The following is a 90,343-nucleotide window of genomic DNA, read 5'->3' as shown; positions in this document are numbered from 1 at the left end:
GAGCGCCTGCTCATCAAGCAAGGCCTGACTTTTGAAGCGGCTTTCCCAGAAATGTCCTTTGCATTGGTCTTCTTTGTTGGCTTGGCAGGCAATCTCAAAATTAAGCTCTTTCATAAACCAACTCAGGTTCCATAGTCGCTCGCGCCAAGATTCGATAATTGCTAAACACGCTTCACGTTCGGCCTTACTGGTTAGCTGCCCTTCTAACCATCGCGTTACTATATTTGGCAGTTTGTGCCCCCTCTGCCAACGCTCAACCACCTCAAGATACGATAGGTTTAGGGCTTTGTCTCGATTGATGTGTAAGACCAAGTGGTAGTGGTTACTCATTATGGCGTAGGCGCAGATGTCGATGCAGTAAAGTTGCGTTAGTGCCATCATTTTTTGCTTCACCCACGCTCTACGGTGCTCATAATTTTGCTTGGTGACAGGATCAGTCCCACACAGGAAGCTGCGCCTGACACAGCGAGACACGCAGTGATAATAAGGTGTAGCATCAACGCATATCTGTTGTTTTCTCGCAGTTGTCATCTTTAAGCCTCCCTTTGGTGATTTACCCATTGAGGTTAAGAATGCCACCAAAAAGCTGCAACCCGCATTAAGTGAACCTTTGGCGTAGGTATCAACAACTCACTCTTATTTCATCCTTTAAAGCGTGTGTCCTTTCTACTTCTAGCGTGTGTCCTTTCTACTCGTATTGTTAGTTCATAAGCTTAAGTGCTTAGCCAAGAAATCAAACACTATACGTACTCTTCTACTTGTGTGTAATTCCCTATGACAAACAAGCCATGCATCTAGTTCAAAGGGCTGAAAATGCTCTTTGAAAGCAATTCGTAAATCAGGATTATTACGAGCAATATGCTCTGGCAAAAGAATTAGTGATCGAGTTAACAGTACTAACTGCCACTGCACTAACTGGTTGTTACAGACCAGGGTAAAAGGGTTGTGTTTGAGATCCCAACCGGATCGTTTTAGGTGCTGGCGTAGATACTCTTCCTGATCAAATCCGATGATGGTTACGTTTGCAACCTCATTGGGGGACCTGTCTTGAAAGCTCTTTACCAAATCTTTATGCCCGTATAAATAAACGGTTTCGTGACCGATTTTTTTTGCAATTAGATCTAGATCAGTAGGTCTTTTATAGCGCAATGCTATATCGGCCTCTCTGCGCTTTAAGTCACTGACTTGGTTGGATACGACAAGCTCGATATTTATCTGTGGTGCATATTCCTTTAGTTTGCTAACAAATGGAGGAAAACGGAAAAATGCATCAAGTTCCGTGAGAGAGATGCTCACTTTTCCAGAGAGACTTTCATCTTGCCCCAGTGCCGCGAGTAGCATTTGATTTGCAGACTGAGCCATTTGGTTGACGTGTTGATAGAGTATTTGACCACTATCTGTCAGTACCAGTTTTTTGCCCACTCGCTCAAAAAGAGTGAGTTTGAGCTCTTCCTCAAATGCGGCAATTTGGCGCCCTAACGTCGGCTGACTCATGTTTAAGGCTCGGCCTGCTGCTGAAAATGACCCCTCTTCAGCGACGACTAAAAACGCTCTTGCGCGATTCCAATCAAATTTAATATGTTTCCATTCCATAGCGAATTCCTTAGGTATTCATATTTGAATGATTGTCATGCATATTTAGTGGATATCCAAACGATTTTGAATTGATAAGCTAATGGGCAAGCGATAGTCGAAAGGAATATGAAATGAAAATACTGGTACTAGGAGCCACTGGAGCGACGGGGGAGCTGGTTGTTAGCCAACTGCTTGATGCGAATCACCATGTGGTTGCTTTAGTTAGGAATATCACCGTATTAGCAGAGCACTCGAATTTGACTCAGTACCAAACAACGGCACTAGCGATGCCCATTCAGGAACTAGAAGGGATCGTGGCAGAGTGCCAAGCGTGCATATGTTGTTTAGGCCACAACTTCACTTTGCAAGGTGTTTATGGAGCACCGCGATTGTTGGTTCGAGACAGCATATTGCGTATTGCTTCCGTGATATCACCTCAACGTAGCGAGCCACTAAAGTTAGCTTTAATGAGCTCCACAGGGGTGAGAAATCGCGTCATTAATGAAACAGTGTCCAGACAAGAGAGGTGGTTATGTCTTCTATTGCGAGGTTTGCTTCCTCCACATCGTGATAATGAAAAGGTAGCAGAGTTATTAAACCGCAGCCGTAAACTGAACTCGCTTTTAGAATGGACAATCGTGCGACCTGATACGCTGATTGACCGTTGCGACGTAAGCCCATACCAATGGCACAACAGCCCTACACGTAGTGCCTTGTTTGACGCCGGAGAAACCAGCAGAATCAATGTTGCCAATGCTTTGAGTCGATTGGTGAGTGACCCCACTCTTTGGCAAAAATGGCGTGGTAAAATGCCCGTAATATATAACTCATAAGTACGTGAGTGATTCGAGAAATGTAGAGCCCCAGCAAGCTACTGGGGCTATATTGTTTACTCACCTAAAGCTTTACGTGCTAGCCTTGATGCTGCAGCTTTATGGCGTTCCATCAATTGACGGATGTCGACGCCAATCACTTCACTGTTCATTACTCGCCAGTGACCCGCAACCATCACGCGGTCGGCTTGTTGAGCGCCACATAATAGGAGTGCCGCAAGAGGGTCATGACTGCCTGAGAAACGAATATCGTCGAGTTTGAACATCGCAATATCGGCCTGTTTACCCACGCTAAGCTCGCCAATATCATTACGTCCCATCGCTTGTGCTGAGCCTTTGGTCGCCCAACGCAGCGCATCAAAATGGGATACGTTTGCCGAGCCATACTGTAGGCGCTGTAAGTACATCGCCATACGCACTTCGGCAATCATGTTTGAGCCATCGTTTGAGGCTGAGCCATCAACGCCTAGGCCGACTTTAACACCTGCGGCTTCTAGGTCATTGTTTTTACAAATCCCTGAAGCAAGCATCATGTTTGATGTAGGGCAGTGGCTAATGCCTACGCCCGCTTGGCCTAGCCTGCGAATCTCTTCATTATTGAAATGGATACCATGGGCAAGCCAAGTTTTGTCATTGAGCCAGCCGACGTCTTCGAGATAATCGACCGGGCGCATACCAAATTGCTCGACACAGAAATCTTCCTCATCCAGCGTTTCGCACAAATGGGTGTGCATCATGACATTCTCTTGCTTGGCGATGTGGGCAGTTTCTTTCATCAAATCTGTCGTGACGGAGAAAGGAGAGCATGGCGCGAGCGCGATTTGGGTCATTGCCCCTTCTTGTTGCTGGTGGTATTGGCGAATCAAACGGTAGCTGTCATCGACAATCGCTTGCTCGGTTTGAATGGTATGCTGTGGCGGTAAGCCGCCGTCTTCTTCACCTAAACTCATTGAGCCACGAGTGAAGATGGCTCTGACGCCAAGCTTTTGCGCCGCTTCGACCTGCAAGTCTATCGCGTGTTCTAAACCGTTTGGCAGCAAGTAGTGATGATCGGAAGCAGTGGTACAACCCGACAGCATCAACTCAACTAAGGCAAGCTCAGTCGCGACACTCATCATCTCTTCATCTAGGTTTGCCCAGACGGGATACAGGCTTTTGAGCCAATGAAACAGTTCTTTGTTTAACGCGTCAGGGTAAGCGCGCGTTAAGGTTTGATAAAAATGGTGGTGGGCGTTAACGAGCCCAGGTGTGACGACATGCCGAGAGGCCTCAACCACATAATCAATTGAGTGGGACGGCGTCCCATGCTTTGGGATAAGTTCGACAACTTTGTTTCCCTGAACCACGAGACCACCTTGGGCGTCTTGCGTGTTTCCGGTATAAATTGCCAGTGGATTCTTAATCCAGATGGTTTCCATTCATAATAGTCCTTAGCCATCTCAGCCATTTCAGGGGAGAGGGTCTTAAACGTTTTAGTTACAGTTAAGCTAGCAAATACTAGCGGTGTTATTGTTGTTAAGCTCAGATTGATGTCAGTGAGCTTAGGTCTCCTTTTGATACCTTTGTTGTGATTAAAGTGAGTTTATTCAGTGGTCTTTGCTTCAAGTTTGCTTTGCACCTCTTGTGGCGCTTCATCATCAGATTTTCGAATGATCTTTTCTTCGACTTGAACCTTACTCTCAGTCAGTGCTTCACGAACTTCTTTGTTGGAAGACTTAGGAAGAAGTTGATGAAGAAGAACCGTTGCTATGGTGCCCGTGGTAATGCCAGAGTGCAGGAAATTAGCAATATCGTGCGGTAAGTGTTGAAGTAAACGAGGTTCAAAAGTCACGGCTAAGCCTGATGCCAATCCAACACAGATAACCAGTGCATTTCGTTTGGTGTCTGCGGCCATAATCAGCATGCGAATACCTGCGTAGGCAATCATACCAAACATAACAAAACCAACACCGCCAAGAACCGGTTTAGGAATGGTCACCGCAACGGCCGCAAGTTTAGGGAACAAGCCGCCTAAAATCAGTAGTCCACCTGTTGCTGCAACAACATATCGACTCGCTACACCAGTAATGCCCACTATCCCAACGTTTTGACTGAAAGAAGCCAGTGGCATAGCGGTTAAGATCGAAGAAAGCGTACTGCCTAAGCCATCACCAAGCAGACCGCGTTGCAGATCTTTGCCCGAGATTTGTTTATTACAGTTGTTTGCTAGGGCCATAAAGTCACCCGTTGCTTCAGCAATGACGACAATATAAACCAAGCTCATGCTCACAATGGCGCTGGCTTGAAAGCTTAATCCGTATTTAAGAGGCTCTGGTCCACCGACCCAAGCGGCAGAAGTAATATCATCGAGGTTTACCATACCTAGAGATAGCGCGACGATGTAACCGCCCGCCAGACCAATAACAATGGCAGATGCAGCAACGGCGCCTTTACAGTAAACCGAGACCGCAACCACGATGCCCAGTGAAACGATGGCTAAGAAAAGCTTTGGTAGAGTTGCGAAGTTTTCACTCGCTGCGGGCGCATCACCCACCCAATTCATCGCAACGGGCAAAATGGTTAATCCGATTAGGGTGACAACAACGCCACTCACTACCGTTGGAAATAGCTTGCGGACTTTGTCCATATAAAAGCTAGCAACAATCACTACTAGAGAACCGACTAAAGCCGAGCCCATGATGCTAGCGACACCGCCTTCGCGGCCAATGGCAATCGCCACACCTAGGAAAGCAAAACTAGAGCCCATGACAACAGGTAAACGAATACCGATAGGGCCGATACCAATACATTGCGCCATGGTGACGATACCCGAAGCGAGTAGGGCAGCATTGATTAGCGAGACAATCTCTTCATTAGGCAGTCCGATGGATGCGCCAACAATGAGCGGCACAGCCACAATACCACCAATGGATGCCAGCATGTGTTGTAAAGCCAGCAGCAAGGTAATGCCGTGTGGCGGCTTTTGGTTGAGTGTATACAGAAGTTTCATTGGTTATACCTCAGAGAGAATCCATTTTTCTCTCGTAGATTGGACAATTGACTTCTACAAACTACGTAGGGTCACGAATTTTTCGTATAGGAAGCTAGCCCGAACCCATGCTCAGGCTAGTTTTCACAAGGATAATTAGGGTCATCAGACCCTAGAAATTAGATGTAGATAAGCTTAGCGACGAAGACGACAGTCAGGATGTACATTGAGATGGAGACATCTTTGGTTTTTCCTGTCGCGACTTTCAGTACTGTGTAAGTAATAAAGCCAAGAGCAATACCGTTTGCAATTGAGAAAGTAAGCGGCATCATCAGGGCCGTAATCGCAGCCGGAGCGCCATTGGTAAAATCTTTCCAATCGACATGCTGCATACTGCTCATCATTACGAACGCGACGTAGATTAGTGCACCTGCAGTGGCGTAAGCTGGGATCATACCTGCCAAAGGTGAAAGGAAAATAGCGGCTAAGAACAGTGCTGCTACCACAATGGCTGACAGACCTGTACGAGCCCCTGCAGCTACACCTGCAGCACTCTCTACGTAACTAGTTACAGGTGGACAGCCGACACATGCACCTGCAACACTAGAGATAGAATCGGCTTTTAACGCCTTGCTAAGCCCTTCGATCTTGCCTGTTTCTTTGTTTACCAGATGCGCACGTTCTGCAACACCCATCAGTGTGCCTGCGGTGTCGAACATATTAACGAACAAGAAGGCTAAGATGACGCTGACCATTGAGATGTTAAACGCGCCAGAGATGTCCATTGCCATAAAGGTAGGTGCAATACTTGGCGGTGCAGCAAAGAAGCCGTTGTACTGAACGAGACCTAACATCATGCCAACGACAGTGACGCTCAAAATCCCGATCAGTACCGCACCGAACACTTTACGCTCACTGAGTACCGCAATGATTAAGAAAGCGATAGCGGCAAGCATGGCATCAGGTTTAGTGAAGTCGCCAAGTGAAACCAAAGTAGCTGGGTTCTCTACAACAATGCCTGCGGTTTTAAGCCCGATAAGACCTAAGAAAAGACCAACACCTGCGGTCATTGAGAAGCGTAAACTCTCTGGAATACTTTCAATGATCCATTGACGTATTTTGTAGAAGCTCATCCCGACAAATAGGATACCAGAGAGGAATACCGCACCAAGCGCCACTTCCCAACTGTAGCCCATTTCACTAACCACAGTGAAAGAGAAAAAGGCGTTAAGGCCCATGCCCGGCGCCAAACCGACAGGCCAGTTGGCAAAGAGCCCCATTAACAGACAGCCAATCGCTGCACCAATACAGGTTGCAACGAAGACCGCGCCAGAATCCATCCCTGAAGCCGCCATGATTTGAGGGTTAACGAAAATGATATATGCCATAGTGGCAAAAGTGGTGATCCCCCCGATCATTTCGTTTTTAACACTGGTTCCATGTGCTTTCAGTTTGAAAAAGCGCTCTAGTAAGCCACCCGATTGGCTTTCGTTGTTAAGCACTTCTGCTTTGCTTTCATTCATGTCAGCAAGTCCTTTTGTTTTGGTGTTTCTGAAATTGAATACCGCTTTCTGCATCTTGATGGTGTTGTTGCAGACTCCAATTCTCCCGATTGATATGTATGACGTTGTTAGGGTTATCTATTGCTGATTACTTTGGTTAGCTTCCACGATAGGTAGAGAAGCTGTACGGCGAAACAAGCAAAGGCACGTGGTAATGTGCACCTGTTTCTCCTAGACCAAAGCGAATCACAACGTCATCTAGGAATGGGATTTCACCAAGGTCGACATCTTGGTTCTTGTAGTAATCGGCAACATGGAATACCAGTTGATATTTGCCTGTCACAAGCTCGTCGCCTTCTAGCACTGGTTCATCAGTTCGACCATCAAAGTTGGTGGTGACCGTTTTAATCTTGGTCAGGCTGCCCTCTTCAACACGGAACAGCTCAACTTGAATATTTGCACCGGGAACGCCGTGCATTGTATCCAATACGTGTGTAGTTAATTTGCCCATAATTGTTATTCGCGCCCAGCGCTCTCCTTAGCGTTTATTGATTTTAAATTGTACACAAAGTTGTTTTAAACTTGCTTCTGTTACCTATATATGTACACAAAATATTCGGATAGTAAAGCTTGATGTTATAATTTTGTTACTAACGAAAGTGAGCAAAAATCAGTTTTGTGAGATCGAGCTAGATAACTATTTGAGCCTAAGCGTAGGTAACTTATTGATAAAATAGCTTTTGTTTACGTGAATTAACTTCAACAACAAAATCTTTACATTAAGATAATTTATTGTATACAATGAATGTATGAAGTTTAAGAAGGCATAAAGACAAAGTGTCTTGTATTTAAGGAGAGCCTGAATGGATAAGGATTATTCACGAGACCTGATTGGCTATGGGGCGAATCCTCCTCACCCTAAATGGCCAGGTGGTGCTCGTATCGCCGTGTCGTTTGTGTTGAATTACGAAGAGGGTGGTGAGCGCTGCCTTTTACATGGGGATGATGAGTCCGAAGCCTTTCTGTCAGAGATTCCAGCCGCGCAGCCGATTAAAGGTGAGCGACACATCAGCATGGAATCAATCTATGAGTATGGCAGCCGCGCAGGTGTGTGGCGTGTGTTAAAGCTCTTTGATGAGTACGAGATCCCACTGACCGTATTCGCAGTAGCGATGGCGATTGAACGTCATCCCGATGTAGCAGAGGCCATGGTTCAAGCGGGGCATGAGATTTGTAGCCATGGCTATCGCTGGATTGATTACCAATACATGGATGAGTCGCAAGAGCGCGACCATATGATGAAAGCGATTGAAATCATCAAAGCGATCACTGGTGAAAGGCCGCTTGGTTGGTATACAGGTCGCACTGGCCCTAACACCCGCAAGTTAGTCGCAGACGAAGGTGGTTTCCTCTATGACTCTGATGCCTACGACGACGATTTACCGTATTGGCATACCGAAGCAGGTCAGCCTCAGTTAGTGATTCCTTACACGCTTGACGTCAACGATATGCGCTTTGCCACTGTGCAAGGCTTTAACTCAGGTGAACAGTTCTACCAATACCTAAAGGACACATTCGATACTCTATACGCTGAAGGTGCGACTGCCCCCAAGATGATGTCGGTTGGTCTGCATTGCCGCCTGATCGGTAGACCGGGTCGTATCGCATCGTTAAAGCGCTTCCTAGATTACGTTAAACAACATGACGACGTGTGGTTATGTCGCCGTGTTGATATTGCTCGCCATTGGCACGAGCACCATCCATACACACCAAAAAAGGGAAAATAGCATGACTGAATTTCGTTTTTGCAAACCATCTCAAATGGAACGTACGGAATTTGTCTCCCACTTTGGCGATGTGTATGAGCATAGCCCTTGGGTGGCAGAAGCCGTTTACGATCAAGGACTATCAGATCAGGATAACTTTGTTTCAAACCTGCACATAAGAATGGCTGAAACGCTATTAGAAGCAGAGAAAGTAAAACAACTTGCACTTATAAATGCTCACCCAGATTTAGCGGGGCGAGCAGCAATTAACGGCGAACTTACCGCCGCATCCACTGCGGAACAAGCTGGTGCAGGCATTGATCAGTGCTCAGCAGAAGAGTTCGAAAAATTCACTACGTACAACGACAGTTACAAAAGCCGCTTCAACTTTCCCTTCATCATGGCAGTGAAAGGGGCCAATCGTTACCAAATTCTTGAATCCTTCGAGAAGCGATTAGGCAATGATAGTGACACTGAGTTTGCTACCGCGATTCAAGAGATCAACAAGATCGCACTGTTTCGCCTACGAGATATGTAAGTCACAGAGTTGTCGACTATCTCGCTTTAATACCAATTGGTATAGCGCTCGATAAGAGCTTACTCACTTAACCTATTTTTGAATAATTGGAAGGATAAGGACATGTCCTTAGATATAGAACAATACATTAACCTTGCTGACGATAAACTGGGCGCAGAAGCTATCTACGCTACCGACGACTTCTTTGCTGATAAGAGCCGACTTTTGCGCCGTGAAGCACCGGAATGGAAAGATGATCTTTACGATGACAATGGCAAATGGATGGATGGCTGGGAAAGCCGCCGTAAGCGTGGTGAAGGCTACGATTACTGTGTCATTCGTTTAGGTCTTGCGGGGACGATTGCAGGTGTCGATATTGACACTTCTTTCTTCACGGGTAACTTCCCGCCGTCGGCTTCGATAGATGCCTGTTATTCCCCAGACGGTGATCCAACTGACGCAACCGAGTGGCAAGAGATTCTGCCTTCTATGGGTTTGCAAGGCGATCATCATCATCTTGAACAAATAGAAAGTGATGAAGTGTTTACTCACTTGCGTCTCAACATTTATCCAGATGGTGGTGTTGCGCGTTTACGTGTTTATGGTCGACCTAGCGTTGATTGGGATCGCATCGATAGCCAACAGAAAGTCGACCTTGCTGCGGTTGAAAATGGCGGTCGCGCTTTGGTATGTAGTGATGAACACTACGGCAACAAGTCTAACATTCTTGGCCCAGGTCGCGGTGAGAATATGGGTGATGGTTGGGAAACAGCCCGCCGCCGTACTCCGGGCAATGACTGGGTGATTGTTGCACTGGGACATGCTGGCAACATTGACCGAGTGGTTGTCGATACGGCTCACTTTAAAGGTAACTTCCCTGACAGCTGCTCAATTCAAGCGGCGTATGTGAAAGGTGGAACGGATGATCAAGTTGCGACTCAGAGTCTCTTCTGGCGCGAGCTCTTGCCTGCGCAAAAGCTCAAGGCACATGACATTCACGAGTTCAGCTCAGAGGTGAATGATCTTGGCGCTGTGACTCATATTCGCCTCAATATTTTCCCTGATGGCGGTATCAGCCGTTTGCGTTTGTTTGGCACTAAAGCGAAATAAGCGAGGGAAGTAATATGAGCAATGGAATTCGCCGTTTAACTATCGAACCTTTGACCAAGCAAGCATTTGCTGAGTTTGGGGATGTGATTGAAGTAGACAATAGCGACTACTTTATGATCAACAATGGCTCGACTCGTCGTTATCACAAGCTAGCGAGCACCGATGTACAAGAACAAGGTGGTGAAGCCATCATCAGTATCTTTCAAGCGACGCCGCTTAGCTATCCGTTAACGATAAAAATGTTAGAGCGCCATCCTTTAGGATCGCAAGCTTTCGTTCCGTTGCTTGGTCAACCGTATCTTATTGTTGTTGCGCCAAAAGGGGATCAGCCAAGTCTGAAGTCATGCCGAGCGTTCTTGAGCAGTGGACGTCAAGGTGTGAACTACCACAAAGGCGTTTGGCATCACCCAGTGTTAGCCCTAACTGACCAAGATCAGTTTCTTATCGTCGACCGAGGTGGTGAAGGGCATAACTGCGATGAAGTCTACTTCGAGAACGACTTAGTCTCACTGCATTTGGACGATCTACCGAGCAACAACAAGCTGGAAGAAAAACAGCGCATGGAACAAGCGCTGTAAAGGAGTAAATTATGGATCCACATATCACGGAGTGGTTGAATCTAGCGATTCGCTGGGTTCACATGATAGTTGGCATCGCATGGATTGGTGCTTCATTCTACTTTGTTTGGTTGGAGAACAACCTAAACCGCGTCAACCCAAAAACGGGCCTTTCTGGTGACCTTTGGGCGATTCACGGCGGTGGTATCTACCACCTAGAAAAATACAAACTTGCGCCACCAGAAATGCCAGAGCATTTGCACTGGTTTAAATGGGAAGCGTACTTCACTTGGATCACCGGTGTGTTGCTATTGGCAGTGGTTTACTACTTAAACGCTGAGATCTATTTGATTGCACCAGGCTCGGGTCTATCACCAACGACGGCGATTGCCATTGGTGTAGGTGCTTTGGTTGCTGGCTGGTTTATCTATGACTTGTTGTGTGATTCACCACTAGGTAAAACGCCAATGCTATTAGGTGCGGTTCTATTCGTGCTCTTGGTTGGCGCGGCTTATGGTTTAGCTCAAGTCTTCAGTGGTCGCGGCGCTTATATTCACGTTGGTGCAATCATCGGTACGATCATGGTCGGTAACGTGTTCCGCGTTATCATGCCTGCACAGCGCAACTTAGTGAGTGCTATTGAAGAAAACCGCGAGCCAGACCCAGCGCTACCAGCGAAAGGCTTGCTGCGTTCTCGTCACAACAACTACCTAACCTTGCCTGTGCTGTTCATTATGATCAGTAACCATTTCCCGAGCACCTATGGCTCGGAGTACAACTGGGCAATACTCGCAGGTTTGGCAATCTTCAGTATCTTAGTGCGCCATTACTTCAATACTCGTCATGGTAGCCAGAGATTCGCTTGGACGGTTCCTGTCGCTGCGTTAGGTATGGTGACACTTGCGTTTGTAACCTCACCGTATGCTAAGAAAGCGGCTGCCCCAGTGGCTAAAGCGCCAGTTGCGGTTGAAGCAACAGCACAACCTGCAACAAGCTCAGCAGACACGGTGGCAGCGGCATCAGAAAATCATGGGCAAACAGAAGCGTCGGCATCGGAGGCTGCGGCGCCTAGCGGTGTCAGTTTTGCAGCAATCAATAAGGTCATTCAAGAGCGCTGCTCTGTATGTCACTCTGCAACGCCGACCCATGCTGCCTTTGCCGCTGCACCAGCCGGAGTGATCTTAGATACACCTCAAGAGATTCAAGCCAATGGTCCACGTATAGCGCAAACTGTAAATACTAAATACATGCCATTAGGTAATTTGACCCAAATGACAGATGACGAACGTGTTCTCGTCGGTGACTGGGTAGAACAAGGGTCAGTAATCAACTAACCCAACTTATCTCGTTTATCGGATTGCAAGCCCGATAAGCGTGATTCATGCAAACGTGGTATTTCCCGCTATTTATCTCAAGTGAGATCCCCCGGCCCCTGTTCCGGGGTTTTTTATACCGCTAAAAGGAGTGACAAGTGATGGCAACTGCATTAAGTATTCGACACAAGACTATCTTGGCTACGGTGATGGCAGTGATTCTTGTCATAGTGGTGCTAATTAGCATTACCGTCAGTCAGGGGCAGAAGATTATCCTCGACAAAACTTATTCACAGCAGATGCCAGCGGCGTTGGGAGAGGTCAGTAACCAAATTCAACTGGAGCTAGAAAAGCCGTTGGTTGTTGCTGAAGTGATGTCTCAGCTACAACCACTTACGGATTTTGACGGTCAAGATAGTGGAAAAATCAGTGCACAACTCGCCTCGTTCAAGCAGCAGTTTAATGCCTTAACGGCCTTTTTCGTTACCACTGTCGACGACAGCTACTATTTGCCAAGTGGAAAGCTCAAATCTATGTCGAGTTCATCAGCGGATGACCAATGGTTTTATGGTTTTCTCAATGGCGATAAGCAGGTCGAGCTGTCGATTGATATCGATGATGCTACAGGTATCGCAACGGTTTTTGTTAACCATGTTGTGATCAGCCAAGGCCGCCGCGTGGGAGTGACGGGGATTGGTCTGTCGCTCGAAAATTTAGGCAATACTGTTGCTAACTACTCTCTAGGCGATTCAGGTCGACTTATGTTGGTCGACAAGAGCGGTGAGGTGAAGGTGCACCCTAGTACGCAGCAAGTTGGAAAGCAGTTGGCTGATATTGGTCTTGGTGCATTGACACCTGAGCTGCAAACTTTAGCTGGAACAGCGCCTGTTATACATGAATCAAAGCTTGAACAAACATCGACGATCGTTGGTTTGATGGCCCTGCCACAACTTGATTGGGTGCTGATTTCCGTTCAACCGACGGCTGAAGTGCTCACCGAGATCAACTATTTCATCGAAACGATGATTTGGGTCGGCGGCTCTGTAGCATTGCTGTTTATCATTATCAGCGCATATATGACGCATATCTTGCTTAAACCACTCTCAACCACAGCACAACTACTGCTTGAAATTGGTGGCGGCGGTGGCGATCTGACTCAACGATTGGATGAAAGTCGCCGTGATGAAGTCGGTAACATTGCCAAGGGGTACAATCAGTTTGTCGCCTATATGGGCAACGTTTTACAAGAAATAGAAAGAGCGCGTAAAGAACTGGTTGTAACCATCAATCAGATAGATCAACAAGCTAACGAAATGAAACAGCAGATCCATGGTCAAGAACACAATATTGACCAGGTAGCAACCGCGGTTCATGAGATGAGTGCCAGCTCTGAAGAGATTGCCAATAACGCCAACCATACTTCAGACAACGTCCATAAAACCACGTTAGAGGTGAAAAACGGACTCAGCTCAGTGAGCAAAACATACGCACGTACTGAAGCTATGAGCCAGCAGTTAGAGCAGAGTAATCAAAGTATCGGAAAGCTATCTAATGATATCAATGCCATTGATACAGTGCTGGATGTTATCAGTGGTGTATCAGAGCAAACCAATCTACTGGCATTAAACGCTGCAATCGAAGCCGCTCGAGCAGGTGAGCAAGGCCGTGGCTTTGCTGTTGTTGCCGATGAAGTAAGAACATTAGCGTCTCGAACCCATGAGTCTGCCAGTGAAATTCGTACCATCATTGAAAACTTACAAGGATTGAGTAACACAGTCGTTAGCGAAGTCAGTCAGAGCCACAAAATTGGTAGCGAATGCCTCGCAGCAGCTCAAGAGTCTGAACACCACCTTGCCTCCATCAGCAATATTGTTGAGGAGATCAATCAACTCAGTGCACAGACTGCCACCGCAACAGGCCAACAGTCTCAGGTGATCAATGAGATTGCACCGCACGTTGAAAGTATTGCCGATGTAGCAAAAAGCAATACAGAGATGGTCACACAAACCTCGCAACACTGCGTTAGTTTGAAGAGAAATGCAGAATCTTTAAGTCAATTGGTGGCTAAATTTAAGTTTTAGCATTGCAGTGAGAGCAACAAGTTATACTAAATGGCCAGCAGTAAATCTGTCTGGCCATTATTGTTAAGTTAGAGTGCGATCAACTAGTGGTTAGCCACTACGCTAACACCACTGAAACTACTGTATCCGTTGAGCATAATGTAATAACGACCACTTTGGGTGTTAGAGACAGTACAAGTTTCATTGTTACCGTAACGGTATGGTCGGCAATCCCAAGAGCTAGTGGTAGGTTTAGCACCATAGCGGAGGAACAAGTCTGCATCACCGCTACCACCACTTGTTGTGACAGTAAGGGTTTGACCTGCAGCTACATCAATATAGAAATGCTTCTGGTCACCACGAGAGCCGCTAATTCCAGACACAGGGACTCCATTTTTGAGTTCGCCGTCAGGATTTGGAGTTGTACAGTCAGGCTCACAGCCACCATCTGTTTGGCTATAAAGCAGTTTATTCACTGTACCGCGTGTGTCGCTCACTTTATCGACACTTGCTCGCTCGCTAATCAGAGCTGCCACTTGTGCTGGAGAGAGAGAACTGTTTTCTTGTAGGTATAAGGCTGCAACACCGGCGACATGTGGCGTTGCCATAGACGTGCCACTGATTGTACGGTAGCCGCCATCATACCAAGCAGACTTAATGCTCGATCCCGGAGCAAATACATCAACACAGCTGCCCCAGTTAGAGAAGCTAGAGCGGCTATCATTACTTGTGGTTGAGCCAACAGTTACACCGCTAGGTTCACGTGCAGGAGACGAATTACAAGCGTCAGCATTAGAGTTACCAGCCGCTAGCATAAAGCTAATACCTGATTGAACAGCGTTAGCAACGGCTCTATCGAGCGCGGTAGACACGCCGCCACCTAAGCTCATGTTGGCGACTGAAGGGCCCGATGCGTTGGCTGCAACCCAGTCAACACCACCAATTACCCCGGAAGTTGAACCTGAACCGCTACAACTCAATACACGGACACCGACAATATTGACGTTCTTCGCCACGCCATACTGTGTACCGCCGATGGTACCAGCAACGTGGGTTCCGTGCCCATTACAGTCAGTCGCATCACTGTCATTGTCGACAAAGTCGTAGCCTGATGTTGCGCGACCACCAAACTCTGCGTGCGTTGTCGTTACCCCGGTATCTATGACATAAGCCGTGACACCAGAACCATCGTAGTTATAGTTGTAACTATTGTTCAGTGGCAGGCTACGTTGATCAATCCTATCTAGCCCCCAAATGGCGTTGCTTTGATTGGCATTCGTTGAAATCACAGGATCGATAGAGATCACTCGATCTTGTTCGATAAAATCAACCTGTGCGTCTGAGCGAAGTGCTTTGAGCTGTTGTGGTGAAAGGGTGGCAACAAATCCACTGATTGAGCGGTCGAACACTTTACTGATTTGCAAAACGTGCTCGTTCTCTAAGCTAGTAACGACTTGTTGCGTAAATTGTTGCATCGCTTGTGGGTTGTCATTGCTGAGCGATAAAGGTTGCTTTAACACGACAATGTATTGGTTCTCTATTCCTTTGTTTTCTGATGCCATCAACAGCGGGGCAAGTATTTCACTTTCTGGCTGGTTAACCTGAACCTCTATTTGTTCTGCTAAGGCAGAGCTAGAGATCACTGAAAGTGAAGAGGCGATACAACAACTTAATAGTTTCTTAAACATTTAACTTTCCTTTGAATGGTATAAGAGATTGTTGAACATGGCCTACTACAAACAACAAGCATGTTTTGTCGATTCTTATGTCTATAACGTAATTCATCGACACTTCTCAAAAGTATCCCTATAAGCAACTAGTTTCATTTTAAATTTAGTTGGGTTTATAAATTTGAGTACCATTTACTAGATTTGTGAAATTGATAGTAAGGTAAATTCATATTGATTGGCTAGATATCAAAGTGTGGTGTTTTTATGCTGCCATTTTTTAAAATAGTGCTATATATACCCGTGATCATTAAAGGTGCTTGGTCTTTTTAACCTTTGACACTTGATGACAAAGCCTTACAACATCCATATATATTGATAACCAATAGCTCAATAAACTATTCACAATAGAAATGAATGGTTTTGGAGCTGAAATTGAAACCCTTAATCCCGCTATTTATCACCGTTACCGCACTTACAGCTTGTCACTCTTCAAAAGATAATCTCGCTCCCTATGTCTTCCAGTCGCAGTGCCAAGAAGCTGAAGAGTATGATTTTGAGCCTTTAACTTTTACCGTCGATTCTTCTTTTGAACAGGCACGAGTCAATGGTGTTATCTGTTCGGGGTCGTACACTGCATTTGAACAAATGACAAAACTGTACCCGAAAGTAAAGCTTCTGCGATTAATGGAAATTCCCGGCTCTGTCGACGATGAAACCAACCTTCGTTTATCGAAGATGATTCATCAGGTGGGGATCAGTACTTACTTAGACGATAAGGGGATCGTTGAGTCAGGAGGGACGGATCTATTTCTTTCTGGGGTGACCAGAAAGGCGGAAAAAGGCGCCAAAATTGGCGTTCACTCGTGGGCTTTCGAAGATGATGATGGAAAAGTGGTTGGTGGAGTGAACCTACCCAAAAGCAGCCCAGAACATCAGCCGTATATTGAGTATTACCAAGATATTGGGCTAAGTAAACCAGAAGAATTCTATTGGTTTACCATGCATGCAGCGTCTGCAGAGGGAATCTATTACATGTCCCCACAGCAACTTGAACATTTCGGCTTTAATACGCCAAGCTTTGCATTCTAATTTCAGCGTATTGATGAGTTTACTACTCTTTTATGTTGGGGTGAGTGCTACCTTGATAATTAGGAAGTTGTTCTCGCAGTCCCATAAAGGTATTGCGAGCGCTTTCTTTAGCAAGTTTGTTGGCTAGCCAATCGGGCAAAGCGCCGCCAGGGTCAGCGAAAGCAATGTACTCGATAAGGGCACTACCATTGGTGAGTTTTTGCAGTGTCCATGTGGCTTTTACTGAGGTAATACGGATGTAATCATCTTGCTTGGGCAAACTGGCTGGAGGGGCATCTTTGATGTTGAGTGTAAAACCTATCTCATCTACAGAGTATTTTGAGTAGGTTACCATATCACGATCTTTTGCTGGCCAAGGGGCTGCGAACTGGGTATAGACGATATTTTCATTTGCGGAAATCTGCTTTATAACGCGGCTTAGGCTGACATTATCAATCCAGTTAGGCACATTAGCGGTGTCCTCGAGTAGCAACAAAAACGCGCCGTAGCTGGTTGGGGTAAACATTCTCGCTCTAATTTCGACTAGCCCATCACTGTGTTCACGCGAGTAAATAGTAATGCCGTCGCTGTCACTCTCAAATTTCCAGTTTGCAACGGGTTTAGCGTGTGCAAAGTGTGCTGCGATCAGTGTGAAGACAAAAATACTTTTCCCTAAGTTTGTCATTATCTTACCTGGTTTCTAATCATCCTTTAGCTATTCTACATGACATCGAGATTAATGCTTGATTCGCCCACGAAGAGATTTAGTCTGAGATTTGATGTTTTTGCTTTTTAATCGCCTTTCCTTTGAGCCGCGTGTAGGTTTTGTCTCCCGACGCTTCTTTTGTACTACCATAGCTGATTTAATCATCTCAGCTAGTCTGTTCAGTGCATCCTCTTTATTTTGCTCTTGAGTACGAAACTGCTGAGCTTTAATCGTAACAACACCATCTTTAGAGATGCGAGAGTCTTTAAGAGCAAGGATTCGTTCTTTGTAGATACTGGGTAAACTAGAGTGCTTAACATCAAACTGGAGATGAATGGCGCTGGAGACTTTATTCACGTTTTGTCCTCCAGCCCCTTGAGCGCGGATTGCGGAGAGTTGGATCTCCCAAGCTTGCAGCATTACGTTGTTTGAGATTTTGAGCATTCAATTACAGCGCTTTGATCGTGTGAAGCTCTATTGTAGCCTTATTGAAACTCTTCGCCATGGTTTTCCAGCTTTTTAAAACCACATTGTTGGCAAATCACATAGTGCTCTATCGGTCAAAATGAGGATCTAAGCATTGATAAACAAGGTTTAATGGTCCAGAAAGCATATCTAATGTGAGCTCACTGCTAGGCTGGCAGTTGAGTGCCAAAGCGAAACCGTGCAAGTAATCGGCAAGGAGGTCGATAGCGTTTTTAGTGGTTTCTGGGGTGAGTCCAAGCGGCTTAACTATCGTTTCAAAGCGTTCGATAAATACATTGGCAGGACTGACGGAGTCCATTTTGAGTAGCGTTTCAAGTAGCCCTGGGTAGCGATGCAAAAGTGATACGTAGCTGATGCAGAGCTGTGATAACTGCGTTTGCCAATCTTCACTCGCGTCAGGTTGGTAGATGTCTTCAATCAAAGAAATGACGATAGATTCTTGCAATGCATTCTTGTTACGGAAGTAGTGATATATCGCCATTGCGTCAACGGATAACTCGTTGGCTAACCCTCTGACACTTGGCATTTTATTGTCTCTAAGCATCAACTCTTTTGCTTTGCTAAGAATGTGTTCAGCATCCAATTGGCTTGTTTGGGCTTGAGGGCGTCCTCTTCGTTTTTGCTTGACAGACATCTTAGGATCTCATTAATCTAATATTAATTCTACAGTGTAGAATTAATTGTAACTCAGTTTTATACTTTGTCCAAATTCGCTTATCGGAGAACCTGACCATGGCAAATATCGTATTTATTGCAACCAGTCTTGATGGTTATATCGCAGACAAGGATGGGGGACTCGATTGGCTGCATTCGATACCTAACCCAGACAATATTGATATGGGATTTGTGCCTCTGCTTGAGCGTGTCGATGCGTTGGTGATGGGCAGAAATACCCTTGAAACCGTATTGAGTTTTGATGTTGATTGGCCTTACAGCAAGCCTGTTTTTGTGCTGAGTAATACCCTTAAAGAAGTCCCAACTGGCTATCAAGACAAGGTGTCCTTAGTCAGCGGAGATTTGCCTGACATCGTTAAGGATCTTAATGCTCAAGGCTATCAGGATTTGTATATCGACGGTGGAGTAACAATTCAAAACTTCTTAAAACTAGATCTGATTGATGAACTTGCTATCACCACTATTCCTGTCGTTCTCGGTGGTGGCGCAAAACTGTTCGGTGAACTGGATGGTTTGCAAAAATACAAATTGCTGGAAAGCAAAGTCTATCTCGATGCGATTGTACAAAGTCGCTACCAGCGCCAGCGATAGTTACAAGACCCTCTGATAGTCGAGAGGGTCCACTAAATCTTCTTTAACCTCTTACTGTAAAGGTTGAGGCCACAGGCTTATGGTCACTCACGTTGTCAAATCCTTCATCTAAGACCTTAGTTTGCAAGTCTTTAAGATTCCCTGTTTTGTTCGTCAAACCAGTGTTATCCAGTTCGCCGAAGTCTGGACGATCTCGGCCTTCTTTATGCTTGATCTTGCCTGTTGAATCTAACTGCATGTAAGTATGGCTGTTAAGAGCCTCAAACTTAAATCCATGCTTCGCTAAATGAGTGTCATCGTGTGATACAGGGTCATACATGGTTCCGTCGTCTAAAAGCTTTTCACGCTCATTCAAGTCACCGGTAATAAGAACTTCCTCATTGGGTTTAATTCCAGCCATAAGTTTGTTGCCTTCTAATTCACGCTTGGCTTCTTTGTTGGAGTCTAGGTGCGCGGAAATAGCGGTAATATCTTGTCCATTGATCTCTAAGGAAGTTTTTACGCCACCTTTATTGCCGGTAATGCCTAACAAGAACTCCATATTTTTGCCTCCCCAACCGTGTCGGTATTCAGACTCTCCTTTTACTTTGACATCGGCACCATCTTTGGCAAATACAGACATAGACGTGTAGCTTACTCCTTCACCCAGACCTTTAGTCATGACTTTCATCTTGTTCTGGCTTAGTAAGTTCATTCCTTCAAGCTCAAGATCTTTGGCAAGCAGTTTAGATTCTTGCTCTGCGAAGAGAACAACATCGTAGTCACCAGTTTTGATTAGGTTCTGGAAATAGTTTTTTGTGTCTTCAGGCATTTTTTGGTTTGCCTGATTGTAGGTAACGGTGAGCACTTTCGCATCACCAGTTTTTCCTTTGTTGTGTAACTGTTGATTCATCTGATTGAGTTTCAAGTCATTGCTTTTTGTTGCATCAGACTTGTTAAAAAATTGACTAAAGAAGCTTTTGCTCTCTTTCTGTTTTAAGCTGACTTCTCCATCACTATTTTTGGTAACACTATATTCTTTGCCAAAAATAGAGCCAAATTTGACTGTGTCACCTTGTTTGGCTTCATTTTTTATTCTGTGAATATCAGCAAGGTCTAAGTTGCCTCTATGCTGACTATTAATATGAATGGTTGACATGATTTTCTTCCGTTCTTGATTTAGTAATGGAAAACAATTAAATGAAAATGCCTGAGTTCGGTTTTTCTATTGACTCAGTAGATGTTTCGATTTGTTCAATAAATTGATGCCATTGCTCCATTTTATCGAGCAATTGCTGAAGTGTGCTTTGTACATAACCTTGAGGTTTGTTAGATAAGGTGATTACCTTGTAAATGCTCAATCGACGGCTATCGGACATGAGGCCAACACCAAACCCGCCTCTAAATGGTTCCAGTGCTTGTTCGCCTATAGCGACAGCTAGTTTATCTGGCATAGGGGTTGGTAGCTCAATAGGGCTAGTAATAGAAATGTGCAGGTTGATTGTTACTTCATTCTTGAAAATGGTTAGAAAAAGAGCTTCGTCATGAATACCGCTTTCTGGTGATAACTCACACTGAAATAATCCGTCATCGTCAAACTCAACATCATTGCCTAAAAAACTAATGCTCTCTTGGTAGATATCCATTACCGCTCCTTTACCTCACTAATAAACTTGGTGTGTCTTTTTTAATTTGATGCGAGGAGTTTATAGTGCTTAGAGGCGAGAGGAATATTAGATATGGCTGTGATTTTTTATGATTTATATATTTAGATTGGTGGTTTACTTGCCCACCTTCTACTGATAGACACTTGAATGGATAGTTGTTCTGACTGGAATTGTTGAAGCCCTGCGCTAGCTTTAAAGGGTTATTCGTTAAGTCTAGGAGGCAACATGCAAATGAATCCGGTTGGTTGGTTTGAAATCTATGTCGATGATATGCAGCGTGCTAAGGCGTTCTATGAAGCGGTATTTGAGACGTCTTTAGAACAACTTAAAAATGAAACTAAGATGGAGGTGGATATGTGGCTGTTTCCATCTTCGATGGAGCAGTATGGCGCAGCGGGTGCGTTAGCAAAAATGGAAGGTGTTTCTCCAGGCGGTAATAGCACACTGGTCTACTTTTCTTGCCAAGATTGCTCAGTGGAGCAAGGGAGAGTAGAAAGTGCTGGAGGTAAAGTGGTTCATCCTAAGTTCGCTATTGGCCCACACGGTTTTATCTCTATGGTCTCTGACACTGAAGGCAATATGATTGGTCTTCACTCGATGGAATAACGCCGATTACACATTTTTAGTTGAGCCCCCCAAGCTGTGTGCGGGGGGCTCATTGGTTAGATAAGTGTCGCTGCGGTTTGGTCACCCATTGCAATCAGAGTATCTAAGATCTTCTCGCCATCAGCACGTAAACCGTTGTGCTCATATTCATTGGTAATCCAAGCTTTGGCATTTGGTATCTGTGCCAGCGTTTCTCGGCTGATATCCATCTCAACAAACATGTCATCGGCATAGACAGCGCAGCTTACTGGCACTTTATTGCTTGCTAACTGCTTCGCATCGTATAACAGTTGCCAATCTTGCTTCGCTGCGAGTAACTCTGCGGCAGGTTTAAGTGGTTGCAAGTTCTTGTATTGATCAAACATCCAAGGGAAGACCATCTCGCCAGTAAAGTAGAAAGGTTTATCTTTGTCGTAGTTAAACGCAGGGTTTTGCTGACGAACTTTATGAGCACTCCAGTTTGACGCAACGCCTTGGCAGTAAATTGATTCATGCAAAATGGCATAGATCGGATTTGTCTGGAAACCTTGTTCCATCAGCATGCTACTTAAAAACTCATAGCGCAGTTCGGTTTTTCCATTAACCTCGATAAGGGCATTTTCTAGCGCGTAATAGGTTGGCAAAAAAGTATCACTCATACCAAAGTTAATTCCAATCTGCTGGAATTGCTCAACGGTAAATCGCTGTCCGTTTGGTAAGTATTCTTCGTTATCGATTAAGTGATCGGCAATCTGTTTGCACAGCTCTTGAGCTTTAGGGAACTGCTGGAAGAAAGCTTGGTTCTTCTCCATCGTTCGTTTAAACGTAGCCTGATATACATCGTCTGGGTGACGAGAAATCGACGGGACACCGCCAGTAATAAAGCTGCGAGACAAACTCTGAGGAAAAAGCGATAGATAGGTGAGTGAACAGAAACCACCGAAGCTTTGACCGAGAATTGACCACTGCTCAACCCCAAATTGCTTGCGAATAAACTCGGCATCGCGAACGATGTTGTCAGCACGAAAACAGCTTAAATACTCCGCTTGCTCTTCAGGTGTCAGATGCGCCAGAGTTTGGTGAGAGATCACTGAACTATTGCCCGTTCCACGTTGGTCTAACAATAAAATACGGTAATCTTGCAGCGCGCGCTTTACCCATCCGCAATTGCCATTTTGACGAGGAGAGGGAAAGCCCGGGCCACCTTGAAAATAGACTAACCAAGGCTTTGCGCTGTCACCATCTGAAACCAGTGATAATTCGCGTGCAAAAACGGTAATTTCGCCTTGCGTATCGTCTGAGTAATTTAAAGGGACTTGAAAGTAATGCGGAGTGTATTTTACTCCGGCATCAATAAATTGCTGAGCGGTATTCATCATTGTTAGGGCCTAATACATCCGTGACGTTGAGATGCGGTATCTTATCGTGTTGCCATGCGGATACCAATGCCAGTTTGAGTTAGTGTGGGCTGAGCGATGGCAATGATAAATCTCAGTGACCTGAGTCATCTTTACCCTAATCCTATTGGCAGGCGCATATCGCAGAGCAATAACTGAGACAAGGCACAGATATTCACTTCCGTGCCTTTGTTTTATCTTCGATTACCTTTAAGGTCATAAAGTAAAAGGAATACTCACCCAGTAAGGTTTTGCTATGGAACTGCCCAGTCACTCTAACATTCACCCCTATTTGCAAGGGGCCTACTTCGCTGATACACACAATATCGAGTTGCCTTATAACGGTGAATCCGCGCTAGAAGTCTACTTTGCGATGGTGAATAGGACGCCTCGCTGGGTTAATGCGCTGATGGATTTACGCAATCGCATTGTTTCTAAACTAGGGTTGAAACACCTAGGGCGTATGGCGGATCTGGATGAAAACAAGTCGATAAGCGAGTATCGAGTTGGCGATCAAGTGGGTATCTTTTCGATTGTTAGTTTAAGCGACAACGAACTGCTGGTAGAAGACTGCGATAAGCACCTCAACGTTCGGCTCTCTTTTCTTATTGTTCCTGATGGCGACACAATGACCTTGCATGCATCAACGGTTGTCGATGTTAAGAACACGTTCGGCAAAGTGTATATGTTTTTTGTTGCCCCAGTACACAAGCTGATAGTGCCTACGTCTTTGAAAACACTCGTACCTGCTTAAATCCCATTGTCGTTCGAAATATTCGAACGACAGGCTCTAATCTCCCCGCTCAATTTACCCTTCAAGGTCAGTAAACTGTCTTCATTCCTTCATGGAGCCAAACTAAGGGGAGACAATATGAGTGCAACCAGACAAGTCAATCAAGTAATCCAAGTTCATCCAACCTCAGATGGTGATGGGGTTAAGATACAGCGCGTGGCTGGGTTTAATAATGCGCAGTTTTCTCCATTTCTAATGGTAGATGAACTAAAGTCGGATCAACGTTCAGATTACGTTGGTGGCTTTCCACCTCATCCTCACCGCGGAATAGAAACGCTCACTTATATGCTCAAAGGTCATTTTCAACACAAAGATCATATGGACAATGTTGGCGAGCTAAGAAGTGGTGGCGCGCAGTGGATGGCTGCTGGCCGAGGAGTTATCCATAGTGAAATGCCTATTATGGAAGAGGGTGATTTACACGGTTTCCAAATTTGGATAAATCAACCTGCGCGCGACAAAATGAAGCCAGCTCAATATGTCGATTTTCAGCCAGAGACGATCACTGAACATAGTGACGAGCAGCTTGGCCTAGTTCGCGTACTGGCCGGAACGATCAATGCCAATGAAATGCAGCTTAAAGGTCCATTAAATAAGACGGGTGTTGAGTTAAGCGTGTCTGATTGGCGCGCCGAAAGTGGCCAGCATGTGAGTGTGTCAGTGCCTGAGCAGTTCAACATGATGATCTTAAATTATCAAGGCAAGGTACAAGTTGGTGATTACACACTCAAACAGGGTGAACTTGCGCTGCTAAGTAAAGGTGAACGAGTTGACTTGAAAGCGCTTGAGCAAAGTGGCGTGTTAATTTTCGCTGGCGAACCAATTAATGAGCCTGTCGTTCATTACGGCCCGTTTGTCATGAATACAATGGATGAGATTGAGCAAACCATACAGGATTACAATTCTGGTGTGTTCGAAACTTACTAAACAACTTTAGGAGTTCATCTTGAACTCCACTTAACACAAAGCGAACTATTCACTGCCTGTTCTTTTTGTTTTGCCACACCTAAGCGTGTGGCTTTTTTCTATCTGCGAGTCTGCAATATCGTTCAATAACTCTTACTTCTCTTTGGCTAGTCTAAATGGCTAGTGAAGGAGAACAAAATGAATAGTTTAATTATTGCTATGTTGGCGTTTGCGTTTGTGGGTGCCGCCACGCCCGGGCCAGTGAATCTATTGGCGACGGCCACTGCCTCTCAACGTGGTAGTCGAGAAGCTGGTAAATTGGTGCTAGGGGCGTCATTTTCTTACGCTTTAGTTGTACTCATCTCTGGCAGTGTAATGCATGAGTTGGTTGAGTTTTTACCCTTGTTGGAAGCCACATTGAAGTGGGTAGGCAGCGCATTTTTACTCTACCTCGCATACCAGATATTTGCTGCACCTGTGGCAGAGTTAGAAGGGAAAACGACGCTGACCTCAGGCTGGTGGATAGGATCGCTTACCCAATTGCTTAATCCTAAAGCTTGGTTGGTGGCGATGTCTGGAGTCAGCTTGTATGTGGTAGGACAGGGCAATACAGATTACTGGCTTTGGGTGTTTACTTTGGTATCGCTAGTTTGTTGCTTAGTGGGTGTCGGCTTATGGGCGATGAGTGGGCGCGCTTTATCTAGTTACTTATCTCAGCCCCATAAGCAGCGCATTTTTAATCGAATGATGGCGATAACCTTGGCCGCTTCTGTTAGCATGATTTGGTTATAGTTTTGCAAACCTATACAGCGCAAGGAGCTGCGCATGAAAAAAGATAACAGCGCGAACTTTAAGCAAAGTACGGTACTGCCTTGGATTGAGATGAGAATCGCAAGTCAAAGTACCGCTTGTTATGCAGCGCATTCTCACGATGAGTTTTCATTTGGGATAATCCAACAAGGCAAAGCTGACTATCGTAATCACAGCTCGACGCATCATATTGGTCGCGGTGACATAGTGACGATTAATCCCGCCGATGTTCACTCTTGTAACCCAGAAGCGGGAACTTGGTCTTATAGCATGCTGTTTGTTGATACCAAACAGATGGGGGCGATTCAGCGAGAAATTCTTGGTCAATCTCAGGCTGGGTATAGTGCAGACTACACACCATTTCGTCACGCATTTGAACGCAGTGAGTCAATCAAAAATCACTATTTGGCTCTGTTTAACGATCTCCAGTCAGAAGCGAGCCAATTAGAGGTGCAAACTCGACTTTATGACTTTATTGAAGCTGTTCACGCACAAAGCTCAATGGAGGTTAAACCATCCCCTTCTTCATCATTAAAAAGGGTGCAAGAAAAACTGCTCGATGATGTTAGCCAAACTCATCAATTGGATCATTTAGCGCAAGAAGCGCAGATGAGCCGTTACCAGCTCCTTAGAGCGTTCAAGCACTACTACGGTCTTCCGCCTCATGCCTATTTGATGGATGAAAAAATCAAACGTGCCAAGGTGATGCTTAAATCTGGTCAGGAGATCGCCGAGGTGGCTCAAGAGCTTGGCTTTTCTGACCAAGCGCATTTTCAGCGTCAGTTTAAAAAGAAAATTGCTGTTACCCCGAAGTTCTATCAATCACACTTTGTTGATTGAACGGCAATAAAAAAGGAAGCCGAAGCTTCCTTTTTGTCTATTTAACGTGTGATTTAAGCACTTTGCTTTTCAGTCTCTTCATCACCGATAAAGCCACCCGTCTGGTGAGCCCAAAGCTGGGCGTAGATTCCGCCACTTTGAACTAACTCTTGGTGAGTGCCTTGCTCAACGACTTCGCCTTTATCGAGAACGATCAATCGATCCATAGCGGCGATGGTTGAGAGTCGGTGCGCAATGGCAATAACCGTTTTACCTTGCATCAACTCATTCAGGCTTTCTTGAATGGCTGCCTCAACTTCTGAATCTAGCGCTGAGGTTGCTTCATCAAGAATCAGAAGCGGAGCGTCTTTCAGTAGTACACGTGAAATCGCAATACGCTGACGTTGACCACCAGAAAGCTTCACACCACGTTCGCCAACCTGAGCATCGTAGCCTACGTTGCCAAACGGGTCGTTAAGTGTTTCGATGAACTCATGTGCGTGCGCCTGTTTGGTTGCACGGCGCAAGTCTTCTTCGCTCGCATCCGGGTTGCCATACAAGATATTATCGCGGATAGAGCGATGCAGCAGTGATGTATCTTGAGTCACCATACCGATGTTACTGCGTAGTGAGTCTTGAGTCACATCAGAGATAACCTGACCATCAATCTTGATCTTACCGCTTTCAACATCGTGGAAGCGAAGCAACAGGTTAACCAAAGTCGATTTACCTGCACCAGAGCGACCAACTAACCCTACTTTTTCCCCAGGCTTGATATTAAGGTTAAGGTTACTGATAACCCCTTTGGTTTTGTCACCATAGTGGAAGCTGACATCATCAAACTCGATGCCGCCTTGATTAACCACCAGTGGTTTCGCTTCTGGCTTGTCTTGAATATCAATCGATTTAGACATGGTTTTCATGCCGTCAACTACAGTACCCATGTTTTCAAACAGGGCGCCGACTTCCCACATGATCCACATCGACATGCCGTTGATGCGTAGTGCTAGGGCAATCGCAATCGCTATGGCACCTACGCTGATTGAGCTATCCATCCAAAGGTAGATAGACAGTGCACTGATTGAGAATACCAAGACGTAGTTAGTAATCTCGACCGCCACATCGAACCCCGTGACCAAACGCATTTGACGATAAACAGTACCTAAGAAGCCATTCATGCCTTCTTCGGCGTACTCAGTTTCTCGTCTGCTGTGTGAAAACAGCTTAACTGTGGCGATGTTGGTATAGCTGTCTACGATACGACCGGTCATGGTAGAGCGGGCATCAGCTTGCTCAGAAGCCACTTGTTTTAGCTTGGGCACGAAGTAGAGTTGAATCCCCACATAACAGCATAACCAAACGATCATAGGGATCATAAGTCGCCAGTCTGCCTGAGCTAACAGTACAACAATAGAGGTAAAGTAAACCGAGACGTAGACAAACACGTCCATCGTTTTCATTACGGTTTCACGTACAGCCAGCGAGGTTTGCATCACCTTGGTGGCAATACGGCCTGCAAAGTCATCCTGATAAAAGTTCAGGCTTTGTTTGAGCAAGTAACGGTGAGCCAGCCAACGGATCGACATTGGATAGTTACCAAGCAAAGTCTGGTGGACTAACAGCGAATAAGCAACCACAAGTATTGGCATGACAATCAGCAAAAGGGTGCCATAGAAAATCAGGTCACTTTGGTTGTCTTGCCAAAATGTTTCTGGATTGCTGCTCGACAACCAATCGACCAAGTTACCCATTGCTCCGAATAGAGAAACTTCAACAATTGCGACAATGGTCGCCATAACAGACATGATGATGAGCGGGATTTCAAACCCGCGGGTGTAGTGGCGACAAAACGCAAAAATACCCGAAGGAGGCTGTGTTGGCTCCTGCTCAGGGAAAGGCTTAGTAAAGCCTTCAAACTTTTTAAACATAAATAAATTCCTAAACACGCAAAGACGGAAAGTTGCCAACATGGCAAATGCGTACGTCCATTAATAGGAAGGGTGATATACCAACCTAGTCACCTATCTAGCTTGGTGCAGCAATGTTATACCGTTAGTGGAGGAAATGTAACCAGTTTATTATTCTTTCCTTTGCATAATATTCAATCGAAGATAATTTAAAGTCATGCTGGCAATAAAAATTGCTGAAAAATATCTACCTAACAGTGACTATAACTGTTAATTGGGTTGTTTTTCAGGTCAATTTAGTAATATTTCATTTAACATTATGTCTACAATTGGCAGTAATGAGTGAGATTAATTGAGTGTGTCACAATGTTGAAACAGAAAACCCTACTACAGAAAAATCAATCAACAGTACAAAACACTAATTGTGTGGTGATGGTGCCACCTAAAGAGTTTGCGTTTAATGCTGAAACGGCGCAGGACAATGAATTCCAACACCAAGTTTCCCTCTCTACTAGTGAAGTACGCGAAAGTGCGATGCATGAATTCAACACTATGGTCGCAGAGCTACGCCAAGCGGGTGTTCAAGTGGTCGTATTCGACTACCCGCTGGGTGATGTAGAAACGCCTGACGCGGTATTCCCAAACAACTGGTTTAGTACCACAGCTAATGGTGATCTATATACTTTCCCAATGGCGTGTAAAAATCGTCAGCAAGAAGTTAAAGTTGACTCACTTGTGGAAACGCTAGAAAGTGCCGGCCGTCCAGTGCAAAGCCAAGACAGCTTACTTTCATACTTAGAGCAAGATGCGCACCTCGAAAGCACGGGTGTAATGGTGAAAGATCATGTCAATAAGACGGTTTATGCTGCGCTGTCTCAACGCTGTGACCGTGAGGTTCTAGAAGACTATGCAGAGCGTATTGGTTATAAGCGAGTGGTCTCTTTTCAAACGGCTTTGCCTTCGGGTAAGCCTATCTATCATACTAATGTGATGATGGCGATTGGCGAGAGTTTCTGCGTTATCTGTGATGAAGTGATCCCAGAATTTGAACGTCGTTTTGTGATTAAGTCGTTGGCGAAAGACAAACAGGTGATCTCGATTTCGCTCGAGCAGATGAACCAGTTCTGTGGCAACATTCTGCAACTTGAAACAGTTAGTGGCGAAAAAGTGATTGCGATGTCTCAATCAGCGTTTGATGCGTTTTCGTCGGCTCAACGTGCTCAACTCTCGAGCCACGGCAAACTACTACCATTTAACGTTCAAACTATTGAAAACATTGGTGGTGGCAGTGTTCGCTGTATGTTAGGTGAAGTGTTTTTGCCGTCGCGTTTAAACAACTTATAACGGCCTAGATAACCAGATAACAAAATGGGCATCTTTTCAGGTGCCCATTTAGAACTAAGTGCTAGTGATAGTACTGATCTAGATAGTCGTTTAACTTGTCGATATCAACGGGCACTATCTCAGAGTTATCTGCCCCTTTTTTTACCAACCCTTCTTTAATCAGTTCGTGAATAATGCGTGTATAGGCTCTTTCTGTGCAGCCGAATCTTTGTGCTTCTTGATACATGTAGCTGTGCCCCCGAGAGGGAGTGTTTGCTGTATGTCGACTGATCATATCTTTGATGATATTGAACTTTAGCGGATAGAGAGAGCGTTCCATGGCGATGTTCATGGTATTGAGATAGATGTTGGACATTCGATGACTCATCCAGAATGCCACCTGAGCGTCTTCTAGCAAAAACTCAGCGAACTTCTCTTTGGGAATGATAGTTAAATGGGCATCATCGGTTGCAATGACACTAAAAGGACTCGGCATATCAGAAAAAAATTCCATTTCGCCAAAGAAGTTATCCTCTAGATAGTAATCCCCTAGGCTAAGCGTTTTACCATTTTCAGCCGTGTGCAGAACAGAAAATCGTGCGGCTTCTGTCCAATAGACATCATTGACTTCGCTATGCTGGCGAATGATGTAATCGCCTTTTTGTACTTGTAGGGTTTTGTACTGTTCGCGCTTCACTAATTGGCGAAGTTTATCTAACCCTTCATTTAAAATCTTGTTCTTATCCATAGTGAATTTGCTTTATTTAACATTGATTTGGAGATTTTGGCGTGCTACCGGACAATTGTCGTGTTATATATCATCGCTAATCATATACCATGAGTTTTATCGTTATCAAAAACAAATGGCTAAGTGTGATTGCCACCGTGCTTGCTATAGTTGCAATGTCATTGGGTGAGCTACTCTTAGTCAATAAGCAGGAAAGTTAGGACAAAAACAGATGAACTATTTTGATCTCCCTAAAATTGATCTTCATTGCCACCTAGATGGCAGCCTTCGCCCGCAAACAGTGCTTGATTTAGCAGCCGAACACAACATTGAGCTGCCTAGCCAGAATGCAGAAGACATCAAAACGATGATGATCGCCCCTGAAACTTGTCCAAACCTGCAAGAGTATCTAGACCGTTTTGCTCTGCCGATTCAAGTGATGCAAACAGCAGACAGCATTGAGCGTATTTCTTTCGAGCTTTTTGAAGATGCTGCTAAAGAGAACGTGAAGTATCTTGAAGTGCGTTTTGGACCCCAGTTACACACTCAGCAAGGACTGACTTACTTAGAAATCATTGAGAGTGCGGTAAAAGGAATGAAACGTGCTGAAGCGCAATATGACATTAAAGGTAACTACATTCTTTCGTTGGTAAAACTTTTGCCGATAGACTCTGTAAACGACATTATTGATGCTGGCGCCCCTTTGTTAGGTAAAGGTGTTGTCGCATTTGACCTTGCAGGCGCTGAGCTAGACAACTTTGCTCACGAATATGCCGAGTACACGCAATATGCGCGTGATAAAGGTTACCGCATTACCATTCATGCCGGTGAGCAAGGCTGTGGTCAAAATGTTTATGATGCCATCGAGCTGCTAGGTGCAGAGCGTATTGGTCACGGTGTGGCAATCAAAGATCACGCAGAGGCATACAAGCGAGTCAAAGACGATGTAGTTGGTCTTGAAGCTTGCCCAAGTAGTAACGTTCAAACAAAAGCGATTCCAGAGCTGAAACAACACCCATTGAAAGACTTCCATAACGATGGTCTAGCAGTAACAATCAACACAGATAACCGCACTGTATCGAATACGACCATGACGGATGAAGTGCAAAAGGTAATGGAGCAGTTTGAACTAAACGCTGACGACTATAAGCAGATCTATACAGCGAGCGTCGCACAATCTTTTGCTTCAGATGAAGTGAAAAAGCACCTAATGCAGTACGTGTAAAATATACTTTCAGTATGCTGATCAGTTTATAGGGTTAGCATTAGTAGAAGAAATACCAAAACCGCCGTCATAGGCGGTTTTTATATTCACAGGGCTTTGTTATCAGGATGCCTAGGGCAGTCACTACACAGCTCTCGCTCTTGGCACTTATAAACTAAGCAACAACTGGTTCGTACAAATACAAGTTGTTTCGAAGCTTCATCATAGCTGAGAGAGGCCATGAGTTTTTCGGGAAGGTTGCAGGCAGCCAGCCATTGGCGAGCCTGACCAATCAAATACTCTCCCGGCAGATCAGGAGCAAACTGGCTCAATTTAACCAAACAGCCTAATACACCATCTGCAAACAAGTGATTGGTAAACCCAGGTCGGATACGTGTCCAGAGACTCATCTCGTGGCGGAAGTAATCAAACAGGGTATTGAGTTCTTTTCCTGCATGTACAATAAGCTCCTGTTCTGTGCCCTGAAAATACTCTTCAGAATCAAACTGATAACCACTGACAAAATTAGGCTGAACTTGCTGACCAATAGACGATAGTTTAGGTAAACCTTGGCAAGAGTAGATAGCAATAAAGGCCACATAAATGGGCTGCCAACAAAGAAGATCCCAAGTTCGTGTTAGCCAATAAGCCGCCCCCGCTTCTGGATGGGCTATCTTAAGGCTTTGATAAAGTTCTCGAATATTTTCAGAGCTAGAACGGTCAATATGGATAAAAGAGTGTAATAGAGGTGTCTCTGAAATTGGTTTTATTGCGCCATTTAAATAGGGTGTGACCTGTGCAGAGTGTTCAAATAGTTGCTCAAAGAATGAATGACTGCTCATATCCTGATGCTTATTCCATTAAATCCATCGGTTAAGGATAAATAACCATCTGTGCTATTGCAATTAATTATCATTACACCCTATCTTTAGGCCCAAAAACCGGCTTCCGAAGAAGCCGTTGTTAAACTAGGTGCCTAAATATCGCGCGTCTCTGCAAACTTCTCTAAGCCCAGTACGATGCCAATGGCAATGAGCATAAGAACTATTGCAATACCTAGCTGAGAAGGCTGAGAGGTAAGCGCTTCGAAGTCTGTAGGTGATAAATTGTGCTGAATGAGTGGTACTTGTTCACCACTAGAGTTTGTGCGCCAAGTAATGGTCTCTTTCCAGGGCCAAATTTTAGGTAATGTCCCCAGCATTAAACCAGTCAGGAAAACCAGTGTGAGATCTCTAAAACGTCTTAGTAACCAAGATAGGACGTGAGAGAAGCTCAACAAGCCTAAAACACAGCCTGTTAGAAACAGTGCGAGAATAGGTATATCCAGTGTTTTTACCGCACCTAAAACAGGGGTGTACATACCAATTAACAGCAGAATGAAGCTGCCAGAGATACCGGGAAGAATCATGGCACAAATAGCTATACCTCCGGCCAACAAGACGTTAATACTGGTTGGCTCTAGCTGAAGCGGATTGAGCACTGTGATGCTATATGCGAAGGCCACGCCAAGTAGAAGGAAGACAAATCTGCTTAGGTTCTTGTGCTCTATTTGTTTGAGCATATGGAAGACAGATACCAAGATTAAGCCGAAGAAAAACGACCACAATGGAATAGGGTGAGTAACCAACAGCCATGAAATCAGTTTAGCCAGTGTCGCTATACTGGTTAGCACACCGCCAAACAAGGCGATCAAAAATAGGCCGTTGAAATGTTGAAACGCTGCTTTAAAGCCCTCGCGTTTCCAGATGCCGATAATATTTGGGTTAATGCGGCGGATGCTTTCAAGTAAGGTATCGTAAATACCGGTAATAAATGCGATTGTACCGCCAGAAACACCGGGTACAACGTCCGCTGCACCCATCGCCATGCCTTTAAGAAAAGTAGTAAAGTAGTTCATTCTTCATGGTTGCTAAATTTAGGTGCAGAGAGTATATCGATTCTTGCGTAAAAAAAGTATGAAAAATCAACGCTGATAAAACTGTTTATAGGAGCTTGGTTTAATATGGTTTTGCAAATATTTGCATTTTGCAATTTTCATATTGCATTTTGGGAAGTAAAATGGCCCCAAAAGTGCGGTGTAAGACAGAAATAACGTGGTTTTAAAGTTGGCACGCTAACTGCATATGTACAAGTGACCCTTCTTAAGCCGAGGGTCACCTAGCCAACTGACGTTGTTAGTGAATGTAATTTGTTCACACTATATATAAGCCAATCGCACTCTTGCGGTTGGCTATTTTTTTGCCTAAAACCTTGTCAATGTTTATCTCGTTTTAATGTGTAAAGCTAAAGTCTGGCGCACGTTTACATGTTGCCAAGGTGGGAATTTTTACCAAGATACTCGACAAATGGGCGCAAGTTTATTAATAATGCCCGCTTTCTTTTCGCAACCCAGACTATAAGTTGTCGGGTTAACTGTTGAAACGAGCATCTTGAGGCTGTTTGTATAAGGACAAATTTCAATAGAAAAATTGAATCAATGAGCATTGCTCCACAGAGTCAATAAGGACTCTGGACTCGTTAGGGAAGATGAGTGAATCACAAAAAGAGGTTATATGAATCAGATAATTTCAGTTGGACCGCTAGAATCTTTCTTAATCGCTATCAGCGTTTTATTCTTAGGGCACTTCGTCAACTCTAAACTTCCTGTCTTAAAGAAGTTCAATATCCCTGAGCCGATTGTCGGTGGTCTTATCGTAGCTGTTATCATCACGTTAATGCACTTTAATGGTATGGACCTTGAGTTCTCTTTACCATTGCAAGAAGTGTTTATGTTGATGTTCTTTAGTACTGTTGGGCTTGCAGCCAACTACACCCAGTTAATGAAAGGTGGTGCTAAAGTGTTTATCTTCTTAGCCGTTGCATCATTTTATATCATTATTCAAAATGGCGTTGGTGTCTCTATGGCAACTGCCTTAGGGCTTGACCCACTAATGGGGTTGATTGCTGGCTCTATTACGCTGTCAGGTGGACACGGAACAGGCGCAGCATGGTCGCAGACATTTGCTGATACCTATGGTTTGGCGAATACACTTGAAATCGCGATGGCATCGGCGACATTCGGTTTGATCATTGGTGGCATTATTGGTAGCCCAGTCGCGCAAAAGCTGATCAATAAGAATGGTTTTGAGTCTGAATATGGTACAGGCATACACACTCATGAACGCTTCCCAGAGCTTGTCACTTACAACGAATACGAAGAAGACAAAGTAACAGCGAAAAAAGTTATCGAGATTTTGTTTATCCTTCTTATCTGTGTCACAGGTGCAAAGTATCTAGAGCAGTGGGTCAGTAGTTTTGAAATTAGCTGGTTGATGATTCCAGACTTCGTTTATGCCTTGTTTATTGGCGTATTCATTACCAACGTATTGGAAGTAACCAAAACTCACAAGGTGGATGCCGAAACGGTTGATATTTTAGGCACTGTTTCACTGTCTTTGTTCTTAGCCATGGCATTGATGAGCCTGAAACTTTGGAATATTTTTGACTTAGCCATTCCGTTCTTGATTATTCTCGCAGTACAGTCTGTTGTCTTAGGTGTCTTCTCGTATTTTGTGACTTTCAAAGTGATGGGTTCAAACTATGATGCAGCTGTTATTTCTGGTGGTCACTGTGGTTTTGGTCTAGGTGCGACACCAACGGCGGTAATGAACATGGGGTCGTTAGTCAACAAGTTTGGCCCTTCACCACAAGCATTTATGGTGGTACCCATTGTCGGTGCATTCTTTATCGACATTGTGAACCTAATCATCCTCCAAGGTTACATTTCATTTATCGGATAACTCTCTAGCGGATGCAAAAACGCCCTGCAGACTAGCAGGGCGTTTTTGTATCCGCTCTATTATCTTAGCGTTAACTTAGTGCCATCAAATTTTAAATGACCGAGTAACACTTTGGCATTTTCTTTCCCGTCATCAGAAAAAGCGACACCGTAACGAGCGTAATGCAGCGAGCGTTGCAGGTTGCACACTTTTCCATACAGAGGAGCGAACTCCACGCCTTTTAGCGAGCTAAGTTGAACATTCAAAGCAATTTCATCACCGACTTGGAAAGGGCGACTTAAAGGTGCCGTGATAAACCGACAGCCACTTTTCGATAAGTCACGAATTTCACAGTCAAGTCTGTGTGTTTCTGCAACCACTCGAGCGGCTAGGTTTACATCAAAACGAGGCTCTTTACGAAGCTGAGTAACTTGCATCGTTTGGGGAACCGAGAGGGTGAAAATAGGTATTGGCGCTTTAAGGACGTGTTGCAGTTGCCCTCTAAAATGGACAATTGCCCCCTCTCCTCGCGGCGATATTGCACGAATTGTCGCCCAAAACCCTTCCTGAAAGAAAAAGTTCAAATCATCCTCAGAAAGTTTTGGAAGTTCCGCTAAAATGACATTAGCTGAATGAGTGCCAATGAAAGATGTTTTACAGCGAAAGGTTGTACCAACCGGTGTGGTAATGCCAATCGTTAGCTCACTACCATGTTCAATCATGGCCAGTGCATCGGTACTATTTAAGGTTGAAACGTTTTTCTCATTATTAGAGCGAGCTGGTTGCTCTTTACTTACCGCTGCTTGGGTACTCATCTAGCCTCCGTTGTTCCCACCATGTTATTGTTTTGAGGCAGGTGAATATGTGGCATCCTCATGACAATTAAAGACATTTGGATACTTTCAATTCTATGTTTGCTTGGCGGTATGTTCAAACATCAAATCACTCAATAAAGTTGAGCTAAGTATCATTTTTAGGAGTCAACATGTCTCATAAGGTAATTCTTGATGAAGTAAACTCACAGTTTCGTGTTCATCTTGAGGGAGATCACTACGCAATCGTGAAGTTTGAAGACAAAGGTGATGTGTACGCGATCACCTCGACCAAGGTACCAGAGAAGCTTCAAGTTAAAGGCTACGGGAAAGTGATGATGGAAGCGGTTTTACCGAAAATCGAACAATTTGGTGTAAAGATTGAGCCGATTTGCAGCTATGTTGTGCATTACTTGAATCGTAATGCTCAGTGGTCTCATCTCAAAGCAGACTAACAATGAAGTACAATTATCAACCGCTTGTTTCAGAGCTAGGCTACTCCACGCTGCATTCATTGGATGTTTTGCAAACCTTATGGGGCGGCTATGGCGAACTTGTTCGCCTTTATGTCGATAATACGAGCGTTATCGTTAAACATGTTTTGTTGCCAAAACCCAAGCATCATCCAAAAGGCTGGAACACTGATGTCTCCCACCAACGTAAACTTCGCTCGTATCAAGTCGAGCTGAACTGGTATCAGTTTGCGGCGAAGCTATGTCACGCCAAAGTCCCAGCAACGATAGTGGTTAAGCAACAGGAACAAGAGCTGTTGTTGGTGATGGAAGATCTCAAGCAAGTGGGTTTTACTGAAGTCGTTACAACGCCAAGTCAGCATCACTTAAGAGCCTGCCTTGGTTGGCTTGCCGACTTTCATGCTCAGCATATCGGTCATCAAGGCGAGGGACTGTGGGAAGTTGGTACCTATTGGCATTTGGCTACCCGAGCTGATGAGTTACAAGCATTGAGTGATGAAAGGTTAAAGGCGAAAGCTGAGCAGATAGATAGTGTGCTTCAAAATGCCCCTTTTACAACGCTGGTGCACGGTGATGCGAAACTGGCAAACTTCTGCTTTACGCCTGATGGCAAAAACGCAGCAGCGGTTGATTTTCAGTACATAGGTAAAGGGTGTGCGATGAAAGATGTCGCGCTGTTGATGAGCAGTGCAGTAGAGCCGCAGCAGTGTGCTGAAATGGAGGCTTGGATTCTGGATGAGTATTTCGCTGCTCTACGATTGGCTTTGCAGACACATCAACCCCATTTGTCTGCCGAAGAGGTTGAAGCGGCTTGGCGACCACTGTTTGTTATTGCTTGGGCGGATTTTCAGAGATTTGTGAAAGGTTGGAGCCCAGAACATTGGAAAATCAATGACTACACTGAGAGTTTGAAAGATCGCGCTCTAGACATGTTAAAGGCTTACCCTTAGGTAAGCCTTATATTTACTACAATTTTATACGTGCCATGTAGTAGGTATTGATGTACTCGCCATCTCGGTAAGAGCCAAACTTGGACTCACCTTCTATCTCAAAACCAAACTTCTTATAACAGGCAATCGCTTGGTCATTGTCGGCGTTGACTTCAATTTGCACTCTTTTCACTTGCAGCCAGTTGTCGGCTAAATCAAGCACAGTTTCTATCAACTTACTGCCTACGCCTAGCCCGTGGTAATCATCGTGAACACCGATACCAAAGCTTGCACAGTGAGCGGTACGGGGACGTTGCGAATGTTCAAAGCCAATATTGCCGACCACTTTACCGTCTATTTCTGCAACAAAGCTATAAATACCAGCAGGCATGTTTTCCAGTCGGGTTGTCCACATACTCACTGAAGGTTTTGGGAGTTGGAGTGTCTCACGCTGCGCTTTAGGTTGTGAGTAAACTTCACACAATGCGGCGGCATCGCTGACTTGAGTCGGACGTATTATTATTTCCATCTTATTTGCCTTTTCGACTGGTTAAACATAACGCCACCATAACGAGATTATGCAGATTGTTAAAGTATTGTTTTAGAAAATATTTTATTCGGTTGTTGTTGGTGAGCAGTAGCTACAGCCTTTATAAGGTCCACAATGGTATAAATTGTAAATTTGTTTGTTTCTCAAGCTTAGGCGATCTAATGTAACAGCTTGTTCACATAAGGAATTACTCATGAATCATTCCGCGAGTTGGAAAACTCCGCAAAACTTCCTCATGCTTATTTCAATCGTCGTCCCTATTGCTTTCTCAAGTTGGATGGCGTTGCTTAACAACTTCGTTATTGAGCGAGCAAACTTTGATGGTTCAGATATAGGTTTGTTGCAGAGCGTGCGTGAAATACCGGGCTTTCTTGCTTTTACCGCAGTGTTTGTGTTGCTGTTTATTCGAGAGCAGCGTTTTATGATACTTTCCCTCGCTGCTTTGACATTAGGAACCGCAATCACCGGCTTTTTTCCTTCACTTTTTGGATTGCTGTTTACGACTCTTCTTATGTCCACTGGTTTTCATTATTTTGAAACGCTGAAACAGTCTTTATCACTACAATGGCTCTCTAAAGACGAAGCACCTGAAATGCTGGGCAAGTTTATCTCTGTTGGTGCACTCGCCTCGCTGGTGACCTATGGTTCGCTTTGGATTTGTCTAGAAGTCTTCAAGATGGATTTCCAATGGGTTTACTTAACCTTTGGCGGTGTTGGATTCTTGCTCGTGGTGTGGATGGCGTTCGCCTTTCCTCAGTTTGAAACCAAGGTGCAGCAAAACAAGAAGCTGGTCTTGAGAAAACGTTACTGGCTTTACTACGCCCTGACCTTTATGAGTGGCGCACGCCGACAGATTTTTACCGTGTTTGCAGGCTTCTTAATGGTGGAGCGCTTTGGTTACTCTGCTGCAGATGTCACTCTACTGTTTATCATCAACTACGTGTTTAACTTCTTATTCGCCAAACGTATCGGCCGCTTCATTGGCCAAGTGGGCGAGCGTAAAGCGTTAATGTTTGAATACGTTGGCTTGATTGGGGTCTTTGTCGGTTACGCTTTGGTAGAGACAGCAGAATGGGCTGCGGCACTCTATGTTATCGATCACCTGTTTTTTGCTCTAGCGCTGGCAATCAAAACCTATTTCCAAAAAATCGCCGACCCTGCTGATATGGCGTCTACCGCCGGTGTCTCTTTCACCATTAACCATATAGCAGCCGTGTTTATTCCAGTGACTTTCGGCTTTATTTGGTTGGTATCGCCAGCCGCAGTCTTCTACATTGGTGCAGGTATGGCGCTGGTTTCTTTGTTATTGTCTCTCAATATCCCGAGATTACCTGAAGAGGGTAATGAAGTTCGAATTTTAAAATGGAGCTAGTTTTATTTTATCGATGAGGTAATTACTTCATCTATTCGGACTCTTGTCACTTGGTGGATAGTTATTTTTATTTTCATTCTAAATCAGATTTTTATGTTTGTTTATGTTGTAAACAAAGTTAACGATGTTGAGTTTTTGAAATGTAATGTCTCGATATTGAGTCTGGAGACTTTTTTTCATGCGAGTAACATCCGCGGCGAAAATAAGATTCAAATAACTGTATAGGTTTTAACACCTATTTTCCCTCTATGTAACCTTTAAAACAGCTCTTTAGAGGAAATCTAGTTAAACGAAATCTTGCTGTTCTCATATCAATCAGCCGAAAAGGTTTATTATGACGGTAAAAAAATTATTGCCAGTTTGTCTTGCTCTCGGACTATCTGCTTGCGGTAGCGGTAGTAACTCACAACCTCAAGCTGATTTGAGCTCTCAGTCTCTTGCTGTGACTCAAGCTAGCCCTAAGAGTGGTGACGTTGTACTCGAATGGAATAAAATAGATGGAGCTAGTTATTACAAATTACTTCGTTACAGAGCGACCAATCAATATCTAAACAGTGACGTGGTCGCTACTAATATCAAAGGTACCTCAGTAAACATTGAGTTAGACTTAGTTGATATCGATGGCATGACAGCACAGTATGAATTGCTTGGATGTAGAGATAATGGAGTATGTCCTATCCAAACACCTAGATTTGAATTACAAAACTTAGACCAGTATGTCACTAAGCTAAAAACACATGTTGTTCATGGAAACGAAACGAATGTCCCTCATTTTGGGCAAGCATTAACGTGGCTAGATGGACATCTTCTGGTCAATTCAGGTGAAGATTTAGCAGATATTTATAAACAACAAGATAGCGGTCAGTATGTATATACTCATCAGTTTAATGTTGGCGCGAATTTTGGTTATGGTACAGGCTCTATACTCGCTGATATTACTGACCAATCAGGGGGTATTATTTATGCAGGCACTAGACGATTTTCATCAGGTGATACTACCGAGCTTCATGTAGGCCTAATTTCCCCGCAGGGCCATAAGATGCCTGACAGAACACTTGCAAACAATAATGGCTTTGCCTCCGCAATTGCAATATCTGAACACAATGGAGAAATGGTCATTTATGGCTCTCCACAACATGATGGCAGTGGAAAAGTTGAATACATGAAAGTTGGTGGCTCAACTCTGAAGGGGGTGATTCAAAAACCTAGCGATTTGTCTCATGATGCAAGATTTGGTGCCAGTGTATCAGTCGCCAATGATGAAGTGCTAGTTGTTGGTGCTCCAATGGATTCAGTTCGCAAACAGTCTTCTAGTGAGATAAAGCATAGTGGAGCTGTCTATATTTACCGCAGAGCATCTAACCCCAAAAATGCAGATGATTTGTGGCGATTAGATGCGACGCTAACTCTACCAGGAGTCAGTGCGGTCGAAGGAAGCGGATTTGGTGAAATTGTAAAATTGAATAGTTCAGGAGACTTACTTGCAGTGGGAGCTCCAGGTATTGATGAAGTCCTAATTTATAGGTATGACAGTCAAAGAGGTTATTGGTACCAGAATGCGGTTGATACAATCGATCCTGTTAAATCTTCCAAAGGTCAAAGATTTGGTTCGCGAATTGCTCTAAGTGATGATGGTTATCTTGCAGTTACAGCAGAAAATGCTCCTTGGCGTGGCTTTGGTCTTCATACAAATGCTGATACTTTAGAGCTTGGAGGTGACGGTGATGGCGCTGTATATATATATCACCTGACGAATTATGGAGATAGAGACCGTGCTTATGAAGGAGTAATTACTGGTGATAGCGTGCCAGGCGTGGATGAAGCTTTTGGTGAGTCGCTTGAGTTTAAACCTGGCTCTCACAAGCTTGCGATAGGTGCTCCTATGCATCCATCGGATCCTCTTCTTGATTGGAGTGATAGTTCTTGGCCTGAAGCCGGTGCTGTCTACGTGATTTAAGATATTTTCTGTTCTTGCCGATGATCAGGGTTGATTTGTGGCGTTAGAGTGGACGTTAATTGGTACATAGTTGAAGGGGGCCGAGGCTCCCTTTTTTAGGTGTTGCCTACAGGCCTTTGAAATGGATTTGACGCATGTATTCTACATCGGTGCCGGAATGGCGTTGGTTTCATTGTTATTGTCTCTCAATATTTCGAGATTACCTGAAGAGGGTAATGAAGTTCGAATTTTAAAATGGAGCTAGTGTAAAAGATGAAAGTAGCCATTATTGGATTGGGTGATATTGCGCAAAAAGCGTATTTGCCAGTGATTTGTCAACGCGCTGATGTTGAGCCAATCTTTTGTACGCGCAATCCTGAAACTTTAGCTAGCCTCGGTCAACAGTATCGGGTTGAAAAGCAGTGCCAAGACTACCAACAGCTTTTAGCTTTTGCTCCTGATGCGGTGATGATTCATGCTGCTACCTCCGCTCATCGTGAGATTGCCGCTTATTTTCTCAAGCAAGGGATTCCCACTTTTGTCGATAAACCGCTAGCTGACAGTGCACAGGATGTTGAGTTTCTGTATGAACTGGCTGAAAAGCACAACCAGCCACTGTATGTCGGTTTTAATCGCCGTCATATTCTCTTGTATAACGAGCATATCAAGGAACTTGATCAAGGGGCGGTTGGCGACCTTACTTCCCTAAGGTGGGAGAAACACAGATTCAATCAACCGGGTGATATTCGCATCTTTGTGTTTGATGACTTCATTCATCCTCTAGATAGCGTAAACCTAAACGCACAAGCAACTCTGGACGATGTCTATGTGACTGCGCAGTTTGAGCAGCGTCAGCTTGCTCGGGTCGATGTACAATGGCAAACGGATTCAACGCTGCTGCATGCATCGATGAATAGACAATTTGGTGTGACCAAAGAGAGAGTGTCAGCGACCTATGCAAACAAAGCGTTGGAGTTTGACTCTTTTGTTGAGGGGCGAGCTTGGCAACAAAGCCAAGAATCAAAACTCGTGCTGAAAGATTGGACGCCAATGCTTGCTAGCAAAGGGTTTGATTGCATGATTCAAGATTGGCTTGATGTAGTCAAAGCTGGCAAGCTTGCTATTGAAACGATAAGTCGCAATATTGCTAGTCATCAACTCGCAGAACATTTGGTTAGTCATTTAGAAGCGCAGATGAAATAGCAAACACTGATCAAATAGAACAAGCGGAGGGGAAACCTCCGCTTTTTCATAACTGACTGAACCTGTCTTGAATATAATCGACAAAGGTTTTTATCTGCCCAGGGATAAACTTTGACTGAGCATATTGAGCAATGACCTTACCTTGGTAATTGCCTCCTACATGCCAATCTTGAAGAATCTCAATCACCTCTCCCGATTCAACATAATCTTGAATTGCAAATTCTGGAAATACGGAAATACCTACTCCGCACAACACAGCCTCACGACGAATTTCGCTATGATTTACGGCAAATGAGCCATTGACGTTAATCGACACTTTCTTATGATTATTGGTAAAGTCCCACACTCGATCGCGAGGATTTTCTCCAAGGCAAAGGCAGTTGTGGGATGAAATATCTTCCGGGTGGATGGGGAAACCGTGTTGCTCAAGATAGTCAGGGTTAGCGCACATCACTAAGCGGCATTGAGTTAGCGTCTTTGCTATTAACCCTTCAGTTGGCTTGTCAGTGATATGAATGATTACATCGACTTCATCGCCAATGGGGTCGATATAGTGGTCGGCGACTTTAAGCTGTAGCGCGACGTTAGGGAAGGCATCAATAAAGTCGAGAATCATCGGCATGAGAACTTGCCTAGAGAGGGCTTTGGGCGCCGCGACGCGTAGTACACCAGACACCTCGGTTTTATCGGCCTGAGCGGCTGAGACTGCCATTTTAGCTGAGTTAATCATATCGCTACACAGGCTATAGACCTCTTGTCCTGTTGAGCTTAACCGCATCTGTCGTGTTGTTCTTTCGAGTAGTTTTTCCTCTAATGCATTTTCTAAACGGGTTATCGAACGGCTGACCGATGAAGGTGAAACCCCGAGTTTTTTTGCCGTGTTTGAAAAACTACCAGAGTCGACGACGTTGACGAAGATTGCCATCTCAGATAACAGTGGAATAAGCCGATTTGTGTCCATGGCGCAAAAATCCTTTGCATATTTGCAGTATTGTTTCGTTAAAGTTACTTATGGATACTAATTAAGTCAATTGACAGCAAGGAAAGCGGAAAGGACATCGTGAAGAAGTTAAGAAGTATTGAAGATATTCGTACCATCTCTAGTACGGTTAAACATGTTTTAACTCTGTTTAGCGGTGGTTTAGATAGCACATACCTCCTCGAGATACTTAAAGAACAAAAAGTGAAGGTGACCGCATTGGTGGTTGATCTCGGGGAAGGTATTGATGAGTCAAATTTACAGCTGATTGCCGATCATTATAGTGTGGATCTATTGATCTTAGATGCCAAGCAAGAGTTTGTTGAGCACAGTTTGGTTTCTGCAATACAAGCACAGGCCCTCTATCTTGGCGATTACCCTGTCAGTTCTTCATTGTCACGTCCAATCATCGTCAAAAAGGCGGTGCAAGTGGCACAAAAGCTCAAATGTGAAGCTATCATCCACACCGCTAATCAATCTCAAAATAGCCTCAGACGCCTCAATGGCGCAATTGAGGCGAGTGGCTATCAGGGATATTACGGCTCACCCTATGAATACTCAGCACTGACCCGAGAAGAGAAAACCGCAGCGCTATTCCATTCCGGTTTAGTTGGATTTAAATCTCGCAATGTCAGCGGTGATGCCAATCTTTGGTGCCGTGAATTTGAGTCTGGCGTTTTGGATGACCCAGAATCATTTACTGTTTCAGAATCTCTGTTTAGCTGGTCAAAATGGAATCCAGCGAAGCAGCTTGACAACCATCAAGTAAGAATAGGATTTCGTAAGGGATATCCGGTAACAATCAACGATTTACCGATGAACCTTAAAGAGTTAATTGCTTTCATTAACAACCACGTTGGCGCGTATGAAATCGGTCGATATGTAGGTTTCGACCACCTAGATGAGGATGAGAAAGTCTTAGAGGTGCGCGAAGCACCCGCTGCTCACATCCTTATGAAAGCATATAAGTTGTTGGAAACAGCAACTTTACCTACCGATGTTCTCAAAGCAAAAGCGATGCACAATGAAATGTGGACCCAAGAAGCGGTTGAAGGCCGTTGGGGAAGCATGTTGCAGAGCTCAAGTTATGCGTTCATCGCTCACACTGCCGAGCATGTCTCTGGCAGTGTTTTATTCTCACTATCACGAGGACATGTTCTCGCAACTAGCATAGTTGCAGATGAACCTAAGTATCTTCGTGATAGAGATGCATGGGAAGTGCAAACCGCTCATAAAAGAAGTTTGCGCGCACTCACCCCTGCATCATTAAAAAAACAGCAACAAACGGCGTAGTTGCGAGGTGACCTATATGGAAACGGTGAAAAAGCCTATCGAGCGTCATGCATCGGTTATTGCTCAGATACTCAGTCAAAATAGTTATGTTTTTGTCAGTGGTAAGCAGATGACTAATCTGCTGACAACCAATGTAGATGAGGTGATTCGATTTAAAAACTGCTGGAACCACCTAGAGCGTGATCGCTATATGGCAGATGGCGGGGCGTATCGTTACCGTCGATATGGTCAGTTCCTAAAAGCAAAAGGTGGTAAGCAGATTTCAATGCTGCCCCATGAGGCCTATGTGCAGCCTTCTTATATCAACTCATTGAATGGTGACATTGAGCGCCACTTTGAGCCTTTAACGGATCGCTTTGTCACATCGCCAATTCTAGAGAGATTGTTGCTGTTATTAAGTGACGTCTATGACTTGGCAGAAGGACAAGCAACAGATTGGAATATTCGCTTACACCCTTATCGAATCATCGCTGATGAAATCGAACAAGGTGAGCCAACCCCAGAAGGGTTACATCGTGATGGCGTGACCTACATAGCATCACTGATGATCAATAAGATCAATGTATCTGGCGGTGAAACCACGATCACAGACGAAAATGGCAACACTCTGGAATCCCTGACGTTGGATAAAACATTTGATGTAGTGCTTGCTGATGATGAAAAGACCATGCATGAGGTGACTGCCATCACGCCAAACAGTATAGATAAATGCGCGTACAGGGATGTACTCGTTATCGCTTTTACAAAAATGGAGGAATAAGATGACAACGGCTACGGGTCAATTAAAAAAAGGAAGTTTTAAGTTTCCGTTAACCGAATCATTGTTGCTGCTCGTCGCAGTTTTTTGGGGCACAAGTTATGGGTTGACCAAGAGTGCCCTTGTTTACACCAGCGTTTTGGTTTTCATTTCGATTCGTTTCTCGATCACTTTTCTATGTATGCTACCTGTAGTGATTCGAGACTTTCGCCGCGGGCTCAATAAAGACTGGAAGATTGCCATACCGACCGGTTTTATCCTATCGGCGATTTTTTTCTGCGAAGTGTTCGGGGTTTCTCAAACCTCAGCATCAAATGCGGCGTTTTTGATTAGCTTATCGGTGATACTGACGGCCTTCGCCGAGTTGATAATCAATAAGAAACGAGTCAGCAATACCTTATGGGGTTTAACTCTGTGTAGTGTGGTAGGCGTCTTGTTGCTAACTAGTAACCAAGGTATCGAATTGTCCCTCAATACCGGTGACTATTTTATCCTAGGGGCGGCATTGCTTAGAGCCTTAATGGTGACGCTAACTAAGCGTTTTACCGAAGGAAAAGAAATTACCACAAGTACGCTTACGTCACTCCAATCGCTGGTGGTCGCTGGTGTTGCGATATTCGCTGCTATGGCGTACTTACCTGCATCTGAATTTGTTATCCCAACCAGTACCGAGTTTTGGATTACAGTGGCTTACCTAGTGTTGTTTTGTACTTTGTTTGCCTTCTATGTTCAAAACTATGCAGTGCGCAGAACTTCACCGACTCGAGTTTCTTTGCTGATGGGCAGTGAGCCTTTGTTTGGTGCGATATTCGCTATGGTGTGGTTGCAGGAGTCATTGAGCTTGTTACAGGTGGCTGGTGGGGCACTGATTCTGTTTAGTGTTATTGTCACCTCAACGAAAGAGAGCTAAAAATCGGGTCAATAAAGACCCGACTTTCTACGTCAATCAGTGAACGTTGGCTTGGGGCGTTCACCAAACAACTTAGGTTTGAAGGAACCAAGCACTAACTCTAAGAATAACGGTATAGCATTAGACATACCTATAAGCTGCTCGATTTTAGCTTTTTCAAAATACTCTGGATCGAGAGTATCTTTGTTGAGTGAAGCTTTAGCTAGTTCGACCATTTCCGGCATCATTGGGACTAAGAATACAAACGCGTTGACTGCGAGAAAACTTAAAAGTAATAGTTTTATTCTTAACCAATTTGGCTTGTAATCGAATTGGCGGTAAAGGTACAGGTCTGCAAGCACCTTCAGCCCTAGCCCAGGTAGTATTAGAATATATGCACTTAACTCCTTATATATTCCCACATGATAAGCCGTTATCGGGCTTTCATGGCCTAGTGTTGCACCAATCACGATGTGAGAAAGAATCCCTCCCACATACATGATAGTTCCTAATTCGTTGATAAAATTAATAAATTTAATTTTCATATATGGAATCGCTGGATTTAAATCACTGATTTAGCGTTTAAAATCAAGCTTGTGGCCCAAGTGCTGAACCTGAATCGTCGCGTAGCCAAGCATCACGGCTTCAAACTGTTTGCTCAGCTCTTGAGCATGTTGTGCGTCTTTAGCAAGAAAGGCAACTGAGTAAATTGGACGTACAATTCCGTCATTAAGTTCTTGTGTATCGAGGTAAGATGACGTGACGAGCCCCGCCTGATTTAGACTGATGACACGTTGCAAGTCGATGCCTAGTACACGATCCATCTCTAGTGCTTCTATACCTTTTTTCCATGTGATTGTTACTCCATAGTTGTTGTAAACAGGTGTATTGTCTAACCATTTTGAACCCATAGGCTGAATGTTTGCTATTTTGACCAGCTCCTTTTTGTAGAGTGGTAAATCCTTAAGTTTTTGTTCTACCTGTGCAGGGTTGTCTGCTTCGATAACAAAGCGCAGCATCTGTACTGAGCGGTTATCAATCTGGCTACGAGACACGAACATATCTTTGATTTCGCCTTGTTCCACGAGTTTGCCAAAGGCTGCTTTTTGCTCTGGCATAGTGTTAAGAACTTCTTCTGCATTGTCGGTGTTCCATTCGAGTGAGACACCGAAGTCTGCCGCGATTGTAAAAGTTGAAGCGAAAAGTGATGTGATGAGTGCTGCGGTAGTTAATGCTTTCATGTCATGTTCCTCTATATAATTTGGATAAGTTATCGTTTGTGGTTGATTACCAGCGCGAGCGGTAGCTTCGGTGGCAGCTTTTACAGGTTTTTTGCGCGGAGTCTAAGCTAGACTCAGCAAGGGATAGGTTTTGTTGCTGACTAGCCTGATAAAGCTGTTCAAAACCTTTATCCATTTGCAGCAACAGTTGATTAAATATCTCGGGTTTGCTCCATATATTCTCTTTCGCTTTACTGCCTTGTTGGCTGCCAGTTGGAAACAGAGCTAATAGGCTTTGGCTATGGTTTTTTAACTGTGAACTGGTAGAACCAAGCTTATCCCACTCCGTATTTGAACCATCTAGGGTGCGGCTCGCACTCTTAACCAACGTTTCTACCTGTTCAAAAGCATGCTGTCTTTGTTCAATTTGCTGCGAGTAATCTTGCGCGTGAACCAGTAAAGGGGTTGAGCACAGTAGGCTGACAATGACTTTGTTCATATTGGTCGTCTCTTCTTTTCGTTTGATCATTTTCGATCATGGCGTGTTGTTGGGAGTTAATTTACACAGCAATAATTGCAATTGCAACTATTGTTGTGTAAATTAATGCAAATGAAATGAACAACCAAACAATTGAAGAGGTATCAAATGAAAGTATGGGATCTATCTACACGCCTATATCATTGGGCTCAAGCAGGACTTTTTATGGCGCTATTGGCGAGTGGTTTTTCCGGTAATGGTCCGCACGTCCAGTTGGGTTTAGCTATTACGACCTTGATCATATGGCGTATAGTTTGGGGATTTGTTGGCAGTGAAACGAGTCGTTTTAGGCAGTTTCTGCGTTCACCAAAGAGTGTATTCAACTACCTATTGGGTAGGGAGTCATCGCGACCAGGTCATAACCCAGCGGGAGGGTGGATGGTGCTAACCTTGCTTTGCGCTCTACTTGTTCAATGTATTTCAGGAATGGCCTTGGCGGGATTGCTTGATAATTTGCCGTATGCTGAAGTTTGGCTAACGGATTCAGTATTCTCTTTGCTTGAAAGTACGCACTTACTGCTGGCAAATCTTCTACCTGCGTTAGTGGCTCTACATGTTGGTGCAATTGTGTTCTACAAGTTGCGCTCCAAACCACTGACTTGGGCAATGGTAACTGGTAAGCAAACCTTTTTAAATCAATCAGGGAGTGTATTGCTAGTCTCTCAATGGCGCGCATTATTAGTGCTAGTTGTAGCAACATCAGTTACCATGGCAATAGTTGCATTCTCATAGTGAGTAAGTTGTAAATGAGTGAAGAATTCGATAGACAACGTAGTTTTGGTTGGCTGATTAATGTTGTGGCTAATGACGCCGCGAAAACATTCGATACGGAACTAAAAAAACATGGCCTGACAATTGCTCTGTGGCCTACGTTGATGTGTTTATGGGAAGAAGAGGGCGTGACCCAACGCGAGATTGCGCAGAAATCTAAGGTGGAAAACTCAACCACAACTAGAACACTCGATAAACTTGAAAATCTCGGGCTGGTTGAAAGACAAGCGGATCCCAACAGCCGCCGTTCTTTCCGAATTTATCTGACGGATGAAGGGCGTGCGCTTAGAGAGCAACTCATCCCCATTCCTTTAGGGATTAATCAAAAAATCCTCAGTGCACTTGATCCACAAGAGCGTGATGAGCTGATTCGTTTATTGCAAAAATTGGTTGCCCGAGTGTAACTTGCTAGAGGCTTTATGCAGATGGAGAATAAAATGACCAAGCCACTCAATGAATGTATTGTGCCAATGTACCCAACTATTCAAGCGCTAGACGTCAACGCGCTTGAGGCGGGAGAGCACAAATTCTGGTTTGCGGTTGCAACGGACGCGATTGGTCATCCGCAAACATTGCCCGTTAGAGTGTTCAAAGGGGCGAAGCCCGGAAAGCGTATTGTGATCACGGCGGGTGTGCATGGTGATGAACAAAATGGCATTTTAACCGCGCAAAAGCTTGCCCGAGAGCTAGAGGGCAAAGCGATTTCCGGCTGCGTTACTATCGTTCCGGCGGTTAACTTATCGGGCATTGCCCGCCACAGTCGTGATTTTCACTCTGCTGCGCCAGACAGTTCTTCTGCGAACCTTAATCGTATATTCCCAGGTAATCCAAATGGCGATGATGCCAGTCGCTATGCTTATAGCTTGTGGGAAAATCTACTCAAACCCAATGCTGATCTCGCGATTGATCTCCACTCTCAAACTAGCGGCAGTGCGTATCCACTTTATGCGTTTGCCGATTACCGAATTGACGATGCGATTCGGATGGCGAGGCTGATCAACCCTGATGTGATTCTCAATGACCCCGGTGACCCTGGCATTCTTGAAACTGTCTATAACCGAGCGGACATTCCATCTATTACTATCGAGGTGGGGGTTGGCCGTTACACAGATCTAGAGATGGTTGATAGAGCAACGCTGGGCGTGTTGAACGTACTGCGCTCTTACGAGATGCTGGAAGGAGAAGTACAGACGGCGCAAGAGCAATGCATTGAGGGAAATACCATCACCAGTGTGAGGGCAGAGCAGGGTGGCTTTGTGATTTGTCATGTTGAGTTGTTGGAAAATGTCGAACAGGGGCAAAAACTTGCTACGCAATACAATAGCTTTGGTGATGAGATCCAAACCTACTACTCACCTACAAGCGGAACCGTGATCAGCCATAACGTGGAATCGGTTCGTGCACCGGGTTCGCTAGTGGTTCGATTGATAAAGTAACCCCGACAACTATGGCGTGTCAGGGTTGATCTGCTCTTCGTGTTCTTGAATAGATTGCTCAACTAGCTGAGTAATCTCTTCTACTTGCTCGGGAGCAGATTCCGCAATCGTACTAATAAACTCTTCGACCGATTCATTAATATCAATTTCCTCTCGGTCCGCAAGCCTTAGGTTTTGGTTGGTTTCAACCATATTGGCGACCAATTCCTGACTGAATTCGGCCAACTTCTCTGGAGATTGTTCTGCGAGTGTTTCAACCAAGTTGTTTGGTTGTTCTTCCATGGCATCACTGATGGCTACCAAGATCTGCATGGTATTCTCTGGTTCTTTCTCAATCAGCCATTCAACAATCTCATCGATTTGATCATGTTCTGACTCTGCGAGCTTTTTCGCTATCTCAATCGACAAGTCTGGGTTGGTCAGGGTAAGAGAGCGAAACAGCACCACCGTATCTATGTTATCTAGTTGGGCGGCTTTCTCTGCTAAAGAAGCGGCCCATTCTGGGTTTTTGTTTGATAGTCCACGTATCAATGCAATTGCCTTGCTCGGGTGGTCTTTGGCTAACGACTCAACCTGCTCCCAAGCTTCATCAACATAGAGTGAATAATCTTGATACTCAGTACGTGGGTCAAGCTCTTCATGGATTGATGCTGGAGTATGCATAACGAAGCTTTCTTGCTCTTCCACAGGGAGTGCTTGTCTGGCCGACATTCGGTAGATGGTAAAGACAATCAAGCCAAGATCGACAAATATTAAAAAGCCAAACAGAGCACTACCATTAAAGCGCTCCATGATAAGTGCCGCTGTATAAGGGCCAATGACTGAGCCGATAGCATAGATACACAGTAGGCCTGACAAGACGGGCACTAACTGAGCTTTGAGCGCTCTATCAAAGGTCTCTGAAATACTGAGTGGATATAAACAGGCGATTAATCCCATAGTCAGTGCAACCAAGATGAGTGGTGCTACTTGCCATTGATACTGCATTGAAACGGGTAATGCGAAACTGACGATAGCAAGAACAAAGCACCCAGATAAGATAACTTTACGCCGTTCAAACTTATCGGATAAATAGCCCATTGGCAGTTGGAGAAGGATACCACCCGCTGTCGCTGCACCCATGAAGACAGACAACTGGAAGCCAGTAATACCTTGACCATCAGCATAGACAGGTAGCATGTTAGCGATGGTTGAATAGAGAATGCCACACACAAAACAGGTCATAAAACCCAGTGGTGACAAAGTATAGATTTCTCTAAGCGGAATCGATTCGGTCTGCTCGATTTGTGGTTCAAAGTGAGAAACGAACACCACTGGTGAGACCGAAATACTAAAAAGTACCCCACATAGAATAAACAGCGTGGTCTCACTTGGCGGCGCGAGAGCTAAGCCAAATTGACCCAAGGTAATCGCACTCAAAATCACTACTTGGTTGACGGCTAAGATCTTGCCACGATTAGACTCGGTCGACACGCTGTTGAACCACGTATCGAGTGTTGCGGTCGCACAAGCGATGCAGAATCCCATCACTGCACGCATAATGGCCCAAAGCCAAACCTCTGAGCTAAGACCCATGATCAAGATGGCGCTAGCACCTAAGCTACCACACATGGCAAAGGTTCTGACTAAGCCAATTTGACGCAGTACTCGCTTGCCAATAATAGCGCCAAGCAGAAAGCCGACAGAGTACATCGAAAGTACAAAACCAATTGATTGCACTCCGACTTGCTCATCGGCAAGTTTCACAGGAAGGAGGATGCCACTTAAGCCATGACTGCTCATCAGCAAAAACGAGCTGATAAAAAGTAGGGTGAGTGGTCTTAGCGTCGCCGTTAATGTCATAGCTTTGATTTAAAGGCAAAAAAGCGCCATTTACAAGCCATTTGTAAAGGGTGTGTTGGTTTTGTGTTGCGTTTTGGGTGGTGTGCTTAAATGATCAAAACAGCAATCTGGGACACTTTTTCTTGAGATGAATTGGCAATACTAACGCCAAACTAATTCACAGGAACAATGATGTCTGACCGCTTCCAAGTAACACTTCAATCCACCATTGGCTTAGAGCCCTTCAAAGTAGCGCTTACTTGGTTCATGGTGCTGGTGGAAAACGTGATGCTGATATTACTGCCACTCGCGATAGGCTACGCGATTGATGGTGTATTAAATCATGACATGCAACCCTTAGTTCACTTTGCTTTTCTGCTGCTGTTCGTCGTAGCTGTTGGTGTTCTGCGTCGTTTTTATGATACCCGAGTTTATGGCCGTATTCGCTTTAAGTTAGCCAGATTGGTTGAGCGTAACTTAGAACACGCGCCAGTGTCAGTGCGTAGTGCGCGCTTAACCATGTCTCGTGAGCTGGTGGACTTCTTAGAAGATGATTTGCCGGCGTTAATGACGGCAGTGGTACAGCTTGTTGCTACCGTTGTTATCCTCGCTGCATTCCACCTCTATCTTGCTCTGAGTGTCTTGGCGTCGGGTATCGGCATCTTGATTATCTACGGCTTGTTTCATGGCACTTTCACTCGCTTAAATGGTGCGCTAAACGATCAGCTTGAACTTCAGGTTACGGCGTTGAACAGCGGCAGGTTTGCTACCATACGCGGGCATTTCAAACGCCTTATGAGTTGTGAAATAAAATTGTCTGATACCGAAGCTATAGCTTATGGATTGATTTTTATTGTCTTACTAAGTGCGGTGCTGATCAATTTATGGATGGTCAGTGTGTTGGTCGAGCCAAGCGTTGGAACGGTGTTTTCCATCGTTACTTACTCTATTGAATTTGTACAGGCTGCGATCGTTTTGCCTATCACACTCCAAACATTGTCTCGATTAGCAGAGATTACTCAACGTCTTAATGTTTCATCAAAGGCTGAGGTCGAAACCCCTAACCAACAGGAGATTTCTTATGAAGGTTAAATCTATCTTCGCTGTCGCGTTAGGCGTAAGCGCAATTTTCGCTGCCTTGGTTATGGTTGACTACTTAGAGCCACAGCCGACTCCGATTAAAGAGAAGGCGGAGCTGAAAGCACCTGTTTCAATTATTGAGGTGACGCCGCAAGCGCATAAATCGTCTTTGACTTTACTTGCCACAACAGCAGCAAGGTGGCCGATTCAACTTAAAGCATCGAGCACTGCTCAGCTAGCTTGGTTAGATTCTCGATTAGAGCCGGGGATGACGGTGGCGAAAGGTGATGTATTAGCCAAGCTAGAGACCAGCGCGTTAGCGTCAAATTTGGCGCAAGCTAAAAGCCAAGTAACGCAAGCTGAGCTTAATCTCAAGCAAGCGAAACACGAACAGACAGTGGCTCTGAAAATGCTATCAGCTAAAACCAGCTCACCTTTTGCACGCAGAGAACCGCAAGTGGCGGCAGCGAAAGCGGAGTTAGACAGAGCACAGCAAGCACTGCAGAGCGCCAACAAGCTACTAAGTGAAGCCAATATAGTGGCACCATTTGACGCGATTATATTACGACGCGTGATTAGCCCAGGTGAGTGGTTAGAGTCAGGGCAAGTGTTGTTTGAGTTGGCGGCGAGTGATTCCGTCGATGTGGCGCTGCCCGTTTCGGATCTCCACTGGCAGAAAGTACAAGGTGCGCTGAGCAAACCAGAAATCTCGGTATCAAACAGAGCAGGGCAGCATTGGCCTGCTAAGGTTCGCTATGTTGCCCCTCAAGCCGATGCCAACACTCGTCAGCGTCAGGTTGTGCTAGCCGTAAGCGAGCCTTATGCAGAAAAGGAAAAGTTGTTGCCCAATCAGCAAGTTAAAGTTGAGGTGAGTTTAGGTAATCAGCAGAACATTGCGACCTTGCCGCTTAGCGCCTTAACACGTGATGGCTTTGTTTGGACTTTAGATAACCAAGATAGATTACAGAAAGAGTGGGTAACGCTGGTTGGTCAACAGCAAGACCAAGTGTTCGTTCGTTTTGACAAGCAGAGTAAACAGTCTCGTCGAGTGGTGGTTTATCCTTTGATTTCGATGTTGGTTGGTAAGCAAATGGCACCTCACAGCATGACTGAAATGACGGCCAAATTGAGGAGTGAATAATGAGCTGGTTAACCAAGTGGTTTATTGACAACTCGGTCGGCGCTAACTTGCTGATGCTTGCCATCATCGCAAGTGGCGTGATGGCATTTGGACAGTTGCGGGTTGAGTCATTTCCGCAGATTGCTCCATCTTCTATATCTATTACAGTGGCTTACCCCGGTGGAAGCGCTAAGCAAATAGACGAAAGCATCACCCAGCGTATCGAAGAGTCCATCAGCGGTATTGCAGGGATCAAGCAGATCACCAGTCAATCTAGCGCGGGTCAGTCGAGTGTTGTGGTGCGAAAAACCAGTAGCACGGATTTGAACAAACTCTTAGATGACGTACGTAATCGCGTCAATGCTATTAATGGCTTTCCTGCTCAAGCAGAAAGACCGCAAGTGGTGCGTAATGAGTTTACCAATTTAGCGGCTTTCGTCGTGGTGTCGGGTGACCGCAGTGATGAACAGCTTCAGCCAATTGCGCGTCAAGTAGAGCAAGCATTAAAGAGCAATCCACGGATCTCAAAAGTCAGTAACTGGGGCTCACGTGCTCCTCAGTTGATTATTGAGCCTCGTCCTGATGAGTTAAAAAAACTCGGCATGACCTTAGATGATCTTGCTAACACGATTAACCAAATGTCACTAGAGTCACGAACTGGCGAGTTAGTCAGTGATAAAGGAAGAATGGTGATTCGTGGTGACGGTTACGCCGATGACTTGCAGAAACTTAAGCAACTAGTAGTGGTGTCTAGGCCATCAGGTATGGTTTATTTAGGTGATATAGCCACACTTACTCGAGATTACGAGACAAGCGGCGCAATCGTAAGAAACAATGGTTCTAATGCCATTGCTTTGTTGGTCAGCACTAGCCAAACCGATAATCTACTTAAAGTGAGCTCAGCGATTGAAGAGACGCTAGCTGAGCAACAGCGAATTCTCCCTAACGATATCGAGCTCAATGTGATGGCTGATATGGCGCCTTACATTGAGGAGCAGCTATTTCGACTCGGGGATAATGCATGGCAAGGCCTATTGATTGTCGTCGTTTTACTGGGAATATTTTTAGAGCTTAAACTGGCTTTTTGGGTCGCGGTAGGGATCCCAGTTGCGCTAGCAGGTACGTTAGGTGCAATGCAAATTGCCAATTACAGCATCAACGATATTACGCTATTTGGCTTTATCTTAGTGCTGGGTATTTTGGTCGATGATGCCGTTGTTGTCGGTGAAGCCATTCATGAAAAACGCTCTCAATACAAGAGTGGTAAAGAAGCGGCGTGGCACGGCGTCCACTCTGTGTCTGTGGCGACTGTCTTTGGTGTCTTGACCACTATAGCCGCGTTTTCTCCTATGCTGTGGATCAATAATGACTTTGCCAAAATACTGGCTGGTTTTTCGGCAGTGGTGATTTTCGCTCTGATTTTCTCTTTGATTGAAAGTAAGTTTATTCTGCCATCGCATTTGGCGCAGCTCTCTACGCATAAACAAGGAAAGGGGATAATCGCTAAGATTCAATCCACCGCACAAGGCGGGCTGACTTGGTTTAATCAACGTATTTATAAACCTGCGCTTGAGGCAGTACTGGAATACAAACTTGCTAGTTTGATGGGCTTTATCGCCATGATCGTGTTGGCTTACGGAATGTGGTCGACTGGAACGATTCGCAGTGCAACTTTTCCTGAAATCCCGGGACGTTACATTACCGCGAAAGTGGCGCTGGAAGATGGCGCTCCGCTACCTTTGCAAAAGCAAGCATTGGATAAGATTGAGCAGTCGATGCTCTCTGTCGAGCAACAGCTTCAAGCCGATTACCCACTTAGTAAAGCACCGATCGTTAACCTGTTAGCATGGTCTGATGGATATGGCGAGATTGAGGTCACGGCAGAGTTAACGAGCGAGTCTCTTAGCATACTCCCTGGCAACCTATTGACTGACAGTTGGCGACAACAAGTAGGCGCGATTGAAGGGGCCTATTCTGTTGAGTTTAGTGCTGCAGAAGCGCCAGCTGGTGGCACGTTTATTTCTATATCATCCCGCGATAGAGAGTTAGCAAAACGCGTGGCGATTGAACTGGGTGATACCTTGTCAGTGCTACAGGGTGTTGCCGATGTGTTCGATGATGGTAAATGGGGTCAACCACAGGTTCGCTTGGTGCTTAATGAGTTTGGTCACCAGCTTGGCTTAACGCAGGACAAGTTGGCCAAACTGGCGGGTGAAGCCTTTGGCGAGCGTGAAATTCACCGTCTTTTAGAACAAGGCCAAGAAACGAAAGTATTGCTTAAATACCCAAGGGATGCGCGTAAGGCCTTGGCGCAGTTAGAGCAATCACAGGTAATGTTAGCAGGCGGAAAAACCGTTCTGTTAGGCGATATCGCTGAGTTTCAGCATGAGCAGCAACCTCAAATCTTGTATCGTAGAAATCGAGAGCAGGTGGTGAACCTCTACTGGAAGCAAAATCGAGATATACAAGCTCCCGAGCAGACTATGACTCAACTAACACAGCGGATTGAGCAACTTGAACTTCAATACCCTGGCGTGAAAATAAAAGCGGGGGGAGAGTTTGAGGAGATCAGTGAAGTCTCCGATGGATTTAAATCGGCAATGATTCTGACCATCTTGTTGATTTATATCTTGTTAGCGGTTCCTCTTAAGTCTTATTGGCAACCGTTTATCATTATGGCTGTGATTCCTTTTGGTTTTGCTGGGGCGATATTTGGCCACTACATTATGGATTTGCCCATCAGTCTGTTATCTATGTTCGGCATGATGGCGATGACGGGGATCGTGATTAACGATTCATTGGTTTTGATTACTCGTTTCAATCATGAATACCGTAATGGCATGCCTCTTAAGCAAGCGTTGGTGACAGCAGGTACGAGTCGCCTGAGAGCTATTTTCTTGACCACGATTACCACGGTTTGCGGCTTGTTGCCATTGTTGAGTGAGACAGCAGAGCAAGCCCAGTACCTTAAACCTGCCGCGGTGTCATTGGTGTTTGGCGAGTTATTTGCTACAGCGGTTACTTTATTATTGATTCCGATTTTACTCGGACTGACCAGTCGTAAGCAGCCTAAACAGACGGAAGAAAAACTGATGATGGACGCAGCGTAATGAGCAAGGTATTTGATTTAATCGATCAAGCGGGCGATAGTAATTTTATTGATCTAAAAGGACCGAGTGCAATGGCAGAAAGTGAAAAGCAGCCCTTCTTGCTGGTTCCCGAGATAGCGTTGCTGGAGCCGCTGCCTGAGCATCTGCGCAAGCGATTTTCACACGCCTTGTACTTAATGCATAAAGAACTTGATGATAACAGAACTTGGGAGCAAATCGCGACGGCCAGTGCGATTTCTCCCTATCACTTTCACCGCCAATTTACCGAGCTGTTTAACGAGACGCCCGGGCAATACTTAAGTCGCTTAAGGTTGCAGGTGTCGGTTAGCCTACTGATGAACAATGATCCTTGGAGCGTGACAGAGATTGCTCAATACTGTGGGTTTTCTTCTTCTCAAGCTCTGGGTAAAGCGCTTAAGCGAGAGCTCGGTGTGACGGCTAAACAAGTACGTAAAATGGGTTGTGAATTAACACCGCGAGAATCTGCTGCATTTATCCGTCAACTCGGCCATCCGGGGAAAGATATCCCTTTAGAAAACGAATTGGCTCAGTCTATGCCGACAGAGCTGATCTGGTATCCGAAACGGGGGATGAAAAAGCTGTCCACGGTTGACCCAGACTGGGACAGCGTGATGGAAATCTATGGTGAGAAATCGGTTCGTTTGATGGGGGCAACCCCGGTTAATCAACTAGAGCTAAGCTGGGATCAAATCGATACCTATATTGGCGACTGGCAAGTTGAAGAACAAAAGTATGATTTTATTCTGCCTGAAGGTTACTACTTATGCAGTGATGTTTACCTCGTCTCTGACGCTGGTTACAGTGCTGCTCTTGAAGCTTTGTTTGATATCGCTCTGAAAAAGCAGCTTGAGATTGATGAAGACGGCTTTTTTGTCGAAATGATACGTCATATAGAGCTGACAGAAGTGGGCGGCGTCACTTTCTCTTTTCAGATCCCGATCGTTAAGTGACCTTAGAGGCTAGCTCTAAGGTCAGATAGCAGTGAACTATTTTTCGTTAAACCGGGCATGATAAGGGTCAAGCTCATAGCCTTGTCGTTGGGCAAGCTCACGATAAAGTTCTGGTCTGCGTCCCCTTATCCAACGCCTGCCTGTGCACATATCGAGCTCTTTGGGATCAAGGTCGGCAATGATCATGGCGTTGTCTATCGCGTCAGTTTCAACCATGGCCTCACCGTAAGGGTTTAGGATCATCGCATTGCCAGTTCTCACTTCGTCCATATCAACGCCAACACCATTGCTAAATATCAGAAACAGCCCATTGTCGTGCGCTCGGGCAGGCAGCCAACGCATTAGCCAAGCGCGTCCTTTTCGTCCCTGCATTTCAGTTCGAATAGCTTCCGGGTCTTTATGTCGGTTAAGCCAAAGCTGCGGGTCGATCCTTCCCATCGCGTTCGGGCTACGTGAATGGCAACCTCCTGTCTGGTGAGGGGCAAGCAGAACGTCTGCGCCTTTGAGTGCTGTCATCCTTACGTTCTCAACTAAGTTGTTATCCCAACAGATCAATATGCCAACTCGCCAACCTTGCGGGGTTTCGACCACGGTGTATTGGTCGCCGCTACTCATGTGCGGGCTGACAAAGGTATGCAGTTTTCGGTGCTTGGTGATGTTGCCGTTCGGCATCGCTAGGATAAAGGTATTGTAGAGACAGCCTTGCTCATCAATTTCAATCAACCCAACGCCAATGTTGATCCCCGTTTGTTTGGAGAGCGACAAAATCTGCTGGCTCGAACTGCCTGCCGGAATAGGTTCAGCAAGTTGAACGATTTGCTCTCTGCTCAGTTTAGAAACATGCCAGTAGCCTGAAATACACATTTCTGGGAAGCAGATAAGCTCAACCCCTTGTGATTGAGCGCTTTTTACATAGTGCTCAATCACAGCAAGATTATACGCTTTATCCCCAGGGTGATGATTAAATTGAACGGATGCGACACGTAACTTTTCCACGGAGATTCCTTACTTGATAAAAACTGGTTGTGAGTTTAAGAAAACTATTTCATTCCATATAATGAAATAAATTATCTGTTCAATAAGGGTTTGGAATGGAAGTTGAGTTGCTCAAAACATTCTGCATTTTGGCTGAGAGCCAAAACTACCGGTTGGCATCGGAGAGGCTGTTTCTCACGCAACCTGCCATTACCAAGAAAATTCAACGTTTAGAAACCAAAGTGGGTGCTCCACTATTTGAGCGTGGTCGCCATGGTGCGCGTTTGACCGCTGCAGGTCAGTCGCTGTTGCCCGAGGCTCAACGTCTGCTGCGTCAATTTGAGCAGTTCGACACCCTGTCGCAGCGAGTATCTTCTGGGTTGTATGGAAGTTTGAAAATCGGCTTTGGAGTTTCAACCTACCATGAGGCGCCTCGTTTTGTGGCTGCATTTAAACAGCGCTATCCCGACGTCAATATTGTGCTGAACGACATTCCTTCCCAAACCCAACTAGACCAACTGCAAAGTTGTGAGCTCGATGTAAGCTTCAATCGCATTGCGAGCGATAGTCAGTTCAAAACCTTACCTCTGTTTGATGATCAATTGGTGGTCGCCATTCATCGAGATGAAGACATTGACGAGCAAGAGCTTTGGCATTCGTTAGCTCGGCATAACTATTTAAAATTGGCGACTAATCGAGGCCCAGGGCTCAGCCGACAAATAGAGGGCTACCTCGCAGCTAATCAACAGGAGTTAACCATTGCCCAAGAAGCGGATGACATCTTAACGCTACTCGCATTAGTCTCCGCGCGACTGGGATTTACCATTGTTCCTCAAAGCGCTCAAGCGATCAGCAATCCACATGTGCGTTTTATTCCATTGGAAGGGGAGTATGCCCATTGGCCTATCGGTTTGGTGTGGTTACCGCACTCGCCCAACGCACTGCTAGATAATTTTGTTGAGTTAGTGACAGAGCTAAACTCGCGAGGAGGGACACCAGATACTCTCAGTAAATCGTGAAGTATTCTCTAGTGTTATGTTTTGTTGTTTAGTTATTGTTACAGATGTTAAGTTTGACTTTTTATTTATTAATGGTGAATAAAATTGCAATTTTAGCTTGTGTTGGATTTTTTAGGATATATAATCGCTCATATTGAAGATTTATTCACTTTAAGTGAAATTGTAGTCATCTAGGGAGTAGTCAGATGAGCGATACACTTCTCGTTGAAGAGAACCACAAAACTAACCGGAATCTGCTGATGTTTGCGATTCCATCATTGCTAGGATTATTCTTTTTCCTTGCTCCGCTAACATTCGACGGTAACTTTACCTTCCCACTGGCTTTAATGGCTAAAGGGGTTAAAGCGCTGCTAGGGGATGCGATTTTACCGACGGTCACTGGCGTGATCTGTTTTTCAGCTTTTGCATCATTTGCCGCAAGTCTTTTAAAGCCAACTTTTGTTACGCAATCTTATCTGCTTACAAGACTTTTCATTCTGACTCCAACTTGGCTAGTGATTCGTTCGTTAGGTGCGTTATTTACGCTACTGGCATTGCATCAAATCGGGCCAGAGATCATCTGGAACGGTAACACGGGTGGTCTAGTTTTAAATGACTTGCTTCCATCGCTATTGGTGACTTTCTTCCTTGCGGGGTTATTACTTCCGTTACTGCTTAATTTTGGGCTGCTAGAGCTATTAGGTACGTTACTGAGTAAGTTTATGCGCCCTGTTTTCCGCCTGCCGGGTAGAGCGGCGATTGACTGTATGTCTTCATGGTTAGGCGATGGTACGGTCGGTGTTATCTTAACTAGCAAGCAGTATGAAGATAAAAAATACACAGCGCGTGAAGCAGCGGTGGTTGCAACTATGTTCTCACCTGTGGGTATTTCATTCTCGCTAGTGGTACTGACTCAAGTTGGATTAGCAAACTACTTTGTACCGTTTTACTTTGCGATTTGTTTGTCTGGCGTTGCGGCGGCGATGGTAATTCAGTTCCTGCCACCACTATCTTACAAAAAAGATCTCTACATTGATGGTAGTGCACCGAACCGAGATGATGAACTGGTTCCAGCAGGTAAATCGACTCTAGGCTTTGGTATGGAGCTAGCACTGAAGCGTGCCGACAAAGTAAAAAGCTTAGGCTCAGTGGCTAAAGAAGGTGTGCATAACGCGCTAGATATGGTGTTTGGTGTTCTTCCTGTTGTTATGGCGATTGGTACACTAGGCCTAGTGGTTGCAGAAGCGACGCCATTGTTCTCGATGCTGGGTGCTCCGTTTGTACCTCTACTAGAGCTACTTAATGTGCCAGAAGCAGCGGCGGCGGCGGAAACTATGCTGGTGGGCTTCACTGATATGTATGTTCCTTCAATCATTGCGGCGTCATCTGTGAATGCGGATTTAACCAAGTTTGTTGTTGCAGCGCTGTCTGTTACTCAGCTGATTTTCATGTCAGAGACAGGCTCGGTTATCCTAAGCAGTAAGGTGCCAATTAACTTCCTAGAATTGGTAGCAATTTTCCTACTACGTACTTTAGTTACGCTACCTATTATCGTTCTAGTTGCTCACGCGATCTTCTAGTCGGACTTATTCATTGAGTTCTTAAAGCCCGATAGCTATATGTTTATCGGGCTTTTTTCTGACTAATAAGCTGATTATACTGCCATTTTCCCTTCTATATCGATTCTAAAATAGCTCGGCCGTTACTGATAACAATCGTTTTGATTTGGGGCTAAGGTATATATCAAATCAAGATAAACCTCGCAGTAAGGAAGAATTCAATGTCGATTAGTGGTGTTAATCCCGCAATTACAAACGCGGTCAGCAATAACTTACAGCTTGATAAAGTAAACACGGGTGAAGAACAGAAATTCCACCTTAACTTAGGTACGGGTAAAGATTACACCATTACAGTGGATGGAAGTGGGCAGGTATCTGCAACTCGAGATTTAGGGCATTTATCAAAGACAGGACGTATTAAAAACGCGGTTGTTGATTTTTTCAGCAGGGCTGCCAATAAGAATGAGAGCGCATTCACAACTAGAGCCACTCAGATAAAATCAGAAGTACAAAAGCAGTTAACAGAGGCCATCCCTGTACAAAATTTGGTGAAAGCAGCGTTTAGCCAGACTGCCAGTGATTTTAAGAATGATGCCCAGTTTTTAAAGCCAGGAACCGATCCTTCGACAGCCACATTCGACGATGTCACTGACGCCAACAAGGCACGTTTAGGCCTAGAAAATATGGATAGCGGTGCACTAGAGTTTATCAACCAGAACTTCTCTAGCTTTATTGTTGGCAAAGATGCGATTTTTAGTCGTCTGACCGATGAATATTTACAGCAAGCCCCTGCTTTAGCCGGTGACCAGAAGAAACTGGTTGAACTAAGAAATCACTGTGAAGACCTTAGCCATAAAGTTAATGCGGAATTTAACGCTCAGTTTATTGCGCCTTACGAGCAGCAGAAGGGCAATGATTTGCAGCTCAGCATGTAAATAGTAAGCAGTGAATTAGCAGGAGTTATTACCGTTGGATATATATAAAAAGATACTCGCTGAGCTTTCAGTCGAGCAGTTGAGTTTTGATGAGAATCAAGTCTGTTGTTTTGAAGTGCAGCCTACAGAAAGCCCAGAAAACCTCCCTTATGTTGTCAATATCGTCGGCAACACCGTGTTACACGAGTTAGCTATCTCTGTAACGACAACAGTGGCTATTCCGAGTCAGATACCTAAACAGCTTTTCACTTTGTTCGCGGAATACGCGATGGGCCCTCTTCGCGGTGAGCCCGGTATCGGTGTTTTTTCAGGTACTGAACAGGCATCCGTTTTCACCACGGTCAGATTGGTAGATTATCGTTCTGGCCTGATTCAGGAAACACTAACAGAGCTTCTTGACAAAGCCCTTGAATGGGATCAGATCCTGTCAGTGGATGAAGCTCCAGATCAGGAACAGGAAACAGTATCTGCTGCTCACTCTTTCAGATCCAGTAATATCAGAGTCTGAATAACGGTTTCTAGCTATGCTCTATAGACTGATACCAATAATATACCCACCTTGTCAGGGGCAAGGTGGAGTCCTTCTAATGACTTATTTCCCAGTTGGATTATTCTTCCACTATTGCTGAACTTCGGTCTGCTTGAGCTTCGTGTTAGTTGTTTGAATTGCAATTGTAGTTCTGGTTTGACCTGTTATCTAACTCTCGCACTGCTCCCCTATTTGACAGTGAAAGATCTTTAACTCATTGAATTTACTTGATTTATATGTAACTGAAGTTGTTTTATTTGTGATCAAGGTCACTAAAACATGCAGTTTCATGCCCTATTTATTTCATGGTTTATTTTTCTGATAGCCGTACTATTTATTTGCTCTCGTAATTCCTGAAATTGGAAATAGATGGAAGCAAATTATAAAAATAACAACAGATAATTTATCGAATTGATGTACAGGCTTAGCTGCTATAAATATAAAGCTAAGTAGTATGTTTCGTCAGGCTGGAATTAACCATATATACGATTCAATCGGTTTAGTTTTAGTTAGGAGAAAGTATGTTTCAAGAAGTGACAGAGCTGTTAGATGAAATTGGTTATGCATTTGATCGTCATGAATTAAAAATGTGTATGATTCGTGCACAAAAGAAAAAGGTTTTAAAAGCACTAATAGAAGATAGCAGAAAAAAAAGCTTTGATTTGTCATCCAATGTAAATAAATCCATTTTGGCGTCTATTGCAAGTACTCCCGATATATCTGAGAAGAAAGCTCTCGCAGAACTCGAACAGTATGTTTCGAGAAATTTAGATGAAAACTGGAGTCATAGAGAAAAATTACTCGCGAGCGCTATGCGTCACACGGAGGAGTTTAGAATGCTTCTTATTCTAAACGGTGATGCCGCTGTGAGGTATATGTAGAATGGAGACTCGTGTTCAAGAGGCAATTCGTTGCGCCCAGTTGTTAGAGATTGATGTGCATGACAAAAATGTCCGTGGTTGCATGGTAGCGGCGATTATGTGCGAACAAGTACATGAGTCGAATTTAGGTACTTTGCTGAACCTTGCCTACACCAGCCAGTCTATTGTTTTTCTGCATGCGTTGAAACAAACTGAGGAATTCAAACTTATTCATTCTTTACTATCTAAGCATTTAGATTAGGTAGTTATCTGGCAACCAAGGAAGGTTGCAAATATTTAGTATCTCTTATTTGAGAATTGTCACAACATCACCCTAAAGTAGTAGTGGTGTTTTTGTTTGCTTGTGATAGCAGCAATGATTGTTATTTCAAATTGTGTCTAAATAAAACAAATTTCCGACTCTTGTATAAAGATGATGAATTTTTGTGTGTGATAATGACTAAAGTAGATGAATAACTTTAGGTTGCATAGATAGACTATCTATAAGGTGCTTATTGAATTATATAGGTGCTTTGAAGTTTTCGTAGGCAGTGTATCAATACTAAAATAAAAATATGAAAGACTTACGCTTGCGTAGATTGTCGCAGTTACTCAAAAACTTCAACTATGGCCGTGGTTATGAAGTTTCGATCGAAGATCTAGAAGAGATTTTTTCAACGAGTAGGCGAAATACTTCAAATATCATTAAGGTTCTACAAGAATGTGGCTGGATATTATGGAGCCCTGCTGTTGGTAGAGGAAAGAATAGTAAAATCACAGTTGTCGCATCTTTATACCAAGCCCTGTATGAATGTATACAATCCGATATCACTGAAGGAAATCTAGATCAAATACCCAAGTATCTAGAAGCTCATCGCTCTCTTGCTTCAAGAATATTACATCTATTGATGCATGAAACTGAAAATGCCAATAAAGCTAGTAGTACGTTAACTGTTACTCAATACCCTCCTGTTAATAAACTAGATCCTGCAATTACTTATGTATCGGCAGAAATGCAGGTAATCAGCGCAATGTATGATACGTTGCTTCGAATTGATGAAAATGGTCATATTCACAATCATATCGCTTATGAATACTCAGTGACGAATCAAGGCAAGCGTTATTGCTTTTGGATAAACCCTCATGTCCTATGCCATGATGGTTTACCACTTACCAAGTTAGATATCATTGAGAGTCTAAATAGACTTTTCTCATCAGAGGGCCCTTATAAGTGGCTCTTCAAGCAAGTTGTTAGAGTAGGTTACGATCGCGAGCAAAATGCTATCTTTATCGATCTTTCTGATGCTAACCCTCTTTTTGTTTTCGCGTTAACTACTCCAAATGCTTCTATTGCGACAAGAAGATATCAAGTTTTGGGTCAGCGCCGTGTCCGTGTGGGTACCGGACCGCTTCATTTAACCCATTGGGACGACAAGAAACTGGTATTGGTTAGAAACTCTCAATACTTTGCCACGGGAGCTCTTCTAAGTACGATAAACCTCTGCCACGAGGGGAAGGTGTTGGACAGTTTTCTAAGTTTTGAAACAGAAAATCCTGAAAGCGAAAAGCATCCAATCCAAGCATTTTCTACTCTAGCGATCAGGCTACGAGATTCAGCCACAATTACCAAAGACGGACTGGCAGCGCTGCTTACCTTTATTCAGCAACAACGAACGATTTACACTCATCAACAAGGGATTGATATTATTAGTCATTTCGGCTTCTTGAAGCATGAACAATCTGAATGTCCGGTGTTATCAGGGGAAGTAGTCATTGGTCACAGTGAGTGGAGGGTCAAATATAAACGCCACTTAATTAACTGGCTAACTGAAACAATAGAGAAAACGGGAATAAAAGTCAGATGCCTTCCTATCTCAGATTTAGATGCGCTAGATGAGTATCGAGACAAAATTGATCTACTTTTGTGTGAAGAGTTGTTGGAGCAACCGAGTCGATATGGTTTGTATGATTGGCTTTTAACTACAACTTCATTGAGGTTTGCACTTACTCAAGAGCAGTTTGAAGAGCATAGAGTTCATGTACAGAAAGTCGTTGCCAATTTTAGCTATGAGCAAGAACTACTCGATGTAATTAACACCATAGTAGATCGTCATCATTTGCTGCCGTTGTTTTGGGGGCAAAAGGTAGTGACTAAAACGAAACAAGTTTCGGGAATACAGTTGAAGAAGAACGGGTACTTGGATCTACACAGGTTATGGAACAACCATACTTTATAAATCCTGATGTTCTTTGCAAGAAAGAGTTAAGTCTCACCGTTAATAGGTGGAATTGTATTTTCGGATCAGCTTAATCAAGGTGTCTAACTCATTTTTTACCGCTCCCTGTAATGGATAGCCCATATTGATTCGAATGCACTCGGTATAAAGATCGAGAGTAGTGAATAGATGGCCAAGCCTGACATCTAATTGAAGTTGCTCAATACCTTCTGCCAGTGCAAGGTGATCCAAGTTGGGTATTTGTAGCCATAGCACCATTCCACCTTGTGGGTGACTGATTTTCACGTCACGCGGCAAATGCTCAGTAAGGTATTCAAGGTATTGCTGTCGCAAGCTAAGTAATTGGGTGCGCCTTCTCTTTACATGCTTGGCGTACTGACCTGATTCGATAAAATCCGCCACAGCGAGTTGGGTTGGCAGGGCAACCCCATAACTCGCCGATGCAAATTGGGTTTTGTACGTATCTAGGTATCTCCCCGGAAGGCACCAGCCCAAACGGTAACTGGGTGAAAGGCTTTTTGAGACAGAGCCACACCATAAGACATAACCCTCCTTGTCATAATATTTAGCCGGTAATGGGGTGTGGGAAGAGTAGGAGAGCTCCATATAGACATCGTCTTCGATCACCGGGATACGGTAATCATTGGCGAGCTGGGCTAGCTTTTGTTTCTGGTTAGCCGACATATTGATGCCTTGCGGGTTCATATGCGAGGTGCAAAATATCGCTGCATCGACACGTCTGTGCTTGAGGTGCGCTTCAAGTTGTTCAAGGTCGATACCGTCATCCAAAGAAGGGATCTCAATGATCTTGCGCGACATTTTCCCCAGCAGCTCCAAAATACCATTGAAGCATGGAGAGCTGATCGCTATGGTGTCGCCTTGTTTGGTACAGGCTTCTAGTGCCGCTTTGATCGAAGACATACACCCTGCTGTGATGACGATCTGATCGGGATTAAAATGTAAGTCGAGCTTGGCAAAGTGGGTGGATAAAGCACTGCGAAGTAAAGGCTCTCCTTGAATATCGGGATAGTGATTGAGCCTGTCTCCCATCCGTTTCAGTGCACGGCGAAAGCTACGCTCCAACTCAACCACAGACTGTTCATCCGCTGAGGTACTCGACACGCCCAGTGGACCACTTTTCGCATTGTGGGTTGGTGAAGTTTTGATGACGTGAGAGACCTTACTTTCAAATTGAGCCCAATCTGGCGTCGAGTGCACTGGCTTGCGAGGTGAAACAAAGTAACCCGCTTGTGGTCTTGAGTGAATCCAGCCCTGCGATTCCAATTCTTGATAGCAACTGACTACCGTAGACATACTTACCGACTGCTGTTTAGCCAACTGCCTGAGCGATGGCATTCGCCCTCCTTCGATTCTTTTACCGTTTTCTATCTCTTCAATAAATTGATTGGCGAGTTGTTGGTAGATGCTCATTTTCGCTTTTTCACTTAACTGTACTGGTTTTTATTTAAAAAATTGTATCTGTATATGATTTGTCGCTCAAGGGATACTGTGGCAAAACATAAGAGGGACGAATATGAAAAGAAATGACTTATTGTTAGCGGTGCTTGTCATGGCTATTTGGGGATTTAACTTCTCGATGATCAAAATGGGGGTAACCAATGTTCACCCCTTGTTGGCAACAGCGGCACGTTTTGCGCTCGCAGTGATTCCTGCGATCTTCTTTATTGCTAGGCCAAATGTCGCGTGGCGTTACTTAGTTGGCTACGGCATTGTGTTTGGGGTTGGTGTGTGGGGAATGGCCTCTTGGTCTATCACTGCGGGTCTTTCGTCTGGAATGTCTTCCGTTCTACTGTCAACCAATGTACTTATCGGCATGGCGGTCGGGATTTGGATTTTTAAAGAGCAGGCACCGCTGCGTAAAGTTGTGGGTGCGGCTCTAGCAATGTGTGCCTTGGCAGTACTGGTTTCAGCAACAACAGGTAATGTGACGTTAAAAGGCGCTGTTTTGATTATGATCGCTGCCTGCTCTTGGACCTTGATGGGTGTGATTGTCAAAGCGTCAAAGACCACTCAGGCTTTTGCGTTCAATGTGTGGGGAATGTTGTTTTCGCCACTGCCTCTTGTTCTATTTGCCGTCTCACTGCATGGCGAAGCGATCATCTGGCAGGCGTTTGAACAGTGGAATTGGAACACCACGATTGCGGTGGTATTTCAGGCGTATCCTACCACTCTGTTTGGTTACTGGGTGTGGAATCTAATGCTGATTAAGTACCCGTTAAGTACCACTGCGCCACTGACGTTACTTGTTCCAGTGTTTGCTTTAGTAAGTGGTTACTTTATGTATGATGAGGTGTTGTCTATGGCACAGATCATTGCCTCTGGACTGTTTTTGGTTGGGATTGGGTTAATCGTTAAGCCTGCATCTATGCAAAAGACCTCGACTAAAGCGTTTGGGAAGCTAGCACGATAGAATGGACTCCGAGTAAGTGAAGACTTACTCGGAATGTGTACAATCACATTAATTCGACTTCAACATCGCTCTGAATCTGGCTAGAGCACGCGAGCGTATAACCTTCCGCTAAGTCTTGTTCAGTCAGAGTCTCGGTGCTAGTACGAGACACTTCTCCTTTAGTCACTTTGCATTTGCAAGAACCACACATGCCACTGCGACAAGCGATGATGATAGGTACACTATTGTCTTCTAGGACATCGGCAAGTGTTGCACCTTGCTCAACTTCAGCAGTGACACCAAAAGCGGGCACTTCAAATTGAACCACACCGCCAGCAGATGGCTCTTGATGGGTTTCGATTGGAGTGAAGCTTTCCTGATGAAACGCTTGAGGCTCGACTCCGAGTGCGAGAGAGTGAGACTCCATATCCTGCATAAACTGAGTTGGCCCGCATAGATAAACGGTGCGTTCCGCGATGTCAGGACATAGGGTTTGCAGCCATGCCTTATCTAGGCGACCTTGCGGATGACGTGTCCCGGTGTTGTCTTTTAGCAGCAACTTAAAGTGGAAGTGGCTGTGAATGCTGTCCATTGACTCTAACTCATCAAAATAGATGGTTTGCTGAGCGCTTTTAGCCATATGAATAAACACGATATCGATATCTTTGCCATCAGCTAACCAAGTCTTTGTCATCGACATTACTGGGGTAATACCACAACCTGCGCTAAGCATAACGACTTTATCTTTTGGCGTGCAATCGACACTGTTAAATGGACCAGTAGGTGCAAGGGCCAACACAGTATCACCCGGGGATAAGGAATCGATAATGTGGTTTGAGATTAACCCTCCCTCTACGCGCTTGATGGTCAGTTTTAACTGAGGTTCGTTAGGCACAGAGCTAATCGAATACGCTCTATATTCAACTTTACCCTCCATCTCAAAACCGAGTGAGACAAACTGTCCGGGCTTAAATTCGAAAGCGATATCTTCATCGTCTATAGGGGCCAGCGTTATGCTCACGGTATCAAGGGTTTCTTGCCACTTCTCTACACAGCGTAAAGTTGTTGGCAGGTTGTTTTGCCATTCACTTGTCATAGTTTTCTCTTAAAAAAGTGCCTAGCTCCATCAGAGCTAGGCAAATTGGCGAGGATTAAGCAGCTAAGATGGTTTTTAGATCGTCTTCAACATTACCGATACTGCGCATATCGAATTTCTCTTGAATGATTGCCAGTAGGTTGTCGGTCAAGAAAGCAGGCGCTGTTGGACCTGTGTAGATACCTTTCACGCCTAAAGCGAATAGGGTAAGTAAGATAACAATCGCTTTTTGTTCAAACCAAGATAGAACGAGGGTTAGCGGAAGCTCATTGATATCACAGTCGAACTCTTTAGATAGCGCTAGTGCAAGTTGGATTGCTGAATAGGCATCATTACATTGACCAACATCGAGTAAACGTGGGATACCGTTGATGTCACCAAACTGATTCTTGTTGAAACGGAATTTACCACAAGCTAGGGTAAGGATAACGCTGTCTTCAGGTGCTGCTGCGGTGAAGTCTGTGTAGTAACTACGCTCAGACTTATCACCGTCACAACCGCCCACTAGGAAGAAATGTTTGATGTTGCCTTCCTTAACTTGTTCAACCACTGCCGGTGCCGCTTCCATGAGCGCATTACGACCGAAGCCAACCGTGATCATCTGTTCGATTTCATCATGTTGGAAACCATCTTGAGCTAGAGCGCACTCAATCACTTGGCTGAAATCATCACCTTCGATATGTGCTACGCCCGGCCAGCCAACAATACTGCGTGTAAACAGGCGATCGGCGTATTGGCCGACATTTGGATTCAACAAACAGTTCGATGTCATGACAATTGCGCCAGGGAAGTTGGCAAACTCCTTTTGCTGGTTTTGCCATGCGCTACCGTAGTTACCCACTAAGTGAGGATACTTGTTTAGTTCTGGGTAGCCGTGTGCTGGCAGCATTTCACCATTGGTGTAGACATTAATGCCTTTGCCTTCAGTTTGTTGCAGGATCTTTTCTAGATCATGTAGGTCATGACCAGACACTAGAATCGCTTTGCCTTTTACTGTCTTAACGTTAACGGCAGTAGGTGTAGGGTGACCGAACGTAGCAGTTTCACCCGCGTCTAGCATCTCCATCACCTTGTAGTTCATTAGGCCAATCTGCATTGAACACTCAAGTAGAGCGTTTAAGTCCTCTGGGTCGGTGCCAAGCCATGCCATGATTTGGTGGTACTCGGCATAAATCTCTGTGTTGGTTTGCTCTAGTACGCGTGCGTGTTCCATATAGGCTGCTGCCCCTTTTAGGCCATATAAGCAAAGTAGGCGCAGACCAATCACATCTTCACTTAATTGCTGGTAGCCGCGGTTAACGGCAACAAGAGGAGCATGAGCCAAAATCTCTTCCGCACTCGCCGGAAGCTCAAAGTGGGCGACAGATGGTGCTTCATCCAGTTCGATATCACCCAATTTAGCTGCCGCGAGCGTTTGTTCTTTTAAGCGAGCTTTGTATTGCGCTGCCAATGAAGCAAGTTCAAGAATACGTTCTGGATCGAAGTTAACGTTGGTCAGCGTAGAAAAGAAAGCTTTTGGTGCCCACTGGTCGATCTCAGTATCGATGATATCGAATTTGCGCGCTTGCTCAGCCCAGTAAGAAACACCTTGTAGGGTGTAGACTAATACGTCTTGTAAATCAGAAACTTCAGAAGTTTTGCCACACATACCTTGTGCAAATGAGCAGCCCTTTACAGTAGGGGTTTGAATAGTCTGTTCACATTGAATACAGAACATTGCGCGTCTCCAGTCGTGATAATTGTTAGCGGAACCATCCGCCGTTTTATTTTGAGACTGATAGAGCAGGTAGCGTGCCAATGCCTAACTATATGTTTTTATTTGATTTATTGTTTTGTCTGGTATTGAATTGATGTACTTATTACATCGCGAGCGATGTGTTTATTACATCGCGCTAGTGCTTTGACGCGGAGAAAGAACAACTAAGCATCGAGTCTGTGGCTAAACCTTGAACAATAAACACGCTCCTGTGTCAGTCGAATGCGATAACTCGAGGAAAATACGTAGGTTAATGGGATGTCTAAGGAGTGATGTGATTATTACAACACCGGAAGAAGTGGTAATTAAAAGGCTCACCAAATGGGGTGAGCCTAAGGAGTGTTAAAAGTGGTTAGTCACTGAGAGCAAAACAGACTCGGATTTGTACCGGGTGTCATACATATCCCATCGATTATTGGTGTAGGCGTACTTAAGAGCGAGTGTCCAGTCAGTGTTAGGTTTGTAATTAACCCCGGCTTCTGAGTTGAATACGCTGTCACGATCAAAGCTTAGGTAATCCATTCTTCCTTTAACTGACCAGTTATCATTAAAGGCATATTCCATTTGCCCAGATACTGCTGGAAGCACCGGTTTGGAGCTAAGCTTAGAGTGCTTACCACCGTTTAGCAGATCGGTTTCCAATTCGACTAAGTAGGCGTATAAACCAGCACCGGCCGTCATGGTTACTTGATCACTCACCTGATAGTGCTTTTGATATTGTGCGCCAGCACTCCATTGACGCAGAGCAATAAAGATTTCTTCTCCTTGTGAGTAGCTATTGTCGCTGACCTCGAAGTTACCGCTTACTTTACCTGTACGGCGAGTTTCGTTAGGGGCCATTTGTACTTCTATCGAGCTATCATCATCTAGCTGGTACGTATAGTAAGCGGACGAGAAAGGCTGGTAGTCGTCGTCAGGTGCTGAGTTTTCTAGCGTTTGGTTTACACCGAAATCACCCAAAGTGTCGTAAGTATTGAAACCTATATCTAGAGTAAAGGAGTGACGTTTACTCTTCGCATAAACCGGATTTGTACGCTTTCTGTTTGAGTCATATTCAAACGCTTTGTTGGTCAAGCTTACATTGACCATCATGCCGTCTTTTAGTGGCGCTGCACTAAGATTTACGCCTTCCGGGGAATACTCTGAGACGAAAAACTGGTTGGTTAGAAATGCGATACCGCCGCCAGCTAAAACGTCGTCGGCATAGTGGCGATTTCCGTGAACACGGCTTGCGCCTACAAAGCTTGCGGCAGCATACGCAGGAATCCCCCACTTAGCGCCGTAGCGAGTGTGTAGAAAAGAAGCTCCTGAGAATGCTGCCGCAGTGTGTCCCGAGGGGAACGACGCTGAGTTCGATGAGTTTGGTCTAATTCGGCCTACGGCGAATTTACCCGCTTGAACAATACCTATAGTTGTCGCAAGTGAGTACGTCAGTTGCTTGGCTCCTTCTCCATCATCATGTAGCCAGGCCGCGAACAGACCCGTCACAGGTAAAGCGATTTGAATGTAGTCTCCTGCCACAACATAGTCGTCGTCAGTATTTGCAGTAATTGCATTGTTAGGAGTGTTGGCGAAAGCAGTACTTTGCGCAAAAACGAAGCTAACTGCTGCAGACAAAATAAGTTTTTTCATTGAGTAATACCATCAACGCTGTTCTGAGTGTTGTACAAGTAAGACGACGATATGGAGTTCATTTAAATACTCATTCGTTTAATTCACGCTATCTATAACGATTCAAAATCGAAGCTACTAGGCCTAAGTCGAGCCAATCCGAATTATGTTTCTGTACATCTATTCGTGATCGGCAACTTAAATTAGAAACTTTTCGGCGTCTTTTAATGTTTTGTGTAACAAAAATGACTATTTTGAAATCATTTGTGGTGATTGTATTTCAAAAGTGATTCGTCTGGAAAGGTTTTTATCTGATTGTAGCGCTATTCGTGTGTAAGGCTATGTTGCCTCTCATATTTGATATGCTAATTTCAATTTTGGTTGTGCTGGCCTGGGTGGAGGGAAAAGTGTTAAATCTCTACTCCGAGTTTTTTGCCCATCCGGTATAGATTTCCTCTATCCATTTGCAGAAACTCAGCGGCTTTAGCCCACGTGCCATTCGACTTTTCTAGTGCATGTAGGATGAGATTTTTTTGATAGTCTTCAACTAATCCACGCATAGCTTGACTCTGTTTGGGTAGGTAATTGTTATTTGTCAGCTTTGCTGCGGTTTCAATACCACCATCAAAGTGTTGGGTTGTAATGATCTGTTGTTGATTTTGGATGGCACGCAGCGCGGCTCTAGTCAGCGTGTGTTCAAGCTCTCGGACATTGCCCGGCCAAGCTTGACGCTCAAGTAGGCTGAGGCTTTTAGGGTGTAAATGCAGGTTAGGGATATTGAATTGGCTGCGGACTTTTTCTAGCAGGTAGCCCGCGAGTACTGGGAGATCACCTTCGCGTTTTCTTAGCGGTGGCACTGAAATAGGAAAGACATTTAGGCGGTGGTATAAGTCGGCTCTGAACTGCCCACTTTCGACTTCTTGCGCTAGAGAACGGTTAGTGGCCGCGATAATGCGCACATTAACCAACAAGTGCTGGTCGCTGCCGACTCGTTGCAGTTCGCCTTGTTGAATCACGCGCAGCAATTTTGCTTGCAGAACTAGCGGCAATTCGCCTAACTCGTCCAAGAAAATAGTGCCGCCATCGGCAAGTTCAAATTTACCTGCTCTGGAACTATTTGCTCCTGTAAATGCTCCTTTAACATGACCAAATAACTCACTTTCGGCGAGGCCTTCAGGTAGCGCGGCGCAGTTTACGTAGATCATTGGTTTGTTGGCGCGGTGACTTTGAGCGTGCACACTGTGCGCAACGAGCTCTTTTCCCACCCCGGTTTCCCCTGTGATCAACACGGCGTAGTCAGACTGCGCCACCGTTGCTATGTTGGTGCGTAGTTTTTCGATCTGCGGACTCACGCCAACCATCTCTCCTTGCTTGGAGCGAGCTTGCTGAATCAAGGTTTCGGTGACATGTTTTTGCTTTTTGTTTTGCGCCTTAAGGGCTTTAACTTGAGCAATATTGCGTAAGGTTGCGGCAGCAAGTGCAGCGAAGGTTTCGATTGTCACCGGGTCAATGCTATCAAATGCTCCCACTGTCAGAGAATCTAGCGTTAGCACTCCGACCAACTGCCCTCCGACATACAAGCTACAGCCCATACAGTCATGGACATCAAGCTCCGCTTCCTCACTTAACAGAATGCCACTAAATGGGTCGGGCAACTCACAATCGGCACCAAAGCGCACGGGTTGTTTGCTCTCCATGATGGCTTGTAGGCGAGGATGAGTTTTAGGGAAGAATCGCCGCGCTAGGATGCTGCTTGATATGCCTTTGACCGCGACGGGAGTAAGAAAACCATCTTGGTCGAGGATAAATAACGCGCTCGCATCACAAGGAAATACCTGATCAATACCATCAATAAGGTGCTGATATTGGGTTTCACTGTTTTGGTTAGAACTTAAATTGAGCGCGATATCCAACAGGACTTTATTCAAGTTAGCTTTCATGATTTGGTGATCCCTTTTTGAAGAGTCGCCATGCTAACAAGGTGATGTGATTTTTACATCAGCTCCGTAAGCTAACCTTAACTCTATTGATATATATCAATGTTGTTGTGAATTTTTATGTGATCGGTTTCTTATTGATTGTATTGATAAATCCTTATTTTCTACGCGTTGTTAGGTAAAAGGCAGGTGATTTGTTAAAGGAATATATTCCATTCTATGCATATAGTTATTTTGAATGAACGTCTGAGAAGATCCCTCTCAGTAGGGAGTAAGGATCGCTTCTTTCGGCGAAGTGCAAGGAGGAATTATGTATAACTTTATCATTAAAGGAGTCGCACTTGCGTTACTCGTTATAGGTTTAGGTGCATGTAGCGATAGCGACGGCGCTAGCTCTACATCTACATCCTCAGTATCAACCAGCTCTTTGGTATTACCAGAACAATTGGAGGTAGTGACCAATGAAACAGAATAAACTCTTTTTTGCGTTGGCGGCGTTGCTTCCCTATTACGCAGGAGCGGCTTACAACGACCTAGGAACCGATTACAGCAATGCAGAGGTCAACTCTCACGTATGGAATGAGGCCCTTAGCCCTATAGAATTGGTCAACAGCATACTGTGTTTTACAGCGCAATTTAATGGTGTCGAGTTTGTGAACCAAGGTCCTTATTCTGTTCTGGCCGATGAGTCTGCCTGCTTTGATAACCAAGAAGATGGCTCGACTGGGCAGTCATCAGGCGCCAGTAACACCCCTAGCTATATGAAGGCGATATCGAATGTCACTCGCCAAGATGATACCTCACCCTTGATCGTCAATGTATGGTTGCCAGATATGGGGGAAGACGGACAGAGCCAGGCGATTAAATTTAAAGCCGAGATCTCACAAGGAGCGAATGAGAGTAATCCATTTGGCAGCTTTACATTTAACTTTGATTTCTTCGACAGTTTCTCAGCAGGTAACCAGCTTGGTGGTGGTGAAGTGATTACGGTAGACGCGGTGCCAGGCTCAATTGGATTTACATTGTACGAATCGAGTTCTCAGGGCAGTGACACCTACCAACAAAGCGCTAGTGTGGTAATGTCAAGCGATCGCTCTAATGGAGTGGCACTCACAGGAGTAAACCATAGTGGCAATGGACAGACATCTTATGCGTTGGCGTTTAACTCTAGTAATGTGTTGATTCAAAGCGTTAATGGAGGTTTCTCTAATTTACCTTACAAGTCAGGAAACAATTCTGGTCAGTGTTTAAGTCGTACCAGTTTTGATAGTTTTGCCCACCGCTATGATTTGTTTGATTCAACGACAGGGGCAAAGGTTAATATCAATAGTGGCTTTTCAATCAAATATGACAGTGACAGCAACGGCAGTTATGACAGCTATGGTCATATTGGTTACTGGGGAGCATGGACAGAAACCGAAGGCGCTCTGACCAATGGTGACACCGTCATCCGAGATACTGGCGGTGTTCAAACCACTTATACATATGTCAATGCCCCGGGAAGATTGGTCAAAAATACGGTAAAAACTTTAGCGTTGGCCAATGCGCGTGGTATTCGATTCTCTTACTGGGATAGTACGATTTTTGCCGACAACAATTACGACCAATGGGTTGTACAGTATATGACTGCTGCTGGCGACTCAGTAGGGCAAGATGGATTTTACAAAACGGGTAAGCTCGCTTGGGGACAGAACGGACCACAAATAACGGATCAAACTCCTGCTCTAATTTCACTTTCCGCCAATGAATCACTTTATATGTACTCCGAGCAACTTGGAGGGGAGGTGAAGTATCTCGATGGACAGTCTGCGCTTACTTACTACGAACAGACATTTATTAATGGTAGTGAGACAGGAAGTGGCGAACTACTCAACTCTGGGTCCATCACTTTAACCTGTTACGACAATTGCCCTATTGGTACTTTTGCCATCGGCGATCTGACCAACTACTCTGGTTCAAATAGTCCTTTCGAAACAACTTCAGGGCCATTTACGTTTACCTTTACGACCACAGGGGGAAATGCACTGACCTTAGTTAGCGTGGCGAGTAGCGAACCTGTTCGCTATACAGCTTCCCTCACTCAAAATGATATCAACTCAACACCACATAGTTGGGGGGTGCGCAGCGGGCCGATGATTATAGGTTCGGTAAGCAACTCATATGACATCTATAACCCTGCTATCGTATCGGAATTCTATGTATGGGAAACGGGTATCAATACCTGGAATCAGCTTTCCACTGTGAGGGATGGGTCAAACAGCATTGTTAGCTTCTCTCGCCCACTACAGCTGGCTTATCAGCATAGTAATGCAAAAGATCGTAGCGGGAGTGCAGGAGACTATGATGGTCAAACCTTCATGATCAATTATGGAGGTAACGGTGATTTGTGGGGAATCCCTTACTCCAACGACAATAACCGCTATCGCCCTGCATTTTCGTTGGCTGATGGAGTATTGCTTGGTGATTCAAGCCAATATGTGGTTAAGGCGATAGAGCTAGAACAAACAATGCAAAACGCGGCAGGGCAATGCAGCAACTTGACGTTGCAAGATCCCGCTGTACCCGTCCCTAGCTCCGTTCAAGGCAGCGCAGATATCGGGGATATGCCAATCGTTACTGGCGATCCATCGGTGATTGCAGGCGTGACTCAGTAGTGATTAAAGTTAGTTCTTTAAATTAGATAAAACACCACTTTGTTATTAGAGTGGTGTTTTTCTAGATTTGAGTTGAGCAGGTCGAATTAGAAACAACAGGTTTGAGGTAGACCTGCGACGAGTTTTAGCCCCCAAACTGCTTGCGATATTGCTGGGGGGAGACGCCGACTAAACGTCGAAAGTGATGGCGTAAAGTCGTGGCACTTTCGAAGCCCGCCATGCTGGCTAAGCGCTCGATAGAGTGAGACTCGATTTCGAGCAGACCTTTTGCGCGCTCAATACGTTGCTGAATTAGCCACTCTTTAGGAGACAAGTTGAAACTAGCGCGGAATTTTCGATCAAACGTTCGACGTGACATGCTGGCTTTTTCAGCAAGAAGATCAACGCTAATACTCTTGTCTAGATGACAGTTTGCCCAGTCGAGTGCAGATGCAAAATTGTTGGGAACCTCTAACATCGGTGTCTCGACAAACTGTGCTTGACCGCCAAGTCGGTGGGCGGAAATCACTAACCTTTTTGCGACTTGATTGGCAAAGCTATAACCAAAATCGCGACGAATAACCGCTAAGCCAAGGTCGAGTGCAGCTGCGCTACCAGCAGAGCAGCCGATATTACCATCAAAAACGTAGAGGACATCGGATTGATAATTTACGTTTGGAAATTGAGAGCGAAAGCTTTGCTCGTACATCCAATGAGTAGTAGCTGTTTTACCATCGAGCAGTCCTAGCTTAGCCAATAAAAATGCGCCTGAACAAAAAGTGAGCACTCGCTTACCTTGTTTGGAAAATCGGATTACTTCTGCCTCTATTTTCTCGGGAACCACATAGTCCCAAGTAGGCCATCCGGGGATAATCAGAGTATCGTAAGCTTCAAGGTTATCGACCATTTGCGCGCTAAGGGTGATGTTTCCTGTGGTGTTTATATCAGCGCACTCTAACGTTACCACGTCGGTCTCATACCAAGACTCAAACTCTGGTCTGGGCAGGGCGAACAGTTCAATAGCACAAGACATTTCAAACAGTGCTGCATGGCTGTGGGCAAGTATCGCGACGCGTTTCATTTCTCTTCCTTGAAGACTAAGTTCATTTTCTGACTTTGGCTTATTATTGTCGATATGTGGCCTTTAAGCCAGTTTAATGCATTGAGAATTGGTTGCACTATGTACACAAGCAATAACAAAACAGGGATAAGTTATGACCAGTGCAGTATCTCGCGTGAAAGCCGCAGTAAGTGAACAAGCTCTAGCGCACTTTGAACAACTACTTAGGTTCGAAACCGATTGCTGGGATGTGCATCATGCTCTTACCAATGGTCTCCAAGACTTCATATTGGTTGACGTCAGAGGGGAAAGCTTGTTTGTACAAGGACATATTGATGGTGCAATCAACATTCCCCACCCTAGGCTCAATGAAAAACGCTTAGCTGAATTTCCGCTTGATACACTGTTTGTCGTGTACTGCGCAGGGCCACATTGCAATGGCACAGAGAAAGCAGCGATTCGTTTAGCGAAGCTTGGCCGACCAGTGAAAAAGATGATTGGTGGTATTACAGGCTGGTTAGATGAGGGGTTTGAATTGACTGCAGAGGAGGAGGCACAATGCAGCTAATCGTCGGAACGAGCTCAACATGGTCACTGCGTGTTTGGTTATGCGCAGCAATGGCTGACTTAGATCTGGATGCCCAAGTGATTGATCTTTCTAATCCAGAATCAAAACAGCAACTAGCTCAATTGTCGCCTTCAACCTTGGTGCCTGTTATAAGAAATGGAAGTTTGGTTGTGCATGATTCGCTAGCAATCGTCGAATACCTTAATGAACAATCTGGAGGATCACTGTACCCGCAAGACCAAAGTCATAGGGCGATAGCGCGTTCGCTTTGTAATGAAATGCACTCAGGCTTTTTTACCCTTCGCTCTCAATGCAGTTTTACCTTGGATTCTGTACCGCCAGCGGATTTGTCAAACCAAGCACTACGACTTGAGATTGAACGAGTTGAAGCTATTTTCTCGCAGGCTGAACTTCCCTTTATGTTTGCTCGACCATGCGCTGTAGACGCGTTTTATGCCGTGCTTGCATACCGCCTCTGCAGTTATGGTATTCGTTTAGAGGGCAAGGCTGCTAAATATCAGGCTAGTCTATTGGATTGGGAGCTTATGCAATCAGGGATAGAGCAGATGAGACAGTGGGGAAGGCTGTTCGATTTTTAAATTCATCGTTTACACTGCTGCAGCGTAAGAAAGGTGAATAAAAGTTAAGCTAATGGCGTTCATTTCGATTACCATTGCTTAACTTTTCTTTTTATTTAAACGGTTTATATGTTCGCTGAATGGATGACGCCTGAGGCATTAATTGCTGCGTTTTTGATATTTCTTGGTTCGTTTGTTCAAACTGCGATCGGTTTTGGTCTGGCGATTGTCGCTGCACCCCTGTTGTTTCTTGTTTCTCCCGATTATGTGCCTGCTCCAATCTGTTTAGTGGCGCTGTTTATTTCAATCCTCAACGCTCTAAAACATCGCGACAGCGTCGAAATTGGCGGCCTTAAAATGGCGCTGATTGGTCGCGTACCGGGTTCGATAGCGGGTGGTGTGTTATTGGTTATGGTTTCGACTGACTTGCTTGCTCTTTGGCTGGGAGTTTTGGTGTTGTTTGCGGTTGTCGTGAGCCTACTCCCTTTTCGAATAGAGCCAACACCAACGCGTATGGGCGTTGCAGGTTTCTTTTCTGGCTTTTTTGGTACCAGCTCTGCGATAGGAGGGCCTCCAATGGCGTTATTACTTCAGCATCAAGAAGCTAACCAACTGCGCGGTAACTTGTCTGCCTTCTTTGTCTTTAGCTCTATCATCTCGCTTGTGATTCAAATGCCAGCAGGGTTTTTAACTTTACATCATCTTTGGATAAGTATTCCTCTTATTCCAGCCGCCTGGGTGGGTTATAAACTCGCCATGATGACCACTCAATCCTTACCGAAAGAGAAAATTCGCACTGGAGCCCTTTTGCTTTGCTCGATCAGCGGTGCAACGGCCGTTTGGCAAGGTTTGAGCTAGAAACCCTTTTGTTCATCTTACGTTAAGGAAAAACCATGATACTGGAAGTCGCTGTCTTAGATGTTAAGCCAAGCTTAGGGAAAGAGTTTGAACAAAACTTTGGTAAAGCACAGGCTATAATTTCGTCTATGAAGGGGTACGTTTCGCATCAGTTGCAACGTTGTATAGAAAAACCAAATCGCTATATTTTGTTAGTGAATTGGCAAACAATAGAAGACCACGAGCAGGGCTTTAGGCAGTCTGCCGAATATCAGGAATGGAAGGCTCTTTTGCACCACTTTTATGATCCATTCCCAACTGTAGAACATTACGAGTCAGTCTACGGTTGTGCCAATCGGGACAAGTAGATTTTAGCTATTTATTCTGATTGGTATTGATTTCTATAAGGAGAAACAAAGTGCTTAGAATTATTGGAAATATCATCTGGTTCCTGTGTGGCGGCGTTATTATGGGACTGTTATGGTGGTTATTCGGACTGCTCGCATTTATCAGTATTGTCGGTATTCCATGGGGACGTGCTTGTTTCGTCATGGGGAACTTTTCTTTCTTCCCGTTTGGACATGAAGCGATCGCTCGTAACGAACTGAGCAATGAAATGGATATTGGTACCAGCCCACTAGGCATGGTCGGAAATATTATTTGGTTTTTACTAGCGGGCATCTGGCTTGCTATCGGTCATATCATGTCTGCGGTAGCTTGTTTTGTGACCATTATTGGTATTCCATTCGCGCTTCAACACTTGAAGTTAGCGTATATATCACTCGCTCCTATCGGTAAGACGGTTGTTCCCAAAGAACGGGCCGCAATGGCAAGATATTCGAAGTAAATCAAATCACTGAGCCCCGAAAGGGGCTTTTTATTTTCAAAGGCTTAGCTAATAAGTGCTTATGTAACAGGTTAGACCAATAGCCAATTGATCCTATCAATAGGTGGTTTATAGTAGATAGATAATTGCTGTCCGGTTTTTATAAATAAAAAGAACAATAATATGCTAAGTCAGTCTGGTAAGCTCAGTAGAGTTGCTATTGGATGGTTGGGTCTCTGTTTGGCGACATCTAGCCTTGCTGAGCCAATACAATTAGATTTGTATACTCAAGATTTTCCGCCGCTGCAAGTTCAGGTTGATGAACAAGCAGAAGGATACGTTGTAAAGTTTATTGAAGCGGTGGTTGAACATGCTTCAAAATCGCTTGCTATGGAAGTGGCTAACGTGCATTTTGCGCCCTGGAAGCGGGCTATCCGAAATACTCAAGAAAATGAAAATACTCTATTTTTCTCTCTATCTCGCACACCCAATCGAGAACTTGAGTTTCAGTGGATAGGTCCAGTATCACCTTATGAAGTTGCGATCTATCGTCATTTTGATGGCCCCAAAGTCTCTCCCAATTCGTTCCTAGAGTTAAAAAACTTCAGCTTTGCCGCTCAAACGGCGAGTAACTTTGAAGAGCTTGCTAAGGGAGAAGGGTTTACCAATATTATTCCCGTCAATTACGGCAAAGTTGCAATCAAATTATTGCGTGCTCACCGAGTGGACTTTGCTCCACTGGTAAAATCGAGCTACTACTATCGAATGGAACAGTATGGGTATGACCCCAAAGAGTTTATCGAGGTGGTTAAAGTCGATAAGCTTTGCAAAGAGCTTTGGCTGGTGACAGGCAACAAGACATCGTCACAAGTTGTAGGTGCACTGAGAGAAAGTTTTGACAGGCTTAAGAACCAAGGCAAGCTTGCTGACCTAATGCAGCAATATCAACCTGACAGTGAAATCATGATCAGGTATCGCAATGCGATGAAGTAGTAGGCCAGTAAGAGGTTTTAGCTAGGTTAGTATGCTTTGATGCCGAAGGCTTTGAGTTTGGCTGGTAAAACGTCATCGAGTTTGTCGATGTCCGCGGGGAATACCTCTATCAGAGCAAAGTTATGCTGCTGATACAACTCGCGGATAGATTGTTGCTCTTTGTCTGATGTGTTGCCAGCATCGCTTCCCCAATACTGCAAATAGACCTTTCCAGTTGGTAAATAGAAATCGCTCAAGACGTCTTGCTCTATAGGTAATTGACGATCGTAGGCGTGAACCACTCCATTCATATAGAGCCAGTTGTCGATAATGAGTTCACCTTTAGAACGCACATAGTGACCGTCTAGAGTGCGATGTTTCGCTTCAAATTTTTGTCTAAAGCTAGAAAGGGATTTGTCTGTTGCATGTGCCTCGGCATCTTGTCCGGAAAACTCAATCACTGATTGCTTTAAGCGCTTGTTGCGAACGATAGAGTCGTGCCAAACGACAAAACCATAACCGCTTTCTTTATCTTCGCGTTGATAACCGCCAACCGTTAGCCCAGATTCCGTTACCGTCCAACCTTTCTCTGTCCTTTCAATCCAGCCTAGCTCTTGCAAAAGCTGATTCACTTTTTTGGCATTGAGATATAAGCGTTCTCCAATTTGAGTAGCACTCAGTGTTTTACCACTGGTCGCTACACTGTCTATGAGTAAGTTTTCTGGCCAGACAATGAACTTACCAAACTTCGCATGTTCGACGTATTCGCCACCGAACTTGGCGCCGATCTCGGTCAAAACCCAGCTATCCTCAGCACGATTAATGTAACCCGCAGATTTCAGTTCGTTGAACAATTGCTTAGGTTCCAGTTCACGTAATTTGGCTAATGCAGTTGTAGAGATTTTGTCGGACATAGGCTTTCCCTCATTGATACGTCATTGTTAGAGTAATCTGCCAATGAATCAAGTTGTTGTGCGCATATATTGGAGCGGCGTAGTCCCTGTTTGTTGCTTAAAGAAGGTGATGAAAGCGCTATCACTTGAAAAGTCCAATTGGTAAGCGACATCGTTGACTTGTTTTCCTAGAGAGAGAAGCTCTATTGATTTCAATAGTCTCCATTGCTGTCGCCATGACTGGTACGGCATCCCCGCTTGGTTGGAAAATATGCGACTTATTGTTTTGCTGCTAGCTCCAATCTGTTTGGCTAAGTTGTTCAAATTTGGCACGTTAGAGTCCGGTTGTTGAAGTGAATCAAGCCAATGATTGAGTCTAGGATCGTTAGGGAAAGGTAGAGTCAGTTGATATTCGGACGCAGATTGGAGCTCTTCCAGAAACAGCTCGAGCGTCGCGTGCATTTCTTGCTTAGGCTTGTCCCATTGCCAAAAAGACATACGCTCGATCAGAGCCTTAAGCAGTGAGCTTACAGAGATGATTTTCACTTCGTTGAATGACGCGACTATGTTTTCTTCGAAGTAGAGTGAACGATATTCAACGACGTTGTTCATGGTCGCACAGTGTCGCACCCCCGCAGGTATCCAAGCAGCACGGGTGGGGGGCAAGACACTTTTTCTATCGTCTAACTGTATGCTGATACAACCTTGAGGAGCATAGAGAAGTTGAGCTTTACTGTGGATATGCATCCCTGAGTCATGCTTGCCGATTCGAGCCGCGATCCCGATGACTGTGTTATCTAGTCCGTCGACGTCAAATGCGGACTTTTCATTAATCAGTGCCATTTGTTCTAATATTGAAGTTTATTGTTCTAATGTCGTTATTGGGACTTTAGCACTCTTGTCTAAACTACGCCCACTTTTTCTAGTTGGGATATTGTAATGAATAAAGTTCCTTCCGTTGGAGTGATGCTAGCTTTGATGATGTTCCCGCAAATTGTTGAGACTATCTACAGCCCAGCCTTACCCCACATAGCCCTCGCTTTCAATGTCGCGAGTAATACTGCTGCACAAACGCTATCGGTTTACTTTACTGCCTTCGCTCTAGGTGTTGTGTTTTGGGGAGTTGCCGCTGACTATTTAGGGCGAAGATGTTCAATGTTATTAGGGCTATTGGTTTATGGCGTAGCCGCTGTTGGTGCTATACAGTGTTCGCAGTTTGAAACACTTTTACTCATGCGTGCACTTAGCGCATTTGGGGCTGCGGTCGGTTCAGTGGTTACCCAAACTATGCTACGTGATAGTTATGATGGTGTACGGTTAGCCAAAGTATTTGGTTTAATGGGAATAGGTATATCGATAAGCCCAGTAATAGGATTAATGTCTGGCGGAGTATTGGCTGATATTGCAGGTCACAAAGCTGTGTTTCTCTCTCTCACAATAATGGCGATAGCTCTTTTCGTGCTTTGTTTGGTCAGCTTACCGGAAACCAAGCCAGTTATGATAGGTAACACTCAATTAGTACCACTTGCCAAGCAAATGTTAGCTGATAGAAATATCTGGTTAGATGGGATAATAGTGGCTTGTTTTAATGTAATGTTGTTCAGTTATTATTTGCTCGGTCCATTTATCTTTGATGCTATGGGATTTAGCAGTAAACAATTCGGATACAGCGGGATCATTCTGGCAATAGGAACCTTTGCTGGCAGCTGGCTAAACAAGCGGTTGCTTGCCCGAGGTTATGAGTCAAAACAACTGGTCCAACTCTCTGCATCGCTCGCTATCTGCGGTACGACTCTGCTGTGGTTTCTTCAAGGTGGTATTACTCTGTTAGCCCCAATGCTCTTGGTTGTTGCTTCATTTGGTGTAGGGATTCCAAACATATTGAGCCGAGCCTTAGCAGAGTATAAATCACAGACGGGTAGCGCTGGTGCGCTGTTTGGCTTGCTCTACTACTTGCTGATAGGATTCGGTTTATCCGCTGTCGGCTTAATGCAGAATCTAGGGGCTGCGGTGTTTGTGAGCGCTTTACTGATAGTTGTTGCAAGTTCGGCTCGTAAAAATTAGCAGCATGTCACCATGCTGCTCGTTAAAGACTAACTAAGAATGGGCGAAAAATATCGCGATTGATCTCGGTGCAACTAACACCTGTTTATGGTCAATGGATTGATGCAAGTCATGGGAGTCTGTATTGCAGATCATCGTCCATTCGTTTTTGTCATTTTCAGGCATGGTAAAGCGTGCGGGCGCATTGGTTTGGTTAATGCAGTAGAATAGCTCGTCGCCGTTTTTGCCTATTCCTAAATGCAAAGCGACCGAACTGAGACGATTCCAGTCATCATGTTCCATAAAGCTACCGTCTAAACGGCGCCAGAAAATACGGTTGTCATTGCGTTTTTCACCACTGAATGAGCGAATAAATGGCACCATATATCTTTGTCTTGCCGCCACCATGTCTGCGAGCCAAGACTTAAACTTTTCTTTTTTTTCAGAAGGTTGCCAGTTTAGCCAACTTGTTTCGTTGTCTTGGCAATAAGCGTTATTGTTGCCTTTTTGCGTGTGAGAAAGGACGTCTGCAAATAGAATATGAGGAATACCAAATGCAAATAGTAGGCTAGCCATAAAATTGCGTTTCTGTTTCTCTCGTAGTTCTATCACAGCGGTGCTTTCAGTTTCCCCTTCGACGCCGTAATTGTCTGAACGATTGTCACCATGCCCGTCTCGGTTTTGTTCACCGTTAGCTTCATTGTGCTTATGTTTATAAGAAACAAGATCTTGCATACAAAAACCATCGTGATAGGTAATGTAGTTAACAGTGAGCTTGTAAGGCCAGTTTGCAGCACTGTATAGGTCACGAGAGCCCATTAATCGGGTAGCAAACTCTTTTAAGAAACCTTGATCTCCGCGCCAGAAACTACGAGTGATATCGCGCAGCCTGTCGTTGCATTCATTCCAACCAAAAGGGAAGTTTCCGACTTGGTAGCCATTCGGGCCTATATCCCAAGGTTCAGCAATGAGCTTTACTTCACGGAGAATTGGGTCTTGAGCGACCGCTTTGAAAAATGCAGAATCTGGACTGAAGTGCTCACCATGTCGCCCGAGCGTAGCGGCTAAGTCAAAACGGAATCCATCCACTTGGAACTCATTTGCCCAGTATCTCAGCGTATCCATGACCAAATTCATGGCAGGCTGATAAGAGAGATCGACCGTGTTACCGCAACCGGTGAAGTTAGCGTAGTGTTCACCATGTTTGAAGTAGTAGTTTTTATCCAATGCCTTGAGGTTAAATACTGGCCCATCAGGCCCACCTTCTGCTGTATGGTTGTAAACCACGTCAAGAATCACCTCGATTCCATGACGGTGTAGCTCCCGTATGGCGGTCTTCAGTTCGGTGACAGCATCACCAGCCGCATAACGAGGATCGGGTGCCATAAACAGATATGGGTTGTAGCCCCAGTAGTTGACCTTGTCCATTTCCAATAAATGAGGTTCATGCATGCATGCAGCGACAGGCAGCAACTGAAGGGTATTGATATTCTGCTCTTTGTAGAACTGCAGCATTGACTCACTGACTAACCCAAGATAGCCGCCTCGCTGATCGACAGGCACTGCTGAGTTAAGCTTAGTTACGCCTTTAACATGAGTTTCAAACAGTACCATTTCCTCACGAGGACGATTGGGCTTTACGACACCTTGCCAATAAAACTTATCTTTGACCACAACACATTTCGCAAGTTCAAAGCTTTTTTCAGAGTTAAATGGAGCGGAATAATGGAGCGGTTTTTCTAACGCTTTGGCGTAAGGGTCAGAAACATAATGCGGTTTGCCATCATGAGTCACAATGTAGCCATACTTTTGTCCGGCCGAGATGCCCTCAATATAGGTAAATCGAATTCCGGCATACTCACGATCTAATGGATAGGCTTTAAACTCTCCATTGTCATTAAACAACGCGAGCTGAATATCTTCAGCATGAGGAGAGTATATGGAGAAGTTACACCCTCTGCTATCTGGTGTTGCGCCTAAAGGGTATGGACGAGAGCACGGCATGATCACTACTTTTTAACTGTAATTGTTTATTGTTGAATCTTAAGTAAATAGTTTTGAACGAGATTGGTCAAGCGCCTTACGACAAAATTATAAATGTAATTTTATTTCAAAATTATGATGATTGAGTGTTAAACAGTGAGCTAGGTTGTATTTTGCTGCTGATAATTTTCTAAGAACATTATATCTAAGCCTGATTTTTGTGACTCAATACATAAAAATATTGTTCGGTATGATTTCTCATCCCTTCTCATCCCCCCTAACTATTTCTCATCTGGATGAGTCGTTTTTTCTCCTCCCTAGGTAATCTTGCTGCAGTTGAAGCAAATGGGGCTAAGTCTCGGGGGGCTTGCCCATCTTACCTCTCTTTTTAATGACTTCTGTTTCTGCCTTTACGGAAAAAGTTAATCAGATAGGAAAAAGAATAATAAACCCTAAATGGAGTTAAAAATGAAAAAAGTAAGTGTATTAGCTGCTGCAGTGGCAACAACCCTAGCTGCGGGCTCTGCGTTCGCCGTAGACTTCCACGGTTATATGCGTGCTGGTGTTGGCATGAATGCTGACGGTGGTCAGCAATCAACATATGAAAAGAACAAAATTGGCCGTCTCGGGAACGAAAGCGATATTTACGGTGAAGTGGGTTTAGGCAAAGAAGTATACAACGACAATGGTAAAACCATGTATGTCGATTCAATGTTTGCAATGACTTCAAATGGTTCTAACGATTGGGAAAGTACAGAAACTAACTGTGGACTTGACGGTAGTACTCTTAGCTGTACAGACGATGCTAAGTTTGCACTTCGTCAGTTCAATGTTCAAGCAAAAGGCTTTATCGCTTCTGCGCCTGAAGCTACAATCTGGGCGGGTAAACGTTACTACCAACGTCGAGATATCCATATCTCAGATTTCTATTACTGGAACATTTCTGGCGCCGGTGCGGGTGTCGAAGGTATTGAGGCTGGCCCAGGTAAGTTATCTCTAGCTTGGGTTCGAAACGACCGTGGCGATATTACCGATAAAGGTAACGATGGCGATGCAGGAAATGTAAATACTTTCGATGCTCGTTACGCAGGTCTTGGCTTGTGGGAAGGCGGTAGCCTAGAGATGGGTCTGAACTACGCTATGGTTCACGATACAGATGACGCTTCTCAAGCAGCAAAAGATGCTAAAGATGGCGTAATGTTCACCGCTGAAGTTACTCAAGGCCTAGATGCAGGTTTCAACAAAACGGTATTCCAGTATGGTACAGAGGGCTACTCTAAGACTATGGCATTCTATGGTGATGGTAGCTGGTATGGTGCAGAATCTAAAGCTGGTGCTGATGGTTACCGTCTCATCAACTGGGGTGTTGTTGGTCTAGGCGACTCATGGGAAGTTGGTCACCAATTAGTATACGGTGTGGGTAACGAAATGTGGGACGGTCACGATAAGACTGAAACGTTCTCAGCGGTCGTTCGTCCAGTGTACAAGTGGAACGAAAACATGAAGACACTGTTTGAAGCTGGTTACGCAAAAGATGAAACGGATGGCACTGACAAAGCAATTAACAAGTTCACTGTTGCTCAAGCATGGACTGCTGGCTCTAGTTTCTGGGCTCGTCCTGAAATCCGTGTATACGGTTCATACCTATCTTCAGATACTAACGACTTCAACGGTGGTCGTGATGACAACCAGTTCCAGTTCGGTGTTCAGGCTGAAGCTTGGTGGTAATTTAGATAGTCGTCTAGTTTAATATTTATCGTCCATAAATCTCATAGCCGGCTTTTGCCGGCTATTTTTCTCAAAGTTCATGCTAAAGTGCTTTAAGAAAAATAGTGCAGGAAGTGATTATGCAATTTAAAACTCTAATTTTGTCTGGGGTTCTTGGTTTAGCCGTCGTAGGGTGTGGAAGCACTACAGTTGTTGAGCAAGTATCTCAAACTAATATCGCAGCAAGCAGTTATGGTGAGCTTAGTACTACAAGTGTTAAGTTGCGCAGTTCGACATCCGTTGCGATTAACGAAAAAAGTCAGCTTCTACAAAATAGTGATGTTAACAGTTATGTTGCTGTTTTCGATGTACCAGCGGATAGAGGTGAAGTTGAATTTACGGTGACGAGCTTTATCACCGATTCCGTATTTGTTCCAACGGTACTGGTAGTAGATCAAAATGGTAATGTGATTGACCGTGTTGAATCTAGTGAGTTTCGATACGAAAAACCACAACTGCTTTTAGGAAATCGACTTGTATCAGATTTCTCCGTGTTTCCTCCAAGAAGTGCAGAGTTTCTCAGAGTCGTAATTTTTACCGAAGAAGAAACCCTCAACAGCAAAACAGAAGTTGTCCATCCTGCGAGGTTAGATGCAGAAGCTAGAGGCAACTATATTGGTGGCATTGACAATCCACTCGTACCTCATGCCCGTACGGGCCTAGTCTCAATCAATGTTGAAGGGACTGGCTATTATGCATCTGTGCCAGAGGAAACTAAAAGGACAGATTATGTTCCTGATGACGTAAA

Annotated in this window: 83 protein-coding genes and 2 pseudogenes (1 of these 85 running past the window's edge); 51 read left to right on the top strand and 34 right to left on the bottom strand. The window is 44.7% G+C overall.

Annotation, left to right across the window (positions count from 1 at the left end; genetic code table 11):
* Both ZX61_RS04125 and ZX61_RS04120 read right to left on the bottom strand, forming a co-directional pair.
* Positions 1 to 531: pseudogene (locus ZX61_RS04125) on the bottom strand (transposase); the annotation flags it as partial.
* A 174-nt stretch (positions 532 to 705) separates the two neighbouring features.
* Positions 706 to 1,593 (bottom strand): LysR family transcriptional regulator, encoded by an 888-nt coding sequence (locus ZX61_RS04120; protein ID WP_049843433.1) that lies wholly within the window; start codon positions 1,591 to 1,593, stop codon positions 706 to 708.
* Between the two features lie 113 nt (positions 1,594 to 1,706).
* On the opposite strand from ZX61_RS04120, the gene ZX61_RS04115 reads away from it, so the two are divergent.
* Positions 1,707 to 2,408 (top strand): NAD(P)-dependent oxidoreductase, encoded by a 702-nt coding sequence (locus ZX61_RS04115; RefSeq protein WP_049843432.1) that lies wholly within the window; start codon positions 1,707 to 1,709, stop codon positions 2,406 to 2,408.
* A 56-nt stretch (positions 2,409 to 2,464) separates the two neighbouring features.
* On the opposite strand, the gene ZX61_RS04110 is transcribed toward ZX61_RS04115, so the two are convergent.
* From ZX61_RS04110 to uraH, 4 genes are all read right to left on the bottom strand, one after another.
* The gene (locus ZX61_RS04110) at positions 2,465 to 3,826 is read right to left on the bottom strand and encodes an 8-oxoguanine deaminase (RefSeq protein WP_049843431.1); all 1,362 of its coding nucleotides are present in this window, start codon (positions 3,824 to 3,826) and stop codon (positions 2,465 to 2,467) included.
* A 164-nt stretch (positions 3,827 to 3,990) separates the two neighbouring features.
* Positions 3,991 to 5,397, bottom strand: a complete 1,407-nt coding sequence (locus ZX61_RS04105; protein ID WP_049843430.1) for a nucleobase:cation symporter-2 family protein — start codon at positions 5,395 to 5,397, stop codon at positions 3,991 to 3,993.
* 158 nt (positions 5,398 to 5,555) lie between these two features.
* A complete protein-coding gene (locus ZX61_RS04100) occupies positions 5,556 to 6,899 on the bottom strand; it encodes an NCS2 family permease (protein WP_006880329.1) in 1,344 nt (447 codons plus the stop codon).
* Between the two features lie 136 nt (positions 6,900 to 7,035).
* On the bottom strand, positions 7,036 to 7,389 hold the full coding sequence (uraH, locus tag ZX61_RS04095) for a hydroxyisourate hydrolase (RefSeq protein WP_049843429.1): 354 nt from the start codon (positions 7,387 to 7,389) through the stop codon (positions 7,036 to 7,038).
* A 352-nt stretch (positions 7,390 to 7,741) separates the two neighbouring features.
* Here uraH and puuE point away from each other — a divergent pair, with 352 nt between their 5' ends.
* The 6 genes from puuE (at position 7,742) to ZX61_RS04065 (ending at position 14,222) form a co-directional block, all read left to right on the top strand.
* Positions 7,742 to 8,665, top strand: coding sequence for an allantoinase PuuE (gene puuE, locus ZX61_RS04090; RefSeq protein WP_049843428.1), 924 nt, complete (start codon positions 7,742 to 7,744; stop codon positions 8,663 to 8,665).
* Between the two features lies 1 nt (position 8,666).
* Positions 8,667 to 9,182 (top strand): 2-oxo-4-hydroxy-4-carboxy-5-ureidoimidazoline decarboxylase, encoded by a 516-nt coding sequence (gene uraD, locus ZX61_RS04085; RefSeq protein ID WP_049843427.1) that lies wholly within the window; start codon positions 8,667 to 8,669, stop codon positions 9,180 to 9,182.
* A gap of 102 nt (positions 9,183 to 9,284) precedes the next feature.
* Positions 9,285 to 10,271, top strand: a complete 987-nt coding sequence (gene alc, locus ZX61_RS04080; protein ID WP_049843426.1) for an allantoicase — start codon at positions 9,285 to 9,287, stop codon at positions 10,269 to 10,271.
* Between the two features lie 14 nt (positions 10,272 to 10,285).
* Entirely contained in the window at positions 10,286 to 10,849 is a 564-nt protein-coding gene (locus ZX61_RS04075) for an ureidoglycolate lyase (RefSeq protein ID WP_049843425.1), read from the top strand.
* 11 nt (positions 10,850 to 10,860) lie between these two features.
* A complete protein-coding gene (locus ZX61_RS04070) occupies positions 10,861 to 12,162 on the top strand; it encodes a urate hydroxylase PuuD (protein WP_049843424.1) in 1,302 nt (433 codons plus the stop codon).
* A gap of 140 nt (positions 12,163 to 12,302) precedes the next feature.
* Positions 12,303 to 14,222, top strand: a complete 1,920-nt coding sequence (locus ZX61_RS04065) for a methyl-accepting chemotaxis protein (protein WP_049843423.1) — start codon at positions 12,303 to 12,305, stop codon at positions 14,220 to 14,222.
* 83 nt (positions 14,223 to 14,305) lie between these two features.
* Here ZX61_RS04065 and ZX61_RS04060 read toward each other — a convergent pair whose 3' ends face one another.
* Positions 14,306 to 15,889: a S8 family peptidase gene (locus ZX61_RS04060; RefSeq protein WP_049843422.1), complete on the bottom strand. Its 1,584-nt coding sequence runs from the start codon at positions 15,887 to 15,889 to the stop codon at positions 14,306 to 14,308.
* A gap of 414 nt (positions 15,890 to 16,303) precedes the next feature.
* Between ZX61_RS04060 and ZX61_RS04055 the strand changes: the two genes are divergently transcribed.
* Positions 16,304 to 16,960, top strand: a complete 657-nt coding sequence (locus tag ZX61_RS04055) for a hypothetical protein (RefSeq protein WP_235431290.1) — start codon at positions 16,304 to 16,306, stop codon at positions 16,958 to 16,960.
* A gap of 22 nt (positions 16,961 to 16,982) precedes the next feature.
* Here ZX61_RS04055 and ZX61_RS04050 read toward each other — a convergent pair whose 3' ends face one another.
* The 3 genes from ZX61_RS04050 to ZX61_RS04040 form a co-directional block, all read right to left on the bottom strand.
* Complete coding sequence (locus ZX61_RS04050) at positions 16,983 to 17,624, bottom strand: START domain-containing protein (protein WP_049843420.1); 642 nt, start codon at positions 17,622 to 17,624, stop codon at positions 16,983 to 16,985.
* A gap of 51 nt (positions 17,625 to 17,675) precedes the next feature.
* A complete protein-coding gene (gene arfB, locus ZX61_RS04045; RefSeq protein ID WP_049843419.1) occupies positions 17,676 to 18,089 on the bottom strand; it encodes an alternative ribosome rescue aminoacyl-tRNA hydrolase ArfB in 414 nt (137 codons plus the stop codon).
* Between the two features lie 109 nt (positions 18,090 to 18,198).
* Positions 18,199 to 18,765: a TetR/AcrR family transcriptional regulator gene (locus ZX61_RS04040; protein ID WP_049843418.1), complete on the bottom strand. Its 567-nt coding sequence runs from the start codon at positions 18,763 to 18,765 to the stop codon at positions 18,199 to 18,201.
* A gap of 98 nt (positions 18,766 to 18,863) precedes the next feature.
* On the opposite strand from ZX61_RS04040, the gene ZX61_RS04035 reads away from it, so the two are divergent.
* The gene (locus tag ZX61_RS04035) at positions 18,864 to 19,397 is read left to right on the top strand and encodes a dihydrofolate reductase family protein (protein ID WP_049843417.1); all 534 of its coding nucleotides are present in this window, start codon (positions 18,864 to 18,866) and stop codon (positions 19,395 to 19,397) included.
* Positions 19,398 to 19,446: 49 nt separating this feature from the next.
* On the opposite strand, the pseudogene ZX61_RS04030 reads toward ZX61_RS04035, so the two are convergent.
* Together ZX61_RS04030 and ZX61_RS04025 are read right to left on the bottom strand one after the other, a co-directional pair.
* A pseudogene (locus tag ZX61_RS04030) lies at positions 19,447 to 20,535 on the bottom strand (hypothetical protein); the annotation flags it as partial.
* A 37-nt stretch (positions 20,536 to 20,572) separates the two neighbouring features.
* A complete protein-coding gene (locus ZX61_RS04025) occupies positions 20,573 to 21,022 on the bottom strand; it encodes a hypothetical protein (protein ID WP_049843415.1) in 450 nt (149 codons plus the stop codon).
* 246 nt (positions 21,023 to 21,268) lie between these two features.
* Here ZX61_RS04025 and ZX61_RS04020 point away from each other — a divergent pair, with 246 nt between their 5' ends.
* A complete protein-coding gene (locus ZX61_RS04020) occupies positions 21,269 to 21,649 on the top strand; it encodes a VOC family protein (RefSeq protein WP_049843414.1) in 381 nt (126 codons plus the stop codon).
* 56 nt (positions 21,650 to 21,705) lie between these two features.
* Here the strand turns inward: ZX61_RS04020 and ZX61_RS04015 are convergent, their stop codons facing one another.
* Positions 21,706 to 23,004, bottom strand: coding sequence for an alpha/beta fold hydrolase (locus tag ZX61_RS04015; protein WP_049843456.1), 1,299 nt, complete (start codon positions 23,002 to 23,004; stop codon positions 21,706 to 21,708).
* Between the two features lie 277 nt (positions 23,005 to 23,281).
* On the opposite strand from ZX61_RS04015, the gene ZX61_RS04010 reads away from it, so the two are divergent.
* The 4 genes from ZX61_RS04010 to ZX61_RS03995 all read left to right on the top strand — a co-directional run bounded on the left by ZX61_RS04010 (position 23,282) and on the right by ZX61_RS03995 (position 26,374).
* On the top strand, positions 23,282 to 23,779 hold the full coding sequence (locus tag ZX61_RS04010; RefSeq protein WP_049843413.1) for a DUF2867 domain-containing protein: 498 nt from the start codon (positions 23,282 to 23,284) through the stop codon (positions 23,777 to 23,779).
* Between the two features lie 117 nt (positions 23,780 to 23,896).
* On the top strand, positions 23,897 to 24,745 hold the full coding sequence (locus ZX61_RS04005) for a pirin family protein (RefSeq protein WP_049843412.1): 849 nt from the start codon (positions 23,897 to 23,899) through the stop codon (positions 24,743 to 24,745).
* Positions 24,746 to 24,922: 177 nt separating this feature from the next.
* Positions 24,923 to 25,516, top strand: coding sequence for a LysE family translocator (locus tag ZX61_RS04000; RefSeq protein ID WP_049843411.1), 594 nt, complete (start codon positions 24,923 to 24,925; stop codon positions 25,514 to 25,516).
* A 33-nt stretch (positions 25,517 to 25,549) separates the two neighbouring features.
* Positions 25,550 to 26,374, top strand: a complete 825-nt coding sequence (locus ZX61_RS03995) for an AraC family transcriptional regulator (RefSeq protein WP_049843410.1) — start codon at positions 25,550 to 25,552, stop codon at positions 26,372 to 26,374.
* Positions 26,375 to 26,427: 53 nt separating this feature from the next.
* Here ZX61_RS03995 and ZX61_RS03990 read toward each other — a convergent pair whose 3' ends face one another.
* Positions 26,428 to 28,281, bottom strand: a complete 1,854-nt coding sequence (locus ZX61_RS03990) for an ABC transporter ATP-binding protein (protein ID WP_049843409.1) — start codon at positions 28,279 to 28,281, stop codon at positions 26,428 to 26,430.
* A 345-nt stretch (positions 28,282 to 28,626) separates the two neighbouring features.
* Here ZX61_RS03990 and ZX61_RS03985 point away from each other — a divergent pair, with 345 nt between their 5' ends.
* On the top strand, positions 28,627 to 29,604 hold the full coding sequence (locus ZX61_RS03985) for an arginine deiminase-related protein (protein ID WP_049843408.1): 978 nt from the start codon (positions 28,627 to 28,629) through the stop codon (positions 29,602 to 29,604).
* Positions 29,605 to 29,665: 61 nt separating this feature from the next.
* Here ZX61_RS03985 and ZX61_RS03980 read toward each other — a convergent pair whose 3' ends face one another.
* Complete coding sequence (locus ZX61_RS03980) at positions 29,666 to 30,331, bottom strand: Crp/Fnr family transcriptional regulator (protein ID WP_049843407.1); 666 nt, start codon at positions 30,329 to 30,331, stop codon at positions 29,666 to 29,668.
* 211 nt (positions 30,332 to 30,542) lie between these two features.
* Between ZX61_RS03980 and add the strand changes: the two genes are divergently transcribed.
* Entirely contained in the window at positions 30,543 to 31,535 is a 993-nt protein-coding gene (add, locus tag ZX61_RS03975) for an adenosine deaminase (RefSeq protein ID WP_049843406.1), read from the top strand.
* A gap of 86 nt (positions 31,536 to 31,621) precedes the next feature.
* Here add and ZX61_RS03970 read toward each other — a convergent pair whose 3' ends face one another.
* Positions 31,622 to 32,356 carry a siderophore ferric iron reductase gene (locus ZX61_RS03970; protein WP_049843405.1) on the bottom strand — a complete coding sequence of 245 codons (735 nt, stop codon included), beginning with the start codon at positions 32,354 to 32,356 and terminating at the stop codon, positions 31,622 to 31,624.
* Between the two features lie 134 nt (positions 32,357 to 32,490).
* Complete coding sequence (locus tag ZX61_RS03965; protein ID WP_049843404.1) at positions 32,491 to 33,411, bottom strand: DUF368 domain-containing protein; 921 nt, start codon at positions 33,409 to 33,411, stop codon at positions 32,491 to 32,493.
* A gap of 655 nt (positions 33,412 to 34,066) precedes the next feature.
* Between ZX61_RS03965 and gltS the strand changes: the two genes are divergently transcribed.
* Positions 34,067 to 35,293 (top strand): sodium/glutamate symporter, encoded by a 1,227-nt coding sequence (gltS, locus tag ZX61_RS03960; protein WP_049843403.1) that lies wholly within the window; start codon positions 34,067 to 34,069, stop codon positions 35,291 to 35,293.
* 59 nt (positions 35,294 to 35,352) lie between these two features.
* Here the strand turns inward: gltS and ZX61_RS03955 are convergent, their stop codons facing one another.
* Positions 35,353 to 36,087, bottom strand: coding sequence for a flagellar brake protein (locus ZX61_RS03955; protein ID WP_049843402.1), 735 nt, complete (start codon positions 36,085 to 36,087; stop codon positions 35,353 to 35,355).
* A gap of 170 nt (positions 36,088 to 36,257) precedes the next feature.
* Between ZX61_RS03955 and ZX61_RS03950 the strand changes: the two genes are divergently transcribed.
* Both ZX61_RS03950 and ZX61_RS03945 read left to right on the top strand, forming a co-directional pair.
* The gene (locus ZX61_RS03950; protein WP_049843401.1) at positions 36,258 to 36,539 is read left to right on the top strand and encodes a GNAT family N-acetyltransferase; all 282 of its coding nucleotides are present in this window, start codon (positions 36,258 to 36,260) and stop codon (positions 36,537 to 36,539) included.
* Positions 36,540 to 36,541: 2 nt separating this feature from the next.
* Positions 36,542 to 37,507, top strand: a complete 966-nt coding sequence (locus ZX61_RS03945; RefSeq protein WP_049843400.1) for an aminoglycoside phosphotransferase family protein — start codon at positions 36,542 to 36,544, stop codon at positions 37,505 to 37,507.
* Between the two features lie 16 nt (positions 37,508 to 37,523).
* On the opposite strand, the gene ZX61_RS03940 is transcribed toward ZX61_RS03945, so the two are convergent.
* Complete coding sequence (locus ZX61_RS03940; RefSeq protein WP_049843399.1) at positions 37,524 to 38,015, bottom strand: GNAT family N-acetyltransferase; 492 nt, start codon at positions 38,013 to 38,015, stop codon at positions 37,524 to 37,526.
* A 214-nt stretch (positions 38,016 to 38,229) separates the two neighbouring features.
* Here ZX61_RS03940 and ZX61_RS03935 point away from each other — a divergent pair, with 214 nt between their 5' ends.
* From ZX61_RS03935 to ZX61_RS03925, 3 genes are all read left to right on the top strand, one after another.
* On the top strand, positions 38,230 to 39,408 hold the full coding sequence (locus tag ZX61_RS03935; protein ID WP_049843398.1) for an MFS transporter: 1,179 nt from the start codon (positions 38,230 to 38,232) through the stop codon (positions 39,406 to 39,408).
* Between the two features lie 334 nt (positions 39,409 to 39,742).
* Complete coding sequence (locus ZX61_RS03930) at positions 39,743 to 41,365, top strand: hypothetical protein (RefSeq protein ID WP_049843397.1); 1,623 nt, start codon at positions 39,743 to 39,745, stop codon at positions 41,363 to 41,365.
* 252 nt (positions 41,366 to 41,617) lie between these two features.
* Positions 41,618 to 42,547 carry a Gfo/Idh/MocA family protein gene (locus tag ZX61_RS03925; RefSeq protein ID WP_049843396.1) on the top strand — a complete coding sequence of 310 codons (930 nt, stop codon included), beginning with the start codon at positions 41,618 to 41,620 and terminating at the stop codon, positions 42,545 to 42,547.
* A gap of 46 nt (positions 42,548 to 42,593) precedes the next feature.
* Here the strand turns inward: ZX61_RS03925 and ZX61_RS03920 are convergent, their stop codons facing one another.
* Positions 42,594 to 43,508, bottom strand: a complete 915-nt coding sequence (locus ZX61_RS03920) for a LysR family transcriptional regulator (RefSeq protein ID WP_049843395.1) — start codon at positions 43,506 to 43,508, stop codon at positions 42,594 to 42,596.
* Positions 43,509 to 43,607: 99 nt separating this feature from the next.
* Here ZX61_RS03920 and ZX61_RS03915 point away from each other — a divergent pair, with 99 nt between their 5' ends.
* From ZX61_RS03915 to ZX61_RS03905, 3 genes are read left to right on the top strand one after another with little or no spacing between them, the layout of a single operon-like run.
* Complete coding sequence (locus ZX61_RS03915; RefSeq protein ID WP_049843394.1) at positions 43,608 to 44,819, top strand: argininosuccinate synthase-related protein; 1,212 nt, start codon at positions 43,608 to 43,610, stop codon at positions 44,817 to 44,819.
* Between the two features lie 16 nt (positions 44,820 to 44,835).
* On the top strand, positions 44,836 to 45,579 hold the full coding sequence (locus ZX61_RS03910) for a 2OG-Fe dioxygenase family protein (protein ID WP_049843393.1): 744 nt from the start codon (positions 44,836 to 44,838) through the stop codon (positions 45,577 to 45,579).
* Between the two features lies 1 nt (position 45,580).
* On the top strand, positions 45,581 to 46,486 hold the full coding sequence (locus tag ZX61_RS03905) for a DMT family transporter (RefSeq protein WP_049843392.1): 906 nt from the start codon (positions 45,581 to 45,583) through the stop codon (positions 46,484 to 46,486).
* A gap of 32 nt (positions 46,487 to 46,518) precedes the next feature.
* Here the strand turns inward: ZX61_RS03905 and ZX61_RS03900 are convergent, their stop codons facing one another.
* From ZX61_RS03900 to ZX61_RS03890, 3 genes are read right to left on the bottom strand one after another with little or no spacing between them, the layout of a single operon-like run.
* Complete coding sequence (locus tag ZX61_RS03900; protein ID WP_004743900.1) at positions 46,519 to 47,010, bottom strand: hypothetical protein; 492 nt, start codon at positions 47,008 to 47,010, stop codon at positions 46,519 to 46,521.
* Between the two features lie 30 nt (positions 47,011 to 47,040).
* Positions 47,041 to 47,706: a hypothetical protein gene (locus tag ZX61_RS03895; protein ID WP_049843391.1), complete on the bottom strand. Its 666-nt coding sequence runs from the start codon at positions 47,704 to 47,706 to the stop codon at positions 47,041 to 47,043.
* 46 nt (positions 47,707 to 47,752) lie between these two features.
* On the bottom strand, positions 47,753 to 48,214 hold the full coding sequence (locus ZX61_RS03890) for a c-type cytochrome (protein ID WP_235431289.1): 462 nt from the start codon (positions 48,212 to 48,214) through the stop codon (positions 47,753 to 47,755).
* Positions 48,215 to 48,331: 117 nt separating this feature from the next.
* Between ZX61_RS03890 and ZX61_RS03885 the strand changes: the two genes are divergently transcribed.
* The 3 genes from ZX61_RS03885 to ZX61_RS03875 are packed head-to-tail and all read left to right on the top strand — an operon-like array spanning position 48,332 to position 50,430.
* On the top strand, positions 48,332 to 48,955 hold the full coding sequence (locus ZX61_RS03885; protein WP_049843390.1) for a cytochrome b/b6 domain-containing protein: 624 nt from the start codon (positions 48,332 to 48,334) through the stop codon (positions 48,953 to 48,955).
* A gap of 14 nt (positions 48,956 to 48,969) precedes the next feature.
* Positions 48,970 to 49,398: a MarR family winged helix-turn-helix transcriptional regulator gene (locus ZX61_RS03880; protein ID WP_004743896.1), complete on the top strand. Its 429-nt coding sequence runs from the start codon at positions 48,970 to 48,972 to the stop codon at positions 49,396 to 49,398.
* 33 nt (positions 49,399 to 49,431) lie between these two features.
* Positions 49,432 to 50,430 (top strand): succinylglutamate desuccinylase/aspartoacylase family protein, encoded by a 999-nt coding sequence (locus ZX61_RS03875; RefSeq protein ID WP_049843389.1) that lies wholly within the window; start codon positions 49,432 to 49,434, stop codon positions 50,428 to 50,430.
* Between the two features lie 9 nt (positions 50,431 to 50,439).
* On the opposite strand, the gene ZX61_RS03870 is transcribed toward ZX61_RS03875, so the two are convergent.
* Positions 50,440 to 52,272, bottom strand: coding sequence for an MFS transporter (locus ZX61_RS03870; protein WP_049843388.1), 1,833 nt, complete (start codon positions 52,270 to 52,272; stop codon positions 50,440 to 50,442).
* A 171-nt stretch (positions 52,273 to 52,443) separates the two neighbouring features.
* Here ZX61_RS03870 and ZX61_RS03865 point away from each other — a divergent pair, with 171 nt between their 5' ends.
* Genes ZX61_RS03865 through ZX61_RS03850 form a run of 4 tightly spaced genes read left to right on the top strand, consistent with a single transcriptional unit; the run spans position 52,444 to position 58,532 of the window.
* Complete coding sequence (locus ZX61_RS03865) at positions 52,444 to 53,343, top strand: ABC transporter six-transmembrane domain-containing protein (protein WP_049843387.1); 900 nt, start codon at positions 52,444 to 52,446, stop codon at positions 53,341 to 53,343.
* The gene (locus ZX61_RS03860; protein WP_049843386.1) at positions 53,333 to 54,472 is read left to right on the top strand and encodes an efflux RND transporter periplasmic adaptor subunit; all 1,140 of its coding nucleotides are present in this window, start codon (positions 53,333 to 53,335) and stop codon (positions 54,470 to 54,472) included. The genes ZX61_RS03865 and ZX61_RS03860 overlap by 11 nt, the downstream gene beginning before the upstream one ends.
* Complete coding sequence (locus ZX61_RS03855; RefSeq protein WP_049843385.1) at positions 54,472 to 57,561, top strand: efflux RND transporter permease subunit; 3,090 nt, start codon at positions 54,472 to 54,474, stop codon at positions 57,559 to 57,561. The genes ZX61_RS03860 and ZX61_RS03855 overlap by 1 nt, the downstream gene beginning before the upstream one ends.
* Positions 57,561 to 58,532, top strand: coding sequence for a helix-turn-helix domain-containing protein (locus tag ZX61_RS03850; RefSeq protein WP_049843384.1), 972 nt, complete (start codon positions 57,561 to 57,563; stop codon positions 58,530 to 58,532). The genes ZX61_RS03855 and ZX61_RS03850 overlap by 1 nt, the downstream gene beginning before the upstream one ends.
* 36 nt (positions 58,533 to 58,568) lie before the next feature.
* On the opposite strand, the gene ZX61_RS03845 is transcribed toward ZX61_RS03850, so the two are convergent.
* Entirely contained in the window at positions 58,569 to 59,528 is a 960-nt protein-coding gene (locus ZX61_RS03845) for a nitrilase family protein (RefSeq protein ID WP_049843383.1), read from the bottom strand.
* A 95-nt stretch (positions 59,529 to 59,623) separates the two neighbouring features.
* Between ZX61_RS03845 and ZX61_RS03840 the strand changes: the two genes are divergently transcribed.
* The 7 genes from ZX61_RS03840 to ZX61_RS03810 all read left to right on the top strand — a co-directional run bounded on the left by ZX61_RS03840 (position 59,624) and on the right by ZX61_RS03810 (position 66,625).
* Positions 59,624 to 60,526, top strand: a complete 903-nt coding sequence (locus ZX61_RS03840; protein WP_049843382.1) for a LysR family transcriptional regulator — start codon at positions 59,624 to 59,626, stop codon at positions 60,524 to 60,526.
* Between the two features lie 185 nt (positions 60,527 to 60,711).
* Positions 60,712 to 62,085, top strand: a complete 1,374-nt coding sequence (locus ZX61_RS03835) for a YjiH family protein (RefSeq protein WP_049843381.1) — start codon at positions 60,712 to 60,714, stop codon at positions 62,083 to 62,085.
* Positions 62,086 to 62,285: 200 nt separating this feature from the next.
* Positions 62,286 to 62,999 (top strand): hypothetical protein, encoded by a 714-nt coding sequence (locus tag ZX61_RS03830; protein WP_049843380.1) that lies wholly within the window; start codon positions 62,286 to 62,288, stop codon positions 62,997 to 62,999.
* A gap of 34 nt (positions 63,000 to 63,033) precedes the next feature.
* Positions 63,034 to 63,507 (top strand): hypothetical protein, encoded by a 474-nt coding sequence (locus ZX61_RS03825; RefSeq protein WP_049843379.1) that lies wholly within the window; start codon positions 63,034 to 63,036, stop codon positions 63,505 to 63,507.
* Positions 63,508 to 64,049: 542 nt separating this feature from the next.
* Positions 64,050 to 64,409: a hypothetical protein gene (locus ZX61_RS03820; RefSeq protein WP_049843378.1), complete on the top strand. Its 360-nt coding sequence runs from the start codon at positions 64,050 to 64,052 to the stop codon at positions 64,407 to 64,409.
* A 1-nt stretch (position 64,410) separates the two neighbouring features.
* Complete coding sequence (locus tag ZX61_RS03815) at positions 64,411 to 64,650, top strand: hypothetical protein (protein WP_049843377.1); 240 nt, start codon at positions 64,411 to 64,413, stop codon at positions 64,648 to 64,650.
* 313 nt (positions 64,651 to 64,963) lie between these two features.
* Positions 64,964 to 66,625 (top strand): SgrR family transcriptional regulator, encoded by a 1,662-nt coding sequence (locus ZX61_RS03810; protein WP_049843376.1) that lies wholly within the window; start codon positions 64,964 to 64,966, stop codon positions 66,623 to 66,625.
* A 39-nt stretch (positions 66,626 to 66,664) separates the two neighbouring features.
* On the opposite strand, the gene ZX61_RS03805 is transcribed toward ZX61_RS03810, so the two are convergent.
* Entirely contained in the window at positions 66,665 to 68,056 is a 1,392-nt protein-coding gene (locus tag ZX61_RS03805) for an aminotransferase-like domain-containing protein (RefSeq protein ID WP_049843375.1), read from the bottom strand.
* A gap of 103 nt (positions 68,057 to 68,159) precedes the next feature.
* Here ZX61_RS03805 and ZX61_RS03800 point away from each other — a divergent pair, with 103 nt between their 5' ends.
* Positions 68,160 to 69,056 carry an EamA family transporter gene (locus tag ZX61_RS03800; RefSeq protein ID WP_049843374.1) on the top strand — a complete coding sequence of 299 codons (897 nt, stop codon included), beginning with the start codon at positions 68,160 to 68,162 and terminating at the stop codon, positions 69,054 to 69,056.
* 43 nt (positions 69,057 to 69,099) lie between these two features.
* Here the strand turns inward: ZX61_RS03800 and ZX61_RS03795 are convergent, their stop codons facing one another.
* The 4 genes from ZX61_RS03795 to norR form a co-directional block, all read right to left on the bottom strand.
* Positions 69,100 to 70,131, bottom strand: coding sequence for a hybrid-cluster NAD(P)-dependent oxidoreductase (locus ZX61_RS03795; protein WP_049843373.1), 1,032 nt, complete (start codon positions 70,129 to 70,131; stop codon positions 69,100 to 69,102).
* Between the two features lie 55 nt (positions 70,132 to 70,186).
* Positions 70,187 to 71,848 (bottom strand): hydroxylamine reductase, encoded by a 1,662-nt coding sequence (gene hcp / locus ZX61_RS03790; RefSeq protein ID WP_049843372.1) that lies wholly within the window; start codon positions 71,846 to 71,848, stop codon positions 70,187 to 70,189.
* Positions 71,849 to 72,229: 381 nt separating this feature from the next.
* A complete protein-coding gene (locus ZX61_RS03785) occupies positions 72,230 to 73,519 on the bottom strand; it encodes a phosphatase PAP2 family protein (protein ID WP_049843371.1) in 1,290 nt (429 codons plus the stop codon).
* A gap of 389 nt (positions 73,520 to 73,908) precedes the next feature.
* Entirely contained in the window at positions 73,909 to 75,438 is a 1,530-nt protein-coding gene (gene norR / locus ZX61_RS03780; protein ID WP_049843370.1) for a nitric oxide reductase transcriptional regulator NorR, read from the bottom strand.
* A gap of 307 nt (positions 75,439 to 75,745) precedes the next feature.
* On the opposite strand from norR, the gene ZX61_RS24225 reads away from it, so the two are divergent.
* Together ZX61_RS24225 and ZX61_RS03775 are read left to right on the top strand one after the other, a co-directional pair.
* Positions 75,746 to 75,910 carry a hypothetical protein gene (locus tag ZX61_RS24225; protein WP_160316784.1) on the top strand — a complete coding sequence of 55 codons (165 nt, stop codon included), beginning with the start codon at positions 75,746 to 75,748 and terminating at the stop codon, positions 75,908 to 75,910.
* Positions 75,897 to 78,089: a hypothetical protein gene (locus tag ZX61_RS03775; protein WP_049843369.1), complete on the top strand. Its 2,193-nt coding sequence runs from the start codon at positions 75,897 to 75,899 to the stop codon at positions 78,087 to 78,089. The genes ZX61_RS24225 and ZX61_RS03775 overlap by 14 nt, the downstream gene beginning before the upstream one ends.
* Before the next feature lie 124 nt (positions 78,090 to 78,213).
* Here ZX61_RS03775 and ZX61_RS03770 read toward each other — a convergent pair whose 3' ends face one another.
* Positions 78,214 to 79,149, bottom strand: coding sequence for a helix-turn-helix domain-containing protein (locus tag ZX61_RS03770; protein ID WP_049843368.1), 936 nt, complete (start codon positions 79,147 to 79,149; stop codon positions 78,214 to 78,216).
* Positions 79,150 to 79,282: 133 nt separating this feature from the next.
* Between ZX61_RS03770 and ZX61_RS03765 the strand changes: the two genes are divergently transcribed.
* The 6 genes from ZX61_RS03765 to ZX61_RS03740 all read left to right on the top strand — a co-directional run bounded on the left by ZX61_RS03765 (position 79,283) and on the right by ZX61_RS03740 (position 82,930).
* On the top strand, positions 79,283 to 79,696 hold the full coding sequence (locus ZX61_RS03765) for a rhodanese-like domain-containing protein (RefSeq protein ID WP_049843367.1): 414 nt from the start codon (positions 79,283 to 79,285) through the stop codon (positions 79,694 to 79,696).
* A complete protein-coding gene (locus ZX61_RS03760; protein ID WP_049843366.1) occupies positions 79,687 to 80,295 on the top strand; it encodes a glutathione S-transferase N-terminal domain-containing protein in 609 nt (202 codons plus the stop codon). Before ZX61_RS03765 ends, ZX61_RS03760 begins: the two co-directional genes overlap by 10 nt.
* A 108-nt stretch (positions 80,296 to 80,403) precedes the next feature.
* Positions 80,404 to 81,132: a sulfite exporter TauE/SafE family protein gene (locus ZX61_RS03755; protein WP_049843365.1), complete on the top strand. Its 729-nt coding sequence runs from the start codon at positions 80,404 to 80,406 to the stop codon at positions 81,130 to 81,132.
* Positions 81,133 to 81,167: 35 nt separating this feature from the next.
* On the top strand, positions 81,168 to 81,479 hold the full coding sequence (locus ZX61_RS03750; protein WP_049843364.1) for an antibiotic biosynthesis monooxygenase family protein: 312 nt from the start codon (positions 81,168 to 81,170) through the stop codon (positions 81,477 to 81,479).
* Between the two features lie 50 nt (positions 81,480 to 81,529).
* Complete coding sequence (locus ZX61_RS03745; protein WP_049843363.1) at positions 81,530 to 81,958, top strand: YccF domain-containing protein; 429 nt, start codon at positions 81,530 to 81,532, stop codon at positions 81,956 to 81,958.
* Positions 81,959 to 82,120: 162 nt separating this feature from the next.
* Positions 82,121 to 82,930 carry a substrate-binding periplasmic protein gene (locus tag ZX61_RS03740; RefSeq protein ID WP_049843362.1) on the top strand — a complete coding sequence of 270 codons (810 nt, stop codon included), beginning with the start codon at positions 82,121 to 82,123 and terminating at the stop codon, positions 82,928 to 82,930.
* A 26-nt stretch (positions 82,931 to 82,956) separates the two neighbouring features.
* On the opposite strand, the gene ZX61_RS03735 is transcribed toward ZX61_RS03740, so the two are convergent.
* Both ZX61_RS03735 and ZX61_RS03730 read right to left on the bottom strand, forming a co-directional pair.
* The gene (locus ZX61_RS03735; protein WP_049843361.1) at positions 82,957 to 83,823 is read right to left on the bottom strand and encodes a hypothetical protein; all 867 of its coding nucleotides are present in this window, start codon (positions 83,821 to 83,823) and stop codon (positions 82,957 to 82,959) included.
* 48 nt (positions 83,824 to 83,871) lie between these two features.
* Positions 83,872 to 84,645: an AraC family transcriptional regulator gene (locus tag ZX61_RS03730; RefSeq protein WP_049843360.1), complete on the bottom strand. Its 774-nt coding sequence runs from the start codon at positions 84,643 to 84,645 to the stop codon at positions 83,872 to 83,874.
* Positions 84,646 to 84,741: 96 nt separating this feature from the next.
* Here ZX61_RS03730 and ZX61_RS03725 point away from each other — a divergent pair, with 96 nt between their 5' ends.
* Positions 84,742 to 85,866, top strand: coding sequence for a multidrug effflux MFS transporter (locus ZX61_RS03725; protein ID WP_049843359.1), 1,125 nt, complete (start codon positions 84,742 to 84,744; stop codon positions 85,864 to 85,866).
* A 33-nt stretch (positions 85,867 to 85,899) separates the two neighbouring features.
* Here the strand turns inward: ZX61_RS03725 and glgX are convergent, their stop codons facing one another.
* Positions 85,900 to 87,849 (bottom strand): glycogen debranching protein GlgX, encoded by a 1,950-nt coding sequence (gene glgX / locus ZX61_RS03720; RefSeq protein ID WP_049843358.1) that lies wholly within the window; start codon positions 87,847 to 87,849, stop codon positions 85,900 to 85,902.
* 447 nt (positions 87,850 to 88,296) lie between these two features.
* On the opposite strand from glgX, the gene ZX61_RS03715 reads away from it, so the two are divergent.
* Together ZX61_RS03715 and ZX61_RS03710 are read left to right on the top strand one after the other, a co-directional pair.
* Positions 88,297 to 89,556 (top strand): maltoporin, encoded by a 1,260-nt coding sequence (locus ZX61_RS03715; RefSeq protein WP_049843357.1) that lies wholly within the window; start codon positions 88,297 to 88,299, stop codon positions 89,554 to 89,556.
* Positions 89,557 to 89,675: 119 nt separating this feature from the next.
* A protein-coding gene (locus ZX61_RS03710; RefSeq protein WP_049843356.1) for a MalM family protein crosses the window boundary here: on the top strand, positions 89,676 to 90,343 show its 5' portion. 151 nt of this gene lie beyond the right edge of the window; only the first 668 of its 819 coding nucleotides appear in the window; its start codon is at positions 89,676 to 89,678; its stop codon lies beyond the right edge, outside the window.

The organism is Vibrio sp. VPAP30, assembly GCF_001188205.1.
Classification (GTDB): Bacteria; Pseudomonadota; Gammaproteobacteria; order Enterobacterales; family Vibrionaceae; genus Vibrio; species Vibrio bivalvicida.
This window is presented reverse-complemented; position numbering and strand designations above follow the sequence as displayed.

Excerpts from the sequence above, each read along its gene's own strand:
- ZX61_RS04120 (WP_049843433.1), bottom strand. The coding sequence starts at position 1,593 with ATGGAATGGAAACATATTAAATTTGATTGGAATCGCGCAAGAGCGTTT.
- ZX61_RS04115 (WP_049843432.1), top strand. The coding sequence starts at position 1,707 with ATGAAAATACTGGTACTAGGAGCCACTGGAGCGACGGGGGAGCTGGTT.
- ZX61_RS04110 (WP_049843431.1), bottom strand. The coding sequence starts at position 3,826 with ATGGAAACCATCTGGATTAAGAATCCACTGGCAATTTATACCGGAAAC.
- ZX61_RS04105 (WP_049843430.1), bottom strand. The coding sequence starts at position 5,397 with ATGAAACTTCTGTATACACTCAACCAAAAGCCGCCACACGGCATTACC.
- ZX61_RS04100 (WP_006880329.1), bottom strand. The coding sequence starts at position 6,899 with ATGAATGAAAGCAAAGCAGAAGTGCTTAACAACGAAAGCCAATCGGGT.
- uraH (WP_049843429.1), bottom strand. The coding sequence starts at position 7,389 with ATGGGCAAATTAACTACACACGTATTGGATACAATGCACGGCGTTCCC.
- puuE (WP_049843428.1), top strand. The coding sequence starts at position 7,742 with ATGGATAAGGATTATTCACGAGACCTGATTGGCTATGGGGCGAATCCT.
- uraD (WP_049843427.1), top strand. The coding sequence starts at position 8,667 with ATGACTGAATTTCGTTTTTGCAAACCATCTCAAATGGAACGTACGGAA.
- alc (WP_049843426.1), top strand. The coding sequence starts at position 9,285 with ATGTCCTTAGATATAGAACAATACATTAACCTTGCTGACGATAAACTG.
- ZX61_RS04075 (WP_049843425.1), top strand. The coding sequence starts at position 10,286 with ATGAGCAATGGAATTCGCCGTTTAACTATCGAACCTTTGACCAAGCAA.
- ZX61_RS04070 (WP_049843424.1), top strand. The coding sequence starts at position 10,861 with ATGGATCCACATATCACGGAGTGGTTGAATCTAGCGATTCGCTGGGTT.
- ZX61_RS04065 (WP_049843423.1), top strand. The coding sequence starts at position 12,303 with ATGGCAACTGCATTAAGTATTCGACACAAGACTATCTTGGCTACGGTG.
- ZX61_RS04060 (WP_049843422.1), bottom strand. The coding sequence starts at position 15,889 with ATGTTTAAGAAACTATTAAGTTGTTGTATCGCCTCTTCACTTTCAGTG.
- ZX61_RS04050 (WP_049843420.1), bottom strand. The coding sequence starts at position 17,624 with ATGACAAACTTAGGGAAAAGTATTTTTGTCTTCACACTGATCGCAGCA.
- arfB (WP_049843419.1), bottom strand. The coding sequence starts at position 18,089 with ATGCTCAAAATCTCAAACAACGTAATGCTGCAAGCTTGGGAGATCCAA.
- ZX61_RS04040 (WP_049843418.1), bottom strand. The coding sequence starts at position 18,765 with ATGTCTGTCAAGCAAAAACGAAGAGGACGCCCTCAAGCCCAAACAAGC.
- ZX61_RS04035 (WP_049843417.1), top strand. The coding sequence starts at position 18,864 with ATGGCAAATATCGTATTTATTGCAACCAGTCTTGATGGTTATATCGCA.
- ZX61_RS04025 (WP_049843415.1), bottom strand. The coding sequence starts at position 21,022 with ATGGATATCTACCAAGAGAGCATTAGTTTTTTAGGCAATGATGTTGAG.
- ZX61_RS04020 (WP_049843414.1), top strand. The coding sequence starts at position 21,269 with ATGCAAATGAATCCGGTTGGTTGGTTTGAAATCTATGTCGATGATATG.
- ZX61_RS04015 (WP_049843456.1), bottom strand. The coding sequence starts at position 23,004 with ATGAATACCGCTCAGCAATTTATTGATGCCGGAGTAAAATACACTCCG.
- ZX61_RS04010 (WP_049843413.1), top strand. The coding sequence starts at position 23,282 with ATGGAACTGCCCAGTCACTCTAACATTCACCCCTATTTGCAAGGGGCC.
- ZX61_RS04005 (WP_049843412.1), top strand. The coding sequence starts at position 23,897 with ATGAGTGCAACCAGACAAGTCAATCAAGTAATCCAAGTTCATCCAACC.
- ZX61_RS04000 (WP_049843411.1), top strand. The coding sequence starts at position 24,923 with ATGAATAGTTTAATTATTGCTATGTTGGCGTTTGCGTTTGTGGGTGCC.
- ZX61_RS03995 (WP_049843410.1), top strand. The coding sequence starts at position 25,550 with ATGAAAAAAGATAACAGCGCGAACTTTAAGCAAAGTACGGTACTGCCT.
- ZX61_RS03990 (WP_049843409.1), bottom strand. The coding sequence starts at position 28,281 with ATGTTTAAAAAGTTTGAAGGCTTTACTAAGCCTTTCCCTGAGCAGGAG.
- ZX61_RS03985 (WP_049843408.1), top strand. The coding sequence starts at position 28,627 with ATGTTGAAACAGAAAACCCTACTACAGAAAAATCAATCAACAGTACAA.
- ZX61_RS03980 (WP_049843407.1), bottom strand. The coding sequence starts at position 30,331 with ATGGATAAGAACAAGATTTTAAATGAAGGGTTAGATAAACTTCGCCAA.
- add (WP_049843406.1), top strand. The coding sequence starts at position 30,543 with ATGAACTATTTTGATCTCCCTAAAATTGATCTTCATTGCCACCTAGAT.
- ZX61_RS03970 (WP_049843405.1), bottom strand. The coding sequence starts at position 32,356 with ATGAGCAGTCATTCATTCTTTGAGCAACTATTTGAACACTCTGCACAG.
- ZX61_RS03965 (WP_049843404.1), bottom strand. The coding sequence starts at position 33,411 with ATGAACTACTTTACTACTTTTCTTAAAGGCATGGCGATGGGTGCAGCG.
- gltS (WP_049843403.1), top strand. The coding sequence starts at position 34,067 with ATGAATCAGATAATTTCAGTTGGACCGCTAGAATCTTTCTTAATCGCT.
- ZX61_RS03955 (WP_049843402.1), bottom strand. The coding sequence starts at position 36,087 with ATGAGTACCCAAGCAGCGGTAAGTAAAGAGCAACCAGCTCGCTCTAAT.
- ZX61_RS03950 (WP_049843401.1), top strand. The coding sequence starts at position 36,258 with ATGTCTCATAAGGTAATTCTTGATGAAGTAAACTCACAGTTTCGTGTT.
- ZX61_RS03945 (WP_049843400.1), top strand. The coding sequence starts at position 36,542 with ATGAAGTACAATTATCAACCGCTTGTTTCAGAGCTAGGCTACTCCACG.
- ZX61_RS03940 (WP_049843399.1), bottom strand. The coding sequence starts at position 38,015 with ATGGAAATAATAATACGTCCGACTCAAGTCAGCGATGCCGCCGCATTG.
- ZX61_RS03935 (WP_049843398.1), top strand. The coding sequence starts at position 38,230 with ATGAATCATTCCGCGAGTTGGAAAACTCCGCAAAACTTCCTCATGCTT.
- ZX61_RS03930 (WP_049843397.1), top strand. The coding sequence starts at position 39,743 with ATGACGGTAAAAAAATTATTGCCAGTTTGTCTTGCTCTCGGACTATCT.
- ZX61_RS03925 (WP_049843396.1), top strand. The coding sequence starts at position 41,618 with ATGAAAGTAGCCATTATTGGATTGGGTGATATTGCGCAAAAAGCGTAT.
- ZX61_RS03920 (WP_049843395.1), bottom strand. The coding sequence starts at position 43,508 with ATGGACACAAATCGGCTTATTCCACTGTTATCTGAGATGGCAATCTTC.
- ZX61_RS03910 (WP_049843393.1), top strand. The coding sequence starts at position 44,836 with ATGGAAACGGTGAAAAAGCCTATCGAGCGTCATGCATCGGTTATTGCT.
- ZX61_RS03905 (WP_049843392.1), top strand. The coding sequence starts at position 45,581 with ATGACAACGGCTACGGGTCAATTAAAAAAAGGAAGTTTTAAGTTTCCG.
- ZX61_RS03900 (WP_004743900.1), bottom strand. The coding sequence starts at position 47,010 with ATGAAAATTAAATTTATTAATTTTATCAACGAATTAGGAACTATCATG.
- ZX61_RS03895 (WP_049843391.1), bottom strand. The coding sequence starts at position 47,706 with ATGAAAGCATTAACTACCGCAGCACTCATCACATCACTTTTCGCTTCA.
- ZX61_RS03890 (WP_235431289.1), bottom strand. The coding sequence starts at position 48,214 with ATGATCAAACGAAAAGAAGAGACGACCAATATGAACAAAGTCATTGTC.
- ZX61_RS03885 (WP_049843390.1), top strand. The coding sequence starts at position 48,332 with ATGAAAGTATGGGATCTATCTACACGCCTATATCATTGGGCTCAAGCA.
- ZX61_RS03880 (WP_004743896.1), top strand. The coding sequence starts at position 48,970 with ATGAGTGAAGAATTCGATAGACAACGTAGTTTTGGTTGGCTGATTAAT.
- ZX61_RS03875 (WP_049843389.1), top strand. The coding sequence starts at position 49,432 with ATGACCAAGCCACTCAATGAATGTATTGTGCCAATGTACCCAACTATT.
- ZX61_RS03870 (WP_049843388.1), bottom strand. The coding sequence starts at position 52,272 with ATGACATTAACGGCGACGCTAAGACCACTCACCCTACTTTTTATCAGC.
- ZX61_RS03865 (WP_049843387.1), top strand. The coding sequence starts at position 52,444 with ATGTCTGACCGCTTCCAAGTAACACTTCAATCCACCATTGGCTTAGAG.
- ZX61_RS03860 (WP_049843386.1), top strand. The coding sequence starts at position 53,333 with ATGAAGGTTAAATCTATCTTCGCTGTCGCGTTAGGCGTAAGCGCAATT.
- ZX61_RS03855 (WP_049843385.1), top strand. The coding sequence starts at position 54,472 with ATGAGCTGGTTAACCAAGTGGTTTATTGACAACTCGGTCGGCGCTAAC.
- ZX61_RS03850 (WP_049843384.1), top strand. The coding sequence starts at position 57,561 with ATGAGCAAGGTATTTGATTTAATCGATCAAGCGGGCGATAGTAATTTT.
- ZX61_RS03840 (WP_049843382.1), top strand. The coding sequence starts at position 59,624 with ATGGAAGTTGAGTTGCTCAAAACATTCTGCATTTTGGCTGAGAGCCAA.
- ZX61_RS03835 (WP_049843381.1), top strand. The coding sequence starts at position 60,712 with ATGAGCGATACACTTCTCGTTGAAGAGAACCACAAAACTAACCGGAAT.
- ZX61_RS03830 (WP_049843380.1), top strand. The coding sequence starts at position 62,286 with ATGTCGATTAGTGGTGTTAATCCCGCAATTACAAACGCGGTCAGCAAT.
- ZX61_RS03820 (WP_049843378.1), top strand. The coding sequence starts at position 64,050 with ATGTTTCAAGAAGTGACAGAGCTGTTAGATGAAATTGGTTATGCATTT.
- ZX61_RS03815 (WP_049843377.1), top strand. The coding sequence starts at position 64,411 with ATGGAGACTCGTGTTCAAGAGGCAATTCGTTGCGCCCAGTTGTTAGAG.
- ZX61_RS03810 (WP_049843376.1), top strand. The coding sequence starts at position 64,964 with ATGAAAGACTTACGCTTGCGTAGATTGTCGCAGTTACTCAAAAACTTC.
- ZX61_RS03805 (WP_049843375.1), bottom strand. The coding sequence starts at position 68,056 with ATGAGCATCTACCAACAACTCGCCAATCAATTTATTGAAGAGATAGAA.
- ZX61_RS03800 (WP_049843374.1), top strand. The coding sequence starts at position 68,160 with ATGAAAAGAAATGACTTATTGTTAGCGGTGCTTGTCATGGCTATTTGG.
- ZX61_RS03795 (WP_049843373.1), bottom strand. The coding sequence starts at position 70,131 with ATGACAAGTGAATGGCAAAACAACCTGCCAACAACTTTACGCTGTGTA.
- hcp (WP_049843372.1), bottom strand. The coding sequence starts at position 71,848 with ATGTTCTGTATTCAATGTGAACAGACTATTCAAACCCCTACTGTAAAG.
- ZX61_RS03785 (WP_049843371.1), bottom strand. The coding sequence starts at position 73,519 with ATGAAAAAACTTATTTTGTCTGCAGCAGTTAGCTTCGTTTTTGCGCAA.
- norR (WP_049843370.1), bottom strand. The coding sequence starts at position 75,438 with ATGAAAGCTAACTTGAATAAAGTCCTGTTGGATATCGCGCTCAATTTA.
- ZX61_RS24225 (WP_160316784.1), top strand. The coding sequence starts at position 75,746 with ATGTATAACTTTATCATTAAAGGAGTCGCACTTGCGTTACTCGTTATA.
- ZX61_RS03775 (WP_049843369.1), top strand. The coding sequence starts at position 75,897 with ATGAAACAGAATAAACTCTTTTTTGCGTTGGCGGCGTTGCTTCCCTAT.
- ZX61_RS03770 (WP_049843368.1), bottom strand. The coding sequence starts at position 79,149 with ATGAAACGCGTCGCGATACTTGCCCACAGCCATGCAGCACTGTTTGAA.
- ZX61_RS03765 (WP_049843367.1), top strand. The coding sequence starts at position 79,283 with ATGACCAGTGCAGTATCTCGCGTGAAAGCCGCAGTAAGTGAACAAGCT.
- ZX61_RS03760 (WP_049843366.1), top strand. The coding sequence starts at position 79,687 with ATGCAGCTAATCGTCGGAACGAGCTCAACATGGTCACTGCGTGTTTGG.
- ZX61_RS03755 (WP_049843365.1), top strand. The coding sequence starts at position 80,404 with ATGTTCGCTGAATGGATGACGCCTGAGGCATTAATTGCTGCGTTTTTG.
- ZX61_RS03750 (WP_049843364.1), top strand. The coding sequence starts at position 81,168 with ATGATACTGGAAGTCGCTGTCTTAGATGTTAAGCCAAGCTTAGGGAAA.
- ZX61_RS03740 (WP_049843362.1), top strand. The coding sequence starts at position 82,121 with ATGCTAAGTCAGTCTGGTAAGCTCAGTAGAGTTGCTATTGGATGGTTG.
- ZX61_RS03735 (WP_049843361.1), bottom strand. The coding sequence starts at position 83,823 with ATGTCCGACAAAATCTCTACAACTGCATTAGCCAAATTACGTGAACTG.
- ZX61_RS03730 (WP_049843360.1), bottom strand. The coding sequence starts at position 84,645 with ATGGCACTGATTAATGAAAAGTCCGCATTTGACGTCGACGGACTAGAT.
- ZX61_RS03725 (WP_049843359.1), top strand. The coding sequence starts at position 84,742 with ATGAATAAAGTTCCTTCCGTTGGAGTGATGCTAGCTTTGATGATGTTC.
- glgX (WP_049843358.1), bottom strand. The coding sequence starts at position 87,849 with ATGCCGTGCTCTCGTCCATACCCTTTAGGCGCAACACCAGATAGCAGA.
- ZX61_RS03715 (WP_049843357.1), top strand. The coding sequence starts at position 88,297 with ATGAAAAAAGTAAGTGTATTAGCTGCTGCAGTGGCAACAACCCTAGCT.